The organism is Pseudomonas sp. fls2-241-R2A-110, assembly GCF_030209165.1.
GTDB lineage: Bacteria > Pseudomonadota > Gammaproteobacteria > Pseudomonadales > Pseudomonadaceae > Aquipseudomonas.
This window is the reverse complement of the sequence record NZ_JARVSN010000037.1, coordinates 1-105,764: the sequence shown is the minus strand read 5'-3', so window position 1 is coordinate 105,764 and position 105,764 is coordinate 1. Positions and strand designations below refer to the sequence as shown.

At 59.3% G+C, this 105,764-nt stretch carries 97 protein-coding genes and 2 pseudogenes; 48 read left to right on the top strand and 51 right to left on the bottom strand.

The genetic code is table 11. From position 1 onward, the window contains the following. Positions 1-147 precede the first annotated feature (147 nt). Genes QRN31_RS28020 through QRN31_RS28010 form a run of 3 tightly spaced genes read right to left on the bottom strand, consistent with a single transcriptional unit; the run spans position 148 to position 1,373 of the window. Positions 148-303 carry a hypothetical protein gene (locus QRN31_RS28020; RefSeq protein ID WP_285435921.1) on the bottom strand — a complete coding sequence of 52 codons (156 nt, stop codon included), beginning with the start codon at positions 301-303 and terminating at the stop codon, positions 148-150. Between the two features lie 60 nt (positions 304-363). Further along, on the bottom strand, positions 364-675 hold the full coding sequence (locus tag QRN31_RS28015; RefSeq protein ID WP_162830874.1) for an AzlD domain-containing protein: 312 nt from the start codon (positions 673-675) through the stop codon (positions 364-366). Then, positions 675-1,373 (bottom strand): AzlC family ABC transporter permease, encoded by a 699-nt coding sequence (locus QRN31_RS28010; protein ID WP_285435920.1) that lies wholly within the window; start codon positions 1,371-1,373, stop codon positions 675-677. Before QRN31_RS28010 ends, QRN31_RS28015 begins: the two co-directional genes overlap by 1 nt. Before the next feature lie 147 nt (positions 1,374-1,520). Between QRN31_RS28010 and QRN31_RS28005 the strand changes: the two genes are divergently transcribed. Both QRN31_RS28005 and QRN31_RS28000 read left to right on the top strand, forming a co-directional pair. Continuing rightward, on the top strand, positions 1,521-1,895 hold the full coding sequence (locus QRN31_RS28005; protein WP_285435919.1) for a DUF2784 domain-containing protein: 375 nt from the start codon (positions 1,521-1,523) through the stop codon (positions 1,893-1,895). A 22-nt stretch (positions 1,896-1,917) separates the two neighbouring features. Further along, the gene (locus QRN31_RS28000; RefSeq protein WP_285435918.1) at positions 1,918-2,835 is read left to right on the top strand and encodes a LysR family transcriptional regulator; all 918 of its coding nucleotides are present in this window, start codon (positions 1,918-1,920) and stop codon (positions 2,833-2,835) included. Positions 2,836-2,837: 2 nt separating this feature from the next. Here the strand turns inward: QRN31_RS28000 and QRN31_RS27995 are convergent, their stop codons facing one another. Then, on the bottom strand, positions 2,838-4,415 hold the full coding sequence (locus QRN31_RS27995) for a sensor domain-containing diguanylate cyclase (RefSeq protein WP_285435917.1): 1,578 nt from the start codon (positions 4,413-4,415) through the stop codon (positions 2,838-2,840). A gap of 151 nt (positions 4,416-4,566) precedes the next feature. After that, on the bottom strand, positions 4,567-5,094 hold the full coding sequence (locus QRN31_RS27990; RefSeq protein WP_285435916.1) for a DUF3087 domain-containing protein: 528 nt from the start codon (positions 5,092-5,094) through the stop codon (positions 4,567-4,569). Positions 5,095-5,305: 211 nt separating this feature from the next. On the opposite strand from QRN31_RS27990, the gene ppnN reads away from it, so the two are divergent. Beyond that, positions 5,306-6,679 (top strand): nucleotide 5'-monophosphate nucleosidase PpnN, encoded by a 1,374-nt coding sequence (ppnN, locus tag QRN31_RS27985; protein WP_285435915.1) that lies wholly within the window; start codon positions 5,306-5,308, stop codon positions 6,677-6,679. Between the two features lie 621 nt (positions 6,680-7,300). On the opposite strand, the gene QRN31_RS27980 is transcribed toward ppnN, so the two are convergent. Continuing rightward, positions 7,301-7,597: a DUF1330 domain-containing protein gene (locus tag QRN31_RS27980; protein WP_222586130.1), complete on the bottom strand. Its 297-nt coding sequence runs from the start codon at positions 7,595-7,597 to the stop codon at positions 7,301-7,303. A gap of 70 nt (positions 7,598-7,667) precedes the next feature. On the opposite strand from QRN31_RS27980, the gene ribBA reads away from it, so the two are divergent. From ribBA to QRN31_RS27955, 5 genes are all read left to right on the top strand, one after another. Then, positions 7,668-8,777: a bifunctional 3,4-dihydroxy-2-butanone-4-phosphate synthase/GTP cyclohydrolase II gene (gene ribBA / locus QRN31_RS27975; protein WP_285435914.1), complete on the top strand. Its 1,110-nt coding sequence runs from the start codon at positions 7,668-7,670 to the stop codon at positions 8,775-8,777. A 273-nt stretch (positions 8,778-9,050) separates the two neighbouring features. Then, a complete protein-coding gene (locus QRN31_RS27970; RefSeq protein WP_285435913.1) occupies positions 9,051-10,076 on the top strand; it encodes an ABC transporter substrate-binding protein in 1,026 nt (341 codons plus the stop codon). Beyond that, the gene (locus tag QRN31_RS27965; protein ID WP_285435926.1) at positions 10,073-11,017 is read left to right on the top strand and encodes an ABC transporter permease; all 945 of its coding nucleotides are present in this window, start codon (positions 10,073-10,075) and stop codon (positions 11,015-11,017) included. The genes QRN31_RS27970 and QRN31_RS27965 overlap by 4 nt, the downstream gene beginning before the upstream one ends. Before the next feature lie 6 nt (positions 11,018-11,023). Continuing rightward, the gene (locus tag QRN31_RS27960; RefSeq protein ID WP_090183084.1) at positions 11,024-11,833 is read left to right on the top strand and encodes an ABC transporter permease; all 810 of its coding nucleotides are present in this window, start codon (positions 11,024-11,026) and stop codon (positions 11,831-11,833) included. Positions 11,834-11,850: 17 nt separating this feature from the next. Beyond that, the gene (locus QRN31_RS27955; RefSeq protein ID WP_090183083.1) at positions 11,851-13,005 is read left to right on the top strand and encodes an ABC transporter ATP-binding protein; all 1,155 of its coding nucleotides are present in this window, start codon (positions 11,851-11,853) and stop codon (positions 13,003-13,005) included. A gap of 475 nt (positions 13,006-13,480) precedes the next feature. Here QRN31_RS27955 and QRN31_RS27950 read toward each other — a convergent pair whose 3' ends face one another. Next, positions 13,481-14,884 carry an MFS transporter gene (locus QRN31_RS27950; RefSeq protein ID WP_285435912.1) on the bottom strand — a complete coding sequence of 468 codons (1,404 nt, stop codon included), beginning with the start codon at positions 14,882-14,884 and terminating at the stop codon, positions 13,481-13,483. A 129-nt stretch (positions 14,885-15,013) separates the two neighbouring features. Between QRN31_RS27950 and QRN31_RS27945 the strand changes: the two genes are divergently transcribed. Next, on the top strand, positions 15,014-15,916 hold the full coding sequence (locus QRN31_RS27945; RefSeq protein WP_285435911.1) for a LysR family transcriptional regulator: 903 nt from the start codon (positions 15,014-15,016) through the stop codon (positions 15,914-15,916). An 88-nt stretch (positions 15,917-16,004) separates the two neighbouring features. Then, entirely contained in the window at positions 16,005-17,687 is a 1,683-nt protein-coding gene (gene ilvD / locus QRN31_RS27940; RefSeq protein ID WP_285435910.1) for a dihydroxy-acid dehydratase, read from the top strand. A 164-nt stretch (positions 17,688-17,851) separates the two neighbouring features. Here ilvD and QRN31_RS31720 read toward each other — a convergent pair whose 3' ends face one another. Together QRN31_RS31720 and QRN31_RS31715 are read right to left on the bottom strand one after the other, a co-directional pair. Next, positions 17,852-18,577 (bottom strand): methyl-accepting chemotaxis protein, encoded by a 726-nt coding sequence (locus QRN31_RS31720; protein WP_502942528.1) that lies wholly within the window; start codon positions 18,575-18,577, stop codon positions 17,852-17,854. Between the two features lie 132 nt (positions 18,578-18,709). Next, positions 18,710-19,486: pseudogene (locus QRN31_RS31715) on the bottom strand (HAMP domain-containing protein); the annotation flags it as partial. Positions 19,487-19,692: 206 nt separating this feature from the next. Between QRN31_RS31715 and QRN31_RS27930 the strand changes: the two are divergent. Continuing rightward, positions 19,693-20,553 (top strand): CAP domain-containing protein, encoded by an 861-nt coding sequence (locus QRN31_RS27930; RefSeq protein WP_285435908.1) that lies wholly within the window; start codon positions 19,693-19,695, stop codon positions 20,551-20,553. A 67-nt stretch (positions 20,554-20,620) separates the two neighbouring features. Here the strand turns inward: QRN31_RS27930 and QRN31_RS27925 are convergent, their stop codons facing one another. Next, a complete protein-coding gene (locus QRN31_RS27925) occupies positions 20,621-20,980 on the bottom strand; it encodes a hypothetical protein (protein WP_285435907.1) in 360 nt (119 codons plus the stop codon). Positions 20,981-21,475: 495 nt separating this feature from the next. Here QRN31_RS27925 and katG point away from each other — a divergent pair, with 495 nt between their 5' ends. Then, on the top strand, positions 21,476-23,731 hold the full coding sequence (katG, locus tag QRN31_RS27920; protein ID WP_285435906.1) for a catalase/peroxidase HPI: 2,256 nt from the start codon (positions 21,476-21,478) through the stop codon (positions 23,729-23,731). A gap of 124 nt (positions 23,732-23,855) precedes the next feature. Here katG and QRN31_RS27915 read toward each other — a convergent pair whose 3' ends face one another. Then, the gene (locus QRN31_RS27915) at positions 23,856-24,053 is read right to left on the bottom strand and encodes a hypothetical protein (RefSeq protein WP_285435905.1); all 198 of its coding nucleotides are present in this window, start codon (positions 24,051-24,053) and stop codon (positions 23,856-23,858) included. A gap of 329 nt (positions 24,054-24,382) precedes the next feature. Here QRN31_RS27915 and QRN31_RS27910 point away from each other — a divergent pair, with 329 nt between their 5' ends. The 8 genes from QRN31_RS27910 to QRN31_RS27875 all read left to right on the top strand — a co-directional run bounded on the left by QRN31_RS27910 (position 24,383) and on the right by QRN31_RS27875 (position 31,519). Further along, on the top strand, positions 24,383-24,973 hold the full coding sequence (locus QRN31_RS27910) for an amino acid synthesis family protein (RefSeq protein WP_285435904.1): 591 nt from the start codon (positions 24,383-24,385) through the stop codon (positions 24,971-24,973). A gap of 43 nt (positions 24,974-25,016) precedes the next feature. Next, a complete protein-coding gene (locus QRN31_RS27905) occupies positions 25,017-25,850 on the top strand; it encodes an alpha/beta fold hydrolase (protein WP_090185179.1) in 834 nt (277 codons plus the stop codon). Next, on the top strand, positions 25,847-27,328 hold the full coding sequence (locus tag QRN31_RS27900) for an aldehyde dehydrogenase (RefSeq protein WP_285435902.1): 1,482 nt from the start codon (positions 25,847-25,849) through the stop codon (positions 27,326-27,328). Before QRN31_RS27905 ends, QRN31_RS27900 begins: the two co-directional genes overlap by 4 nt. A 12-nt stretch (positions 27,329-27,340) precedes the next feature. Beyond that, positions 27,341-27,826 carry a flavin reductase family protein gene (locus QRN31_RS27895; RefSeq protein ID WP_090185184.1) on the top strand — a complete coding sequence of 162 codons (486 nt, stop codon included), beginning with the start codon at positions 27,341-27,343 and terminating at the stop codon, positions 27,824-27,826. Between the two features lie 136 nt (positions 27,827-27,962). Next, the gene (locus QRN31_RS27890) at positions 27,963-28,352 is read left to right on the top strand and encodes a carboxymuconolactone decarboxylase family protein (protein ID WP_008059553.1); all 390 of its coding nucleotides are present in this window, start codon (positions 27,963-27,965) and stop codon (positions 28,350-28,352) included. Between the two features lie 86 nt (positions 28,353-28,438). Next, positions 28,439-29,191, top strand: coding sequence for a GntR family transcriptional regulator (locus tag QRN31_RS27885; RefSeq protein WP_090185187.1), 753 nt, complete (start codon positions 28,439-28,441; stop codon positions 29,189-29,191). 2 nt (positions 29,192-29,193) lie between these two features. Continuing rightward, positions 29,194-29,757, top strand: a complete 564-nt coding sequence (locus QRN31_RS27880) for an NUDIX hydrolase (RefSeq protein ID WP_285435896.1) — start codon at positions 29,194-29,196, stop codon at positions 29,755-29,757. Positions 29,758-30,784: 1,027 nt separating this feature from the next. Beyond that, entirely contained in the window at positions 30,785-31,519 is a 735-nt protein-coding gene (locus tag QRN31_RS27875; RefSeq protein WP_285435894.1) for a substrate-binding periplasmic protein, read from the top strand. A 61-nt stretch (positions 31,520-31,580) separates the two neighbouring features. On the opposite strand, the gene QRN31_RS27870 is transcribed toward QRN31_RS27875, so the two are convergent. The 11 genes from QRN31_RS27870 to QRN31_RS27820 all read right to left on the bottom strand — a co-directional run bounded on the left by QRN31_RS27870 (position 31,581) and on the right by QRN31_RS27820 (position 42,919). Further along, complete coding sequence (locus tag QRN31_RS27870) at positions 31,581-33,068, bottom strand: FAD/NAD(P)-binding protein (RefSeq protein ID WP_285435892.1); 1,488 nt, start codon at positions 33,066-33,068, stop codon at positions 31,581-31,583. A 14-nt stretch (positions 33,069-33,082) separates the two neighbouring features. Continuing rightward, positions 33,083-33,850: an ABC transporter ATP-binding protein gene (locus tag QRN31_RS27865; RefSeq protein WP_285435891.1), complete on the bottom strand. Its 768-nt coding sequence runs from the start codon at positions 33,848-33,850 to the stop codon at positions 33,083-33,085. A 3-nt stretch (positions 33,851-33,853) separates the two neighbouring features. Further along, positions 33,854-35,194, bottom strand: coding sequence for an ABC transporter substrate-binding protein (locus QRN31_RS27860; RefSeq protein ID WP_285435889.1), 1,341 nt, complete (start codon positions 35,192-35,194; stop codon positions 33,854-33,856). 25 nt (positions 35,195-35,219) lie between these two features. Next, positions 35,220-36,269, bottom strand: a complete 1,050-nt coding sequence (locus QRN31_RS27855) for a branched-chain amino acid ABC transporter permease (protein WP_285435888.1) — start codon at positions 36,267-36,269, stop codon at positions 35,220-35,222. Between the two features lie 4 nt (positions 36,270-36,273). Then, entirely contained in the window at positions 36,274-37,155 is an 882-nt protein-coding gene (locus QRN31_RS27850; RefSeq protein ID WP_285435886.1) for a branched-chain amino acid ABC transporter permease, read from the bottom strand. Further along, positions 37,155-37,931 (bottom strand): ABC transporter ATP-binding protein, encoded by a 777-nt coding sequence (locus QRN31_RS27845; protein WP_285435883.1) that lies wholly within the window; start codon positions 37,929-37,931, stop codon positions 37,155-37,157. Before QRN31_RS27845 ends, QRN31_RS27850 begins: the two co-directional genes overlap by 1 nt. Beyond that, positions 37,928-38,833: an AMP-binding protein gene (locus QRN31_RS27840; protein ID WP_285435881.1), complete on the bottom strand. Its 906-nt coding sequence runs from the start codon at positions 38,831-38,833 to the stop codon at positions 37,928-37,930. The genes QRN31_RS27845 and QRN31_RS27840 overlap by 4 nt, the downstream gene beginning before the upstream one ends. Before the next feature lie 306 nt (positions 38,834-39,139). After that, positions 39,140-40,543, bottom strand: coding sequence for an LLM class flavin-dependent oxidoreductase (locus tag QRN31_RS27835; RefSeq protein ID WP_285435880.1), 1,404 nt, complete (start codon positions 40,541-40,543; stop codon positions 39,140-39,142). After that, positions 40,543-40,989 (bottom strand): acyl-CoA dehydrogenase, encoded by a 447-nt coding sequence (locus QRN31_RS27830; RefSeq protein WP_285435879.1) that lies wholly within the window; start codon positions 40,987-40,989, stop codon positions 40,543-40,545. The genes QRN31_RS27835 and QRN31_RS27830 overlap by 1 nt, the downstream gene beginning before the upstream one ends. Positions 40,990-40,999: 10 nt before the next feature. Next, positions 41,000-42,199 (bottom strand): SfnB family sulfur acquisition oxidoreductase, encoded by a 1,200-nt coding sequence (locus QRN31_RS27825; protein ID WP_285435877.1) that lies wholly within the window; start codon positions 42,197-42,199, stop codon positions 41,000-41,002. A 156-nt stretch (positions 42,200-42,355) separates the two neighbouring features. Further along, positions 42,356-42,919, bottom strand: a complete 564-nt coding sequence (locus QRN31_RS27820; RefSeq protein ID WP_285435876.1) for a helix-turn-helix domain-containing protein — start codon at positions 42,917-42,919, stop codon at positions 42,356-42,358. On the opposite strand from QRN31_RS27820, the gene QRN31_RS27815 reads away from it, so the two are divergent. The 7 genes from QRN31_RS27815 to QRN31_RS27785 all read left to right on the top strand — a co-directional run bounded on the left by QRN31_RS27815 (position 42,914) and on the right by QRN31_RS27785 (position 50,353). Then, a complete protein-coding gene (locus tag QRN31_RS27815) occupies positions 42,914-43,942 on the top strand; it encodes a DMT family transporter (RefSeq protein ID WP_285435874.1) in 1,029 nt (342 codons plus the stop codon). The two genes, QRN31_RS27820 and QRN31_RS27815, sit on opposite strands and share 6 nt — an antisense overlap. Positions 43,943-44,289: 347 nt before the next feature. Continuing rightward, positions 44,290-47,208, top strand: a complete 2,919-nt coding sequence (locus tag QRN31_RS27810) for a monovalent cation/H+ antiporter subunit A (RefSeq protein WP_285435872.1) — start codon at positions 44,290-44,292, stop codon at positions 47,206-47,208. Beyond that, entirely contained in the window at positions 47,208-47,552 is a 345-nt protein-coding gene (locus QRN31_RS27805) for a Na+/H+ antiporter subunit C (protein WP_007986256.1), read from the top strand. The genes QRN31_RS27810 and QRN31_RS27805 overlap by 1 nt, the downstream gene beginning before the upstream one ends. Beyond that, entirely contained in the window at positions 47,549-49,234 is a 1,686-nt protein-coding gene (locus QRN31_RS27800; RefSeq protein ID WP_285435866.1) for a monovalent cation/H+ antiporter subunit D, read from the top strand. Before QRN31_RS27805 ends, QRN31_RS27800 begins: the two co-directional genes overlap by 4 nt. After that, entirely contained in the window at positions 49,231-49,719 is a 489-nt protein-coding gene (locus QRN31_RS27795; RefSeq protein ID WP_285435864.1) for a Na+/H+ antiporter subunit E, read from the top strand. Before QRN31_RS27800 ends, QRN31_RS27795 begins: the two co-directional genes overlap by 4 nt. Next, entirely contained in the window at positions 49,716-49,994 is a 279-nt protein-coding gene (locus tag QRN31_RS27790; RefSeq protein ID WP_222587271.1) for a K+/H+ antiporter subunit F, read from the top strand. The genes QRN31_RS27795 and QRN31_RS27790 overlap by 4 nt, the downstream gene beginning before the upstream one ends. Further along, positions 49,991-50,353 (top strand): Na+/H+ antiporter subunit G, encoded by a 363-nt coding sequence (locus QRN31_RS27785; protein WP_285435862.1) that lies wholly within the window; start codon positions 49,991-49,993, stop codon positions 50,351-50,353. Before QRN31_RS27790 ends, QRN31_RS27785 begins: the two co-directional genes overlap by 4 nt. Positions 50,354-50,380: 27 nt before the next feature. On the opposite strand, the gene QRN31_RS27780 is transcribed toward QRN31_RS27785, so the two are convergent. The 4 genes from QRN31_RS27780 to QRN31_RS27765 form a co-directional block, all read right to left on the bottom strand. Next, positions 50,381-50,818 carry a DUF3995 domain-containing protein gene (locus QRN31_RS27780; protein ID WP_285435860.1) on the bottom strand — a complete coding sequence of 146 codons (438 nt, stop codon included), beginning with the start codon at positions 50,816-50,818 and terminating at the stop codon, positions 50,381-50,383. A 120-nt stretch (positions 50,819-50,938) separates the two neighbouring features. Beyond that, positions 50,939-51,958, bottom strand: coding sequence for an ABC transporter substrate-binding protein (locus QRN31_RS27775; protein ID WP_285435858.1), 1,020 nt, complete (start codon positions 51,956-51,958; stop codon positions 50,939-50,941). A 116-nt stretch (positions 51,959-52,074) separates the two neighbouring features. Next, a complete protein-coding gene (locus tag QRN31_RS27770) occupies positions 52,075-52,278 on the bottom strand; it encodes a hypothetical protein (protein ID WP_285435857.1) in 204 nt (67 codons plus the stop codon). After that, on the bottom strand, positions 52,278-52,748 hold the full coding sequence (locus QRN31_RS27765) for a hypothetical protein (protein ID WP_090185257.1): 471 nt from the start codon (positions 52,746-52,748) through the stop codon (positions 52,278-52,280). Before QRN31_RS27765 ends, QRN31_RS27770 begins: the two co-directional genes overlap by 1 nt. Positions 52,749-53,219: 471 nt before the next feature. On the opposite strand from QRN31_RS27765, the gene QRN31_RS27760 reads away from it, so the two are divergent. From QRN31_RS27760 to QRN31_RS27750, 3 genes are all read left to right on the top strand, one after another. Further along, positions 53,220-53,408, top strand: a complete 189-nt coding sequence (locus QRN31_RS27760; protein ID WP_414921527.1) for a hypothetical protein — start codon at positions 53,220-53,222, stop codon at positions 53,406-53,408. Between the two features lie 158 nt (positions 53,409-53,566). Further along, positions 53,567-53,797, top strand: coding sequence for a hypothetical protein (locus QRN31_RS27755; protein ID WP_285435924.1), 231 nt, complete (start codon positions 53,567-53,569; stop codon positions 53,795-53,797). A 131-nt stretch (positions 53,798-53,928) separates the two neighbouring features. After that, positions 53,929-54,168 carry a DUF2789 domain-containing protein gene (locus QRN31_RS27750; RefSeq protein WP_084323168.1) on the top strand — a complete coding sequence of 80 codons (240 nt, stop codon included), beginning with the start codon at positions 53,929-53,931 and terminating at the stop codon, positions 54,166-54,168. Between the two features lie 9 nt (positions 54,169-54,177). Here QRN31_RS27750 and QRN31_RS27745 read toward each other — a convergent pair whose 3' ends face one another. From QRN31_RS27745 to QRN31_RS27680, 14 genes are all read right to left on the bottom strand, one after another. Next, a complete protein-coding gene (locus tag QRN31_RS27745) occupies positions 54,178-54,381 on the bottom strand; it encodes a hypothetical protein (RefSeq protein ID WP_285435854.1) in 204 nt (67 codons plus the stop codon). Positions 54,382-54,502: 121 nt separating this feature from the next. Beyond that, positions 54,503-55,726 (bottom strand): methyl-accepting chemotaxis protein, encoded by a 1,224-nt coding sequence (locus QRN31_RS27740; protein WP_502942527.1) that lies wholly within the window; start codon positions 55,724-55,726, stop codon positions 54,503-54,505. Between the two features lie 580 nt (positions 55,727-56,306). Next, on the bottom strand, positions 56,307-56,711 hold the full coding sequence (locus QRN31_RS27735) for a TraR/DksA family transcriptional regulator (RefSeq protein WP_007907888.1): 405 nt from the start codon (positions 56,709-56,711) through the stop codon (positions 56,307-56,309). A 327-nt stretch (positions 56,712-57,038) separates the two neighbouring features. Further along, on the bottom strand, positions 57,039-58,061 hold the full coding sequence (locus QRN31_RS27730; RefSeq protein WP_285435849.1) for an ABC transporter permease: 1,023 nt from the start codon (positions 58,059-58,061) through the stop codon (positions 57,039-57,041). Between the two features lie 57 nt (positions 58,062-58,118). Next, positions 58,119-59,684 carry a sugar ABC transporter ATP-binding protein gene (locus QRN31_RS27725; RefSeq protein ID WP_285435847.1) on the bottom strand — a complete coding sequence of 522 codons (1,566 nt, stop codon included), beginning with the start codon at positions 59,682-59,684 and terminating at the stop codon, positions 58,119-58,121. 70 nt (positions 59,685-59,754) lie between these two features. Next, positions 59,755-60,681, bottom strand: coding sequence for a sugar ABC transporter substrate-binding protein (locus tag QRN31_RS27720; RefSeq protein ID WP_285435846.1), 927 nt, complete (start codon positions 60,679-60,681; stop codon positions 59,755-59,757). A gap of 149 nt (positions 60,682-60,830) precedes the next feature. Then, positions 60,831-61,883, bottom strand: a complete 1,053-nt coding sequence (locus tag QRN31_RS27715; protein WP_285435845.1) for a Gfo/Idh/MocA family protein — start codon at positions 61,881-61,883, stop codon at positions 60,831-60,833. Positions 61,884-62,036: 153 nt separating this feature from the next. Then, on the bottom strand, positions 62,037-63,047 hold the full coding sequence (gene iolG / locus QRN31_RS27710) for a bifunctional inositol 2-dehydrogenase/D-chiro-inositol 1-dehydrogenase (protein ID WP_285435843.1): 1,011 nt from the start codon (positions 63,045-63,047) through the stop codon (positions 62,037-62,039). 33 nt (positions 63,048-63,080) lie between these two features. Further along, complete coding sequence (iolD, locus tag QRN31_RS27705) at positions 63,081-65,012, bottom strand: 3D-(3,5/4)-trihydroxycyclohexane-1,2-dione acylhydrolase (decyclizing) (RefSeq protein ID WP_285435842.1); 1,932 nt, start codon at positions 65,010-65,012, stop codon at positions 63,081-63,083. Between the two features lie 129 nt (positions 65,013-65,141). After that, positions 65,142-65,963: a TIM barrel protein gene (locus QRN31_RS27700; RefSeq protein WP_285435840.1), complete on the bottom strand. Its 822-nt coding sequence runs from the start codon at positions 65,961-65,963 to the stop codon at positions 65,142-65,144. A gap of 25 nt (positions 65,964-65,988) precedes the next feature. After that, on the bottom strand, positions 65,989-67,491 hold the full coding sequence (locus QRN31_RS27695; protein WP_285435839.1) for a CoA-acylating methylmalonate-semialdehyde dehydrogenase: 1,503 nt from the start codon (positions 67,489-67,491) through the stop codon (positions 65,989-65,991). A 44-nt stretch (positions 67,492-67,535) separates the two neighbouring features. Further along, positions 67,536-68,345, bottom strand: a complete 810-nt coding sequence (gene iolB, locus QRN31_RS27690; protein WP_285435838.1) for a 5-deoxy-glucuronate isomerase — start codon at positions 68,343-68,345, stop codon at positions 67,536-67,538. Next, positions 68,342-69,235 carry a myo-inosose-2 dehydratase gene (iolE, locus tag QRN31_RS27685; protein ID WP_285435837.1) on the bottom strand — a complete coding sequence of 298 codons (894 nt, stop codon included), beginning with the start codon at positions 69,233-69,235 and terminating at the stop codon, positions 68,342-68,344. The genes iolB and iolE overlap by 4 nt, the downstream gene beginning before the upstream one ends. A gap of 160 nt (positions 69,236-69,395) precedes the next feature. Next, positions 69,396-71,333, bottom strand: coding sequence for a bifunctional 5-dehydro-2-deoxygluconokinase/5-dehydro-2-deoxyphosphogluconate aldolase (locus QRN31_RS27680; RefSeq protein WP_285435835.1), 1,938 nt, complete (start codon positions 71,331-71,333; stop codon positions 69,396-69,398). A 309-nt stretch (positions 71,334-71,642) separates the two neighbouring features. Here QRN31_RS27680 and QRN31_RS27675 point away from each other — a divergent pair, with 309 nt between their 5' ends. From QRN31_RS27675 to QRN31_RS27665, 3 genes are all read left to right on the top strand, one after another. After that, positions 71,643-72,563: a MurR/RpiR family transcriptional regulator gene (locus QRN31_RS27675; protein WP_222587289.1), complete on the top strand. Its 921-nt coding sequence runs from the start codon at positions 71,643-71,645 to the stop codon at positions 72,561-72,563. Positions 72,564-72,639: 76 nt separating this feature from the next. Then, complete coding sequence (locus QRN31_RS27670) at positions 72,640-73,251, top strand: glutathione S-transferase (protein WP_285435834.1); 612 nt, start codon at positions 72,640-72,642, stop codon at positions 73,249-73,251. Positions 73,252-73,276: 25 nt separating this feature from the next. Beyond that, positions 73,277-74,380, top strand: a complete 1,104-nt coding sequence (locus QRN31_RS27665) for a DNA alkylation repair protein (RefSeq protein WP_285435833.1) — start codon at positions 73,277-73,279, stop codon at positions 74,378-74,380. Between the two features lie 153 nt (positions 74,381-74,533). Here the strand turns inward: QRN31_RS27665 and QRN31_RS27660 are convergent, their stop codons facing one another. After that, the gene (locus QRN31_RS27660) at positions 74,534-75,445 is read right to left on the bottom strand and encodes a YeeE/YedE thiosulfate transporter family protein (protein WP_350310399.1); all 912 of its coding nucleotides are present in this window, start codon (positions 75,443-75,445) and stop codon (positions 74,534-74,536) included. Positions 75,446-75,865: 420 nt separating this feature from the next. On the opposite strand from QRN31_RS27660, the gene QRN31_RS27655 reads away from it, so the two are divergent. The 5 genes from QRN31_RS27655 (at position 75,866) to QRN31_RS27635 (ending at position 82,630) form a co-directional block, all read left to right on the top strand. Further along, positions 75,866-77,257 carry an MFS transporter gene (locus tag QRN31_RS27655; protein WP_285435832.1) on the top strand — a complete coding sequence of 464 codons (1,392 nt, stop codon included), beginning with the start codon at positions 75,866-75,868 and terminating at the stop codon, positions 77,255-77,257. 322 nt (positions 77,258-77,579) lie between these two features. Further along, positions 77,580-78,515: a LysR family transcriptional regulator gene (locus tag QRN31_RS27650; RefSeq protein WP_285435831.1), complete on the top strand. Its 936-nt coding sequence runs from the start codon at positions 77,580-77,582 to the stop codon at positions 78,513-78,515. A gap of 167 nt (positions 78,516-78,682) precedes the next feature. Beyond that, positions 78,683-80,137: an FAD-dependent tricarballylate dehydrogenase TcuA gene (gene tcuA / locus QRN31_RS27645; protein WP_285435830.1), complete on the top strand. Its 1,455-nt coding sequence runs from the start codon at positions 78,683-78,685 to the stop codon at positions 80,135-80,137. After that, positions 80,124-81,281 carry a tricarballylate utilization 4Fe-4S protein TcuB gene (tcuB, locus tag QRN31_RS27640; RefSeq protein WP_285435829.1) on the top strand — a complete coding sequence of 386 codons (1,158 nt, stop codon included), beginning with the start codon at positions 80,124-80,126 and terminating at the stop codon, positions 81,279-81,281. Before tcuA ends, tcuB begins: the two co-directional genes overlap by 14 nt. A gap of 47 nt (positions 81,282-81,328) precedes the next feature. Further along, the gene (locus QRN31_RS27635) at positions 81,329-82,630 is read left to right on the top strand and encodes an MFS transporter (RefSeq protein ID WP_285435828.1); all 1,302 of its coding nucleotides are present in this window, start codon (positions 81,329-81,331) and stop codon (positions 82,628-82,630) included. Between the two features lie 394 nt (positions 82,631-83,024). On the opposite strand, the gene eruA is transcribed toward QRN31_RS27635, so the two are convergent. The 3 genes from eruA to QRN31_RS27620 all read right to left on the bottom strand — a co-directional run bounded on the left by eruA (position 83,025) and on the right by QRN31_RS27620 (position 89,311). Next, the gene (eruA, locus tag QRN31_RS27630; RefSeq protein WP_285435827.1) at positions 83,025-87,038 is read right to left on the bottom strand and encodes an NACHT domain-containing antiphage protein EruA; all 4,014 of its coding nucleotides are present in this window, start codon (positions 87,036-87,038) and stop codon (positions 83,025-83,027) included. 419 nt (positions 87,039-87,457) lie between these two features. After that, entirely contained in the window at positions 87,458-87,820 is a 363-nt protein-coding gene (locus tag QRN31_RS27625; RefSeq protein ID WP_259154654.1) for a DUF6124 family protein, read from the bottom strand. A 528-nt stretch (positions 87,821-88,348) separates the two neighbouring features. Further along, positions 88,349-89,311 carry an isopenicillin N synthase family dioxygenase gene (locus tag QRN31_RS27620; protein ID WP_285435826.1) on the bottom strand — a complete coding sequence of 321 codons (963 nt, stop codon included), beginning with the start codon at positions 89,309-89,311 and terminating at the stop codon, positions 88,349-88,351. Positions 89,312-89,728: 417 nt separating this feature from the next. Here QRN31_RS27620 and hutH point away from each other — a divergent pair, with 417 nt between their 5' ends. The 9 genes from hutH (at position 89,729) to hutC (ending at position 99,055) form a co-directional block, all read left to right on the top strand. Then, entirely contained in the window at positions 89,729-91,258 is a 1,530-nt protein-coding gene (gene hutH / locus QRN31_RS27615) for a histidine ammonia-lyase (RefSeq protein ID WP_285435825.1), read from the top strand. A 77-nt stretch (positions 91,259-91,335) separates the two neighbouring features. After that, on the top strand, positions 91,336-92,532 hold the full coding sequence (locus QRN31_RS27610; RefSeq protein ID WP_285435824.1) for an alpha-hydroxy acid oxidase: 1,197 nt from the start codon (positions 91,336-91,338) through the stop codon (positions 92,530-92,532). A 4-nt stretch (positions 92,533-92,536) separates the two neighbouring features. Then, a complete protein-coding gene (locus tag QRN31_RS27605; protein ID WP_285435823.1) occupies positions 92,537-93,913 on the top strand; it encodes an FAD-binding oxidoreductase in 1,377 nt (458 codons plus the stop codon). A 128-nt stretch (positions 93,914-94,041) separates the two neighbouring features. Then, positions 94,042-94,878: a transporter substrate-binding domain-containing protein gene (locus QRN31_RS27600; RefSeq protein WP_285435822.1), complete on the top strand. Its 837-nt coding sequence runs from the start codon at positions 94,042-94,044 to the stop codon at positions 94,876-94,878. 74 nt (positions 94,879-94,952) lie between these two features. Continuing rightward, on the top strand, positions 94,953-95,612 hold the full coding sequence (locus tag QRN31_RS27595) for an amino acid ABC transporter permease (protein WP_285435821.1): 660 nt from the start codon (positions 94,953-94,955) through the stop codon (positions 95,610-95,612). Then, the gene (locus QRN31_RS27590) at positions 95,609-96,280 is read left to right on the top strand and encodes an amino acid ABC transporter permease (RefSeq protein ID WP_285435820.1); all 672 of its coding nucleotides are present in this window, start codon (positions 95,609-95,611) and stop codon (positions 96,278-96,280) included. The genes QRN31_RS27595 and QRN31_RS27590 overlap by 4 nt, the downstream gene beginning before the upstream one ends. A 104-nt stretch (positions 96,281-96,384) precedes the next feature. After that, entirely contained in the window at positions 96,385-97,185 is an 801-nt protein-coding gene (locus tag QRN31_RS27585) for an amino acid ABC transporter ATP-binding protein (protein WP_285435922.1), read from the top strand. Next, the gene (gene hisC, locus QRN31_RS27580; RefSeq protein WP_285435819.1) at positions 97,182-98,318 is read left to right on the top strand and encodes a histidinol-phosphate transaminase; all 1,137 of its coding nucleotides are present in this window, start codon (positions 97,182-97,184) and stop codon (positions 98,316-98,318) included. Before QRN31_RS27585 ends, hisC begins: the two co-directional genes overlap by 4 nt. Beyond that, positions 98,318-99,055 carry a histidine utilization transcriptional repressor HutC gene (gene hutC / locus QRN31_RS27575; RefSeq protein WP_285435818.1) on the top strand — a complete coding sequence of 246 codons (738 nt, stop codon included), beginning with the start codon at positions 98,318-98,320 and terminating at the stop codon, positions 99,053-99,055. The genes hisC and hutC overlap by 1 nt, the downstream gene beginning before the upstream one ends. A 134-nt stretch (positions 99,056-99,189) precedes the next feature. Here the strand turns inward: hutC and QRN31_RS27570 are convergent, their stop codons facing one another. From QRN31_RS27570 to QRN31_RS27560, 3 genes are all read right to left on the bottom strand, one after another. Next, positions 99,190-100,605, bottom strand: a complete 1,416-nt coding sequence (locus QRN31_RS27570) for an amino acid permease (protein ID WP_285435817.1) — start codon at positions 100,603-100,605, stop codon at positions 99,190-99,192. 176 nt (positions 100,606-100,781) lie between these two features. Beyond that, the gene (gene ocd / locus QRN31_RS27565) at positions 100,782-101,837 is read right to left on the bottom strand and encodes an ornithine cyclodeaminase (RefSeq protein WP_285435815.1); all 1,056 of its coding nucleotides are present in this window, start codon (positions 101,835-101,837) and stop codon (positions 100,782-100,784) included. A gap of 50 nt (positions 101,838-101,887) precedes the next feature. Continuing rightward, positions 101,888-102,922 carry a histone deacetylase family protein gene (locus QRN31_RS27560; RefSeq protein ID WP_285435814.1) on the bottom strand — a complete coding sequence of 345 codons (1,035 nt, stop codon included), beginning with the start codon at positions 102,920-102,922 and terminating at the stop codon, positions 101,888-101,890. 119 nt (positions 102,923-103,041) lie between these two features. Here QRN31_RS27560 and QRN31_RS27555 point away from each other — a divergent pair, with 119 nt between their 5' ends. Continuing rightward, positions 103,042-103,542, top strand: coding sequence for an Lrp/AsnC family transcriptional regulator (locus QRN31_RS27555; protein ID WP_259154671.1), 501 nt, complete (start codon positions 103,042-103,044; stop codon positions 103,540-103,542). A gap of 84 nt (positions 103,543-103,626) precedes the next feature. On the opposite strand, the gene QRN31_RS27550 is transcribed toward QRN31_RS27555, so the two are convergent. The 4 genes and pseudogenes from QRN31_RS27550 to QRN31_RS27535 form a co-directional block, all read right to left on the bottom strand. Further along, a complete protein-coding gene (locus QRN31_RS27550) occupies positions 103,627-103,989 on the bottom strand; it encodes a DUF6124 family protein (RefSeq protein WP_285435812.1) in 363 nt (120 codons plus the stop codon). A 733-nt stretch (positions 103,990-104,722) separates the two neighbouring features. Continuing rightward, positions 104,723-105,184, bottom strand: a complete 462-nt coding sequence (locus tag QRN31_RS27545) for a DUF2059 domain-containing protein (RefSeq protein WP_285435810.1) — start codon at positions 105,182-105,184, stop codon at positions 104,723-104,725. Between the two features lie 38 nt (positions 105,185-105,222). Then, positions 105,223-105,441 (bottom strand): hypothetical protein, encoded by a 219-nt coding sequence (locus QRN31_RS27540; protein WP_285435809.1) that lies wholly within the window; start codon positions 105,439-105,441, stop codon positions 105,223-105,225. A gap of 145 nt (positions 105,442-105,586) precedes the next feature. Then, positions 105,587-105,764: pseudogene (locus QRN31_RS27535) on the bottom strand (DUF6124 family protein); the annotation flags it as partial.

Sequence of the window (105,764 nt, the reverse complement as noted above, 5' to 3'; positions counted from 1 at the left end):
AAGAGCCCTTGGTTACTTGGGGCTTTTCCAAGTGACCCGCCGTCAGGGCGGAACCAACAGCCGCCGTTACCGCAGAAACGGATATGCCCCCAATCTCAATCCCATCCCCAAAACATTACGCTCTTACGCAGAGATTTTGCTGTGGAGTCAGGGCTTCAGCGGACGCTCTTCGTCGCGGTCTGACAGTTCTCGGCTTTCATCATGCTTCCAATCCTGTCTCGTACGCTCCTGACGTTTGATCTCTTCTTCCGTGGGTTCATCTTCCTCTTCATCCAAGTCTGCACGCTTAGGGTCATTGGCCATACTCACCTCACTGCCTGAAGGGATCCACCTTTAAGCGTAGAACAATTTCCAGCCCCCGACTCAGAGCCACCAGCGCAGCAAAAAGAAGAAGCCCATGCTCAACAGCATGCTGAGCAAGGTATTACGGGTGTACAGCACCAGCCCCACCGCCACCAGCGAACTGATCAGGTAGGGATTGTCCCACTGCAGATTCAGTTGTTTGTCCGGCATGAACACAATAGGCCCGCAAATCGCGGTCAACATCCCCGGCACGGCAAAACCGAGGAACTGCCGAGCATTGCTGCTCAGCCGGACCGGCAGTCGCGGTTCGAGGAACACGTAACGGTTGAGAAAGACGAGCACGCCCATCCCGATAATCACCGCCCAGACCATCATGTACGCCCCCCGTAAAGTTTGTTGCAGACAAAGCCTGCCGTCATGCCCGCCAACCCCGCCAGCACCAGCGCCGAGCCCCACTGCCAATAGCTGAACAACACCGAACAAAACAACGAAACCGCCACGCAAATCACCGTCGGAACATTGCGCACCACGGGGGTGATCAAGGCAATGAAGGTCGCTGCGATCGAGAAGTCCAGCCCCAGGTGCTCAAGCCCCGGAATGCTGCTGCCCAGCACGATGCCAGCCAAGGTGAACAGGTTCCAGGCGACATAAAACGTCAGGCCCACGCCCAGGGCATACCAGCGATTGAACTGTTGTCGGTCATGTTGACTGGTCAGGGCGAACAATTCATCGGTGAGCAAAAAGCCCAGTCCCACACGCCAGCGACCCGGCAGCGGGGAAATCACCGAACGCATGCTCATGCCGTACAGCAAATGCTGCGAGGTGAGTAACAGCGTGGTCAGCAGAATCGAGAAAATCCCGGCACCGCCCTTGAGCATGCCGATGGCCACCAGCTGCGCGGCACCGGCGAACACGATGCTCGACAATCCCTGGCCTTGCAGGGGCGTGAGATTGGCCTCGATGGCCATGGAGCCGGCCAACAGTCCCCAGGGCGCGGTCGCCAGGGACAACGGCATGATCGCTACGGCGCCGCGAAGAAAGGCACTGCGTGGCATGAGTGAGTTCGACATAACGCTCTACAGCCAGGGAAAGACTTGCAACTGTGCCAGCCGCTACGACCGAAGGCTTGAACAATCTTGCGCACTTGCGGACAAGCCGCTGTCAGCTATGCAACCGAGTAGCATGGAGCCATTGGCAAAACGCGTGAGGGAGTCGACATGCTTTACCGGATAGCCGCCGATGGACTGGTGCTGTTTCACCTGTTGTTCATACTCTTCGTGCTGTTCGGCGGGCTGCTGGTGCTCAAGTGGCGCCCGCTGATCTGGGGGCATCTGCCCGCTGTGGCGTGGGGGGTGAGCGTGGAAGTCTTGCACCTGACGTGTCCGCTGACCGAGTGGGAAAACCGCATGCGCCTTGCCGCCGGACAAACCGGTTACGGCGGTGGATTCATCGAGCACTACGTGTGGCCCGTGATCTATCCCGCCGGGCTCACGCCGGCGATTCAATTGGCACTGGGCAGCGTGGTGTTGGCGGTCAACGTATTGGTCTATCTTCGGCTGTTCAAGTTGTGGAAGTTACGCCGGACCGCCTGAAACACCGCCGAGGATGTGAAACATGCTGTCGATCGAAGACCTGACGTTGCTCCAAGCCATCCGCGAAACCGGCAGCCTGTCGCGGGCGGCGGCTCACTTGGGCAAGGCACCGTCGACCGTGTCCTACGCCGCGCGGCAACTGGAGGAGCGCTTCGATGCCTTGCTCTTTGACCGGCGTCGCTACCGGTTACAACTCACCCCGGCCGGGGAGTTGCTGGTCAATGAAGCGGCGCGGCTGATGCAGGATGTCGCTCGGCTGACCCAACGGGTGCAACAAGTGGCCAATGGCTGGGAGAGTCGATTGTGGATCGTCACCGACGAATTGCTTGAGTTCGACACCCTGATTCCAGTGATTCACGAGTTCGACGCGCTGAAGTCCGGCGTGCCGCTGCGCATTACCCAGGAAGTGCTCAAAGGCGTGTGGGAAGCCCTGCGCGAGGGGCGCGCGGACCTGATCATCGGCGCCACCAACGAACCGCCGGCCATCCCCAGCCTGCGCTGGATGCAATTGGGTGAAATGGAATGGGTGTTCGCCGTTTCGCCGAAGCACCCGCTGGCCAAGGCCAAGGAGCCGATTTCACGGGCGATGGTGGCGCAGCACCAGGCGATTGTCGTCGCCGACTCGTCTCGGGCCACGGAAGGCAGCACGTACGGCGTCTCCGGTGGGCAACCCGTGCTCGCCGTGCCGACCATGCGCGCAAAAATCCTCGCTCAACGCGATGGCCTTGGCGTGGGGTGGCTGCCAAAGCACCGGGTCGGCTCGCTCCTGAAAAACGGCGCGCTGATCGAGAAGCAGATGGCCGATCCACGGGAACCGAACATTCTCTATGCTGGCTGGCGCGGCGATCATGACGGCCGTGCCTTGGGCTGGTGGCTGGAAAAACTCAAGCAATCGTACTTGTCCACACAACTGGTCCAGGGCATCGACCGGTTCGTTTGAAATCAGTTGGCAATCACACTCATGTTGCGCCCGCTGGTCTTGGCCACATACAAGGCCTTGTCCGCCGCGCCGATCAGGTCGTCGGGCGACTCTTGCAAGGCCATGTCATAGGCACAAACCCCCACACTGACCGTCACCATCCCCTCCGGGCTTTCGTTGTGTTCGATGTTGGCTTGCTGAACCGCGCGGCGGATTTTTTCGGCCACCAGAAACGCACCGACATAGTCGGTGCCGGGCAGCACAACGGTAAATTCCTCGCCGCCATAACGGGCGGGAAGATCCCCAGGACGCTTGATGTTGTCCTGGATGATCGCGCTGATATTACGCAGACACTCATCACCGGCCACATGACCGTAACGGTCATTGAAATTCTTGAAGTGATCGACATCGATCATCAGCAGGGCAAGGTGGGTCTGGGTGCGTCGGGCACGGCCCATTTCCGCCAGGATAAACAGGTCGAACTGTCGTCGATTGGAAAGACCGGTCAAGGCGTCTTCGAGCGCCAGCAGTTCCAGGCTGCGATTGACCTCGATCAGCTTTTCCCGCGCATCGAGCAAGACGCCCTGAATATGATTCTGCTGTTTCATGAAACGAATGAGGCGATAACCCAACCCTCCCAGAAACATCAGCAGCAAGAGCACGATGCCCGCGCTCAACGCGGTCTCTTGACGCCAGCCCGCCAGGACCTCTTCCTTGTCGAGCGCTACGAAAATGATCAGCGGATAACCATCGACCCGTCGAAACCCGACCACCCGTTCAACACCGTCCAGATAGGACTTGACCGTTGCCGTGCCATAACTGGCGCCGGGCAACAGTTGGGTAAACAGCGGGCCATTGGCGAGGCTGGCACCGACCTCCGACTCTTTGAACGGCCGTCGAACAATGATACTGGCATCGTCGGCAATGAGGTTGATCACGCCATTGCTGCCCATGTCGATACTGTCGTAAAGCTCAAGGAAATGGCTGAGATAGATCGTCGCCAGCGCCACCCCGGCGAAGCGGCCATCCGGGTGGTTGATCCGGCGCGACACAGTCATGATCCATTCGCCGCTCGACCGGCTTTTGATCGCCGGCCCGATATGCGGCCCACGGTCAGGATGATCACGATGGAAGATGAAATACTCGCGGTCGGAATTGTTTGCGCCCGGCACCTGCGCGCCATTGGAATTGGCCACCCAGCGCCCTTCTTCGTCAAATACGAACAGGCCATGGAGCTGGGGCAACTCGCTGCGCTGAGCGCTGAGCAAACGTTGCAACCTGGGGAGCCGAGCCGGGTCCATGCCGTCGTTTTCGAGACGATCAACCAAGGTGAACAGCAGCGTATCAGCCTGCTTGATCGACGCTCGCGCTTGCGACGCCAAGGTCTGCGCAAGGTTGGACATCGCCACTTCTTTGTCATGCAAATGGTACTGGCGCGAGTTCCAGGCTTCCCAAGTCGCAATTGCGGTCATGGACAGACACACCGCCACGAGCAGCAGCACCGCGTGTCGGACCCTGAATCGAGAGTCAACCAGATCGGGCAGCCAAGGCGCAGCGGTGACGGTATTTTCAATTCGGTCTTTAATGGACGGATGCCCCATGACGTTCCCTGGCTCCTGATGACAGGGCGAATGTTCCTGTTCGCCCGTGCAATGGCATCTCAACAAGATAGGTGATTTGCCGGATTCAGCCTAACCTTCACTTCCCCGATACCCCAGAGCCAATGGTGCGGTTTGTGCCTACGCCACCGATTTATCGCGACAGCGGTTTCATTGCCTCAAGCCAGGCCGGATCCAACTGCGTTTGTTGAGTGTCGATACCCAGCGCTTCCATCCGCGCCTTGTGTTGATCCATTTCACGGGTCAACTGGCTGTGGTCGCTGGAGTTGCCGTCCAGCTCATGCATCTGGTTCAGGCCCAGATGGTAGAAGCGCAACAGCTTCATGGCCGTCGGATCACCCTGCTCCACCGCCGCCGTGACCTGGTGCATGATGTTGGTGATACTCATCAGGCTGCGCTTGAGCCGCCAGCCGTAGACCGCCGGCGCCATCCAGTCCTGGCTCCAGAATTTGCCGCGCATCAGCGCCGCCATCAGCAGCACCGAGACAAACACCCCGCCGACGTTAAACCGCAGATTGTCGCCGCCGGGCTCACCGAACAGCGCCACCGCCGCCGTGGACAGCACCATTGCCAGCGCCAGGAAAATCAGGGCAATAATCACCGTGCTGCGCCGTGTCTGTTGTCGAAAGCGTTCGGCGTTCATCGGCTGGATTTCGAACATTGCGTCGGGTTTCCTTGGGTCGGAGGGCAAAAAGACTGCGGGGCATTATCGCCCCTGCGCAGGATTTAGCTATGCTGAGGCTCCTTTTCATCTTTTCATCGTCAAACGGGGAAATGGCGATACAGCGCAGTTCGTGCCATCTTCTTTCATGGATACATACTATTCGGATGCCATTTGCCTGTATGAGTGGCATCGTTTTAAGGATCATTGAATGACCCAACGCCATGTAATCAACGCCTCCGTCAGCCCTAAAGGCAGCCTGGAAACCCTCTCTCAACGTGAAGTCCAACAACTGAGTGAAGCCGGAACCGGCAGCATCTACACCCTCTTCCGCCAGTGCGCCCTGGCCATCCTCAATACCGGCGCCCATGTTGATAACGCCAAGACCATCCTAGAAGCCTATAAAGACTTCGAAATCCGCATCCACCAGCAAGACCGCGGCGTGCGTCTGGAACTGCTGAACGCACCGGCCGACGCCTTCGTCGATGGCGAAATGATCGCCAGCACCCGGGAAATGCTGTTCAGCGCCCTGCGCGATATCGTCTACACCGAAAACGAACTCGACAGCCAGCGCATCGACCTGAGCAACTCCCAGGGCATCAGCGATTACGTATTCCACCTGCTGCGCAATGCCCGCACCCTGCGTCCCGGCGTCGAGCCCAAGATCGTGGTGTGCTGGGGCGGCCACTCGATCAACACTGAAGAATACAAATACACCAAGAAAGTCGGCCATGAACTGGGCCTGCGCAGCCTGGATATCTGCACCGGTTGCGGTCCCGGCGTGATGAAAGGCCCGATGAAAGGCGCAACCATCGCCCACGCCAAGCAGCGCATCCACGGCGGCCGCTACCTGGGCCTGACCGAGCCGGGCATCATCGCCGCCGAAGCGCCAAACCCGATCGTCAACGAACTGGTGATTCTGCCGGACATCGAAAAACGCCTGGAAGCGTTTGTCCGTGTCGGCCACGGCATCATCATTTTCCCGGGCGGCGCCGGCACGGCCGAAGAGTTCCTGTACCTGCTCGGCATCCTGATGCACCCGGACAATGCAGGCCTGCCCTTCCCCGTGGTCCTCACAGGGCCCAAACATGCGGCGCCGTATCTGGAGCAACTGGACGCGTTCGTCGGCGCAACGTTGGGTGAAGCGGCCAAGCAGCATTACCAAATCATCATCGACGACCCGGCTGAAGTCGCACGGCACATGACTCAAGGCCTCAAAGCGGTCAAACAATTCCGTCGCGAGCGCAATGACGCCTTCCATTTCAACTGGCTGCTGAAAATCGACGAAGGCTTCCAGCGCCCGTTCGACCCGACCCACGAAAACATGGCCAACCTCAAACTCAGCCGCGACCTGCCCGCCCACGAACTGGCGGCCAACCTGCGCCGCGCCTTCTCCGGCATCGTCGCCGGCAACGTCAAGGACAAAGGCATCCGCTTGATCGAGAAACACGGTCCTTACCAGATCCGTGGCGATGTCGGCGTGATGAAACCGCTGGATCAACTGCTCAAGGCTTTTGTGGCCCAACACCGGATGAAACTCCCGGGTGGCGCGGCCTATGTGCCGTGCTATCAAGTCGTCTCATAAAAAACTGTTCCCGCACTCGCGCGGGAACGACAACCAACGAACTGACAAACTGCCGCAATTGCCTCTGCAAGAGGCTGCGGCGGTTTGACTTGCCGATGGCGCCCCTCCGAGCTCTCTGTCGCCGGTGAGTACGCCATCGCGAGCAGGCTCACTCCCACAAAACAGCGGATCGGCACAAGGCTTTTGCCCTTCACCACTCAACAAGCCGAGCGGTAGCTCGCTTGCAGCTCTTGATCTCGATGCACCGCCGCCTCGAGAGGCCGAGTGGAGGTTCTGCGCAGTGGGCAACCCGGCATGGATGCCGGGTTAGCCGCCCCCGGCCATGGATGGCCGATGGCGGCGGGCCCACGGAGCAGGACCGGAGCAAGGGCATGCCGAGCCTAGGCGAGGCACCGAACGTCAGGGGCAAAAGCGCTTGGTTACTTGGCGCTCTTCCAAGTGACCCGCCGTCAGGGCGGAACCAATAGCCGCCGTTACCGCAGCAATGGATATGTGCACCCAAAAAAAAAATGGTCGGCTACCAGGCCGCCATCGCGAGCAGGCTCACTCCCACAATGGTCCTGAGTACATCCACATAACTCAGCCGGCAACCAAGCCAAACTCCGTGGACACCGCCACAAATCAAACCGGCGCCACACCCTCGACAATAATCACCTCAGCCCGCGCCACGCCCTCACGGTGCCGTTTCGCCTCCTGATACTGCTCGCTGTGATAGCAAGCCAGCGCCTGCTCATACGAATCAAATTCAATCACCACGCTGCGTTGCGGCGTCGGCCGGCCTTCCATCGCTTCGCTACGCCCGCCCCTCGCCAACATCCGCCCGCCGTACAGCGCAAAAGCCGCCGGCGCCCGCTGGGTGTATTGGCTGTATTGATCGGGATCAGTGACATCAACATGAGCAATCCAGTACGCCTTCATAGTGACCTCTCGGTTTATTTTGTATTATGGTATACCACATTACATTCCCACCAAACACTGAGAACCCAACATGGCCTTCAACAGCATCGAAGAAATTATCGAAGACTATCGACTCGGCAAGATGGTGCTGCTGGTTGACGATGAGGACCGGGAAAACGAAGGCGACCTGCTGCTCGCCGCCGACTGCTGCACACCGCAAGCCATCAGCTTCATGGCGCGAGAGGCCCGCGGCCTGATCTGCCTGACCTTGACCGACGACCACTGCCAGCGGCTCGGACTGGAACAGATGGTGCCAAGCAACGGCAGCGTGTTCAGCACCGCGTTTACCGTCTCCATCGAAGCTGCCGTCGGAGTGACCACCGGCATTTCCGCCGCCGACCGCGCACGGACAGTGGCCGCAGCCGTTGCCGTCGACGCCGTTCCGGCTGATCTGGTGCAGCCAGGCCACATCTTTCCATTGCGCGCCAAGGAAGGTGGTGTGCTGACCCGCGCCGGGCACACCGAGGCCGGCTGCGACCTCGCCCGCCTGGCCGGTTTCACGCCCGCCTCGGTGATCGTCGAAGTCATGAACGACGACGGCACCATGGCGCGACGCCCCGACCTGGAAGTCTTCGCGCGCAAGCATGGAATCAAGATCGGCACCATCGCCGACCTGATCCACTACCGCCTCAGCACTGAACACACCGTGGTGCGAATCGGTGAGCGTGAACTGCCCACGGTGCACGGTACTTTCCGCCTGATTACGTTTGAAGACCGCATTGAAGGCGGCGTTCACATGGCGATGGTCATGGGCAACCCGCAACGCAACGAACCGACGCTGGTGCGCGTGCATGTAATCGACCCGTTGCGGGACCTGGTGGGCGCCGAATACAGCGGTCCTTCCAACTGGACGTTATGGGCAGCCTTGCAACGGGTGGCGGCCGAAGGCTGCGGCGTGGTGGTGGTGCTGGCCAATCATGAATCGTCCCAGGCCTTGCTCGAACGGGTGCCGCAATTGACCCAGGCGCCCCGTCAGTTCAGCCGTTCGCAATCGCGCATCTATTCTGAAGTAGGGACCGGGGCACAAATTCTGCAAGACCTCGGCGTGGGCAAGTTGCGTCACCTTGGCCCGCCGCTCAAATACGCAGGCTTGACCGGTTACGACCTGGAAGTCGTCGAGAGCATTCCGTTCACTGGATAACCGTAGACCCGCCGCAGGTCGCCACCACAGGGCGGCCTGACGGAAAAAACCCGCTTTTGGCTGATGGCCGGTAAGGCAAAGTGCTTGCACAAAGTTTGGAATACCATAATATGATATTCCATAGACCGGACGCTTCAGCCAAGTGCCCCCGACAGGGAAAGCACCCATAACAGCCCTTGGCACGGTCGCCGTTAGAGACCAGATGGACCTACTGCTCCCGATAGGCGGGCATTACCAAGCCCGCTCAAAAACACAACAAATGAGGGCGTGAAAATGGTGTTGAACAAACGTGCAACCGCAGTACTGTTCGCGGGTTTACTGGCCACGGTCAGTCACGCGGCCATTGCGGCTGAAAGCGTCAACTTCGTCAGTTGGGGCGGTAGCACCCAGGACGCACAGAAGCAGGCCTGGGCCGATCCGTTCAGCAAAGCCAGCGGCGTCACGGTGGTCCAGGACGGCCCAACCGACTACGGCAAACTCAAAGCCATGGTCGAAAGCGGCAACGTGCAATGGGACGTGGTTGACGTCGAAGCCGACTTCGCCCTGCGCGCCGCTTCCGAAGGCTTGCTCGAACCCCTCGATTTTTCGGTGATCCAGCGCGACAAAATCGACCCGCGGTTTGTTTCCGATTACGGCGTCGGTTCGTTCTTCTTCTCCTTTGTCCTGGGTTACAACGAAAGCAAGCTCGGCGCCAGCAAACCTCAAGACTGGTCCGCACTGTTCGACACCAAGACTTACCCCGGCAAACGTGCCCTCTACAAATGGCCAAGCCCTGGCGTGCTCGAACTCGCGCTGCTGGCCGACGGCGTGCCTGCCGACAAGCTCTATCCGCTTGACCTGGACCGGGCCTTCAAGAAACTCGACACCATCAAGAAAGACATCGTCTGGTGGGGCGGTGGTGCACAGTCGCAACAGTTGCTGGCCTCGGGTGAAGCGAGCATGGGCCAGTTCTGGAACGGCCGAATTCACGCCCTGCAAGAAGATGGCGCGCCGGTGGGTGTGAGCTGGAAACAGAACCTGGTCATGGCCGACATCCTGGTCGTGCCTAAAGGCACGAAAAACAAGGCAGCGGCCATGAAGTTCCTGGCCAACGCGAGCAGCGCCAAAGGACAGGCCGACTTCTCCAACCTGACCGCCTATGCGCCAGTCAACGTCGACAGCGTGGCACGCCTGGATTCGGTGCTGGCGCCTAACCTGCCGACTGCCTACGTCAAGGATCAAATCACTCTTGATTTCGCGTACTGGGCCAAGAACGGTCCGGCCATCGCGACACGGTGGAACGAATGGCTGGTCAAATGAAAATGGCGGCAACAGCTTCCTCTCCAGCAACCAAACCCGGGAGCGCCGCTGGCGCTGCCGGGGCAGTTCCCGGCAAGGCCGCTGTGCGCAAGCAATCTGCGTCCTTGGCGCAGCGCTGGCGCGGTGCGAGCAACCTGATTCCGGCCCTGCTGTTTCTGGGCCTGTTCTTCCTGGCGCCGCTGATCGGCCTGTTGCTGCGTGGTGTGCTGGAGCCCGTTCCGGGCCTTGGCAATTACGAGCAGTTGTTCGCCAACTCGGCGTATGCCCGGGTCTTGCTCAACACCTTCTCCGTGGCCGGCCTGGTGACGCTGTTCAGCCTGCTGCTGGGTTTCCCACTGGCGTGGGCCATCACCCTGGTGCCACGTGGCTGGGGGCGCTGGATTCTTAACATCGTGCTGCTGTCGATGTGGACCAGCCTCCTCGCCCGCACTTATTCCTGGCTGGTGCTGCTGCAAGCCTCAGGGGTGATCAACAAGGCACTGATGGCGATGGGCATCATCGATCAACCGCTGGAAATGGTGCATAACCTCACCGGCGTAGTGATCGGCATGAGCTACATCATGATTCCGTTCATCGTCCTGCCGCTGCAGGCGACCATGCAGGCCATCGATCCGATGATCCTGCAAGCCGGTTCGATCTGCGGTGCCAGTCCCTGGACCAACTTCTTCCGGGTGTTCCTGCCGCTGTGCCGGCCGGGGCTGTTTTCCGGTGGACTGATGGTGTTTGTGATGTCGCTCGGGTACTACGTCACCCCGGCTTTGCTCGGCGGTGCGCAGAACATGATGCTGCCCGAATTCATCATTCAACAGGTGCAATCCTTCCTCAACTGGGGCCTGGCGAGCGCCGGTGCCGCGTTGCTGATCGTGATCACGCTGGTGTTGTTCTACTTCTACCTGAAGCTTCAGCCGGAATCCCCGGTTGGCGCCAGCAACGCGAGGTAAGCCATCATGCTACTGACTCCCAATGCCATGAGCCGGCGCATGCGCTTCGGCCTGTACTTCACGACCGGGCTGATCGCGCTGTTCCTGCTGCTGCCGATCGTGTTCATCGTGTTGCTGTCCTTCGGCTCCTCCCAGTGGCTGGTATTCCCGCCACCGGGCTGGACGCTGAAGTGGTACGGCCAGTTCTTCTCCAATGCCGACTGGATGAACGCTGCCGTGGCCAGTCTCAAGGTCGCGGTGCTGACCACCTTCTTCGCCGTGGCGCTGGGCTTGCCCACCGCGTTTGCACTGGTGCGCGGACGCTTCCCCGGTCGGGAAATGCTTTACGGCTTGTTCACCCTGCCGATGATCGTGCCGCTGGTGATCATTGCCGTGGCGGTGTACGCGCTGTTTCTCAAGCTCGGCTATACCGGGACGATGTTTGCCTTCGTCGTCAGCCACGTGATTGTCGCGTTGCCGTTCACCATCATCTCGATCATCAATTCGCTGAAGCTGTTCGATCAGTCGATTGAAGATGCCGCCGTGATTTGCGGGGCCTCACGCCTGCAAGCGGTGTTCAAGGTGACCTTCCCGGCGATCCGCCCAGGCATGGTGGCCGGCGCCCTCTTCGCCTTTCTTGTCTCGTGGGATGAAGTGGTGCTGAGCGTGATGATGGCCAGCCCGACCCTGCAAACCCTTCCCGTGAAAATGTGGACCACCCTGCGCCAGGACCTGACGCCTGTGATCGCCGTCGCTTCGACGTTGCTGATCGGCCTCTCGGTATTGGTCATGGTGATCGCCGCCGCCGTTCGCCGGCGCAATGAAATCAGCGCCTGAGCGCCCAGGAGTACGACATGAGTGCAGTGATCAAAGATTCCGCCCAACACAGTGACCAACCCCTGGTAAGCCTGCGCAACTTGAACAAGTACTACGGCGAATTTGCCGCCGTGGACGACATCTCGCTGGACATCAAGGACGGTGAATTCCTCACCTTCCTCGGCTCCAGCGGCTCGGGTAAAAGTACAACGCTGTCGATGCTCGCCGGCTTCGAAACCCCGAGCAGCGGCGAGATCCTGGTCAATGGCCAATCGCTGGTCAACGTGCCGCCGCACAAGCGCGACATTGGAATGGTGTTCCAGCGTTACTCGCTGTTCCCACATTTGTCGGTACGCGACAACATCGCGTTCCCGCTGGCCATCCGCAAGCTGCCCGCCGCCGAGCGCGAACGTCGGGTCGATGCCATGCTCAAGCTGGTGCAACTGGAACAGTTCGCCCATCGCCGCCCTTCGCAACTCTCCGGTGGCCAGCAGCAACGGGTCGCCATTGCGCGAGCGCTGGTGTATGAGCCACGTATTTTGCTGATGGACGAACCGCTCGGCGCGCTCGACAAGAAACTGCGTGAAGATTTGCAGGACGAGCTGCGCCAGCTGCACCGGCGCCTGGGCATCACCATCGTCTACGTGACCCACGATCAGGAAGAAGCCATGCGTTTGTCTCAGCGCATTGCGATTTTCAGCCATGGGAAGATCGTCGGGCTGGGCAGTGGTTTTGATTTGTATCAGAACCCGCCGAATGCGTTTGTCGCGTCGTTCCTCGGCAACTCGAACTTCCTCAAGCTGAAGGCTCAGGGCAATGCAGTGGCTTCGTTTGAAGGGCAGTCGCTGTCGATTCGCCTGACTGCCGGGTTGCAGATCGATCAGGATGTGCTGCTGATGGTGCGTCCGGAGAAGGCGTTGGCGTTGAGTGTTGAGCAAGCGGCTCGTGAGCCTCTGGCGGCGGGCTGGAATGAGGTGTCGGCGATTGTCGGTGAGGTGTTGTTTCTGGGTGAAAGCCAGACGTGCACCGTCAAGACGCTGGGTGGGACTTCGATGACTGTGAAAGCGCTGTCTGCTGCGGGTATGCCGCTCAAGACGGGGGATCCGGTTCGTGTGCGTTGGGCTACTGCGGATGCTTGTGTGTATACCGAGTGGGCTGAGAGTGATTTGAACAAGGCGGCCGGGGCTCACTGATTTTCGGCTGGGCCGTATTACATAGCGTCACCCTCGGGTCGCTGCAACGTAGGGTTGTGGTGGCCCTTTTTTTTGGTTTTGTTTGGGGGCATATCCGTTTTTTTTGTGATGGCGGATATTGGTTCCGCCCTTACGGCGGGTCACTTGGAAGAGCGCCAAGTAACCAAGCGCTTTTGCCCCTGACGTTCGGTGCCTCGCTAAGGCTCGGCATGCCCTCGCTCCGGTCCTGCTCCGTGGGCCCGCCGCCATCGGCCATCCATGGCCGGGGGCGGCTAACCCGGCATCCATGCCGGGTTGCCCACTGCGCAGAACCTGCGCTCGGCCTTTCGAGGGGGCGTGTGCATCAAGATCAAAAGCTGAAGGCGAGCTAACGCTCGACCTGATGAGTGGTGAGGAGCAACAGCGTTGCGCCGATCTGCTTTGTGTAGGAGTGAGCCTGCTCGCGATGCTGTTGCTGTTGCTGTTGCATTCGCATTTAGGCGGGTATGGGTTCACTTTTCAGGGCTGGTAATGCGATGGCGAGTGCCAGGATTAAAAGCCCTGCCGCTACCGCGAAGGTGATTGTCATGCCGTTGGCAACAGCCTCTGGCGCTGCTCGCGTGATGTCACTGGCGGATGTGGCGAGCGCAAAGATTGCGCCCATGACGGAGGCTCCGGTGATGAGCCCCAAGTTGCGCGACAGGCTGAGCAGGCCGGCAATGACGCCTCGCTGGTCGGGGCTGATGCCGGTCATGATCCGTGTGTTGTTGGCCGCCTGGAACAGTGCGTAGCTGGCGGTGATGACTGCGATGGGCGTGAGGTAGCCGAGGACGCCGAAACCTGTCGGCATCGTCGCTAATACGCAGGCACCAAGCACCATGCAGGTCAGTCCGGAGACGGTCATGCGTTGCGCGCCAAATCGGTCGACCAGGCGCCCGGCGGGGACGCCTGCCAGCGCGGCGACCAACGGGCCGACTGACAAGGCGAGTCCGACCAGCGCAGCCCTTAACCCTAGCGTTGCGCAGAGGTAGAACGGCCCGACCACCAGTGTCGCCATCATCACGGTCGAGACCAGCAGGCTCATGGCCAGGCTCGCGCACAAGCCTCGGTCCCGGAACAGCGCCAGTTTGATCAGTGGCGATGCCACCTTTGCCTCGACGAACAGGAAAATCGCGCTGCCGGCCATTGCCATCAGCAGCAACACAAGGTTGAGCGAACCCCATTCGCCGCCGCCCCAGGTCATCGCCAACGCGTAGGCGCCGAGTGTCAGCGCCAGGACCAGCGTGCCGGCAACGTCGAACCCGGCTCGTTGTGCCTTTGGCATGGGGCGATCGGTGGGCAGGTAGCGAAACGCGAGGACCCCGTTCAAGACGCCCAATGGCAGGTTGACCAGAAAAATCGCCTGCCAGCCAAAGCCCGAGATCAGCAGGCCGCCGAGCGAGGGGCCCAGCGTGGTGCCGATTGCCGACATCGTGCCGAGCAAGCCCATGGCGCTGCCGGTCTGTGCTTTGGGCACGGTCTCGCCGACGAATGCCACGGTGAGCGCCAACATGATCGCCGCCCCGAGGCCCTGCACCGCCCGGGCCGCGACCAGCCACCATAGCGTCGGCGCCAGACCACACGCCAGCGACGCCACTGTGAAAATGACAATGCCCGACAGCATCAAACGTCGCCGACCGATGAGGTCACCGAGCCGGCCGACGCTGACGATCAACGTGGTGATCGCGAGCAGGTAAGCCAGGACAATCCACTGCACTTGCTGAAAAGAAGCCTCGAGTGCCTGGGCCAACGTCGGCAAGCCGGCATTGGCGATGCTGGTGTCGAGCGACGGCATCAACATCGACAGGCAAAGGCTGGCGAGCGCCCAGCGCACCGAACCTGATTGCGTCATGAGTTTCATGGGTTTTGGCCACTGATGAAAAGTTGACCTTCAGCGTATGCCTGCGGATGACAGGGCGGAAGACGCACGCCTTGCACTGAATACCTGCACGCGACGCCATGTCAGCGACAACCGTGCTAACGTTGATGCATGACGACTCCCGACCTGAACCTGCTGATTACCCTCGATGCGCTGCTCACCGAAGGCAGTGTGGCGCGCGCCGCCCAGCGCTTGCGCCTGAGCCCTTCGGCGATGAGCCGGGCGTTGGCGCGGTTGCGTGAAACCACCGGCGACCCGTTGCTGGTCCGGGCCGGGCGCGGCCTGGTGCCGACACCCCGCGCGCTGCAATTGCGTGAACAAGTCAGCCAATTGGTGCAGGACGCCGAAGCGGTCTTGCGCCCTGCCGAGCAGCTCGACCTCAAACAACTGGTGCGCACGTTCACGCTGCGCACCAGTGACGGTTTCGTCGAGAACTTCGGCCCGGCATTGATTGCCCGCCTCGGCGATGAAGCCCCCGGCGTGCGCCTGCACTTCTTGCAGAAGCTCAACCAGGACAGCACGCTGCTGCGTGAGGGAACGGTCGATCTGGAAACGGGCGTGGTCGGCGACACCACCAGCCCGGAGGTGCGCACCCGCGCCTTGTACCAGGACCGGTTCATCGGCGTCGTCCGCATGGGGCATGCACTGAGCAAGGGCAAGATCACGCCCGCCCGTTATGCGTCCGGCAAGCACGTTCTGGTGTCGCGACGCGGACGGGACCAAGGGCCGATGGATGATGCCTTGAAACCCCTAGGCCTGGTGCGGGAGATCGTCACGATTGTCGGCGGCTTTTCTGCGGCGCTGGCGCTGGCCCGGGCCTCGGACCTGATCGCGACGGTGCCGGAACGTCACACGCACAATCTACGCGCCGGCCTGCACTGTTTCCCTCTGCCGGTGGCCACGCCGACGATTACGATTTCCATGCTCTGGCACCCGCGAATGGACGCCGATGCCGCGCATCAATGGTTGCGCGGCTGCATTCGTGAGGTGTGCGCAGGATTCCAGGAACCTTGAACTGATTTTTGTGGCCTGCAGGACTAGACTCAATCGGTTGCTTCAGACCACACCGGTCAGGCTAGCGATCTGGATATGAGGGAACGTCATGAGCGACAAAGACACGCTGCGTAAATACTCCTCTCAAGTGGTCGACGGCGTGGAACGCGCCCCCGGCCGCTCCATGCTGCGCGCGGTGGGTTTCACCGACGAAGATTTCAAGAAGCCGCAGATCGGCATCGCCTCCACGTGGGCGATGGTCACCCCGTGCAACATGCACATCGACAAACTGGCCATCGAAGCCGAAAAAGGCGCGAATGCCGCCGGTGCCAAAGGGGTGATTTTCAACACCATCACCATTTCCGACGGCATCGCCAATGGCACCGAAGGCATGAAGTATTCCCTGGTGTCGCGCGAGGTCATCGCCGACTCCATCGAGGTGGTGGCCGGTTGCGAAGGCTTTGACGGCCTGGTGACCGTGGGCGGATGTGACAAGAACATGCCGGGCTGCCTGATCGGGATGGCGCGCCTGAATCGCCCATCGATCTTTGTCTACGGCGGCACCATCCGCCCGGGCGCCGGGCACACCGACATCATTTCCGTGTTCGAAGCCGTGGGCCAGAATGCGCGCGGCGATATCAACGAGATTCAGGTCAAGCAGATCGAGGAAGTGGCGATTCCCGGCCCCGGCTCCTGCGGCGGCATGTACACGGCCAACACCATGGCCTCGGCTATAGAAGCATTGGGCATGAGCCTGCCGGGGTCCAGCTCTCAGGACGCGGTCGGCAGCGACAAAGCCTCAGACAGTTTCCGCGCCGGCCAGCAGGTCATGGAGCTGCTCAAACTGGACCTCAAACCGCGCGACATCATGACCCGCAAAGCCTTCGAGAACGCCATTCGCGTGGTCATCGCCCTCGCCGGCTCGACCAATGCCGTGCTGCACTTGCTGGCAATGGCCCATGCGGTGGATGTCGAGCTGACGCTGGACGATTTCGTAGAACTGGGCAAGATTTCCCCGGTGGTCGCCGATCTGCGCCCCAGCGGCAAATACATGATGAGCGAGCTGGTCGCCATCGGCGGTATCCAGCCGCTGATGAAACGCATGCTCGCCGCCGGCATGCTGCATGGAGATGTGCTGACGGTGACCGGCAAGACCCTGGCGGAAAACCTGGCGAACGTGCCCGATTATCCCGCCGGTCAGGACGTGATCCTGCCGTTCGATCAGCCGGTCAAAAAGGACTCGCACCTGGTGGTGCTGCGCGGCAACCTCTCGCCCACCGGCGCCGTGGCGAAGATCACCGGCAAGGAAGGTCTGCGTTTTCAGGGCTCGGCGCGCGTGTATCACGGCGAGGAAGGCGCGCTGGCCGGGATTCTCAATGGCGAGGTCAAGGCAGGCGATGTGATCGTGATTCGCTACGAAGGCCCCAAGGGCGGGCCGGGCATGCGCGAAATGCTTTCGCCGACCTCGGCGGTCATGGGCAAAGGCTTGGGCAAGGACGTTGCGCTGATCACCGACGGACGCTTTTCCGGTGGTTCCCACGGTTTCGTGGTGGGGCACATCACCCCGGAAGCCTTCGATGGCGGGCCGATCGCGTTGATTGAAGACGGCGACACAATCACCATCGACGCCGAAACCCGGCAGATCACGGTGGATGTCACCGATGCCGTGCTGGCCGAGCGCAAGACCCGCTGGGTGCGCCCGGAATCCAAATACAAGCGCGGGGTGTTGGCCAAATACGCGAAAACCGTGTCCAGCGCCTCGGAAGGCGCGGTGACGGACAAATACCTTTAGGGAATTGGCGCAGGGCCTTTAGTTCTGCACCGTCAGATCTGGCGCATTCGCGGGCAAGCCCGCTCCCACACTGGATTTGTGAACGGCGCAAGCCCCCTGTGGGAGCGGGCTTGCCCGCGAAGAGGCCCTCACAATCACCGAAAATCAACTGATCGGCACACACCTCAAAGCCGGAACCGGTCCACCGATTGCGACAGCTTGCCCGCCAGCGTCGACAGTTCATCAGTCGTCGAGGCGGTCTTGCCGATGACCTTGCTGTTGCCTTCGGACATGCCGGCAATCATGTCCACCTGATGGGCGATTTCGTTGCTGGCCAGGCTCTGCTCGCCAATCGTGCGGGTGATGTCGTTGACCAGCTGAGTGGTATTGAGCGTGGCTTCGAGGATTTCGCGGATGGCGCGTTCGACGTCGGCGGTCACGGCCATGCCTTTATCGACCTGTGCCACGCCGGCCTCCATGCTGGTCACCGCCTCGCGGGTGCTCTGCTGGATGCGCGAGACCATGCTGGCAATTTCCTGGGTGGAGGCGCTGGTGCGCCCTGCCAGACTGCGTACTTCGTCAGCCACCACGGCAAAACCACGGCCCTGCTCACCGGCACGGGCGGCCTCGATGGCGGCGTTCAGCGCCAGCAGGTTGGTTTGATCGGCGATGCCCTTGATCACCTGAATGATGCTGAAAATACCCTCCGACTCCTTGTCCAGCGTGCGAATCACCTGGGCTGACTGCTGCGCCGAACGCGCAATGCCGTCCATGTCGTTGACCACCTGATGAATCACCCGGCCGCCATCCTTGGCCAGTGCCTCGGCCTGGTTGGCCATGTTCAGCGCCCGCTCGGCATGCCGGGTGATTTCCTCGATGCTCGCGGTCATTTCACTGGCGGCTGCGGCCATGGTGCTGGCTGCGACGCTTTGCTGCTGGCTGCTGTCGGCCACCTGGTGGCAACCGCTGCTCAGTTGCACGCTCATGCCGCTCACGCCGTGTGCGTTGCTGCGAACCACCTCGATCATGCCGCGCAGGTCGCGCTGCATGGTCGCTAGGCTGCGAATCAGCGCGCTGGCTTCGTCCTTATGGGTGGGCTCGACAATCGGCTCGCTCAAGTTGCCATGGGCGATGCTTTCGGCGATCCGGCTGGCGGTCTGCAACGGCGCCATGATGCTCGAAATCACCCAGCGTCCCTGGATCAGCAGCAACAACAGACTCGCAACCAGCACGATGCCCAAAGTGAAATTGGCACTGTTGATCGCGTGTTGGGTGCCTTGGCTGGTCTGTTGGGTGTTGGTTTCGATCAGCTCGCTAAGGGCAGCCATCTGCTCTTCAAGCTGACTGAACGCGGTATTGAAGCTGCCGAGTTCCTTTTGCGCCGAATCCGGATTGTCCAGCGCCTGCGCGACGATACGCTCGGCGGCACTGATGTAGGTGTCGAGGCTCGGTTTGACCTTGTTCAGGCCCGCCATGATGGTGTCGTTGACCGGCAGCTTGAGGTTTTCACCCAGCACCTCCCGGAAATGCGCCGCATGTTCCTCGATGGAAGTGTGCACCTCAGCCTTGGTGCTGGTGCTTTTTCCCAGCCCGACCAGCATCGCCGACAACACATCGGCGCGCAGCGCGTCGTGCATCATGTCGGCTTCAAGGTGATTGCGCAGCGCGGTCATGCTGACCTCGTTGTCCTTCACTGCTTCAGCCATCCGGGTGTTTCCCACATAACTGACCAGGCTCACGATCAACGCGGTGAGCAAGCTCGTACCAATCAGCAACAACAAGCGTAATTTTATCGACACGGTGTAGTCCTCTGGGCACATCGCTTTTATGAACACGTTATCGGCGCCGCCAACCGCTTATTGAAGCCTTGAGCCGGACTTTCAGTGTTTTGCGACATGCGGTAGGTACAGGCCCGTTTGCGACGAAAATTTGCCGCTGTACCTCGTGAACCTAGTGCTTAAACGCCAGTCTTAGGCGAGCCGTGAATTCCCATTACCCTTGTCTTCTGACCTGAGCTGTCCGCCTCATGCGCCCAACTGCCCTCGCCTTGCGCTTCATTTCGCTCTGCTTCATGCCTTTGATCCCCCTGTTTGCCAGTCCCGCCCATGCCAGCGGGGAACGACAACTGGTGGAAGCCATCAACGATTACCGCGCCCACCCGCAACACTGCAACAGACGCCCGGCACAGCGCTTGTCGCCGCTGTCACTGAAACAGAACCTGGCGCTGCCGATTGGTTATCGCGGCGGTTTGCGGGATGGGTTGAAGGCTTCCGGCTACGCGGCAGTGACGGTGCGCACCCTGCGGGTGGTCGGCGCACAGGATGCCGATGAGGCTTTCGATCTGTTTGAGGACGAATACTGCGGGGCCTTGCTCGATAACCAGTACGCCGACATTGGCGTCAGCCGCGCCCGAAACGAATGGCAGATCGTGCTGGCGCAACCCGTTCTCGATAGCCGCGTGGGTGATACGCGCTCGGCGAGCAAGGCCCTGTTGGCCGAGGTCAATGCCGCGCGAGCCAAGCCACGGATGTGCGGTGGCCAGCGCTTTGCCGCCGCCCGACCACTAAGCTGGAACGCCGCCCTCGGTGCCGCAGCGCAGGGGCACAGCAAGGCGATGGCTTATGGTAATTATTTTGCGCACCGCGACCCCGACGGTGATATGCCGGCTGATCGAGCAAGAGCGGCCGGCTACCGTGGCCGGCAGATAGGCGAAAACATCGCCGCCGGGCAGAGCTCACCGGGCAAGGCCATGGCAGGCTGGCTGGCCAGCCCCGGGCATTGCGCCAACCTGATGAATCCGATGTTTACTCAAGTGGGCGCCGCGTATGCAGCGGATGCGCGCAGCGATGAAGGGGTTTATTGGACGATGCTGTTTGGGGCGCCGTAAGACCGCAGTCATGGACGGCGCCGATAAGCGGAACAACGAGAAACAGCCGCCTGCGTGCCTGCCAGAACTAGCGCCGGCGCGCCAGGCGCTGCTGCCAGTTGCCGCCATTGGCGCGCTGGCATTGTTCTTCCGAATCAAAATGCACGTGGGCAGAGACCGGGCTGACAAGCACATCGGCATTCTGTAACGCCATCGCCGTCAGCTCAACCATGCGTTCGCCCTGCCCGCTGGCCAATGCCTGTTCTTTGCTGACTTGCGTGTCGAAGACCCAAATCACTCTCAGGCTTGAGGGGAAATCGCTGTAATCGACTTCGTGGGTCAACCAGTCGAACCCGACGATTTCAGCCTTGGCTGTTTCACAAGCCTCGGTCAGGGTGGCTACCAGAAGTCGTTCGATGTGTGCCTGTTCGCGTTTGCTTGAACCCATGGGGAATCCTTGTGACCTTCGACAATGTGGACCGGACGCAATCATGTACCTGTTCTGAGCATTGCATGGCAACGCCCCGCAAGTTCTTTCAAAGTGGATCAATCCTTCTCACCCCCCGTGAACCGGCACCTATAATCCAGAAAGACACAGGTTCCTGCCACATCGCCGCTAAAAGACCCTGCCTATCGTCCCCCAATACTCCACCTATTAGCTGACTTCCCGAGTGGGGTCTAACCTGTATCCAGCGCTGGCAGAACACGCTGGCCGGTTTAGTGCTGATATGGAGACAGGAATGAGCCCGAAGCTTGACTAGGCCATCCGTGGGCCACCGCACAGGCAACTCGATTGCCGCTGTTCAGCATCCTCGTGTGGTCAAGACAACCAGTTGATCCAACTGCTGGCCCGGCAGCCTATGTCATGAATTTCGCTCGTTGCTATCTGACGCCCAATCCCGGGCCGGATAGCCGGATGAACACGACCAAAGGTAGCTCGCACATGGCAAATGAATCGAAATGCCCGTTCAATCACGCCGCTGGCGGTGGCACGACGAACCGCGATTGGTGGCCGAACCAACTGAACCTGAAGATCCTGCACCAGCACTCGTCCCTGTCCGACCCCATGGACGAAGGCTTCAACTATGCACAAGAATTCAAAACCCTGGACTTTGCGGCGGTCAAAAGAGACCTGACTGCGCTGATGACCGATTCCCAGGATTGGTGGCCTGCCGACTTCGGCCACTATGGGCCGCTGTTCATCCGCATGGCCTGGCACGCCGCAGGCACCTACCGCACCGGTGACGGTCGTGGCGGCGCCGGCTCTGGCCAGCAGCGCTTTGCACCGCTCAACAGCTGGCCGGATAACGTCAGCCTCGACAAGGCCCGCCGCCTGCTCTGGCCGATCAAGCAAAAGTACGGCCGGAAAATATCCTGGGCTGACCTGATTGTCCTCACCGGTAACGTCGCGCTGGAGTCCATGGGCTTCAAGACCTTCGGTTTTTCCGGTGGCCGTCCTGACGTCTGGGAACCGGATGAAGACGTTTATTGGGGCTCGGAAAACAAATGGCTGGGCGGCGACGTGCGCTACGGCAAACACAAGGAACCGATGCAAGAGCCCGGTGAAGGCCCGCTGGTGGCTGAGCCGGGGGAAAATGAGGAGAGCCGTACCGACCAGGGACGCAACCTGGAAACCCCGCTCGCGGCCGTGCAAATGGGCCTGATCTACGTCAACCCGGAAGGCCCGGAAGGCAACCCCGACCCGGTCGCTGCCGGTAAAGACATCCGCGAAACCTTTGCGCGCATGGCGATGAACGACGAAGAAACCGTCGCGCTGATCGCTGGCGGCCACGCCTTCGGCAAAACCCACGGCGCAGGACCTGCCGACAACGTCGGCGCCGAGCCCGAAGCCGCCGGTCTTGAACAACAAGGCTTTGGCTGGAAAAACAGCTTCGGCACCGGCAAAGGCCCAGACACCATCACCAGCGGCCTGGAAGTGACCTGGACCACCACGCCCACGAAATGGAGCAACAACTACCTGGAAAACCTGTTCGGCTTCGAGTGGGAGCTGAGCAAAAGTCCGGCGGGAGCGAACCAGTGGGTGGCAAAAAACGGCGCCGGTGCCGGCATCATTCCAGATGCTCACGACCCGTCCAAACGCCGTAATCCGACCATGCTGACCACCGACCTGTCGCTGCGATTCGACCCGATCTATGAGCCGATTTCACGGCGATTCCTGGCCAATCCGGATCAACTGGCCGATGCCTTCGCACGCGCCTGGTTCAAACTGATCCACCGTGACATGGGGCCCCTCTCACGCTATCTCGGCCCGGAAATGCCGAACGAAGAGCTGCTCTGGCAAGACCCGATTCCAGCGGTCGATCACCCGTTGATCAACGACAGTGACGCCGCCGCACTCAAGAGCAAAATCCTGGCTTCGGGCTTGAGCGTTGCGCAGCTTGTGTCAACGGCCTGGGCCGCGGCTTCCACCTTCCGTGGTTCCGACAAACGCGGCGGCGCCAACGGTGGTCGGCTGCGTCTGGCGCCACAGAAATTCTGGCAAGCCAACCAGCCCGAGCAATTGGCCAATGTGCTGGCCAAACTCGAGGGCATTCAGAGCGAGTTCAACAACAGCGGCAAGAAAGTCTCGCTGGCGGATCTGATCGTTCTGGCCGGTAATGCCGGCATCGAACAAGCAGCGAAAAATGCCGGCCTCAGCGTGACGGTGCCGTTTACGCCAGGAAGGATGGACGCATCGCAAGAGCAGACAGATGTCGAGTCGTTCGGCTTCCTGGAGCCGGTCGCCGATGGCTTTCGCAACTTCCTCAAAACCCGCTACCGCGTACCGACCGAGCAGCTGTTGATCGACAAGGCGCAACAGTTGACCCTGACCGCACCGGAAATGACCGCGCTGATCGGCGGCCTGCGCGTGCTGAACACCAACGTCGGACAAACCCGCCACGGTGTGTTCACACAGCGGCCGGAGGCACTGACCAACGATTTCTTCAAAAACCTGTTGGACATGAGCGTGGAATGGAAACCCGTGTCCCAAGACAACGAAGAGTTCGAAGGACGTGACCGCAAAACCGGGGACGTGAAATGGACCGGGACACGCGTTGACCTGGTCTTCGGCTCGAACTCGCAGTTGCGCGCGTTGGCCGAGGTCTATGCGACGAGTGACGCGCAGGAGAAATTCGTCAAAGACTTCGTGGCGGCGTGGACCAAGGTGATGAACCTGGATCGCTTCGACGTGAAGTGATGCAATCGTGAACCTGTGAGGCCTTGAACGGGCCGCCGCGACCCGGTGATACGGATCGCGGCGGCCTCATTCTTTTACACGGCAAGGCCGAAATCGGCGAAACCTTCCTGCCATGTGCGCAAGCTTAATGCCCCGTGCCGCCCATGCACTCCGCCGTCGTGGCAAGCGCCATGCCGGCCTGCTGGACGAGTTTGCGCCACTCGTCGGCAGTGATGAGATCAGCGCGTTCCATCTCATCCGCCGTCCTCAGTAACCTGAAGTACCTTTCCTCTGCACTGATGAGGTTTGCAGGCAGCGCAAACAACTTGCTCCACGCGGTCATGGCCAATCTTCTCTGTGCTTCTCTCATGGTGCCCCCCCTGTATTCGTCTCAGGCAAATGGATACCTGCCAATCGAGACCGTTCACACGGATGACGTTTAAGCCGACCAGTGGTGGCATTAAGCCACAAATGTCCAGGCAGCGCTTGTCCGATGGCGCTTACGAGATGAACGGTCGGGGCGTGACTTTCCTGCCCAGCCATCCGGCCAGCTATCCCCTCGCCTGCTTTTTGTCGCCTTCCTGACGCAAATTGAATCTGGCGCTTGCACAACCTATATTATGGTATACCATCATACGCACAGACACCCCAAAACCTCATACGGAGCAGCTCATGAGTTTCGAAATCCGCAAGATCGTCAGCTATGTCGAAGAGACCTTCATCGAAGGCGGCAAGGCCACCGATAAGCCCGTCACCATGGTCGGCCTGGCCGTCGTCATGAAAAACCCATGGCTGGGTCGCGGCTTCGTCGAAGACCTGAAACCGGAAATCCGCGCCAACTGCTCTGACCTCGGTGCACTGATGGTTGAGCGTCTGGTCGGCATCATCGGTGGTGCCGAAAAAATCGAGGCCTACGGCAAGGCGGCCGTGGTCGGTGCCGATGGCGAGATCGAGCACGCCTCGGCGGTCATCCATACCCTGCGCTTCGGCAACCATTACCGTGAAGCGGTCAAGGCCAAAAGCTACCTCAGCTTCACCAACAAGCGCGGCGGCCCGGGCACCTCGATCCAGATCCCGATGATGCATAAGGACGACGAAGGCCTGCGTTCGCACTACATCACTCTGGAAATGAAGATCGAAGATGCGCCGCGTGCCGACGAAATCGTGGTGGTCCTGGGTTGCGCCGATGGCGGCCGCCTGCACCCGCGTATCGGCAACCGTTACATCGATCTGGAAGAACTGGCTGCCGAGAAAGCTCAGTAATCACGGTCGGTCACAACAACAAAAAGGCATGCAGGAGCGCTCCATGATTCGGCTCACCGCTGAACGCACCCCGGCTGGCACCAGTTACCTGGCGACCGGCCAAGGCCAGCCCGTGGTATTGATCCACGGCGTGGGCCTGAACAAAGAAATGTGGGGCGGCCAGGTCGTTGGCCTGGCCACGAAATACCGCGTGATTGCCTACGACATGCTCGGCCACGGCGCCAGCCCGCGCCCGGAAAGCGGCACGCCGCTGCTTGGCTATGCCGATCAGTTGCTGGAGTTGCTCGACCACCTGCAACTGCCCAAGGTGACGGTGATCGGCTTTTCCATGGGCGGATTGGTCGCGCGGGCGTTTGCCTTGCATTACCCGCAACGCCTGCAAGGCCTGGTCGTGCTCAACAGCGTGTTCAATCGCAGTGCCGAGCAACGTGCCGGCGTCATTGCCCGCACCGCACAGGCGGCCGAACACGGGCCGGATGCCAACGCCGAGGCCGCGCTGTCGCGCTGGTTCAGCCGTGAATACCAGGCTGCCAATCCGGCACAGATCGCTGCCCTGCGTCAGACCCTGGCCGGTAATGACCCCCAGGGTTACCTGACGACTTACGAACTGTTCGCCACCCAGGACATGTACCGCGCGGAGGATCTGGGCAGCATCCAGGTGCCGACGCTGGTCGCCACCGGCGAACTGGATCCGGGTTCGACACCGCAAATGGCTGAGCAATTGGCCGCACATATTCCGGGTGCAACCGTTGCCGTGCTCGCCGAGCAGCGGCATATGATGCCCGTAGAATCGCCGCGCCTGGTCAACCAGCTGTTGCTGGAATTTCTCGACAACGCGCACTCCCGACAAAACCAGATCAAGGGGATCGTTGCATGACACTCGCACGCTTCCAGATGTGCATCGGCGGTGAATGGGTCGATGCCCTCTCCGGCAAGACCTTCGAAAGCCTGAACCCGGCGCTGGCCGAGCCTTGGGCCGAACTGCCCGACGCCGACGAAGCCGACGTCGAGCGCGCCGTACAGGCCGCACAGACGGCTTTCGACAGCCCTGCCTGGCGCGGCCTGACCGCCACGGCGCGGGGCAAATTGCTGCGCCGCCTGGGCGATCTGATTGCCGAAAACAAGGAACACCTGGCGCAGCTGGAAAGCCGCGACAACGGCAAGCTGATTCGTGAAACCCGTGGTCAAGTCAGTTACCTACCGGAATTTTTCCACTACACCGCAGGCCTGGCGGACAAGCTTGAAGGCGGCACCCTGCCGCTGGACAAGCCGGACCTGTTTGCCTACACCGTGCACGAAGCCATGGGCGTGGTCGCCGCGATCATTCCCTGGAACAGCCCGCTGTACCTGACCGCAATCAAACTGGCGCCAGCCCTGGCGGCTGGTAATACCATCGTGATCAAGCCGTCCGAGCACGCCTCGGCAACCATTCTGGAACTGGCCCGCCTGGCGCTGGAAGCCGGCATTCCACCGGGCGTGGTCAACGTCGTCACCGGTTACGGCCCAAGCACTGGCGCCGCCCTCACCCGCCATCCGCTGGTGCGCAAGATTGCCTTCACCGGCGGCGCGGCCACGGCCCGGCATGTGGTGCGCAGCAGCGCCGAGAACTTCGCCAAGCTGTCGCTGGAACTGGGCGGCAAGTCGCCGAACATCATCTTTGCCGACGCCGACCTCGACAGCGCAATCAATGGCGCCATTGCCGGGATCTACGCTGCGTCCGGTCAAAGCTGCGTCTCGGGCTCGCGCCTGTTGGTTCAGGATGAAATCTACGACGAGTTCGTTGAGCGCCTGGTGGAGCGTGCCAAACGCATCCGTATTGGCAACCCGCAGGAAGACAGCAGCGAAATGGGCCCGATGGCCACCGCACAGCAACTGGCCGTGGTCGAAGGACTAGTCGCCGACGCCATCGCCGAAGGTGCCCGCCTGCGCCTGGGTGGCAAGCGTCCAGAGAACCTGGGAGAAGGCTGGTTCTATGAGCCGACCTTGTTCGAATGCGACCACAACTCGATGAAGATCATGCAGGAAGAAGTCTTCGGCCCCGTGGCGTCGGTGATTCGCTTCAAAGATGAAGCCGAAGCGCTGGCGATTGCCAACGACTCCCAGTTTGGTCTGGCTGCCGGCATCTGGACACGCGATCTGGGCCGTGCCCATCGCCTGGCCCGAGACGTGCGTTCCGGGATCATCTGGGTCAACACCTACCGTGCCGTATCAGCCATGGCGCCGATCGGTGGCTTCAAGAACAGCGGTTATGGACGCGAAAGCGGCATCGATTCGGTGCTGGCCTACACCGAGCTCAAAACGGTGTGGATCAACCTGTCCCAGGCGCCAATGCCTGATCCATTTGTGATGCGCTAGGAGATTTGCGAAATGATCGAACCCGGCATCTACAAAGACGTCATGAGCTCGTTCCCTTCCGGGGTCACGGTGGTCACCACCCTGGACCCGGACGGCGGCATCGTCGGCATCACCGCCAGCGCCTTCAGTGCGCTGTCGATTGACCCGGCACTGGTGCTGTTCTGCCCCAACTACGCCTCGGACACGTACCCGATCCTGCGCGACAGCAAGCAGTTCGCGATTCACTTGCTGTCCGCCGACCAGACCGCCGAAGCCTATGCGTTCGCCAGCAAAGGCAAGGACAAGGCCAAACACATCGAATGGCACCTGAGCGAGCTGGGTAATCCGCTGCTGGGCAAAGCCACGGCGATCATCGAGTGCGAACTGTGGCGTGAATACGATGGCGGTGATCACGCGATCATCGTCGGCGCGGTGAAGAATCTGATTCTGCCCGAGCAACCCGTCACGCCGATGATTTACCACAAAGGCAAACTGGGCCCCCTGCCCGCGCTGGCCTGAAAGGTCTACACAAACCCTTGTAGGAGTGAGCCTGCTCGCGATAGCGGTGGTTCAGCTTGCATAGATGTTGAATGAGCTGACGCCATCGCGAGCAAGCTCGCTCCCACAGGGGATCTGCGGTGAAAGGATGATGAAGATGAGCAACGAGAAGTATGAAAAAGGCCTGAAAATCCGCACTCAGGTGCTGGGCGAGGCTTATGTGAACCGTTCCATCGAGAACGCCGACGACTTCACCCGGCCACTGCAGGAGATGGTCACCGAGTACTGCTGGGGCCACGTCTGGGGCCGTGAGGGTTTGTCGCTTAAAGAACGCAGCATGATAAACTTGGCCATGATTTCGGCCCTCAATCGGCCTCACGAACTCAAGCTGCATGTACGCGGCGCCTTGCGTAACGGGCTGAGTCGTGAACAAATACGCGAAATTCTGCTTCAGGTCGGTATTTATTGCGGTGTCCCCGCTGCCGTAGACAGTTTCCGGCTTGCCCGTGAAGCGTTCGCCGAAGCCGATGCCGAGGCCTCCAGTTAACCCTTGGCTGTTGTGATGACCTGAGCACGATGATCCTGGATCGTAGTGCTCTTTTTGCATGGACAGCCACATTCAGAGCGGACCCCATGAAACGCCTGCCACTCGACGACAGCTTCAAGGTCAATCGCAACCCCGTTACCCTGCGCGAAATCGTGCTGGATAAACTGCGAAGCGCCATCATGAACTTCCAGCTACTGCCGGGAGACCGTCTGGTCGAGCGCGACCTGTGCGATCGCCTCGGGGTCAGCCGCACGTCGGTGCGTGAAGCCTTGCGTCACCTGGAATCCGAAGGTCTGGTGGAGTTCGCCGATGCCAAAGGGCCACGGGTCGCCATTATTACCCTCGCCGATGCCGTTGATATCTATGAGCTGCGTTGCGTGCTTGAAGGGCTGATCGTGCAGTTGTTCACCCTTCGCGCCAAGGCCAAGAACATCAAGGCCCTGGAGAAAGCCCTCGAGGAAAACCGCAAGGCCCTCAAGGATGGCGAACTGCAACAGGTCATCGATTCGGTTCAGGGTTTCTACGACGTGCTGCTCGAAGGCTCCGGCAACCATGTCGCGGCCACTCAACTGCGCCAGTTGCAGGCGCGCATCAGCTACTTGCGTGCGACCTCGGTGTCCCAGGAAAACCGTCGCGGCTCGAGCAATCAGGAGATGGAGCGCATGGTTGAAGCGATCAAGAGCGGCGATCCGCTGGCCGCTCACCAGGCGTGCGTCGACCACGTTCGCGCCGCTGCCGCCGTGGCGCTGGATTACCTGAAGCGCAAACAGGAAGAAACCGGGGCAATCCCCGAGATCACCCTGCCGATCGCGCTCAAAGAACCGCGCATAGGCCGCTGAACATGTTCAGCCCGAGCTTTTGTCCAAAGTGCGGCGGCAATGACTTGAAGTCGCAGCTGCCGCCGGGCGATACGCACGAGCGCCTGATGTGCAACGGCTGCGGCTACATCCATTACGTCAATCCAAAAATCATCGCCGGCTGCATCATCGAGCAGGACGGCAAGTACCTGCTGTGCCAGCGCGCGATTCCACCGCGCCCTGGCACATGGACGCTGCCGGCGGGCTTCATGGAAGGTGGCGAAACCACCGAACAAGCCGCGTTGCGCGAAGTCTGGGAAGAAAGCGGCGTACGCGCAGAAATTCTCTCGCCTTACTCGATCTTCAGCGTGCCGAAGATCAGCGAGGTGTACATCATCTTCCGCGCCATCGCGCTGGAGATAACCGGCCAATACGGCCCGGAAACCCTCGACTACAAATTCTTCGCACCCGAGGACATTCCCTGGGACAGCATCTATTACCCGGCGATCCGGCAAATACTCGAACGCTATATCGAAGAACGCCAGGCCGGGGTCTACGGCATCTACATCGGCAACGATGACACCGGCAAGATTCACTTCATTCGGTAGTGGGCATGCGGCTAGTGGTCTTGAGGGCGCGTCATGACGCCTGAACGCTTTTATGGATTTGGGGCTCGGCGCTTGCTGTTAGAGCAGGCGTAGTTGCTCATCTATTGTCTTTATCTGCTTTAGATTTTGATTTATCCGCCCCTTCGGATGCATCTGAGAGAGATTGGTCGGCTGGCGGGGCGTCTTCGCTGGCAAGCCAGCTCCCACAGGGTTCGGTGCACACCTGCAGGAGGCTGGTCGGCTGTCAGGCCGCCATCGCTGGCAGGCCAGCTCCCACAGGGTTTGGTGTACATCTGCAGGAGACTGCGCCATCGCTGGCAGGCCGGCTCCCGCAGGGTTTGGTGTACATCTGCAGGAGATTGGTCGGCTGTCAGGGCGCCATCGCTGGCAGGCCGGCTCCCACAATTGAATTTTGTACAGCTGCGAGAGATTGGTCGGCTGGTAGGTCGTCATCGCTGGCAGGCCAGCTCCCACAGGGTTTGGTGCACACCTGCAGGAGGCTGGTCGGCTGTCAGGCCGCCATCGCTGGCAGGCCAGCTCCCACAGTAAATCGAGGTGTACCCCCGCTTTTCACCACTCAACAGGCCGAGCGGTAGCTCGCCTGCTTTTGATCTTGATCTACCCGCCCCTTCGGCAGGCTGAGTGGAGGCATTCATCTGGGGGGTAGGCGCGTAGCGCCGTGCGGCGAAGCCGCACACATCGAGAGGAGGTCGAAGCGAAGCCGACCGGAGGCGATGCCCCCAGATGAATGTCGGAGCGAAGGAACACCGAGCCTAAGCGAGGGGCCGGACGCCGGGGCGAGCCTTTTTTTTGCTTACTTTTTTTGAGGCGTTTGTCAAAAAAAGTGAGTCGCCGTAAGGGCGAAACCCTAAGCCGCCGTTACCGCAACAACGGATATGTACACCTACAAACAAAATGCCCCCCAGCCTATAAATCCTCAAATCAGACGCAATAGTCCGACAATTCGTCAGGACAGTCGCATCAAGCGCGTACTAATATTTGCACCTCATTCAATCAAGGACGATTCATGAAGCGCATTACCGGCTGTCTATTGTTTTTCCTGACCTTTACCACCCTCGCAGCCGACCTCAACCTGCTCACCGACAACCACCCACCCCTGCATTTCCAACAAGATGGCAAACTGGTGGGGTTCGGTGTGGATGTGGTGCAGGCACTGGCCGAACGCACCGGCGATCAAGTGCATCTGCAACAAATGCCCTTGCTGCGCGCCTTACGCGTTGCCGCCACCGAGCCAGCCACCGGCGTGTTTACCGTGCTGCGTAGCGCCGAACGCGAAGGACAGTACCAATGGGTCGGTCCACTGATGGACGTCGAAATCGCCCTCTATGCCGCACGCGACATCCAACAACCGGTGCGCAGTTTGCAGGACGTCAAGAACCTGGGCCGTATCGCCGTCCCGCGTAAATGGCTGGCTTACAGCTACTTGCAAAAACAAGGTCTGACCAACCTGTATGGCGTGGAAACGCCCGAGCAAATGATGCGTCTGGCGCGCCTTGGTCGCACCGATTTTGTAGTGGCCGATACCCTTTCCGTGGCGACGATAGCCCGTGAAGAAGGGTTGCCACCCACCCAATTGCATTACCAGATGCCGCTGATGAAGCAAGGCACCTACATCGCTTTTTCCCCGCAGACCGATACGCGTCAGGTCATCCGCTGGCAACAGGCGCTTGATGAAATGAGCCGCGATGGCCGCCTCGAACACCTCAAACAGCGTTGGCTAAGCGAGCATACGCCCCGCTGATGATGGAATGAAAAACACCTTCGGTCCTGGTTCACCCTTTCGGCCTATCAGCGCTATTGATTCACCGCCTAGTGCCATCTGGAGTTCCGTCAACACCGCTCGACAACTCCTGCAAGGGGCGTGTTTTGGCCAAGCGGGCGGCGAGATTTTTTGCCTGGCTCGCGACATCAGTCACGGCCGTGCTTTCCCACCACATGCCGCGCAGCGGTGGCCCCATGGCGAACAACCGGCTGGCAACGTGCCCTTCAGCGTCCAACACCGCACCATCGGCTGCGGCCGCAATGCCCAACGCCAACGGCCCAGGTCGAATCAAACCGCGCGCCAACAGTTGCTGTGGCAGCGGCCGAGCGACACGACGCCAGTCGTATTCGATGCCGCTGGAATTGATCAACGCCGCGCCGCTGACAACCGTGGTTTCAACTTCGCCACGGCGGCGGATGCGAATGCTCACCTGCCCCGCGACTGTCGGCTCCAGCCCCTTGAACGACGCGGCGTGAATCCGCAATCGCCCTTGCTCGTGCAACCGCGCCACCAACTCGGCACTCAACGGTGGCGAGCGGTGGTGATGACTTTCCCACCACGGCCGCACATGACGCACAAACTGCCGGCGTTGCACATCCGTCGCCTGATTCCACAACCGGCCGATATGCGCCCGAACCGTATCGAGCGGCGCTTGCCAGTCGATGCCTTGGGCGATGGCGTCCCGGCAATGCCGACGCAGTTCGCGCACCAGTTGGCGTGGGGTGCGAATGCTTGGATCTTCGGCAAGGAAATCCGCCCAGGCCGGCGGTTGCCGGCGCACGTGCGGGAGCAAGCCATGCCGGGAAAACACTTCGATCGGCCCGCGATGCCCGGCCTGTTCCAGCGACACCACGGCATCGACCATGGTCAGGCCCGAGCCGATGATCAGCACCGTCGATTGCGGGTTGAGCCGGCGCATGGCGGCCACATCCCACGGGTCGAGCGCCGCCGCGTTCAAACCGCTGGACTCGGTCTGCGGCGTGCGAGCAGCGGGAAACATTCCCGTGGCCAACACCGCGTAAGCCCCTTGCAGACGCTGCCCGTCACTCAAGCTCAGCAGCACCGAATCGTCCCCGGTTTGCAAGTCGACCACTTCGGCCCGCACATGCTCGACCGTTGAACCGTTCAACGCCCCCACCGCTTGCGCCTCGGCCAGACGCTGCTGCACGTACACACCGAACAGCCCGCGGGGCGGGAACAACTCACTGACCGGCACATGCTGTTCATCCGACTCCGGCCAGCCACCGGCGGCAATGTAATCGGTCAGCCATTGGGTCAAGTCATCGGCGTTGTCCGGGTCGACGCTCATGCGCGCTGCGTTGCCGTTGAGCGTATGGCCCAGTTCGACCGCGCTGTACGCCTCGCCCCGGCCAAGTTCGGCGCGGGGCTCGATCACCAGCACCGAGCGGTGGCCAGGCAAGCGCAACAACTGCGCCGCAAGCATCGCGCCGCTGAGGCCGCCGCCGACGATCAGGATGTCCGCGTGGCGGATGGCGTCGGTCGCCTGTCCGCTTGGGGTTTGAGTCATGGCGTTCTCACTGGTCAATGTTTTCCTAGATAGAAATCGTGCAGATCGCCCCGCGCCAGCAACGACTCGCTGCTGCCGGACAGCACCACGCGGCCGGTATCGAGGACGTAAGCCGTCGATGCGTACTTGAGTGCCACGTTAATATTTTGCTCGGCAATCAGGAAGCTCACCTGCTCGTCACGATTGAGTTGGGCGACGATCTCGAAAATCTCCTGGACGATAATAGGCGCCAAACCCATGGAAGGTTCGTCAAGCAGTACCAAAGTAGGACGCGTCATCAACGCCCGGCCGATGGCGACCATTTGCTGTTCGCCGCCAGAGGTCAATCCGGCCTGGGTCTTGCGCTTGGTTTTCAGGCGCGGAAACCAGGTGTAGATCCGTTCCAGATCATGGGCCATGTCCTGACGACTTAGACGCCGGACAAACCCGCCACTGCGCAGGTTGTCCTCGACCGTCAGCTGCGGGAACACGTGGCGGCCTTCGAGCACATGGACCATGCCTTGGCGCACCCGCAGGCTGGGATCGACGCCTGCGGTATCGCGCCCGAGAAACTCGATGCCCCCGCGACTGACCTCTGCGCGTTCAGCCCGCACCAACCCGGATATCGCCTTGAGCGTGGTGCTTTTGCCCGCGCCGTTGGCACCGAGCAGCGCGACGATGCCCCCCTTGGGCACGGTCAGCGACACCCCGGCCACGGCCAGGATCGCGCCGTCGTAAATGACTTCGATGTCTTTGACCCGCAACAGGTCAGGGACGGCAATGTCGCTGGCGGCTTGGTTCATGACTTATTCATCTCCGGTGCAGGTGCGCGGCGTCAGGCCTTTTTCCTTGGCGAACGCCGCCGATTTTTCGTCGATCAACGGCCGCAACAGGGCACGGTCGGCGGCGATCCAGTCGCTGATCAGCGTCCAGTTCGCGCCGTCCCACTGCTGCACCCGCGCCGAACCGCCGCCCTCGTGATCCTTGCAGGACAGCTTGAGGTTCTGCATCAGGCCCAGATAGCCCATGTCCTTGAGTCGCGCGTCGTCGATGTTCAAGTGCTCCAGGCCCCAGCGTCCTTCCTCGCCGTTGAGCGGCCGCTTGCCGAATTTGCCTTGGGCGGTGCGGATCGCTTCCACCATCACGGCGGCGTTCACCAGCCCTGAGTTGTAGTAGACGCTGCCGAAATTCTTCAGGTCCTTGAGGTCGCTCTTGCCCTTGTCGAGGATGTATTGCTTGAGGCGTTTGTGGATCTCGAAATCGGTGCCGGCCGGGTATGGCGTCAGCGCCAGATAGCCTTTGGCGGCAGCGCCTGCGGGCAGTACATCTTCGCTGGAGCTGGCCCAGATATCACCGACGATGTGGTCCACCGGAAAGCCGAAGCGTGCCGCCGTCTTGACCGCCACCGGCGTCGACACACCCCAGGTGCGCAGGAAAACCCAGTCCGGATTCTGCTGACGAATCTGCCGCCACTGTGACGATTGCTCGTTACCCGGATCGGCCACCGGAATCTGGATGTTTTCGAAGCCGTACTTCTCGGCCAGCAACTTCAGCGGCCCAAGGGTTTCCCGGCCGTACGCCGAGTCGTGGTACACCGTGGCGATCTTCTTGCCCTTGAGTTTGTCGAAACCGCCCTCGCGCTGGGCGATGTAATTGATGAGGCTCGACGCCTCGCTGTAGAACGTCAGCATCACCGGGAAGTTGTAGGGAAACACCGTGCCGTCGGTGGCCTCGGTGCGGCCATAGCCGAGGGTGATCAACGGAATCTTGTCGACCTCTGCCCGCTCGCTCAGCGCATAGGCAGCCGGGGCGCCATTGGGCGAATAGATCGCCACTGGCGCGCCATCCAGGCCTTTCTTGAAGCGCTCGTAGCATTCGATGCCCTTCTCCGCCGTCCACTCGGTTTCGCATTCCTGCCAGACCAGTTTGACGCCGTTGATCCCGCCTTCCACCTCGTTGATGTAGTTAAGGTAATCGAGCATGCCGGCCCAGACCTGCACGCCGCTGGAGGCATACGCGCCAACGCGGTACGTGGCCAACGGGAAGAATTGCTGGTCCGGCGATGCCTGGACCATCGGCACCGTAGCGCCATAAACCGCCAGCGCCAGAGCGGCGCCCACCAACGAACGTTTCAAGGATGTACGCATGTTGTCTCTCTAATCGTTGAGGAATTCAGAAGCGCAGCGGCCAGTGGCTAAGCCGGTCACGAAGGTTGCTCAGCAGGCGGATCAGACCTTCCGGTTCCTTGATCAGGAACACGATGATCAGCACGCCGAAGATGATTTTTTGCAGGTTCTGCAACTGGCCGGCGTCCACGGAACCGCCGAACAGCGCCTGCCCGGCGTGGCTGAGCAGGATCGGCAGCAGGCTGATGAACGCCGCGCCGACAAAGTTGCCGGAGATGCTGCCCATGCCGCCGATAATGATGATGAACAGGATCTGGAATGAGCGATTGATATCGAAGCTGCTGGCGCTGGCGGTGCCCAGATAAGCGAAGGCCCACAGCGCCCCGGCGATGCCCAGGTAGAAGGAGCTGACGGCGAACGCCAGGTGTTTGTAGCGCACCACGGGAATGCCGATTACCGCGGCGGCGGTGTCCATGTCGCGAATCGCCATCCAGTTGCGGCCGATCTGGCTTTTCACCAGATTCACCGCGACCCAGGTCAGCACCAGCACCGTGGTCAAGGTCAGCAGGTAACGACCCAGCGGTGTGTTCAGGTCATGGCCGAACAACGCCAGTTTTGGCGCAGAAATGGTCCCGGAGGATCCGTAGTTGTAGAACCAGGGAAATTTGACGAACAACCACTCCAGAAAGAACTGCGCGGCCAGGGTCGTGACCATCAGGTAAAAACCCTTGATCCGTGAGCTTGGCAAGCCGAAAACGAAACCGACCACGGCGCTGATCAGCCCGCCGCCGAGCAGCGCCACCGGCAGGCCAAGTTCGGGCAAGCGCAGCAGGAAGCCATAAGTGGCAAACGCCCCGACCGCCATGAACCCGGCCGCACCGACCGACGTCTGGCCGGTGTAGCCGGTAAGCAGGTTCAAGCCGAGCCCGGCCAGGGACAACACCAGGAACGGGATCAGAATGGCGTTCAGCCAATAGTCATTGCCAGTCAGCGGCACGACGACGAAGGCGATCAACAGCAAAGCGCCCAGGCCAATCGGCATACGACGCTCGATCAACACCGACGGCGCGGTTTCGCGGGTAAGGGAAATCGTCATGGGTTCAGACTCGCTCGATGGCGCGCTCGCCGAACAGGCCGGCGGGACGGATGTACAGGAAGGCCAGGGCCAGGACGTAAGCGAACCACGGCGTGATGCCGCCACCGATCAGCGGGCCGACGTACACTTCGGCGAGGTTTTCCGCGGCGCCGACAATCAGCCCGCCGACAATCGCCCCACCAATCGAAGTGAATCCGCCGATGATCAGCACCGGCAAGGCTTTGAGCACCACCAGCGACAGGGAAAACTGCACCCCCTGGCGTGCGCCCCAGAGCAATCCGGCGACCAGGCCGACAATGCCCGCCACCGCCCAGACGATCTGCCAGATGCGGTTCAGGTTGATGCCAATCGATAACGCGGCGGTGGTGTCATCGGCCACCGCGCGCAACGACACGCCCATGCGGGTCTTGTTGAACAGCAACGCCAGCACCGTCACCAACACGATGGCGGCCGCCGCCGCGATCAGGTCGAACTGGCTGACCATCAGGCCGCCGATAAACAGCGGCACGTCATCGATGCCCAGGTCCAGCGCCCGCACCTGCGAGCCCATCAAGCCCTGCGCCAGGCCTTCGATGATGAACGACAGTCCGAGCGTGGCCATGAACAAGGTGATCTGCGAGCGATTGACCAGGGGCCGCAACACCAGCCGTTCGATCAGCAGCGCACCGATGATCATCACCGCCACGGTCAGCAACAACGCCAGGGCAAACGGCACACCTTGATCGTGCAGACTGACAAAGGTCAGCGCGGCAAACAGCAGCATCGCGCCCTGGGCGAAATTGAACACGCCGCTGGCCTTGTAGATCAGCACGAAGCCGATGGCGACCAGCGAGTACATGGTCCCGGCGAGCAGGCCACCGAGCAGGGTTTCAAAGAAAAACGTCATCAGTGCACCACTCCCAGATAAGCCGCAATCACTTCGGGGTCGGCCTGCACTTCGGCGGGCGTGCCGTCGCCGACCTTGCGTCCGTAATCGAGCACCACGACGTGGTCGGACAAGCCCATGACCACGCTCATGTCGTGCTCGATCAACACCACCGTGATGCCGAGGTCGCGATTGATGTCGGCGATGAAACGGGCCATCTCTTGTTTTTCTTCGGCGTTCATCCCGGCCATCGGCTCGTCGAGCAGCAACAGGCGCGGCCCGGCGATCAAGGCGCGGCCCAGCTCCACGCGTTTTTGCAGGCCATAGGAAAGGTTGCCGACCGGCACATCGCGGTGCGCTTGCAGTTCGAGGAATTCGAGAATGGCTTGGGCTTGCTGGCGGAAGTTTTCGGCTTCGCGCCGGGCTCGCGGCAGGTTCAACGCCTGCTCGATGAAGCGGCTGCGCATGTGCCGCGAGAGCCCGGTCAGGATGTTGTCGATCACGCTCATCTTCTTGAACAGCGCGTTGTTCTGGAATGTGCGGCCGATGCCCCGCCGCGCAGCGGTCAAGGGATCGATGTGGGTGAACGGCTGCTGTTCAAAGACAATCGAACCGGCGTCAAACCGGTACACGCCGTTCAGTACGTTCAGCAGCGAACTCTTGCCCGCACCGTTAGGGCCGATCAGCGCGCAGATCTCGCCTCGGCGCACTTCGAACGACAATTCATTGATCGCCTTCACGCCTTTGAACGACAGGGAAATACCGCTGACTTGCAGGATGGAATCTGTCGAGCTCATGCGATGTCCCGTTTGAATTCGGTGAGCCAGGTTGGCGTCGGTTGAGTGTGTGGGGTGCGGGTGGCTTGCCAGATGAAATGCAGGTTGTGAAAACCGAGCAGTCGGCGAACGCGATTTTTGATCAGGCGTTGCAGACCTTTTTCCGGGTGGGCGATGGCCCACTCGCACAGGCGGCGGTGCCAGGTGCCGTGCGGGGCGAGACGACTGTCGATTTCATCGGCCAATCGTTGCAAGCGTTCGGCGGACAGCAACAGTCCCGAGGGCGCGACTTCGCGACGATCCCGGCTGGCGCTGCCCGGGCTTTCCGGGAAGGCCAGGGAGTGGCCGCTGCTCAGCCATTGCTCAAGCAACACCGTCAGGCCGATTTGCCATTGCGTGCCCTCTTCGCTCCACAGTTGCATGCTCTGGCTCCAACGCTTGAGGCGTTGCGGGGTGTCCACCGGACCGAGTAACCGGTTGAAATCCAGTAGCGTCTGGCCCTGCTCGAGCCACCGCTGTTGCGTCTGCCGATCCTGAACGAAGGCGTGAGTGGGACGACTGCGCCCCAGAATCTTGCGCAGGGTTGGGGGATCGAGGTTGTCCGGCAACGTCAGCGATTGCCCGCCCAGGTGCTGCGCGGCGAGGGCCAGCAGTATCAGATTCGGTTCGAAAGCACCGCTCAGGGCCAGGCGCGAATCTTCGGTAAAACCTTGCTGGCGCAAGCCGTCGGCCAGGCGCTCGACATCACGCAAGGCATCGATCCAGCGCCAGACAAACCACTGACCGTGGCGCTTGTGGCGCAACGCCGGTTGCAACGGACTGACCTGCGCCCAATGGCGCAGTTGCTCCAGCGCCTGGGGCAGCTCGACCCGCCATTGGGCGGTGTCCGCGACGGGCAGACGTTTGAGTTCGTGCACGCTCATGGGTGACCTCCTGTTCATGGGCAAAAGCGTGCGGTGGTCCGCTGGGCTGAAATCTATTTAACGGCGCTGATGATCGTTCCCACGCTCCGCGTGGGAGTGCCGCCATGGACGCTCTGCGTCTGCTTTTGGAGCAGGGAACGCGGAGTGTCCCGAGATGCATTCCCACGCGGAGCGTGGGAACGATCATTTGTGTACGACCCGGTCAACTGTGGGAGCGAGCCTGCTCGCGATGGCGGTCGGTCAGGCGACATGGATGTTGAATGTGCCGGCCTCTTCGTGAGCAGGCTCGCTCCCACAGGGGATTGTTCAGGCAGACACCACTTTCTTCTCCTGCTGGCGCAACACTCCCAGGTCCCGATACCCCGCCCCCGGATGAATCTCCGGCAATCGCGGCCCTTCCCCGAACAACTTCTCGCGCAAGGTCCCCGGCGCGTAGTCGGTCTTGTACACGCCGCGCTTCTGCAACTCCGGCACCAACAATTCCACGGCGTCGACAAAGGTCTCGTGAGTCAGCGCATAGGCTAGGTTGAAACCGTTGACATCAGTTTCTTCAACCCACTCCTGCAGCAGATCGGCAACCGTCTCGGGGCTGCCCACAAACAACGGACCAAACCCGCCGATGCCCACCCAATCGGCCAACTCGTTAGGCGTCCAGACCTTGTTCGGGTCTGCCGTGGAGAACGCCTCCACCGCCGATTGAATCGCGTTGGTGTGCACGTGCTTGAGCGCTTCATCCGGTTTGAACTGGCTGAAATCGATCCCGGTCCAGCCCGAAATCAACGCCATCGCGCCCTCGTAGCTGACCCAGGTTTTGTATTCCTCGAACTTGGCTTTGGCCTTGGCATCGGTCTCGCCGAGGATCACCGTTTGCAGGTTGAAGATCAGAATCTTCGACGGATCGCGACCGGCCTCGGCGGCGCGACGACGAATGTCGGCCACGGTTTTCTTCAGCAGCACTTTCGAGGGTGCGGCGACGAATACGCACTCGGCATGTTCGGCGGCAAACTGTTTGCCGCGACTCGATGCACCGGCCTGATAGAGCACCGGCGTGCGTTGCGGCGAGGGTTCGCAAAGGTGAATGCCCGGCACCTGGAAGTGTTTGCCGACATGGCGGATCTCATGGATTTTGCTCGGGTCGCTGAAGATCCGCCGTTCGCGATCACGCACAATGGCGCCCTCTTCCCAACTGCCTTCCCAGAGTTTGTAGCAAACCTCCAGGTATTCCTCGGCGTAGTCGTAACGCGCGTCGTGTTCAGTCTGGGCTTTCTGGCCGAGGTTCTTCGCACCGCTTTCCAGATACGAGGTGACGATGTTCCAGCCGGCGCGGCCCTTGGTCAGATGGTCGAGGGTCGACAGGCGCCGGGCGAACGGATACGGATGCTCGAACGACAGCGAAGCGGTCAGGCCAAAGCCCAGGTGCTCGGTGACCAGCGCCATCGGCGGGATCAGTTGCAGCGGATCGTTGACCGGCACCTGTGCCGCCTGGCGGATCGCCGCATCACCGTTGCCGTTGTAGACGTCGTAAATACCCAGCACGTCAGCGATGAACAAGCCGTCGAATTTGCCACGCTCGAGAATTTTCGCCAGATCGGTCCAGTACTCCAGATCCTTGTATTGCCATGAGCGATCGCGCGGATGCGCCCACAACCCCGGCGACTGGTGGCCGACGCAGTTCATGTCAAAAGCGTTGAGGCGGATTTCACGGGCCATCAAACAGCACTCCGAACGCTTGGGGGATGGATACCGTTGAGGCGAAAGTTGCCGATGAGGTGCAGTTTCCAGCGCAGCGGATCGTGTAGCGGATCGTGTAGCGCCCCCGGCAACACCGTGCGTTGCCCGGTGAGTTCGAATTCAGCATTGCTGACGGCGTTGAGCCCGTCGGCGCTGGCCAGGTGCGATTCGGCAACGGCGACACTGATTTCCGTGTCGTCCTGGTGACTGTCCAAGAAATCTTCAGCGCGTTCGAGCAGCGCGGCGGCGACTTCAATGCGGATGTGCAAATCGCCGAAACGGCTGATGACGTAAGGATCATTCGTGATTTTTTGCTGACGGACAAACCGCAACGTTGCATCCAGCAAGCTGCGAGCGTTGTGCAGGTCATGCTGACTTTTGGCCAGGGGTTGCCCGGCAACTATCGGTTGGGTCAAGGCGTTCATGGTGGGCTCCTCAGTTCCAGGCGTGGCGCGCAGGCTTCACGCCGTTGAGCAGGTAGTTGCCGATCAGGTGGTATTTCCAGCGTGCCGGGTCGTGCAGGGTGTGGGTGCGAGCGTTGCGCCAATGCCGGTCGAGGTTGTATTTGCCGAGTACCGAGCGGGTGCCGGCCAGTTCGAAGAGCTTGCTGCTGGCAAGCAAGGCGATTTCGGCGGACAGCACTTTGGCTTGGGCGACCACCACTGAAGCGTGCGCCACTGTGTCTTCGTTGGGATTGAGCAATGCCGCGTCGACGGCGTGGCCAGCTTTTTTCAGGATCGCTTCGGTGCCGTGGACGCGCCATTCGAGGTCGCCAATCGCGGCAATGCTGAACGGGTCCTGCCAGCCGTGATCCTGCCCGCTGTCGATCCATGGCCGGGCTTCACGGGCGTAGCGTTTGGTTTCTTCCAGGGCGCCCACCGCGATGCCGGTATCCACGGCGGCTTGAATAATCTGCGAGATCGGGCCGTCGGCGGTGGGTTCGTCGAACGCCTTGTGCGCCGGGATCACGGCACTGAGCGGGACCTTGACCGCGTTCAAGGTGACGCCACCGCTGGCCGTGGTGCGCTGGCCGAAACCGTCCCAGCTGTCGATCACCGTCAGGCCGGGCGTGTCGCGCTCGATAAACGCGATGAACGCCTTGTTCTCTTCATCGACCGCCACCGCCGGCACGATGTGCGCAAACAAGGCGCCGGTGCAGTAGAACTTCTCACCATCGATTTGCGCGGTGTCTTGATCAAACCGGATACGGGTTTCGAACGCGCCGGCATGTTTGCTCTTGGATTCGGAAAAGGCGTTGCCGAAGCGATAACCCTGCAGGACTTTGCCAAAGTAGTAGCGCTTCTGCTCTTCAGTGGCGGTTTGCAACAGAATGTCGAGCACACCGAGGTGATTTTGCGGGATCTGGCCGAGGGACGAGTCGGCGGCGGAAATGATCTTGATCACTTCTGCGACGGTCACATAGGAAACGCCTGCGCCGCCGTAGGCCTTGGGAACGGTGATGCCCCAGAGGCCACTGGCGGAGAACTCGTCGAGCTCGGCGACCGGCAAACGTCGCTCGCGGTCGCGGACGCTGGCCTCGATGGCGAAGCGCGCGGCGAGCTTGTGAGCGACGGCGATGGCTTCGGCGTCCGAACGGATCACGTGGGCGGTGCGGGGTTGGGCAGAGGCTGTCATGGGCGACTCCGGGATTCTGATGAATGCACCAGGGCTTTTGCAGGAGTCGTGCCTGAAATTAATACCGTTTAATTTCAACAGCTTAATGAATAATTTAGAGAAACCTCATCAGCTTTAAATCAACAAAGTGTCTATCAAGTGTTGATCGGCAAACAGTTAGATCACCACATTTCGCACAAACCGCGCAGCCACCAACCCATCATTGCGATAGGCATGGGGCTGGTCGCTGGCGAACATGTAGAACTCGCCGGCGGCGATCTCATGCGGCGTTTCGCCCAGCATCAACGTCAGGCAGCCTTCGAAGACAAAAATCTGCTCGCTCCAGCCTTCGGCATCCGGTTGCGAGGGGTAGATTTCTCCCGGTTGCAGGCACCACTCCCATTGTTCAACTTCTCGGGTGGCGGTGGCTTTGGACAGTAGAACGGCTTTGCTGCCGGGAATCTTTCCGGCCCAGGCCACCTCGTTGATGCGGCTGGGGTCGCGGGCATCCGGGGCCTGGATCAGGTCGCTGAACGCCACGTCCAGCGCTTCGGCCACGCGGTCGAGAGTGGTCAGGCTGACGTTCTTCTCGCCGGCCTCGATGGCCACCAGCATGCGCCGGCTGACTCCGGACTTTTCAGCCAACGCGGTCTGGCTCATGTCGGCGGCATGGCGCAAGCGTCGAACGTTCTGGCTGACGTGCTGGAGGACCGAAGCCCGCGGGGGAGAATCTTTGTGCACTATATTGCTCACTTGGTGGGGTTGGGCAGTATACTGCGCAACATTCGGCGCATTGTGCGTCCCCCTCAGGTAGCGCGCAAGGTCATGACGTCGGTGAACTCCTCTCACACTTCTCCCCGTTTCTCGCGGTTCAGCAAGGCCGAGTGCGTGCTGGTGCTGATCACGATGGTCTGGGGCGGGACATTCCTTCTGGTGCAGCACGCCATGACCGTCAGCGGGCCGATGTTTTTTGTCGGCCTGCGCTTTGCCGCGGCGGCGATCATTGTTTCGCTGTTTTCCTGGCGACACCTGCGGCAACTGACCCTGTTCGAACTCAAGGCCGGCGCCTTTATCGGTGTGGCAATCATGCTCGGCTATGGCCTGCAGACCGTGGGGTTGCAGAGCATTCCCAGCAGTCAATCGGCGTTTATCACCGCGTTGTACGTGCCCTTCGTGCCGTTGCTGCAATGGCTGGTGCTGGGGCGGCGTCCGGGGTTGATGCCGAGCATCGGCATCATGCTGGCGTTTACCGGGTTGATGTTGCTGTCGGGGCCTGCCGGTGCTTCTTTCAATTTCAGCCCAGGTGAAATCGCTACGTTGATCAGCGCCGTGGCGATTGCCGCAGAGATCATCTTGATCAGCACCTATGCCGGGCAGGTCGATGTGCGCCGAGTGACGGTGGTGCAATTGGCGACCACCTCGGTGCTGTCGTTCCTGATGGTGGTGCCGACTCGGGAAGTGATTCCGGACTTTTCATGGTTGCTGTTGTGCAGCGCACTGGGCCTGGGCGCGGCGAGCGCAGCGATTCAGGTGGCGATGAACTGGGCGCAGAAAAGCGTCTCGCCGACCCGGGCGACACTGATTTATGCGGGAGAGCCGGTGTGGGCCGGGATTGTCGGAAGGATCGCCGGGGAGCGGTTGCCGGCGATTGCGCTGGTGGGCGCGGGGTTGATCGTGGCGGCGGTGATTGTCAGTGAGTTGAAGACCAAGGCTAAGGCCGTGTCCCAGGCTGAAGCTGATCTGGAGAGTGAAATAGAGCACTGATCGTTCCCACGCTCCCGCGTGGGAATGCAGCCCGGGACGCTCCGCGTCCCACGAGCGGACGCAGAGCGTCCATTGAGGCATTCCCACGCAGAGCGTGGGAACGATCTAATCTGCGGTGGTGTTTGAAAGATCGCTTTCGCGGGCAAGCCCGCTCCCACAGGGATTGCGCTAACCCTGTGGGAGCGGGCTTGCCCGCGATGGTGCCGGACCTGCTGAAATCACGCCTCCGAAACAATGTGAATCAGGAAAATTCCGTCTACCTTGTAGGATTCTGCGACAGCTTGGCGTTTGGTGATCGGGGAGCTGGCACGTATGATGCTTCACAAACTTCCGCAGATTAGAAGCCTATGTCCCTGATAGTTCTACTGCTTCTGCCTTTTATCGGCAGCTGTCTGGCGGCTTTGCTGCCACACAACGCGCGTAACACCGAATCCTTGCTGGCGGGTCTGGTTGCTTTGATTGGCACCCTCCAGGTGGCCCTCTTGTACCCGCAGATCGCCGATGGCGGCGTGATACGTGAAGAATTTTTCTGGTTACCCAGCCTCGGCCTGAACTTCGTCCTGCGCATGGACGGTTTCGCCTGGCTGTTCTCATTGCTGGTGCTGGGCATCGGCACGCTGGTTTCTTTATACGCCCGCTATTACATGTCGCCCGACGATCCGGTGCCACGGTTCTTCGCGTTTTTCCTGGCGTTCATGGGCGCGATGCTCGGGCTGGTGATCTCCGGCAACCTGATCCAGATCGTATTTTTCTGGGAGCTGACCAGTCTCTTTTCGTTCCTGCTGATCGGCTATTGGCATCACCGCGCCGATGCGCGACGCGGCGCCTACATGGCGTTGATGGTCACGGGCGCAGGCGGTTTGTGCCTGCTGGCGGGGGTCATGCTGCTCGGCCATGTGGTCGGCAGCTATGACCTGGACAAGGTCCTGGCCGCTGGCGATCTGATTCGCGCGCACCCTCTCTACCCCATCCTGCTGCCCCTGATTTTGATCGGCGCCCTGAGCAAAAGCGCGCAATTCCCCTTCCACTTCTGGCTGCCCCACGCGATGGCGGCGCCGACACCGGTCTCGGCCTATCTGCATTCGGCAACCATGGTCAAGGCCGGGGTGTTCCTGCTCGCACGACTATGGCCGTCGCTGTCCGGCAGTGAAGAATGGTTCTACATCGTCAGCGGCGCCGGCGCGTGTACGTTGTTGCTCGGCGCGTATTGCGCGATGTTCCAGAACGACCTCAAGGGTCTGCTGGCTTACTCGACCATCAGCCACCTCGGCCTGATCACGCTGCTGCTGGGCCTGAACAGTCCGCTGGCCGCCGTCGCCGCCGTGTTCCACATCCTCAACCACGCCACCTTCAAGGCGTCGCTGTTCATGGCCGCCGGGATCATCGACCACGAAAGCGGCACCCGCGACATTCGCAAGCTCAGCGGCCTGATCAAGCTGATTCCATTTACCGCGACCCTGGCCATGGTCGCCAGCGCCTCGATGGCCGGCGTGCCGTTGCTCAACGGCTTCCTCTCCAAAGAGATGTTCTTCGCCGAAACCGTGTTCATCAACGCCACCGCCTGGGTCGAGATGACCTTGCCGATTGTCGCGACCATCGCCGGCACGTTCAGCGTCGCCTACTCCCTGCGCTTCACGGTCGACGTGTTCTTCGGCCCGACCGCCACCAACCTGCCACACACCCCGCACGAGCCGCCGCGCTGGATGCGCGCGCCCGTGGAGTTGCTGGTGTTCACCTGCCTGATCGTCGGGATTTTCCCCGCGCAAGTGGTCGGCTCATTGCTGGCCGCCGCCGCCCTGCCCGTGGTGGGTGGCACCCTGCCGGAATACAGCCTGGCGATCTGGCACGGCTGGAACGCGCCGATGATCATGAGCCTGATCGCCATGTCCGGCGGCATCGTGCTGTACCTGCTGTTGCGCAATCAGCTCAAGCGCGGACGGTTCAAATACCCGCCGTTCATTGGCGGTTTCAACGGCAAGCGCCTGTTCGAGCGCGGTCTGGTGATCATGATGCGCCTGGCCCGTCGCCTGGAGCGGCGGATCAGCACGCGCCGCCTGCAAGCGCAGCTGTTCCTGATGGTGCTCGTCGCCGTATTGGCCGGGTTGATCCCAATGCTCCACAGCAGTCTGAGCTGGGGCGAGCGGCCGAAGATTCCGGGCTCGATCGTGTTTGTGATTCTCTGGCTGCTGGCGATTGCCTGTGCCCTCGGCGCGGCGTGGCAGGCCAAGTATCACCGGCTCGCGGCCCTGACCATGGTCAGCGTCTGCGGCCTGATGACCTGTATCACGTTCGTCTGGTTCTCGGCGCCGGACCTGGCCTTGACGCAACTGGTGGTCGAGGTGGTGACCACCGTGCTGATCCTGCTGGGCCTGCGCTGGCTACCGCGACGGATTGAAGAGGTTTCGCCGCTGCCGGGCAGCCTGCGCAGGGCGCGCATCCGGCGGATCCGCGACTTGCTGCTGTCGACCGTGGTCGGCGGCGGCATGGCGTTGCTGGCCTACGCGATGTTGACGCGCCAGACCCCCAACGACATTTCCTCGTTCTACCTCAGCCGCGCCTTGCCCGAAGGCGGTGGCAGCAACGTGGTCAATGTGATGCTGGTGGACTTCCGCGGCTTCGACACCCTCGGTGAAATCACCGTGCTGGTGGCCGTGGCCCTGACGGTGTTCGCCCTGCTACGACGTTTCCGCCCACCCAAGGAAAGCCTGCAACTGCCGGCCCAACAGCGCTTGCTGGCACCCGATGTCGTCACCGACCTGGTCAACCCGCGTCACGCCAGCGACACCGCGCTCGGCTTCATGATGGTGCCGGCGGTGCTGGTGCGCTTGCTGTTGCCGATTGCGCTGGTGGTGTCGGTCTACCTGTTCATGCGCGGGCACAATCAACCGGGCGGCGGTTTTGTCGCCGGGCTGGTGATGTCAGTGGCGTTCATCCTGCAATACATGGTCGCCGGCACCCAGTGGGTCGAGGCGCAAATGAGCCTGCGGCCGCTGCGCTGGATGGGCACCGGCCTGCTGTTCGCCACGGCCACCGGGCTTGGGGCGATGGTGGCCGGGTATCCGTTCCTGACCACCCATACCTGGCATATCGACCTGCCGGTGCTGGGCGACATACATATCGCCAGTGCGTTGTTCTTCGACATCGGCGTGTACGCCGTGGTGGTCGGTTCGACACTGTTGATCCTCACCGCCATCGCTCACCAATCGGTACGGGGCCACAAAACCGCCGCCCTGCCCAAGTCCGTCGCCAGCAAAGGAGCCGTCTGATGGAAGAAGTCATCGCAATCGCCATCGGCGTTCTGGCCGCGTCCGGCGTCTGGCTGATCCTGCGGCCACGGACATTCCAGGTGGTGATGGGCCTGTGTCTGCTGTCCTACGGCGTCAACCTGTTCATTTTCAGCATGGGCAGCCTGTTCATCGGCAAGGAGCCGATCATCAAGGACGGCGTGCCGCAGGACTTGCTGCATTACACCGACCCTCTGCCGCAAGCGCTGGTGCTGACCGCCATCGTGATCAGCTTCGCCATGACCGCGCTGTTTCTGGTGGTGCTGCTGGCCTCTCGCGGTTTGACCGGGACCGACCATGTCGATGGCCGGGAGCCTAAAGAATGAATGCGATGACGCACCTGATCGCCGCACCGATTCTGCTGCCGCTGCTGACCGCCGCCATCATGCTGATGCTGGGCGAAAAACACCGCCCGCTGAAGGCCAAGATCAATCTGTTCTCCAGCCTGCTGGGCCTGGGCATTTCCGTGGCGCTGCTGCAATGGACACAGTCCACCGGTGTGCCCGGCTCCATCGGTGTTTACCTGCCGGGTAACTGGCAGGTGCCGTTCGGCCTGGTGCTGGTAGTTGATCGCCTGTCGGCATTGATGCTGGTGCTGACCGGGATCATCGGCGTCAGCGCCCTGCTGTTCGCCATGGCCCGCTGGGACGGCGCCGGTTCGAGTTTCCATGCGCTGTTCCAGATTCAGATGATGGGCCTTTATGGCGCGTTCCTGACGGCGGACCTGTTCAACCTGTTCGTGTTTTTCGAAGTGCTGCTGGCGGCGTCCTACGGCCTGATGCTCCATGGTTCGGGTCGGGCGCGGGTGTCGTCGGGCCTGCATTATATCTCGATCAATCTGCTGGCTTCGTCGCTGTTCCTGATCGGCGCGGCGTTGATCTATGGCGTCACCGGCACCTTGAACATGGCCGACCTGGCGCTGAAAATCCCGCTGGTCCCGCAAGCCGATCGCGGACTGTTGCATGCCGGCGCGGGGATTCTCGCGGTAGCGTTCCTGGCCAAGGCCGGGATGTGGCCGCTGAACTTCTGGCTGGTGCCGGCCTATTCCGCAGCCAGCGCGCCAGTGGCGGCGATGTTCGCGATCATGACCAAGGTCGGCGTCTACACCTTGCTGCGCCTGTGGACGCTGCTGTTCTCGGGGCAGGCCGGCGCCTCGGCGTATTTCGGCGGCGACTGGCTGATCTACGGCGGCATGGCAACCATCGTCTGCGCGGGCATCGCGATCCTCTCGGCACAGCGGCTGGAACGCATGGCCAGCCTGAGCATTCTGGTGTCGGCGGGGATTCTGCTGTCAGCCATCGGTTTCGCCCAGCCGAACCTGATCGGCGCGGCGCTGTTCTATCTGGTCAGCTCGACCTTGGCATTGAGTGCGCTGTTCCTGTTGTCGGAGTTGATCGAGCGTTCACGTTCCGCCAATGAAATGCCGCTGTTCGACGACGGCGACCTGCTGCCCCGCCCCATGGAATCCCTGCAACCGCCCAAGGGCATCAACCTGGACGACGAACAGAAAGCCGTGGTGGGCCAGGTGATTCCCTGGACGATGGCGTTCCTCGGCTTGAGCTTTATTGCCTGTGCGTTGCTGATCATCGGCATGCCGCCGCTCTCGGGCTTTATCGGCAAGCTTGGCCTGCTCAGCGCCCTGCTCAATCCGTCGGGCCTGGGCAATGGCGTTGACGAACCGGTGTCGAACGCGGCGTGGGGGTTGCTGGCGTTGTTGATCCTGTCCGGACTGGCGTCGCTGATTGCCTTCGCGCGCGTGGGCATCCAGCGCTTCTGGACGCCTCAGGAACGGCCATCGCCCTTGCTGCGCCGCTTCGAATGCGTGCCGATCATCGTGCTGCTGGGGCTCAGCGTTGCCCTGACCTTCAAGGCCGAACCGCTGTTGCGCTACACCCAGGCCGCTGCCGATGCCTTGAACAACCCGCAGCAATACGTCATGGCGGTGTTGGGCACGCGCGCGGTGCCGAGCCCCGAATCCCGGGCGGCGATGCTGGAGGTGCAGCCATGAAGCGTCTGTTGCCTGCTCCATGGCTGTCGCTGGCGCTGTGGCTGTTGTGGCTGCTGCTGAACCTGTCGCTGAGCCCCGGCAATCTGTTGTTGGGCGCGATGCTCGGGTTCTGTGCGCCGCTGATGATGCGCAAACTGCGGCCGCTACCGATCCGCATTCGTCGGCCCGGTGTGATTGTGCGTTTGTTCCTGCTGGTGGGCCGTGATGTGGTGGTGTCCAACCTCGCCGTGGCCTGGGGCGTGCTCAACGCCGGGCGTCGTGCGCCCCGCTCGCAGTTCGTCAAGGTGCCGCTTTCGTTGCGCGACGCCAATGGCCTGGCCGCATTGTCGATGATCTGCACGGTGGTTCCCGGCACGGTCTGGTCGGAACTGGCGCTGGACCGCAGCATCCTGTTGCTGCACGTATTTGATCTGGAGGATGAAGCGCTGTTTATCGAGCATTTCAAGGCGACCTATGAGCGCCCCTTGATGGAGATCTTCGAATGAGCGAATTACTGTCGAACGCGGTCCTGCTGAGCCTGTTCATCTTTTCCCTGGCGATGATCCTGACCTTGATCCGGCTGTTCAAAGGGCCTTCGGCCCAGGACCGGGTTCTGGCACTGGATTACCTGTACATCATCGCCATGCTGATGATGCTGACACTGGGCATTCGTTATGCCAGTGACACGTATTTCGAGGCGGCGCTGCTGATCGCCCTGTTCGGCTTCGTCGGCTCGTTTGCCCTGGCCAAATTCCTGCTGCGTGGCGAGGTGATCGAATGACTGCTCAACTGTCCCTGTGGGTGGAAATTCCAGTGGCGATCCTGTTGGTGCTCAGCAGCCTGTTCGCGCTGATCGGGGCGATTGGCCTGGTGCGGATGAAGGACTACTTTCAGCGCATGCACCCGCCAGCACTGGCCTCGACGCTGGGCGCATGGTGCGTGGCCCTGGCCTCGATCGTCTACTTTTCGGCGCTCAAATCCGCGCCCGTGCTGCACGCCTGGCTGATTCCGATTCTGTTGTCGATCACGGTTCCGGTCACCACATTGCTGCTGGCGCGGGCGGCGCTGTTTCGCAAGCGTATGGCAGGGGACGATGTGCCGGCTGAAGTGAGTAGCCGGCGCACCGAAAGCGGGAGCTAGACGCTTTTACTGTTGCATTACCTCAGCTCACATCCAGGCAACAGCCAACAACCCGGCTCCCAGCACCACACACAATGGCGAGTAAGCCCAGGTGTCGAGTCGGGCAAACTTCGAGCCCTTGACCTGCTTGAAGAACCCCATCAGATTCGAATCGCCGATTGCCCGGGCGAACATCAGCATCGCAATCGCGCTGATCACCCATTGCAGCGACCAGTGCTGCACCGTGGGCAAATACAAGCCGACCCTCAGGCACACCAGCATCGCGATCAGCAGCAACCCGACCGCCACCAGTAGCGTGGCAAATCCAGAAGGCTTGAAGGCAGGCTTTGATTCCCCCCCGCCCTCCCCGGGCACGCGTGGCACCGCCGCCTCGCTCCCCAATGTGCCACCCGCCGCCCAATACAGGTGGATCAAGCTGATCAACAGGAAGATGGCAGCGATCCATTGCGCAATCATCAAGCTCATATTCAGACATCCAACGTAAAATGTCGCAGGAGGATGGACCTCCTTGAACGTTTTTGTAAGGATATTCGTCATTGGCCGGGTACATGACCTGGCCAATGACGAATTTGCCAAACATCAGTATCACTTCAACCCCGTAGCGACTTTATCCGCGACATCCTTGGGCACCCAGGCTTGCCACACGTCGGGGTGTGCCTTCATGAACGCCTCGGCCGCTTGACGTGGCGGGGTGTGTTTTTCGCTCATCTGCGCCAGGGCCTTGTTCAACGGATCAATCGGCAAATCGACTTTGCTGAAGAATTCAGCGATCTGCGGATACTGTTTCTGAAATGGCGTGGACACACCAATCGACAGCTTCGAGGGCAGCGAGCGCGTCGGTTTTGGATTGGGGTTGTCAGCGTCGGTCAGGGTTTTCCACGCTTCGGCATCAAAGGGCGGTTCCTCCAGCTGAATCAGCTTGTAGCGGCCGAGCAAAGGCGTCGGTGACCAATAGTAAAACAGCACCGGCTTGCCACGACGGATCGATGAACTGATCTCGGCATCCAGCGCCGCCCCCGAACCGCTGCGGAAATTCACATAGCTGTCGTTCAGGCCATACGCCGTGAGTTTCTGCTTGTTGACCACCTCCGATGTCCAGCCAATCGGGCTGTTGAGGAAGCGCCCCTTGCCCGGACTTTCCGGATCACTGAACACATCCTTGTACTTGGGCAGGTCACTGACGCTGCGCAAGCCTGGCGCCAGCGGCTTGATGCCCTTGGCCGGGTCGCCCTTGATCACATACTCGGGCACCCACCAGCCCTCGGTGGCACCTTTGACCGTATCACCCAGGCTCGCGACCTTGCCTTCAGCCTCGGCTTTGACCCAGACCGGGCTGCGTCCGGCCCATTCTTCGCCAATGACCTGAATGTCATTGTTGGCCAGTGCGGTTTCCAGGGTGATGGTGGTCCCGGGCAACGTGTCGGTCGACAAGCCGTAGCCCTTCTCGACGATGATCCGCAGGATATCGGTGATCAGACTGCCGCTTTCCCAGTTCAGATCGGCGAAATGAATCGGCGCCTGCGCCGCGGCGGAAACCGGAGCAGGTGAACTCAATACTACAAACGTGGCCAGGGTAGCGACCCACAACCGTCGAAATCCTTTCATGCCTTTGCACCTCGTGCTTTCACAGCATTAGCAGGATGGCCTGACAGAAGACCGCAAGCCTCTGAATACTCAGTCATCTGACTGTAGTAGAGGTTCCTGCTTTCGAGGGGCACGAATTAATTTTCGGAAGTTTCCTGCAACCGCGCCAGCTCTCTTCTTACCATGCTGGCGTAGGCCGCCGGACGCAGCGCGTATATCTGTGACGCCACCCAACTCAGCCAGGCTCCCTGCAGAATCGCCTTGTGCTCGAACAATCGCCGGGCTTCGACGCTTGCACTGGCCTGGTTCTGCTGGTGGAAATCGGCGCGGGTCAGGGTCATTACTCGCTGGCCTTGAACGTCACCAGTTCGCCCTTGCGCCACTTGGCGGCTTTGGCGGTCACAGCCTTCAGGGTCTTGGTCAGGCCTTCCTGCAGCTGTTGGTGGGCGGCGAAGACCATGACGACGCTATGACCTTCCTTGAACACGATCCCATGACCATCTGCTGTGGTGACAAAGGCGTAATCACCCAGGCCATACACCGTCAGTTTGATTTCGCGGAACTTGATGTCGAGCTTGCCGCCTTCACGACTGGGCAGCACAGAGGCGCTGAAGTGATCGCCAACCTTGAGCTTGAGCCCTGGTTTGTCATCGACCACCAGCGCTTCTTCAGTGTCGAGTTCGGCGATGTAAATGCCTTCAGCGTTTTGTTCGGTGATGTAAACGAAACGTGACTGGAACTGTTTAACCAGCTTTGCGCGCAAATCACCCAGCACGAACAAAGCATGCATATCGAGATTACTTACTGCCAAGGAAACATCCCCACATTTGAAAATGATGCCGCACGCAGAAAAAGCGCACAGCAGAAAAAAGCGGCCATGCCGAAGGTGTTGCCATGAGGCCCGGGTTGAAATCCTGAGCTGAGCGTAGCGCTCAGGCGTCGCGAGGTCAGTGAGACTACTGGAATATCACTCGCGCCGTCCTCTGTGAAAGTCGTCAGAAGTTGAAGGAAAAAGCCCTTCTTGCCGCCAGAGGAAACCGGATTACCAACTTTAAGGAAAAAACTCTTTAAAAAAAGCACTTTTCCGACATATCGCCAGCAAAAAATTGCTTTAGATGAACGCCATCCGCCGGACAGTGATGGCGATTCTAGAGCAGCCATGCTCATTGAGACTACCCATAACGACGTACGCACGTCGGCAAAACAAGGAAAAGGACTTCTTATGTGCACCATGACTCACTTCGCCATCCCCATGGCACGACACAACGATAGCGCTCGCTCGATGCTTGCGGTGGACTTTCAGCCCCATGCGTATGCGTCTGAAAGCCTCCGAATTCCGCAATTTCAGGTCGTATTGGCAGGGAGCGCGTTCTTTCATATCAAGGAAACGGCCACCGGCCGCGTCAGAGGTTTCCGCGCCAGCCATAACGCAGCCTGTGCCCTTGCCCGCGTGCTCGAGTCACGCGGTTGACGAATTCCAGGGTTTGATTGCCATAGACGTTTCGTCACACCGATGACTTAACTCAGCCGTCGACAGGCAACAACTGCCATACTGCCCGACCAATGAAATCCGTCCCCAGGGCGGACGGCGTTCAACACAACAGAAAATTTCCAAGGGAAGGCAGCTACGTGACGGAATTTGATATCGGTGAATTTTTTATCCGGGGCGAAGCCAGAGAGGTCGAAGGCGAATTCCAGGCTGTCATTGTCATGCGCGCCAAACCACCGTTGACCGCTGTGACGTATCACCAGGTCGAGAAAGATCGCTGGTTCAAAACCTCGGATGTCGCCGCCGTTGCCGCAAAGGAAGCTGCACAGGCCCTGAAAACTGCTGTCGACAACGGTGCATTGAACGCCTGATCCTCAGATTTGCAGTCTATGCTCTCTCCTGCTTTCCACCATCGCTTTCGAACTCCTGACGCGCGGCCCCCTCAGATGCAATGAAGCCGCACTCAGATATCGCATTCGACGCGACACGCAAGGAGATGACAATGGATTCACCTACACACGACTTGAAGGGCTTGTTCGACCAGCTCGGCCTTGATTCCAGCGAGAAAGCCATCGATGACTTCATCGCCAGCCATTCCCCTTTGGCTGATGACAAGAAACTCATCGACGCCGAGTTCTGGACCCCACAACAAGCTGGCTTCCTCAAAGAGCAATTGCGAGAAGACGCCGATTGGGCGCGGGTGGTCGACGACCTGAACCTGCGCATGCACCAGGTTCACTGACCCGCACGGTCAATGCAGGCTGCCAGGTGCTACGGCGTTCAATTGCGCCAGCCAGGCAGCCTTGCACTCCTCGGCTTCATCGCGGCTGCAATACACCGTCCCACGGCGCTCGCCATTGAGCAACACGACCCAACAAACGCTCTGCCCCATCGCACGCAAATAGGCGGGTACACCGCTGCCAATCATGACGGCGACATCGACTTTACTGTGCATGCTGACCTCTCGAATTTCATTAGCAACCTAACTATGCAGGCATGTTAATGAGTTCATTCGCGCGGAAACAGCAACGAGCCTGCACAGCTTCGTTGCCAATCCCGTAACAATGGTCAGCGGCTCAGCGTGCACTCTGCGGCTTGTAGCCCAATCGCAGTCCACCCCAGTGTCGGCCCTTGAGCATGATCGGCACCGAGAGGTCGTGCATCAGTTCACCCGTGTCTCGGGTATAGGTTTGCAGCAACACAGGCTGTTGATGGCTGCCACAGCGAATGCCGGTGCGGTCGGCGAACTTGCGCTTGGTGCGGTTCTGCAAGGTATCGACCTGTGCATCACCGGTCAGCGGCAGGCTGAAAGCCTTGTTATGGGTCGGCACATAACCCTGCTGAGTGCAGGCGATGGCAAACACCAACCCGTCATGGCGCGGCAACAACGGTTCCTGAATGGCCGGCAAAACCTGATCGGTGTAGCGGTCGAAGCGCGTCTGAAACTTGGCCGGGTTGGTGTTGGGGATCGCTTGATAGTTGCGATCAAACAAGTCGTCGAGACTGATCCGGCCCTCGTCGATATCCGCCTCAAAGCGTGCAGTGATCTGACTTGCGCCTTCGCGAGCCAGGTCATAAATCCTTTGGTGATAGTCATCCAGCCCGACTTCGGCGAGGCGCTCGCTGATGGTTTCGGCTTGCCCCTCCATTTGCACCGCCGCCTGAGCCAGACGCTGGGTCTGTTGGTCGCTGACCGCCAGGTCGCTGCGCATCTGTTCGATGGCGTGAAACAGGCTGTCGAGTTGTTCACGGTTGGTGTCGGTCCCCCGAGCGATTTCTGCGACCTGGTGTTCGACGCCTGCGGCCAGGCGCGCAATGTTCTCCAGATGCTGACCGGTGTGCTCGACCTGCTGGACGCCAGTGTCGAGATCGCTGGACAGTTGCCGGATCTGCTCCACCACTTGCGCTGTGCGTTGCTGGATATCGGCGACCATCTCCCCGACTTCGCCGGTCGCGGTCGCCGTGCGCGCCGCCAGGCCACGCACCTCATCGGCCACCACCGCAAACCCGCGTCCGTGTTCCCCGGCCCGGGCCGCTTCAATGGCGGCGTTCAAGGCCAGCAGGTTGGTCTGGCTGGCGATGGATTGAATCACCAGCGTGACCCGTTGAATGTCGTCGCTGCGCACACTCAAGGCTTCGATCAGCTCACGGCTGTTGCTGGCGCGCTGGCTGAGCTGATGCATGCGGGAGATCGATTCGATCAATTCCGTACGCCCGGCCGCACTGCTCTGGTGGGCCTCGCTGGCAGCGTTCAAGGCTTCTCGACTGAGTGTCGAGGTGGCTTGTTCGGTGGAAATCATCACTTCGGCGTTGCTCACAATCCGCTTGGCCGCATCGAGCTGCGACTGGACCCTCTCGGCCAGTTGCTTGACCGAATACGCCACGCCAGCGGCGGACAACGCGTTGTGACTGGTGGTGTAGGAAAGGTCGCGAGTCAGCTCGGCAATGGCGCTTGAGCTGTCGGCAGGGGTTGAATCGACGACGGCGCGCGTACGCAAGCGTGGCAGCCAGACGATCAGCACGGCCACCGGCAGACCGATGTAAAGCGAAGCGCCGCCCAAGGTCATGCCACAGAGCAACAGCACCAGGGCGATGCTTTGCAAAGTCGGCGTCAGCCAAAGGTTTTTTGGCGCAAGTACTGGTGCAGGCACATGCCCAACCAGAGATCCGTCTCTCGTCATCTTCGTCACCCCGTGGAGCTTCTAATTGTTGTGACTGCATTAAACGCCACTAGTGGGCCATTATCTATGGTCCATTAGTAGTGGGCCTTGCAGCAGATCAATAGAAGGGCACGAGTTTTTCGCAGACGAAAAAAAGCATCGCGGGCAAGCGTCGTTCCTTCAGGAACAAGGCTTGCCCGCGATGCGGGGCGTTACGAAATCAGGCCTGACGCTGGTGCTTGTCGATCTGTTCGTGACGCTCTTGAGCTTCGATGCAGTACTTGGTGGTCGGGCTGATCAGCAAGCGCTTGAGGCCAATGGCCTCGCCGCTGTCATCGCACCAGCCGAAGCTGTCTTCTTTGATGCGTTCCAGAGCCTGTTCCAACTGAGGCAGCATGCGCTGGTCGCGATCGATCGCGTTCACCAGCCAGGTGCGCTCTTCTTCGACAGAAGCAGCGTCGGCCGGATCGGCTGGAGTGTCCAGGCTCTCGATGGCGATGCGATTCTGTTCGATGCGCTCATGGGTTTCGACTTTCATGTTCTGCAACAGCTCGGAGAAAAAAGCATGTTGCTCGGCATTCATGTAGTCATCCGCCGGCATGGCCAGCAACTTGTCCTTTGTCATTGATATCTCTATAAAAAAACGTGCATTAAGGCGAATTAGGGAGCGTTCCGGCTGACCAGGTCTGGCCATCGGAAAGGCGCCATTTATTCCAAGCGCCACCCGGCACTCAATTTACGAGGGGCGGCAGTCTAAGGCCGACTTGAGGCCTCAGCAACTGAAAAGACAGCGAATTCGTCCGACAAAGCCACGAAAGTGCTTTATGGCAGCCTTTGCGGTGGTTATCGGAGTGCGTTTATAGCAAGAAATTCAATCAAGCGGCTGTATATAGAAGACAAACGGCTGCGCCACGCGGGTCAGGCGTGGCGCATGTTGCTGTTTCGTCCGGCTTCAGCGCTTGAGTTTACGCTTGTTGCGGTACTGGTCGATGACGACCGCCACCACAATAATCAGTCCCTTGATAATGTCCTGAATATACGCATCGACCCCGACAAAGGTAAACCCGCTGGCCATCACCCCGAGAATCAGCGCACCGATCACCGTGCCGGTGATGCGCCCTACGCCACCGGCCAGGCTCGTGCCGCCGATGACCGCAGCGGCAATCGCATCCAGTTCATAGGACATGCCCATTCCGGCCTGCCCCGTCGCGGCGCGCGCTGAAGCCACCACACCTGCCAGACCGGCCAGCAAGCCGGCGATGCTGTAGACGATGACCAGATGCCGCTTGACGTTGATCCCCGAGGTACGCGCCGCCTGCATGTTGCCGCCGATGGCGTAGGTGTACTTGCCGTACTTGGTGTAACGCAGGGCGATGTGAAAGATCACCGCCACGACCAGGAAGATGATCACCGGCATCGCACCGTGCCCGATGGCCGTGTAGGAATCCGACAGCATGCTCACCGGCTGGCCCTCGGTGTAGAACCGTGCCAGGCCCCGCGCCGACACCATCATGCCGAGGGTGGCAATGAACGGTGGAATGCCGGTGATGGCAATGATGCTGCCGTTGATTGCCCCCGCCAACAGCCCAACCCCAAGCCCGGTGATGACCGGAATCCACACCGGCAAGTCCGTCAACGACGGAAACACCGCCCGGGCAAAGTCCGAGGTCTGTGCCAGGCTGGCCGCGATCATCGCCGACAACGCCAGCACCGAGCCGGAAGAAAGGTCGATCCCGGTGGTGATGATCACCTGCGTCACGCCGATGGCCAGCAGACCGATGATCGACACTTGCAGGATCATCAGCACCAGGCGCTGGGAGTTCATCAGGAAGCTTTGGTCGCGCACGATCCAGCCGAACACCTCAAAGACCAGGCCGATGCCGATCAGCACCAGGAAAATGCTCAGCTCGGTCGGGAAGCGCCGGCGACTTTTGATCGGTGCCGTTGCTGGCTTGTTTTCCAGTATCGCGTTCATAAACACTCACCCTTCTCTTGCGTAGCCAGCCGTGACCATCGTCACCACCGGCATCAATTAGTGAACCAAGGACAGGCCCGAGGCCAATTGCATGACCCGCTCCTGGGTCGCTTCGCTGCGGTCGAGGGTGCCCATCAGGTCGCCCTCGTGCATGACCATCACCCGGTCGCTCATGCCCAGCACTTCCGGCAGCTCCGAGGAAATCATGATCACCGCCATGCCTTCGCTGGCGAGGCAGGAAATCAGCCGGTAGATCTCGGCCTTGGCCCCGACATCGATGCCGCGAGTCGGCTCGTCGAGAATCAGGATTCGCGGGTTGGTCATCAGCCAGCGCGCCAGCAAGGCTTTCTGCTGATTGCCGCCGGACAAGGTGTCGATGCACTGTTCCAGCGAAGGGGTTTTGACCCGCAGCTTCTTGCACATGTCTTCGCACAGCGCACGCAGGGCTTTCTGTTGGATAAAGCCATGTCCGGCGTAATGCGGCAGCACGGCCATCTCCATGTTTTCCAGGACCGACAGGCACGGGAACAGACCGCTGAGCTTGCGATCCTCGGTGAGCAAGGCGAAGCCCTTCTCGATGGCCAGGTGCGGATCGCTGATGCGCACCACTTCGCCATCGAGGCGAATCTCGCCGCCATCGCTTGGGGTAATGCCGAAAATCGCTTCGGCGACATTGGTGCGGCCCGAGCCCATCAACCCGGCGATCCCGAGAATCTCGCCCGCATGCAGGTCGAAAGAGACGCCTTTGAAAATGCCGTCCAGCTTGAGGTCGCGCACCGACAGCAGCAGATCACCGATCGGCTTCTCGCGCACCGGGAACAACTGGCTCAGTTCGCGACCGACCATCATCGATATCAGGCTGTCGCCGTCCATGCTGTCAGCCCGTTGCAAGCCGATGTAGGCGCCGTCACGAAACACCGCCACTTCATCGGCGATGCTGAACACTTCATTCATTTTGTGGGTGATGTAGATGATGCCTTTGCCCTGACTCTTGAGGTCGGCAATGATCGAGAACAGGTGGGCGACTTCCTTGTCGGTGATCGCCGAGGTCGGTTCGTCCATGATCAGGATGTCGGAGTCGTAGGACACCGCCTTCGCAATCTCGACCATCTGCCGCTCGGCAATGCTCAGGTTGCCAACCTGCTCTTCGGGATCAAGGTTGATCCGCAGACGCTCCAGCAACTGGGCGGTGCAGCGGTGCATTTTGCGGTGGTCGATCATGTGCAGGCCGTTGAGCTGCTCGCGGCCGATCCAGATGTTTTCGGCGATGCTCATGTGCGGCATCAGGTTGAGTTCCTGGTGGATCATCGCGATCCCGGCTTGCAGCGCCGCCAGTGGCGTTTCGAAGACCACCGGTTTGCCCCGCAGGCGAATTTCACCGGCGTCCGGCTGGTAGATGCCGGCGATGATTTTCATCAGCGTCGATTTGCCCGCACCGTTCTCACCCATCAGGGCCAGCACGGAACCGGGGCGCACCCGAAGCTGTACATCGGACAAGGCCACCACACCGGGAAAACCCTTGCTGACGTTGATGATCTCCAGCAGGTACGGCTCATCGACAGGTGTTGCGGTTGGCTGGATACCCACCAACGGGGTGCTCGAAGCAGTCGCTGAAGCGAACATGATCAGGTACTCCATCAGCAAGGTCGCCGTGGCAACCTTGCGTACTTATTGTTGTTATTGAACGGACGGGCTATTTGAACGTGTCGACGTTTTGCGGGGTGATCAAGCGATACGGGACCCAGACGGCCTGCTCAACCGGCTCGTTCCTGGCCATTTTCACGGCGGTATCGATTGAACCGTCCGCCTGACCTTTGGCGTCCTGGAACACCGACACCGCCATGCTGCCCTTCTTGATGGCGTTCAAGCCATCCGGCGTGCCGTCGACACCGGCGATCAGCACACTGCCCTTGTCGACGCCGGCCTGTTGCAGGGCCATTGCGGCACCGATGGCCATTTCATCGTTGTTGGCCACGACCGCATCGAACTTGCGGCCCTGGGTCAGCCAGTCGTTGACCAGGGTCATGCCTTTGTCGCGCAGCCAGATCCCTGTCTGCTCTTGCTCGATCTTGATGTTCGGGTACTTGGCCAGCACCTCTTTAACGCCTTTGGTGCGGTTGGTGGTGGAGTTGTTCGCGAGGTCGCCGAGCAGAATCACGATGTCACCCTTGCCGCCCATTTTGTCGGCCAGGTACTGCATCTGCATTTCACCGGCCTCCAGGTCGTTGGAGGCTACCGTGACCACGCCTTTGGGCAGCTTCAGGTCATCCGGGCGGCGGTTGACATAGACCAGCGGGATGCCGGCCTTGACCGCCGCTTCAGTGATTTTTTTGGTGGCGGCGGTATCCACCGGATTGACCACAATGGCATCAACCTTCTGGCTGATGAAGCTTTCGACCTGGCTCAGTTGCTTGACCACGTCACTGCGAGCGTCTTCGAATTGCAGCTTTACGCCCTCGGGATATGCCTTGGCTTTCTTGTCCATGGACTCGCGCAGGTAGGTCAACCAGGTGTCATCGAACTGGGACATGCTGACACCGATCTTCATGTCGGCGAGTGCCGCGCCGCTGGCGAACATCAGGGACAAGGCAAGCGAGGCGAAACGGATCTGGGTCTTCATGAAAAGTCTTTCTCCACATTCTTGTTGGTTTTATGGATAAGGCGGGACGATTTTTCAGTAAGCGGGCAAGCGATGAAAACGAGCGAGAGGCAGGTCGCTGGAAACGACTTTATTGGAATATTATTTCTATATCAACTCATTTTAGAATTTTATTCTGATTTTATTCCACGGTGATCAAACTGCCCCAAAACCACCACTTGCTGGCGCTCTGCACTCAATCGCGCCGCGTCCAGAACGCGGGTGGTCGCCAGTGCATCACGGGCCTCGACCGGCAGTGGGCCACCGCTCTGTAACGCGGTTTGTAGCTGTAAATAGAACTGCTGCCAGCAGCCGCGTTCGGAGGGTACCCGCTCGCGCACTTCGCCCTGTTCGAACCAGCCCCAGCGCCGATGCTCCTCGACGCCCCAGCGTTCGCCTTCGGATTTTGGCGAGAGCCCGGCCAGCGCCGAGGCCTCCTGCCCGTCCAGCCCGTCGACGCTGTAGCAACCCTGGCTGCCGGTAACGCGGAAACGCGGCCCGGGGGTGTTTTGCAGGCAACTGCCGCCCAGGTGCGAGGTGACGCCGCTGGCATGGGTCAGGGACATAAAGAAGCCGTTATCGAACACCTGGCCTTTTTCCAGGTAGTCCAGTTCGGCGTACACCCGCGTGACCGGGCCAAACAGTTGCAGCGCCTGGTCCACCAGATGGCTGCCCAAATCACGAAGAAAGCCACCGCCACTGCCGTTGTTCACGGCTTGCGGGGCGTAACGTTCGATTCGCGATTCGAAACGGGTGACCTGGCCCAACGCGCCGGACTCAATGAGTTTGCGCACGGTGAGGAAGTCCGAATCCCAACGCCGGTTCTGGTAGACGCTGAGCCGCACGCCCTGGCGCTCGGCCATCGTGATCAGGGTCTGTGCCTGTTGCGCATCGGCGGAGAAGGGTTTGTCACTGACCACCGCCACGCCATGTTCGATGCCGTCGAGCACCAGCGCCGGGCGACCCTTGAGTGGAGTGGAAATCACCAGCACATCGACGCCGGCCTCGACCAGTTGGCCAATGCTGTCGAAGGCCGGCACGCCAGGGTGCTCGGTCGCCAGCAGCTGTCGGCGCTCCGGTGAACGGGTGACCACGCCGACGAATTTGGCTGTCGGCAGGCTGCTGATCAGCGGAGCATGGAAAAACCGGCCGCCATGGCCGTAACCGACAAGTCCGATACGCATGTGTGTATTCCTTCTTATTGTTCTATGAACCGCTCACCGGGTGTACATGGCCCCTGTGGGAGCGAGCTTGCTCGCGATAGCGGTCTGACAGTCACTTTGAGGTTGAATGTGCTGCCGCCATCGCGAGCAAGCTCGCTCCCACAGGGATGGTGGTTAGCCGTAGAAATGTGGCCGGTCAGGCAGAGCAACTTTGACGATGGCCCCGCTGCCTTGTGCTTCGATGCACGCATCTGCTGCAACGGCAGCGGCGAAGCCATCCCACGCCGAAGGGCCGCCCACCTGCCCGGCCCGTACGCCATCGATAAACGCCTGCAACTCCACGTCATAGGCCGCGATGAAACGGTCCTTCCAGTCCATCAGAATTGCGTTGGACAGCTTCGCGCCGCTGCGTAACTGAACCTGGGACGGCTCCGGCAGTTTGGCGATGCCGGTCTCCCCCACCACTTCGCACTGGATGTCGTAGCCGTACTGGCAGTTGACGAAGACTTCCACGTCGATGCGCGTGCCCTTGGCGGTTTCCAGCAGGACGATCTGCGGGTCTTTCAAGTGCGCGAGGGCTTTGCTGCTCTTGCGCGGGAATACGACCTGCACCGACACATAATCGTCGTCGAGCAACCAGCGCAGCACGTCCAGCTCATGGATCAGCGTGTCGGTGATCGCCATATCAGTCTTGTAGTTCTCACCCACGGTCGGGTTGCGGTGCGCGCAGTGCAGCATCAGCGGTTCGCCGATCTGGCCGCTGTCGATGACTGCTTTGAGGGCGCGATAACCTTCATCGTACGGGCGCATGAAACCCACTTGCACCAGGCGTTTGCCGTGGGTCACTTCGGCTTCGACGATCTTGCGGCAGCCTTCAGCGGTGACGGCCAGGGGCTTCTCGCAGAACACCGGTTTGCCGGCTGCGATTGCTGCCAACACGAACTCCTCGTGGCTCGGCCCCCAGGAAGTGACGAGGATCGCCTCGACTTCCGGCGCCTTGATCAGCGCGTGACCGTCGGGGTAGACCTCGGCGGTGAGCTTGAGGTCGGACACCACTTTCGCCGCTTGCTGCAAATTAATGTCGGTCACCGCAACCACCTTGCTATTGAGCAGGGTCTGGCTGCAACGACGGATGTGGTCCTGGCCGATGGCCCCGGTGCCGATAACGCCTAGCTTCAACGACATGTCTGTTCTCCTGTTGGAATTTTTGTAGAGCAATCAGTACTGACGGGCCTTGGCCAGTCGTTCATTCAGGGTCTTGGCCACCGCGTCGGTGCGGGCGCTGTTGGAGACTTGCGCCACGCCGACCCGCCACCACGACAGGTAGCCGTGAATCATGGTTTTGGGCAGGACCTTGATGTCGATCAGCGTCGACACCGTCTGCAACCGTGCATCCGCCAGTGCAGTCCGCAGCTCGTCCACGGTGTTGACCTTGTAGGTCTTGCAGCCGTAAGCCGCCGCGCTCATGGCGAAATCCACCGGCACGAAGTCGCCATCGAGCTTGCCGGTTTCAGGATTACGGAACCGGAACTCGGTGCCGAAGCTGTCCATGCCATTGCCCATCTGCAGGTTGTTGATGCAGCCGAAGGTCATGTTGTCGAGCAGCACCACGTTGATCTTGCGTCGCTCCTGGATCGAGGTCGCCAGCTCCGAGTGCAGCATCATGTAAGAGCCATCGCCGACCAAGGCGTAGACCTCGCGCTGCGGCTCAGCGAGTTTCACACCCAACGCGGCGTTGACCTCGTAGCCCATGCACGAATAACCGTACTCGACGTGATAGGTGTTCACACCCTTGCTGCGCCAGCTGCGCTGCAAGTCGCCGGGCAAGCTACCGGCGGCGGCGACGATAATGGCGTCATCGGCGAGGGTTTCATTGAGCACGCCGAGCACGCGGCTCTGGGCCAGGCAGGAACCGGTCAGCTCGATGAATTCGCGCAGCACCGCCGGGTCCATGTGGTCATTGATTTCCGGGGTGAAATCCTTGGCCTGGTATTCGACCTGATTGAGGCGGTCGATTTCTTCGTCCAGCTGCACCTTGGCTTCACGAGGTTGATCGCCCCAGCTGGAACGGTAGTCACCCAAAGCTTCAGCCAGCGCTTGCAAACCGGTTCTGGCGTCCGCCAGCAATTGCACGCCATCGAGTTTCAGCGCATCGCACGGGCTGATATTGAGGTTGAGAAATTGCACCTCGGGATGCTGGAACAAGGACTTCGACGCGGTGGTGAAATCACTGTAGCGGGTGCCAATTCCGATGATCAGGTCGGCGTCCCGGGCCAACAGATTCGCCGCCAGGCACCCGGTTTCGCCGATGCCGCCGACGTTCAGCGGATGGCTGGACAGCACCGCGCTCTTGCCGGCCTGGGTTTCTGCGAAGGGAATGTCGAAGCGCTCGGCGAACGCCTGCAACTCAGCATTGGCCCCGGAGTAACGCACTCCGCCGCCACAAATGATCAGCGGCTTGCGCTTGCCCTTGAACAGCGCCAACGCATCACCGAGCATCGCTTCAGTGGCCGGACGCCGCTCGATGCGGTGCACGCGTTTTTGCAGGAAATAATCGGGATAGTCGTAGGCCTCGGCTTGCACGTCTTGCGGCAAAGCCAGGGTCACGGCGCCGGTTTCGGCGGGATCGGTGAGCACGCGCATGGCGTGGATCGCCGCCGTCATCAGTTGCTCGGGACGGTTGATGCGGTCCCAGTATTTGCTCACGGCTTTGAAGGCATCGTTGGTGCTGATGCTCAGGTCGTGAAACTGCTCGATCTGTTGCAGCACCGGGTCCGGCTGGCGACAGGCGTAGACATCGCCGGGCAACAGCAGCAAGGGGATGCGGTTGGCGGTGGCCGTCGCGGCGGCGGTCAACATGTTCGCCGCGCCGGGGCCGACCGATGAGGAGCAGGCGTAGATCTTGCGTCGCAAGTGCTGCTTGGCAAAACCGATGGCGGCGTGGGCCATGCCTTGTTCGTTGCGGCCCTGATGGACGACGAGGTCGCCGCTGTCCTGCTCCAGGGCCTGGCCCAGGCCCAGCACGTTGCCGTGGCCGAAAATGGTAAAGACCCCGGCGACGAATTTGCTCTGGACGCCATCGACCTCGATGTATTGGTTATCGAGGAATTTCACCAGGGCCTGGGCCATGGTCAGTCGTGTTGTGGTCATGTCCAATCCTTCAATACACCAAAAAAACCTGTGGGAGCGGGCTTGCCCGCGATGGCGGCGGTACATTCAACATTGCTGTGTCAGGTAGATCGCTATCGCGGGCAAGCCCGCGCCCACACGGGACTTTCATTAGCCTTGGGATTTTTGCAGGTGATCCATGCTCGCGCCGATGGCTTGCTCAATATCGGCCAGGCCATGCACGCTCTCGGCAAACGGTTCAAACGACAGGTAGCCGTTGTAGCCGTTACTCAACAACGTCTCGATTTGCACCGCGTTCCCGAGAATGTCGCCCTCGCCCACCAGCACCCGATGGCCGTCGCGAATGGTCGCCAGCGGTGCCTCGGCATCTTCGACGCCGGAGATGTGCACCAGTCCGGTCAGCTCGGGGAAAAACTCGGACTCGCCCGCCAGGTGATGGTGAAAGGTGTCGTGGACCAGGCGGAACACATCCAGACCGCCGATGGCCTTGATCGCGTCCACCGCCGTGCGTTTGCGCCGCAGCGAGCACTCTTCAAAACCCAAGGGCTCGATGAAACCGAGAATGCCGTGATCGCGCAGGATCGGTGCCAGTTCGGTCAACGCGGCGCGCAACCACGTCGCGCGTTCGGCTTCGTTGCGCGGATCGGCGCGATCATTCAACGGGCACATGACCACGCCCTGTGCGCCGCACTTTTGGGCATACGCGGCCAGCTTCAACGCTTGCTCGCGACGCTCCGCGTTCCACACATCGAACGGGTATAACGCGTTGATCGACAGCACGGTGATGCCATTGGCGGCGCACAGTTCGCGCACCCGTTCCGGGGGAGTGCCGTCTTTGATCTCGACGCCTTCGAGGTCGTTGCGAATCTCGATGGCGTCAGCCTTGAGGGCCACCGCCAACTCGATGAATGCCGGCAGGGACAAACGGGGGGCGACCATACGGTTCAGGGCGAAACGCAGGGGCTTGCTCATTATTGTTGTTCTCCGCAAGGGCGTGTTATTTGGCAGTCGGCATGCTGAATTCAGGGCCTTTGGCAATGCTGTCGGGCCAGCGCTGCATCACGCTTTTGTAGCGACTGTAGAAGCGGATGCCTTCTTCGCCGTAGGCGTGGTGATCGCCGAACAGCGAGCGCTTCCAGCCACCGAACGAGTGCCAGGCCATCGGCACCGGAATCGGCACGTTGATACCGACCATGCCGACCTTGATGGTGCGGGCAAAGGCGCGGGCAATGCCGCCGTCGCTGGTGAAACACGACACGCCGTTGCCGAATTCGTGGGCGTTGATCAACGCCACGGCACTGGCGAAATCCGGCACCCGAACGATGCCCAGCACCGGACCGAAGATTTCCTGCTGATAGATGCTCATCTCGGTCGTGACGTTATCGAACAGCGTGGCGCCAACGAAGAACCCGTTCTCGGCGCCCGGCACCTTGAATCCACGACCATCGACAATCAGCTGCGCGCCTTGGGCCACGCCTTGATCGATAAAACCTTCGACCTTGGCCTTGTGCTCAGCCGTCACCAACGGCCCCATGTCACTGTCACCCTGCATGCCGTTGCCAACCTTGAGCTGATCGATGCGCGGCAGCAGTTTGGCAATCAACGCGTCACCGACATCGCCCACAGCGACCGCTATCGAGATCGCCATGCAGCGCTCGCCGGCCGAGCCAAAAGCGGCGCCGATCAAGGCGTCTGCGGCTTGGTCTAGATCCGCGTCGGGCATGACGATCATGTGGTTCTTCGCCCCGCCCAGCGCCTGAACGCGCTTGCCGCGTGAGGTGGCTTGCTGGTGGATGTATTCGGCAATCGGCGTCGAGCCGACAAAGGAAATCGCCTCGATGTCCGGGTGTTCCAGCAATGCGTCGACCGCCGTCTTGTCGCCCTGGACGACGTTGAACACGCCATCCGGCAAACCGGCTTCGGTCAGCAGGCGGGCCATCAGCACACTGGCCGACGGATCACGCTCGGACGGTTTGAGGATGAAACAGTTACCGGTGACCAACGCCAGCGGGATCATCCACAGCGGCACCATCACCGGGAAATTGAACGGTGTGACGCCGGCGCACACGCCCAGTGGCTGACGCAGGTTCCAGTTGTCGATGCCGCCGCCTATGTTGTCGCTGAATTCAGTCTTCAGCAGGTTCGGCGCGCCGCAGGCGTATTCGACGATCTCGATGCCACGGGTGACTTCGCCCTTGGCGTCGGAGAACACCTTGCCGTGTTCACGGCTGATGATTTCGGCCAGCTCATCGTGATGACGGTCGAGCAATTCCTTGAACTTGAACATCACCCGCGAACGGCGCAGGGACGATTGTTCGGACCACGCGGGGAAGGCTTTCAGGGCCGAGGCGACGGCCTCGTCCACGGTCTTCTGGCTGGCCAGCCCGACGCGCGCTTGCACCGCGCCGGTGGCCGGGTTGAAGACGTTGCTGAACCGCTCGCTGGTGCTGTCTTGCACTTGACCGTCGATGTAATGGCCGATGACCGGGACGTCACTCATTGTTCTTGTTCTCCGTGCAGAAGGTGGAATTCAGGTTATTCAGTTCACAGATCCAGCAGCCAGCTGTGCTGCGGATCGTTATGGAACTGCCAGACGCGTTTTGGGCCGGCCATCACGTTCAGGTAATACGACTCGTAGCCGTACGGCACGCTGACCGGGTGATAGCCCTTGGGCACGACCACCAGATCGCTGTTTTCCACCGCCATGGCTTGATCGATGCTGCGGTCGTCGGTGTAGACGCGCTGGAACACAAAGCCTTGAGGCGGATTGATCTGGTGGTAATAGGTTTCTTCGAGAAAGCTCTGGTGCGGCAAATCGTCGGTGTCGTGCTTGTGCGGCGGATAACTCGAGGAGTGCCCCGACGGCGTGCGCACTTCCACCACCAGCAACGAATGCGCAGGCTCGGTGTCCGGCAGGATGTCGCAGACGTAACGGGTGTTGGCGCCCTTGCCGCGCACGCTGCGCTTCATGGTCTCGGGTTTGATCAGCCGTGGACCAAGACCATTGCTGGACAGCCCCGGCGCGGCGCAGACGGCGATTTGCACATCGCTGAGTGCGACCACTTGCGCCTGGCTGCCCGGTGGCAAATACGCGGCGAACGGGGATTTGTCTTCGAACACCGACTGTCGATCACCGAGGTTTTCCCAGTCGAACGCGCCCTGCCCCGGCGCTTCGCCCTTGATGCTGACGCGACCGCTGAGCAGCACCAGACACAGTTCTTTATCGCCTGCCGCCACCGGCAAGGTTTCGCCCAGGCTTAAACGGTAAGCGGCAAAACCGACGTATTCCAATTCACCCTGGCCCAACTCGACCATGGTCCGGCCACGGGCGTTGCTTTTGACCAGCAGGCTCATCGCGCAATCCTCTCGTCGAGCAACGCACGCAAGGTGTCGAAGCCTTTTTTCGCATAGACGTAGCTCGGTGCCACCGCCGGGTCCTGTTCGGCCTCGACCACCAGCCAACCGTGGTAATCGTTGGCCAGCAACACATCGAGCAGCGCGGCGAAATCGATGTCGCCATCTCCGGGCACGGTGAAGGTGCCGTTGATGATGCAGTCCGGAAAACTCCACAGGTTGTTGCGCGCCAGTTGCACCACCGGTTTGCGCACGTCCTTGAAGTGCACGTGGCAAATGCGCTCGATGTGCTTGCGCAGCACTTGCAAGGGTTCGCCACCGCCCATGTAGCAATGACCCGAATCGAACAGCAAACCGACTTCGCTGCCGGTCAGTGCCATCAACTTATCGATGTCCGCGGGGGATTCGACGTAGGCGCCCATGTGGTGGTGATACGCCAGGCGCACGCCTTGGGACAGGGTGAAACGCGCCAGTTCGGTGAGCTTGTCGGCGTATGCCTGCCACGCCTGTTCGGTGTGGAAACGCGGGCGTTCGACCAATGGAATGCGCTGGCCCTGGATGGAATCAGCGACTTCGCCGTAGACCAGCACGTTGGCGCCGTTCTTCGCCAGCAGCTCGACATGGCTGCCGATGGCGTCGATTTCTTCTGCCACCGAACGCTGCGCCAGGCGACTGGAATACCAGCCGGAGACCAGCGCCAGGTCATAAGGCCGCAGCACGTCGCCGACGCCTTTGGCATCCTTGGGGAATTTGCCGTTGAGTTCAAAACCTTCGTAGCCGATTTCCTTGCCTTCGCTCAACGCGGTGCTCAGCGGCGTCTCGCCGCCGAGGGACGGCAGGTCGTCGTTGCTCCAGGAAATCGGGTTGATGCCAATTCGGATAGCGGGCATGGCTGCACCTATTGTTGTTGTACCTAACCATTGAATACGGCGCGAATCCCTTGTGGGAGCGAGCTTGCTCGCGATGGCGGTGTATCAGGCGACATTAATGTTGAATGTGCCGCCGTCATCGCGAGCAAGCTCGCTCCCACAAGGAGGTCGCGGTGTTGCATCAGGCGCGGGCTGTGCGCCAGGCATCGATCAATTCGACAAACGTGCCCTGCACCTGGCGAATCAGTCCTTCATCATCGATTTCACCGGCCATCCACGCGCGGCTCGGCTCCTGGAAAATCGTGCGGCCGACGGCAAATCCGCGACAGGTCTGGCTCTGGCTCGCTTGCACAAAGCCTTCGGCCAACGCCGCCGCCGGCGCATTCAGGCCCAGGAGCACCACACCCCGGCAGTACGGATCACGCTCCTGAATCAACTCATCGAGCTGTTTCCATTCCTCGGCGCTTTGCGCTTCGATCTTCCACCACGCTGGGTAGATGCCGAGGTTGTAGAGGCGTTTCAGTGCGCGATACAGCACGTCCGGGTGGATTGACGGGTGGTCTTTAGGCGGGATGATTTCCAGCAGCAGTTCATGACCGCTGACTTGTGAGGCCTGATACAAGCCCTTGATCTGCGCTTCCTGTTCCAGGCGCAGCAATGGCTCGTCGTCCGGGTGGAATTGCACCAGGCACTTGATGATCTGTTCTTGCGGCCAGGCGATCAGGTTGCTGCCAATCGAGCGCCCGTGTTCGAACGCCAACGGCCGCGAGCCCTGCACTTCCACTGGCCGCGCCACCCACCAGCCACGGCCGGTGGCGGCGTTCAGCGAGTCCTGGCCGAAGCGTTGATCGGCCAACAGCCCGACATCGGCCTCGATGCCCTGCTCGCGCAAATCGGCTTCGACCCGTTCCACAGCCTTGATAAAGAGTTGCTTGAGTTCGCAGATAGCATTGAGGTCGCGACCGCCCTTGTGCGCCAGTTCCACCAGTTGCCCACGATGATCGAACGCAAAGATGAACAGCTGTTTCCACTGCTTGCGCGGCACGCTGACCTGATGCAAACGCTGCAACACCGCGTCCTGATCCGGCCGGGTGATCGGCACCGGGCTGTTGAACAGGTAATCGAGTTCGGCGCGGGTCGGCATTGCCGGGGCGCACGCATGGCGCGACACCACCAGACCGCCGCAGGCATTGGCCAACTGGCAGCAGCGCTCGTCGCTGGCGTCCTCCAGCCAACCGCTGAGGAAGCCCGACATGAAGGCATCGCCAGCGCCCAACACATTGAGCACTTCCACCCGAACGCCGGGGTAAATGGCGCCGTCTTCCAGCTGCGCCGGAATGGCACCGTGAATCACTGTGCAACCTTGCGGGCCAAGCTTGACCACCAGGGTTGCGTCGCTCAAGCGCCGGACGTTGCGCAGCGCGCTGAGCAAATCCTCGGCGCCACCGGCAATCAAAAACTCTTCTTCAGTGCCGACGATCAGGTCGAAACGCGGGAGGATCTTCTGCACATGCAGGCTGACGTTCTGATCGGCGACGAAACGGGTCTCGCCGTCGGCCTTGCCGGCCAGGCCCCAGAGCACCGGGCGATAGTCGATGTCCAGCACGCGTTTGACGTTGTGTTTTTCGGCGTAGTCCAGCGCCTGGATGCTCGCCTTGTACACGCCGTCGGTGGAGAAATGGGTGCCGGTGATCAGCAAGGCTTTGCTGGAGGCTATAAAGGCTTCGCTGATGTCTTCGGCCCGCAGCGCCATGTCGGCGCAGTTTTCGCGGTAGAAGACCAGGGGAAAGGTTTCGCGGTCCTTGAGGCCCAGCAGCACCATCGCGGTGAGGCGTTCCGGGTCGACCTTGATGCCGCTGACGTCACAGCCTTCACGCGCCAGGGATTCCAGGAGGAAGCGGCCCATGTGGTCGTCCCCTACCCGGCTCAACATCGCCGACTTGAGACCCAGCCGGGCGGTGCCGAAGGCGATGTTGGCGGACGATCCGCCGAGGTATTTGGCGAAGCTGCTCACATCCTCAAGCCGCGCTCCGACTTGCTGCGCATAGAGGTCGACGCCAAGGCGCCCCAGGCAAATCAAATCCAATTGACGCCCACTGGCAAAACGAGTCTGGCCCATGCTGGCTCCTGTTATTTTTATCAGCCTGCGTTCGGGCACTGGAGGCGCCGAACACTCTTGGTGGATGCAGACTAAAACGAGGGCGACCGAACAATCAATAAATATTCCAATTATTTTTTACGTGGAATATTTTTTCCAATAAACTCGTGTGCAGGCGCTCCAGGCGCAGTGCATCGTTTCAGCAACCCCATACACGCCGCAAGCTCAAGATTTTATTCAGGCCTACCCTGTAGACTGCGCACAGCCAACCTATTGTCAGGGGATGACGCGATCTGTCGTCCCTATAAGAACAAGCCAGAAGGATTCCTTATGTCCCGCACCGATCAGCCGGCTACGTCCGAGAGCACGCCCGACAGCGATCTCGTCAGCCCCCCGATCAATGCCGAGCGTTTGCTGCAGTTGATCACCAACGAATACGAAAGCCTGCCGCGCCAGCTCAAACGCATCGCCAGCTACATGAGCCAGCAAAGCGACCGGATCATGGTCGACCGCATCAGCGATATCGCCCGCGAGTGCGAAGTGCACCCCTCGGCCATCGTGCGGTTTTCCCAGCGCTTCGGTTTCAGTGGTTTCAGCGAGATGCAGGCCTTGTTCCGCGAGGCGTACACGCACAAGACCACGCCGGTGCAGAACTACCAGCAGCGCATTCGCAGCATGATCGCCAACAAATCGCAAAAGGCCAGCGGTGGCGACCTCGCCCGCGAGTGCATCGACGCGACCCTGTCGGGCATCGAGCGACTGGGACAGGAACTCGATGACGAAGCCTTCGACAAGGCCGTGGACCTGGTGGTCAACGCCGACAACATCTACGTGGTCGGCGTGCGCCGCTCGTTCGCGGTCGCCGATTACCTGGTCTACAACCTGCAACACACCAACAAGCGCATCCATCTGGTGTCGGGCCTGGGCGGCAGTTATCGCGAGCAGATGCGCAGCGTGCGCGCCAATGACCTGGTGATCGCCATCAGCTTCACGCCCTACGGCAAGGAAACCCAGCACTGCCTGCGCATCGCCCAGCACAATCAGGCTAAAACCCTGATCATCACCGACAGCAACCTGTCGCCGCTGGCCAAGCGCGCCAACACCGTGCTGCTGGTCAACGAAGGCAGTTCGTTTGCGTTTCGCTCACTGAGTGCGACGTTGTGCCTGTGCCAGGCGCTGTTTATCGCCGTGGCCTATCGACTGGAATTGAAGGTCGACGAGATCCACGAGCAGGTCGGCTTCGAGGATTAACCACGCGCCACTTGCAGGTCATGGAAGCTCAGCTAAGGTAGTCCATCCCGACATGGATACCTGAAGGAACGGCGCTATGAAACTGATCGGCATGCTGGATTCGCCCTACGTGCGGCGCGTGGCCATTTCCGCCCGATACCTGGGCATCGACCTGGAACACGAATCGGTGTCGGTGTTCCGCCACTTCGAGCACTTCCAGCAGATCAACCCGGTGGTCAAGGCGCCCACCCTGGTGCTGGACGACGGCGAGGTGTTGATCGACTCGACCCTGATCATCGACTACCTGGAAGCCCTGGCCGGTCCCGGCAAAAGCCTGATGCCCGGCGACCTCAAACAGCGGCTGCGCTCCTTGCGCCTGATCGGCCTCGGGCTGGCGGCGTGCGAAAAGTCGGTGCAGCTTTACTACGAACGCAACCTGCGTCCAGCCGACATCCAATACCAGCCATGGGTCGAACGGGTTGAAGGTCAACTGGCGGCGGCGTACTCGTCACTTGAGCGCGAACTGGAAAAGCAGCCCCTGGGCAACGGCGCCTTGATCGGGCAAGACGGCATCACCCTCGCGGTCGCCTGGAGCTTTACCAACCTCGTGGTGCCGGATCAAGTCGATGCCGAGCAGTTTCCGCGGATCGCTGAATTCACCGCGCAGGCAGAAAAGCTTGAGGCCTTCATCAGTACCCCGATAACCTGAACGGCCTCCTCCATCGGACCCGACCATGACCGCCGCTGAACAACCTGCCCCGGCGTTGAAGGAAATCTTCAACGCCGCGCGCCTCCAGCACATCGCGACCGAAATGACCGCGGTCTACCCGGCGTTCAACGCCAAAGCCTTCCTGAAAATGGCCAACGACGGCCTCGCCGACCTGTCGATCATGCAACGCATGGCCCGGGTCAGCGAATGCCTGCACGCCGCACTGCCGCTGGGTTATGACGAGTCGCTGGACATCCTGCGCGCCCTCGCCCCCCGCCTCAACAGCGGCTTCGTCAGCATCTCGCTGCCGCATTACGTGGCGATGTACGGCGCGCATGATTTCGAACAGTCGATGGACGCACTCAAGTACTTCACCGCGTTTGGCTCTGCGGAATTCGCGATCCGCTATTTTCTGCGCAGCGATCTGCAGCGGTCGTTGGCGCTGATGCAGCAATGGTCCCTGGATGACAACGAACACGTGCGACGCCTGGCCAGCGAAGGCAGTCGACCGCGTTTGCCGTGGTCCTTTCGACTGGAGCAGATTCAGCGCGACCCGACATTGGCGGCGGGAATTCTCGACAACCTCAAGGCCGATGCAAGCCTCTACGTGCGCAAGTCCGTGGCGAACCACCTCAATGACATCACCAAGGACCATCCGGAGTGGGTGCTGGATTTGATCGAGGGTTGGTCGCTGGAAAACAAACACACGGCCTGGATTGCCAAGCATGCGCTGCGCAGTTTGATCAAACAGGGCAATCAGCGGGCGTTGGCGATTATCGGGGCGAGTGGCAAGGCTGAGGTTGAGATTATTGGGGTGACAGTCGAGCCGGCGGTGATTCGGCTGGGGGAGAAAATTACGTTGTCGTTTGATGTGAAATCCACGGTGGCGGAGAGTCAGCGGCTGGTGATTGATTATGCGATTGATTATGTGAAGGCCAATGGCGGGACGTCGGCGAAGGTGTTCAAGCTGAAGGCGTTGACGCTGGCTGGTGGGGGGAGTGAGTTTGTGAGTCGAGGGCAGCATATTAAGGAACTGACTACTCGCAAACACTATGTGGGCAAACACGCGGTGCACATCATGGTGAATGGCGAACGCCTTGCCAGCACCTCATTTGAGATCCTCGCGTAACGTGTAGCAACGCGAGGCTGCGTCCGACCGCCTCCAATGCTATTAGAAGTGACGGAGTCTACCCGTGAGGGCCGCTTAACTCGGCAGTGGATGGCTCGGATCGATAGAAAAAAGGGGACGGACATATTGTCCCTGGAGCCCTCTCTAAAGCGTTCAACGAGTAGCGCGTTTTTTGCACCACAACGACACCAGCATGCCTGTGGCAATCGACACGAGCGGAATGCTCGAAGCAACGCCCAGTGTTGGAAACACCAACAGTATTTGCGAGTCGTTACCGCCAAGCATCATCGAAGCCCCAATTCCCATCAAAATACCCGCCAACAGATGAACGCCAGCTTTTGAGGGGGTAAAGGCCTCGAAACAGAACTTCTTCCTGTACAGGTTAAAACTCAACATACCTGCCAGCAACATGACAAACACCGCAATACGCCGGGCGCTGATTGCCATATCGGCTTGCCAGAACATCTGCGAAACATTGTAAAAGAACACACTGGGTGTCCATGACGGCTCGAATGCATAGAGTGCACTCGTCAACGCACCCAGCAGCATACTGGAGAAAACCAGGTGTTTATTACCGTGAATGGCGACCAAAAAGATCAGCACCAGCGCCACTACGCCGATCAACAGCCAGTAATGACGGCTGGAAATTTCCGGCATCAGAATACTCTTTTGTTCGGGCATCATGCGCATGTAATACCAGAGCACCATCCCCAGGATCCAGCCGATCATCGTGAACAGTTTATTGAAATTGCCACAGGCAAACCTGGTTAGCGTGCCTACGCTGCAACCGTTGTTCAGCACCGATGCCACCCCGAACAACAAGCCTCCCGAAACCAGTAAGGGATAGGAAATACCAGGCGAGTACAGCGGCAGGCTGACCCCGGAGAAACGATAGATCGGGGCCAGCATCAGCCCGAACAATCCACACGATATCAGTGCCACAAACAACGTCGGGCGCCCCGCCAGCAATTGTTCGCTCGCTCTGACCAGGCACATGCCCATGCGCTGCGAAACCCAGCCAATCAGGAACGCTAATACCAACGCCATCAGTAAAAAGAACACCATGTTCGTGCGCCACTGCTGATTTGGATGGGCCGGGTTTCACCAGGTATTAGCGTAGCTCTCGATCAGGTTAACTGTGTATCTGACGCGGCTGTAATCTGACGGTCGCTTTGTGTCGCTCACTGGTTTCGTAGAAGTTGAATGACTGTTCTTGGCAGACTGTTGCCGGTCACGACCGGCAAAAACCTCCACAAAGCTGACTTTCGCGTAAGGCGGCGATTGGTCAATGGATGTGTCGCTGCGAACTAGAACAGTCGACATTTTTAACTATAGGCTGAGCCTATATGAAAGATTGTATATCGGTCTTGGACGCTATCAAGCAAGCGACAGAAGATTGCTTCTCACCTAAGCACCACCCAATGAGCAATACCAACGAAGCAAACTTGATAGAAGAAACCACCTCCTCTACATCTTGGAGCCAGCATGTCCAGACAAACAACAATGGATGCAGAGACCGTCACTTCTCAGCCAGATGGGTTGCCTGAAAACGCCCGCCGCCTCGCGATATTTTCGTTGGCGATTGGTGTCGCCATGGCATCACTCGACACCGCAATAGCCAATGTCGCTTTACCTGCAATAGCTGCTCAATTGCAGACAACACCTGCATCATCGGTCTGGATCATCAACGTCTATCAGTTAGCGATGGTCGCAACGCTCCTCCCGTTCGCTGCATTGGGTGAAATCATCTCCTACCGGCGGGTACTACTTTTCGGACTGTTTTTATTCACATTGGCATCGCTTGCCTGTGCTCTGGCCTGGTCGTTGCCTTCACTGGTCATAGCTCGGCTGTTACAGGGAATTGGGGCTAGCGCCGTTATGGGTGTGAATACAGCCATGCTTAAAGCCATCTACCCGACGCGCATGCTGGGACGTGGTTATGGGACCAACGCCTTGGTCGTTGCGGTGGCTTTTGCAATCGGGCCGACCTTGTCATCCCTTATTTTGTCAGTCGCCAGTTGGTCGTGGTTATTCGCAATCAACGTTCCGCTTGGCTTGGTCGCACTTTTCCTGGGGCGAAAAGTATTGCCTGATACCCGCCGGGCGACCCACAAGTTTGATGGTCTGACTGCCCTCTACAACATAGTCGCGTTCAGCTTTTTGATTTTGTTATTCGGGGATGCTGCCCACCAAGAGAAATTCACTACACTGGCATTGGAATTGGCCGCAACTGCTTTGTTCTTCGCACTGCTCATGCATCGGCAGGCAGGTCATAAGGCGCCAATGCTGCCGATTGATCTGCTGCGTCGGCCCATGTTTGCGCTTTCTGTCGTGACGTCCATTTGCACCTTCGCAGCACAAGGACTGGCGTTCGTAGCCCTGCCGTTTTATTTCTATACGACGCTTGGGAAATCCCCAGTAGAGGCTGGTTTTCTAATGACGCCATGGGCTGTCATGGTAGCGATAATGGCCCCAATTGCCGGCCGCTTGAGTGATCATTATTCTCCCGGCGCATTAGGAGGAATCGGTCTTTCGATACTGGCGGTTGGGTTGATAGCTCTAGTACTTATGCCTGATAACCCCTCGACTTTGAATATTAGCTGGCGCATGGCTATGTCAGGCATTGGGTTTGGTTTTTTCCAAGCACCTAACCTCAAAGGTTTTATGGGCAGCGCGCCACCGACACGTGCCGGCAGTGCAAGCGGTATGGTTGCTACGTCAAGGTTGGTTGGACAGGCAATTGGTGCAGCGCTGGTTGCTTATTGCTTCATGTTATCGAGCGAGCATGGAGCAACGTTTGCGTTATGGGGGGCAGTTGCATTCGCAGCCATTGCAAGCATTGCAAGCTTTGCCCGAGTCGTTGCTGTCCGAACTTGAGCTGGCAAACGCCATGAACTGAATCGCACCACGTTTTGTAAATACTCTTAATGACCGATCAGCCGATTGCCGACCTCGACCATAGGCAATAATCGCAATAGAAAGGGGACACCCATTAGCCTGTCGCGACCGGCTGAAAACGGCCAGGAGCAGTCATTCGACACTCCCCGTGCCAACCGTTAAATTGACCCATTTAGTTACGACAAAGCGCACGCGCTCAACGGTCAACCCAAACCTGCGAGAATGCTGCCTCTTCGGGCTTCGCAGCTTATGTGGCGAACGTTCAGGCAGTTAAATAACAAATTCGCGGGGAGCCGCCACATTGGAATTGAGACAACTGCGCTATTTCGTAAAAATCATCGAGCTTGGCAGCCTGGGGCGTGCGGCACTTGAGCTGGACGTTGGCGTGTCAGCCCTCAGTCAGCAAATCTCCAAGCTGGAAAGCGAACTGTGCACCCGTCTCCTGAATCGAACCTCTACCGGCGTGACGGCCACTAGCGCCGGATTTGCGTTTTTACACCACGCCCAATTGACGCTACGCCAGGCGGACAACGCAATCATGGCCGCCCATCGCGGGCGAATGAGCGGTTATGTCAGCGTCGGCTTACCGCCGACTACCGCAACGGTGCTCGCGTTGCCGTTGATCAATGCAATGCGTGCGCGTTATCCGGACATACAATTGCATCTGGTGGAAATGCTTTCCGGCCACTTGGCGGCGCAGCTCAACGCACGGCAAATTGATCTGGCCATCCTGTTCCAGCTCGAAGGGGGTAAACGCTGGAGCGTGACTCCGCTGCTGGATGAAAAGCTGTTTGTCATTGCCTCGCCCAGCCTGCCTCAAGCGCCTTCTGGTAAAAGCGTGCAGTTAGCAGACCTCGGCGGCCTGCCGCTGGTGATGCCTAGCGCGCAACATGGATTGCGCTCGGCATTGATGAGCGCGTTCGAGCGGGTCGGGCTAACACCCAATGTCATTATGGAAGTCGACGGTCTCGCTGTTTTGATGAACGCCGTTCGGGCAGGTCATGCGGCAACGATACAACCGGGGGCGGCCGCTGCATTGAAAGACAGGTCCGGACTTTCAATGATCAGGATTGCCGATCCCCATGTGGGCCGGCGTAATCTTCTGGCGACGCTGGCTGACGACGAACTCTCTCCGGCGGCGCTGGCAACGCGGTTGGTCATCGTCGATGTGGCGCGACAGCTGGTCATCGACAAACAGTGGCCTGGCGCTACATGGATAGAAGGTGTAGATGCGTAATCCTCCTTCAGCCCGGACTCATTAGACTTTCCTGACGACAAAGCCTTTAGAAAAACTAAACACCCCGCGTCAAACGCAGCCTTTCGGCCACTCCTTCCTCACCCTATCGTTCTCCCCACTCGCAAGGAGCACTTCGTTCCCGCTTCCTTGCAAATCGAGGAGCGATAATGATCGATGTCTTAATCATAGGGGGTGGCAACGCTGCCTTGTGCGCCGCCCTGATGGCGCGAGAAGCGGGCGCCAGCGTGATGCTGCTGGAAGCCTCTCCGAAAATCTGGCGCGGTGGCAACTCCCAACACACCCGTAACCTGCGGTGCATGCACGACGAACCGCAGGACGTGCTGATCGATGCCTATCCGGAAGAAGAATACTGGCAAGACCTGCTGAAGGTCACCGGCGGCCTTACGAATGAAAAGCTTGCACGCATTGCAATTCGGGCATCGTCCTCTTGCCGCGATTGGATGCGTTCACACGGCGTGCATTTTCAGCCACCGCTGTCCGGCGCGCTGCACGTGGCGCGGACCAATGCATTTTTTATGGGCGGCGGCAAAGCGCTGGTCAATGCCTATTTCCGCAGCGCCGAGCGCCTGGGTGTAAAAGTTCGCTATAACACGCAAGTGACCGACATCGAGTTGGACGAGGGCAAATTCGTCGCCGCCCATGTGGGCGAACATGAGGTCGATGGTCAGCGTTTCGCCGCAGAACGCATTGAAGCCCGGGCCTGCGTGTTGGCGGCCGGCGGCTTCGAATCCAACCGTGAATGGCTGCGCGAAGCCTGGGGTCAGAACGAGCGCGGTGAATGGCCATCGGACAATTTCCTGATCCGGGGCACCCGATTCAATACCGGAATTTTGCTACGGCGCATGCTCGACCTTGGCGCCGATGTGATCGGCGATCCGACGCAAGCACACATGGTCGCGATTGATGCCCGCGCGCCACTCTACGACGGAGGAATCTGCACCCGAATCGACTGCGTATCTCTCGGTGTGGTGGTCAATCGTGATGGCGAACGCTTCTACGACGAAGGTGAGGATTTCTGGCCAAAACGTTATGCAATCTGGGGGCGTCTGGTGGCCGGACAGCCCGGTCAGCAGGCGTATTCGATCATCGATCAACAAGCCATCGGCCGCTTCATGCCGCCGGTGTTTCCCGGAACTACCGCCAATACTCTGCAAGACCTTGCCCGCCAGTTGAAGCTGCCTGAAGAAAAATTCGTCAAGACTGTCGAGGACTACAACAGCGCCTGCCGCGTTGGCACGTTCGATCACACGGCATTGGACGACTGCCACACCCAAGGACTGACGCCCGCCAAAACCCATTGGGCGCGGCCATTGGTGAAACCACCTTTCTACGCCTACCCGCTTAAACCGGGTGTCACGTTCACCTACCTCGGACTCGCCACCGACGAAACCGCTGCCGTGCATTTCAACGGCAAAGCGAGCCCCAACCTGTTCGTCGCGGGAGAAATGATGGCCGGCAATGTCCTGGGCAAGGGTTACACCGCCGGCATCGGTATGGCCATCGGTACCGCGTTTGGCCGCATCGCCGGTGTGCAGGCGGCCGCTTCGGTTGGCTTTGGCATTCCATCTGCAAACACGGAGTCTCGACATGCAACTGTTTGATCCCCAAGCATCGGGCGGGTTGATCCCGGTGTTGAATCTTGACGAAAGTGAAGTCCAGCGGCAGATGACCATCTGCAATGCCTGCCGTTATTGCGAAGGCTTTTGCGCGGTATTTCCGGCAATGACCCGGCGCTTGGAATTCGCTCAGGCAGACATCCATTACCTGGCGAACTTGTGCCATAACTGCGGCGCGTGCCTGCACGCCTGTCAGTACGCCGCCCCCCACGAATTCGAAATCAATATACCGAAAGCCATGGCCAAAGTGCGCCTGGATACTTACGCCGAATACGCGTGGCCGCAAGTAATGGGCAAGTTGTATCAGAGCAACGGACTGACCCTGGCGCTGGCTTCCGGTGGGGGACTGGCGTTGTTTTTATGCCTGACCTTGATGCTCATGGGCAACCTGTTCACGGCCATTCCCGGGGGCAACTTCTACAAGATTTTCCCGCATAACACCCTGGCGCTGATGTTTGGCTCAGTGTTTGGCTTTGCGGTACTTGCCCTGACCCTGGGTGTACGGCGCTTCTGGCGCAACGTTTCACCGGTCGCAGCGCCACTGCAGCTGAAGACGTCCGCTGCTTTGGAGGCTACGGCCAACGTCGCGAAGCTCAAATACCTGGACGGTGGCCACGGCGAAGGCTGCAACAACGCCGACGATCAATTCACCTTGTGGCGACGCCGATTCCACCACCTCACCTTCTACGGCTTCATGCTGTGTTTCGCCGCCACCGGCGTCGCCACGCTCTTTCACTATCTGCTGAAGTGGTCGGCGCCTTATCCGGTCTTCAGCTTGCCGGTGATGTTGGGTATTGCCGGTGGCATCGGCCTGCTGATCGGTCCGGCGGGTCTTCTTTGGCTGAACCTGCGTCGCAACCCTGCGCACGGCGATGAGAAGCAAAAACCCATGGATCGCGGCTTCATCGCACTGCTGTTTCTAGTCAGCGCAAGCGGCATGGCGCTGCTGGCTTTGCGTGAAACCAGCGCCTTGGGCTTGATGTTGGCCATCCATCTCGGCCTGGTCATGGCGTTTTTCTTGACCATGCCCTACAGCAAATTCGCCCATGGAATATTCCGTAGCGCTGCGCTGCTCAAACACGCCATCGAGAAGCGTCAACCCAACCCGATCAACGCCGGCAGCGACTGACGGTTAAAGCACTCATTCCAAAAACAATAGTGAGCATAACGGTAGCCATGATGAAAACGACAACGGCAACAACCCGAGCCAAGGGGTCCAAATTGGGCGCCATTTTTCGGGTCACCAGCGGTAATTTTCTCGAGCAGTTCGACTTCTTTCTGTTCGGGTTCTACGCGACCTACATCTCCCAGACCTTCTTTCCAGCCACCAGCGAGTTTGCCTCGCTGATGATGACCTTCGCGGTATTCGGCTCCGGATTCCTGATGCGTCCGTTAGGCGCCATTGTGCTGGGGGCGTACATCGACAAGGTGGGCCGTCGCAAGGGGCTGATCGTGACGCTTTCGATCATGGCCGCCGGTACCGTATTGATCGCGTTGGTGCCGGGCTATGCCGCCATCGGCGTGGCAGCACCGATTCTGGTGTTGTTGGGCAGGCTGCTCCAGGGCTTCTCCGCCGGCGCGGAAATGGGCGGTGTTTCCGTGTATCTGGCGGAAATTTCCACCCCCGGTCACACCGGTTTCTACACCAGTTGGCAATCGGCCAGCCAACAGGTGGCAATCGTCGTCGCGGCCGCGTTGGGCTACACGATCAATGCCACGATGCAAGCCGCAGAAATCGCCGATTGGGGATGGCGTATTCCGTTCTTCATTGGCTGCGTGATCATCCCGTTCATTTTCATTATTCGCCGCTCACTGGAAGAAACCGCTGCCTTCACTGCTCGCAGTCATCGTCCAACAACGCGCGAAGTTTTTCGCTCGATGCGTGACAACTGGCGCACCGTACTGGCGGGCGGCTTGCTGGCGTCCATGACCACCACCACGTTCTACCTGATTACGGTCTACACACCGACGTTTGGCAGGACAGTACTGAACTTGAGCACCACCGACAGCCTGGTGGTCACATTGCTGGTCGGCATCAGCAACTTTATCTGGCTGCCTATCGGCGGCGCCCTCTCCGACCGCATTGGCCGTCGGCCACTGTTGCTGGCGATATCGTTGCTGTGCATCTTTACTGCTTATCCCGCCATGCACTGGCTAGCAGAGGCGGCGAGTTTCGAACGACTACTCGCTGTTCTGCTGTACTTCTCATTCTTCTTTGGTATTTACAACGGCGCCATGGTCGCGGCACTGACCGAAGTCATGCCGCAGAACGTGCGGGTAGTCGGGTTTTCACTGGCCTTCAGTTTGGCCACCGCGGTGTTCGGCGGTTTTACCCCGGCAATCTCGACGCTGCTTGTACAGGCCACGGGCGACAAGGCATCACCTGCCTACTGGCTGATGTTCGCGGCGGTGTGCGGGTTCACGGCGACGACGATTCTGTATCGTCGGCAAAAAGCTCTGGCAGTCAGAGCCGTTTAGTTCCTCGATCGCCGACGTTTACCACGCGTCGATCAACCGCGGGAACCGAAATAGAGTCGCATGAGGTCGATTACAGCCTTTCGTCAGGGCAGTAATCGGCCTAAAGACCCCATTCACTGGGCAGAGAAAGATATTTCGAATGATTTATCAATATGTGGCCCTTGATCCCACTCGATTAGGGGCTCCGAAGCAGGGGTGCGGCTTTTCCAAAAGCGCCCGAGACGGTCGTTTTATCATCATCGCAGTACGAGATCTGCCCGTCGCGACAGGCAGAAATCGGCCAGAAGCGGTCATTCCGCCTGCCTACAAAACTAGGGGTGATTCGGAGTGCGATATTTGGCCTCTTCTAGGCCTGCTGCGTCCAACCTTCGGTTCGATCCTTCATTGCTGCATTTTAGGGTTTAGAAACGTCCAGAACAAACACATCAATTAGTCCAGCTAGCTCTGGCGGCATCGTTTTCTCGATGCTGCTTTTCAGCTCCTGAGCGGTGTTGATATTTCGGTTTTTAATTCCTGCGACGTTCACATCTCGGCCAAACCAGATCACAAGATAAATGCCTTGGTGTTCAGCGTCGGGGTGGATGGAGTAGCGCGCATATAGTTGCGCCGCCGCGGCAGTGTATAACTCTCTATGCCACTGACCTTTTACCTCAGTCACAAGCAGCCGTCTTATACCGCCAATCAATTTTGTCGCCGTGAAATCGCTGCGGTTAGCACTTTTTAGCTGGTGCTCCGGCGTAATCGCGATGCCCTGAGGCTTGAGTATTAGGCTGAGACGTTCAGCAATGATCTCGGTAGCTCGTACTTCGTTCAAGTGCTTACCATTGTCGTAAAAGCGATCCGCGGAGTTAAATTCACCACCATTTATTGCTTTCTGAAAATCTTGAAGTTCTTGGAGGACGAGTTGACGCAAACCCTCAACATTCACCACCATGTCGCGATCCAGTCGATCGCCGATTTCCTGTGGCGTCGGCGGTTCGAAATACCTCCGAGCAATCTGACTGATTTTACGAGCACGTATGCTCCTAAGATCGTTGTACATGTCTGTGAACTTCGGATCGGCAAGGAGACGATCAATGACACGGACGGCGTCATCGGAGACGTCTAAATCGATTAACCAAACGATTTCTGTCAAAAAGCGGTACGCATTTTCTTCGTTGGGGCTTCCCGTACCCCAATGGCTCGGGAGGTCTACCTTTGGCCACTTGTCAATAAAGGCCTCTAGAACAGCCACCACTTTTCTTAATGTGAGCTTGGGCCAATGGGAGTGTTCGCCATAGTTAAATCGCCCAGAGCGCTCATTAAGCGAAAATATGGTGTCCTTGTCGGTTTTGAGCCAGTTCCAATATGTTTCAGGCGCGTCCTCTAAAAAATAAAAAGCGCGCACGAACCAAAAAACGCGCCTTTTTTCGAGGTCTTCATCGCCAGTCGGGCTGGGCCACGCGGACATGAAAGTTGAGCAACGCTCTGCGATGATTTTTTGAAGGACATCGCGATCACCGAATTCGGCCGCAATTTCAAAGAGCGTATCAAGCGATCCGAGCGCCAGATCAGAAAATCGGTCAAGCCATTCTATTGAGATTGCCGCCCGTAGGTGGCTGAAGACCTCATCACCGCGTAACAACCAAATATCGGGATGTTGACAGCCCTTTTGTGCGAGTTGGGGCTCGACGTACTGCCGGAGAAAGGTTTCGGCACTTCCCGCACCTGCGAAAATCAATCGGTTGACTTCATCTTTCAGCGCATCACGTTCTTCGTCCGACACGGCACCGTAGCCCATGTCGAGATTAGTTCGCAGTGCATTCAGTAACGGCAGATCGACATTTTCCAGGTTTCCGTCGCTGCGCATGATTTCCAAGCACGCTGCAAAAAGAACAGGTTCAGTGTACGCGCCCTGCGATGCACACTGTAATTCCGCAAGCCTGAGCAGATTAGGTACATCGGGAGCAATGAAATCTAGGCAGTTTCTGAGAGCTTTACGAACGAGCACTTCATCACCGAATTCATGCTCAATTTGATCGGGCGCGGTAAGTACCAAATCAGCAAAGCGCGCAAGACAATTCCAATGCCGACCACTTTCAACAAGCTCTCGGTTGTCCCGCAAATACTGGATGTTTAACTTCTTTATGTCATTTTGTTCTCGGTGGCGGCGTTTCATCCTCCGCCTGTGTGCAGACATGCTTTTTTGTTGGGATTGTGCAGATTGCGCGACTGCTCTGTTGAACTTTACCCACTCGCGCATTAAAGAAGGCTTCTCCAATGCCTGTTCACGCATGTGCCGTCGCAATTTTTTTGGGCCTCGCAGTGCTTGACTTTGATTAAAGCTATGCATTGCGATGTAACTCGCCCACAGGACTGGGTTATCCATTTCAAATGCCAGATCGACTATAAAGTTGTAATCATCGGATTGAAAACGAAGGCCGGAGTGAGCGTGAAAATCAAATTTCTGTATTTTAGTCTCAAAAATATCGTCGCTGTTGGTAAGGTTTCCAAGTGCTTGTGCCATGATCCCTTGGCGCAATCCATCGTCATTTTGAAGCACTTGAACTGCCTTGCTCTGATCTGTTGATTTCTGCTCATGAAAAATCAGATTTTCGATCCAATGCCAAACCCTTTTCGGGGCAAAAGGAGGCATTGCCAGGTCAAAGTATCGATCCAGCATTAGGCCTACAATCTTGCTGATTCCAATTCGACAATCACATTCATAATGTTTTTTTTTGCATGTGCAAACAAGGTCTTTGGTTAACTCATCAAGTAGCCACTCGATTGATATCAAATCAAGTCCGCCAACAAAGCGCCTTATGAAATAGCGCGTACCGATTGTCGATTTGTAAGGTTCTTGATGACTAGGGTAAAGGTTTGAGCAGACTCGAAAGAAGCTGGCGAGGTAAGCTAAACCTAATGCTTCTGCGCCGATAGCCGTAAGGATGGTTACCGCAATTTTCAGAGAGGTATGACTGGCTTCAGAGACTAGGACTGCTAAATCGGCGCGATGGTCATGGCCGGACAGGTCGAGCAGACATCTGCTAGCCAACAAGCGAGTGTGTTCGCTTTCGCGTGAGTTCAACACGAGTTGACGCAGTTCTTGTGTCAGATGCGCAATCGCTGGTGACCCCGTCAACAGCTCAAGAATTAGATCACGCAAATGCCCATCACTGCCGCTCGCTAGCAGGGGTTTAATCTCTGTCATAACCTCTTGGGTGAAGAAACCTGAAGCACTGAACCGGCGCCAAGCATCTCCTCGGCGGAAATAGGGATCCTTCGTTTCGACGTCTTTCAGGCCCTGTATAAGTAGACGTTTTGAGGAGTGTTCAAGTTGAGAGGGATCACCGTTCGCAAGCACCGCGTAGGGATCAAGCTCAATAGCAGTCTCTTGAATGGATCTGTTGCCTAGCGCCGCGAGCCAACCCAGTAATCCCCGGAGTTCATCTCGAACTACGTTGTTCGGAGCGATGATAGGTAGGCATTTATGTAATGTCAGAGGATCAACCGGATCAGCGATCCGCTTTGCAAGGTAGTCTGCCGCACAGTATTCAGCAACGATCTTGTGAACAGGCCGATGCTGATCCGCACTGTCTCCAGGTTTGAAAAGCCGAGTTGCCAAGATGCCTTCAGCTGCTGTGTGTTTGTCAAAAAGTGATGCCAGCAGTGGATAGATCCGATCTGCGGTTAACTCGCTCGTCCCTATGCCTTCTGCTCCGGACAGCAAAAGCTTGGCGAACACTTCGGACGACAGAGCAACCCTTTGTTTGCTGGATAGCGTCTGCGCTACATTGACGTTAGCTTCCTTCGCCAGCCGCTCGACCGCTTGTGAAAATATATTTCGTTTATCTGTAAAGTGTCTGCCGCTTTCCATATAGGCATCTGCAAACATCTTGAGAAATTGGGGGTTAGGGAGTAACGCTCCTAAGTCGAATCGAGCCACTTCCGCTTGGAACTTTGAAAATTCCTCACCCCGAACATGATGATGAAAAATTTCCCGCTGTTCTCCCTCTTCAAACTCGCAAAGCCTAACCACCAGCGGTGAGCATCCTAGATAGTCTTCGAATGCGTTTGTGGCAGCTGTACCCCACTCGCTGGATCGGCTCGAAATGATGACGCGTGTTGGCTTTGCTTTTCTGGCGTTAGCAAGAAGGCTGTGAATACCCGTTTGATCGAGTTTGGCCAACTCATCAAACGCATCGATCACGAGTGGGGAATTCTCGGCATCGGCCCCCAAGTGTTTGAACTTGTTTGCGGTAACAGTTGAAGTTCCCAGCTGTCGGGCTAGGCTTCCCATAAGTTCAGTTTTTCCGCCTCCGGGTTCTGCTAAAACAACAACGTAATTTGAAGCCGCCAGCAACGCTTCTTCAGTGTAAATTCTGTCTTTATTGGAGAGGCTGCGCGGAAGGTAGAAAGTTGAATTCATAGGATAAATTCTGCGTTTTGAATTGCACCTTATTTTCGGTGCTATGTCATTTCAGCCAGGTCAGTTTCACTGACTGTTCCTGCTGATGATAGTACGCCATTTCAATCTAAAATTGGGCTTGCAAAAGTTCTGGCGCTCAGGTTTTTCGGTACGGTGCCAATCTCAGCAAGAGCTATCTGCCTGACCATAGGTTCGTGGTGCTGATTTGCGTTTACACTCTAAATCGCCCCCAATTTAGTAGACACGTCTGAATGACCGCTTTTGGCCGTTAACTACCTTTCGCAAAAAGCAGCCATGGGTCGAACGAAACCCGGTACCGATCCGACTCTTCACCTGAAAGCTGAGACTTCATGGATACGGTGCCGACTGCCCCTCCCCTCTGTGACGACGGACTAACCATCGCCACACAGGGCTTGCTCTTACTCCTTCACCTCAACCTGATCCAACGCCTGATTCACCGCCAATTCCCCCAGCATCACGACCTGCGTAATTCCCAGCAGGGTCTTGCGGTGTGAGTGGTCCAGCAACGCCGCGAAATTGCTGAGCATGGTGGTGGCCGAACCCAGTGATTCACTGGCATTGGCCAGCAGGGATTCGGTGTCGTATTTGGGGTTGACGAGGAACATGCGCTCGGGCTCGTTGGCCGCGGCCATGATGAGGGCGCCTGGGTTGAGGTAATGGTCGAGGGCACGCTCGGCGGCGTCGTGGAATTTTTTGGAATCGACGGATTCGTAGGGGGATGCTGGGTCGGTATCGGGTGGGTTGGGTGTTGGTTTAGGCATAGATGGATCTCCTGGACGAGCTCATTAGGAGCCATCACCCTTCGCTACCAAACGATGGGTGGCGGCCATACGCGGGTTGGTAGACCGGTCCAGGAACCCGGCGCCCCCGAAGGAGCCCTGCGCATGGCCACCATAAAAATCAGAGGTTAAAAACAACCTCTGCAAAAGGTGGCGCTATGCGCCTGGAATACCGGGCTACCAAACCCGATCACTGTTTTTCAGTGACCCAGCCACGATAGAACCCGTGCCCCAGACGCACAAGCCGGCGGATTCTGGCGTACGCGTAGGTAACGACGCAAGGCGTTGTAGCCGTTGGGACGTAACGCCGAGTGTCTTTAAACACGCGCCTTGAAACCTGTTTAAGGCATCAAACGTTGGGCGAATATTTCTTGGCTGAAATCGATGGCGTCGGGTCTGACGCCATCGCGAGCAGGCTCACTCCCACAGGGAAATGTGGCGAATTCTCGGTCTCGGGATGGCATGGGCTTCGCGGTGCCGGCCATGACAACGTCGATCTTGTCCGCGTCGTCAGCCCTTTTTGCGATACGCCATTGAGTCATCGATTCGTTTGAGGATGTAGTCGCCGGCCGCTACCGGTGGATACAGACTCTGCGCCGGATCGATTCCCAGATCGCAGGGATCGACAACAGCGCTATAAGTCGGGTCGTAGAACGTGGCAATGGAGTAGCGCTCGTGACCCGAAGAGTTAATCACCCGGTGCAGGGTCGAACGAAAGCGATCATTGGACCAATGAGCCAACAGGTCTCCAACGTTAACAACCAGACTGCCAGGAATAGGAGTCGCCTCGATCCAACGGTTGGAGCCGAGCTCGCGGACCTGCAGACCGCCGCTGTTATCTTGGTAGAGCAAGGTAATGCAACCGTAGTCCGTGTGCGGTGCCACGCCGAATTGGTCAGCCTCAGCCTGTGCAGGCTGTGGTGGGTAATAGACCATCTGCGTACGCTGCAGGGGCTTGGTATATTTATCTATAAAAAAATCTTCTTCGATACCCAATCCTACGGCTACAGCCCTCAGTAAATCCGCCCCGGCCTTACCGATTTCTGAATAGTATTCAGACAGTGCGTCTTGCAACTCCGGCATGAATTCCGGCCACTGATTCGGCCCGCGCAAAGCCTCACCGGCAACAACGCACGGATCATCCTCCGCCAGCTCCAGACCGATACTGAAGAACTCCTTGTGATCAGGCTTGGTGGCTTCATACATGGTCGCCCCACCCAGCGCATGCCAGCCTCGATGCCGCTTGTTCACCGCCACCTGGCGCTTGGTCTCAGTCGGATAGGCAAAGAACTGTGCCGCTGCCGCCATCGCTCTGTCGATCACCGGCTGCGGCACGCCGTGATTGATAATGTAGAAAAAACCGATTTCGCTGCAGGCTTTTCGAATGGCATCACCGGCCCGGTGAATGCTTGCCTGATTACCGTCGCGAACTCCGGTCATATCGATCAGAGGCAGATTGGTGCTAGAGGTCATGTCTACTCCTGCAAAAGTAAATACAGCGGTGGCGAGATTACGGCTTAGTCAACAATTGACGAGGCGGTATATACAGGACATAGCATTTAATGTGCCGCCTCACCAGTCAGCTACCTGCAAGCCTCGGGCTAATGCGAATACCCCCTCTCGTTGCGACGCAAGAGCCCGATCAAACCTGTTACGAGCCCGTTTCCCTTCGCCCCAGCAGTGGGCAGAGCGCCCACAACTGGTGCAACCTTCGGTTACACACCTTAGAAAAACCGTCCTGATAAATTTCTCTTTTCGTCTGAACGAGCGGGTCTGGAATGCTCGTCGGCGAGCGGAAACGGAAAGCTGGCCTGCATTTTGCCTTACCTGTATATACAGGAACATGTAGCTGGTCCTATTCCCCATCACCCTGACATCAGGACACTCTCAATGCACACACCGTTGCAGCTCAAACCCGGTCACCTCACCCTCGATCAATTGCGCGCCATCTACCAGCTGCAAAGTCCTTTCGAACTGGACCCGGCTGCGCGCGATGTCGTCGATGCAAGTACTCGTACAGTAGACGAAATCATCGCCAACGAGCGGACGGTGTACGGCATAAACACCGGGTTCGGCCTGCTGGCGCGGACCTCTATCCCTACCGAGTCGCTGGCCAAACTGCAACGCAACCTATTGCTTTCACATTGCACCGGCACCGGGCCACTGCTGGATGACGCCAGTGTCGCTCTCATCATGGCGCTCAAGGTGGGTTCCCTTGCCCGTGGTTTTTCCGGGATTCGCTGGGAGGTGATTCAGGCCCTGAGCAAGCTCTATGCAGCCAGGGTTTACCCGTGCATACCGTCACAAGGATCCGTTGGCGCTTCGGGCGACCTGGCACCGTTGGCGCATATGTCCGCCGTGTTGATCGGCGTCGGCCGGGTGCGTCATGAGGGCCGTGAAATGGAGGCTGTCGAAGGTCTGGCGATTGCTGGCCTCGAACCGATGGTGTTGGGCCCGAAGGAAGGCCTGGCGCTGATCAATGGCACTCAGGTCTCGACGGCGCTGGCCCTGCGTGGCCTGTTCGCCTGCGAAAAGCTGTTCAGCGCTGCGGTAGTCGCTGGCAGCCTGAGCGTTGAAGCGTTGAAAGGCTCGGACGTGCCGTTTGACCCACGCATCCAGGCCGTTCGTGGACAACCGGGGCAGATCGACGTGGCGCAGCTTTACCGCGAATTGCTGGCCACCAGTGAAATTCGCGAATCCCATCGCCACTGCGACCGGGTGCAGGACCCTTACTCGCTGCGTTGCCAGCCTCAGGTCATGGGCGCGTGCCTGGACCACATGCGCTTCGCCGCCGGAGTCTTTCTGCGTGAAGCCAATGCCGTCTCGGATAACCCGCTGGTGTTCTGCGCCGACGGCGACGTGCTTTCCGGAGGAAACTTCCACGCCGAACCGGTCGCCATGGCCGCCGATGTGCTGGCCTTGGCCATCTCCGAGATTGGCGCCCTGTCCGAGCGACGAATCGCCCAATTGGTTGATCCGGCACTGTCGGGCTTGCCGGCCTTTCTGGTGCGCGAAGGCGGCCTGAACTCCGGCTTCATGATCGCTCAGGTCACCGCTGCCGCCCTCGCTTCGGAGAACAAGACCCTGGCGCATCCTGCATCAGTCGATAGCCTGCCAACCTCAGCCAACCAGGAAGACCATGTCTCGATGGCGACCTTTGCGGCACGTCGTTTGCTGGACATGGCCGGCAACAGTAGTGCGGTGGTCGCCATCGAACTGCTGGGCGCCGCTCAAGGCGTGGACTTGCATGCCCCACTGCAGACTTCGGAAAAGCTCAGCGAAGTGCTGGCGATGATTCGCCGTGAAGTGGCTCACTACGATGAAGATCGCTATTTCGCTCCGGATATCGCCGCTGCGCGCGCCTGGGTCGAGAACGCGGCGTTCACGCGCTGGTTGCCGGCAGAACGCCTGTACGCCTGATTCGTACCTCTGAGCTGAACCCGTTCGCCGCCTGACTGCGGCGAACACCTACTGTTACGTAGCCGATGGGATATGCCATGCGCCGCTATTATTCAGGCCCGGACTATCGTCGAGCACACAGCATTGCCGAGTTGGCAGTGATGGCCCGCCGACGCTTGCCGCATTTCGCTTGGGAATACCTGGAAGGTGGTGCAGAAGAAGAATTGACCTTGCGCCGCAACCGTCAAGGCTTCGCGGATATTGCCCTGCTGCCGCAGACCCTGGTGCCCTGCTCCGAAACGCACCCCCGGCGCTCGCTGTTCGGTCGAGAGCTGCCGCTACCCATCGCAATCGGTCCCACCGGCTATAACGCCATGCTTTATCGCGATGCCGATATTCATTTGGCCCGCGCTGCAACGGAGCGCGGCCTGCCCTTTACGCTGAGCACCGTTTCCACCAGCTCTCTGGAGCAAGTGGTCGCGGCGGTGCCAGAGGTGAATCTCTGGTTCCAGCTCTATTGCCTGCGTGACCCGAAGGTTCAGGAAGACCTGCTCCTGCGTGCAGCCTCCGTGGGCTGCAAGACCTTGTTGCTGACCAGCGACGCGGTACTGCTGGGCAACCGGGAGTGGGACAAACGCAACTTCGTCCGGCCCCGGCAACTGAGCCTGCGCAACAAGTTCGACGTGCTCAATCATCCACGGTGGATGGCCCAGACGCTGTGGCCTCATGGCCTGCCAAACCTGGGCAACATCGAACGCTATCTGCCATCCGCGCAACGCACTATCGAAGGCGCCGCCCATTTCATAGGTTCGCAAATGGACACCGGCCTCGATTGGGATGCCCTCGCCCGCTTGCGCGACCGCTGGCCACAACGGTTGTTGCTCAAAGGAGTGTTGCACCCGGCTGATGCCGAGAAAGCCATCGCGCTGGGCCTTGATGGCGTGGTGGTCAGCAACCACGGCGGCCGGCAACTGGACGGCGTCCCGGCGAGCATCGATTGCCTGCCGGCGATTGCCGCCGTCGCCAAAGGCAAGCTCACGCTGCTGCTCGACAGTGGCATCCGCCGTGGCACCGACATTCTCAAAGCCTGCGCCCTCGGTGCCGATGCGGTTTTGCTCGGGCGCGCTACCTTGTATGGAGTGGCGGTCGGCGGGCAGGCAGGTGCCGGGCATGCGCTCGACCTGCTCGCACAAGAATTGCGTCTGGCCCTGTCGCTGCTCGGAACACCAGACCTGAACCAGCTCCACCGTCGCCAGCTGTGCGCGACGCCCTCCACATCCTTCACCGTGAGTTGAACCGATGAACGATTTGCAACAGACCCTCGAACAATTGCGCCTGGCGCTGGGCGATGCCGCGGTAGTGACGGGTGCCGATATCAGTCGGCGGCACTACAGCGACTGGACGGGCCATGCGCCGGCCTGCCCTGCTGCACTGTTGCTGCCACGCACCACCGAGCAGGTCGCGAGCGCTTTGCGCATCTGCAGTAACGCGCAACAGCCGGTGGTTCCCCAAGGCGGAATGACCGGGCTGGCCGGAGGCGCAGTGCCTCGTGAAACGGACATTGCCCTATCCCTGGAACGCCTGCGCGGCATTGAAGAAATCGATCCTGCGGCGGCGACCATCAGCGTCTGGGCCGGCACTACGCTGCAAGAGATTCAGCAAGCAGCGCTTGATGCCGGGTTCGTCTTCCCGCTGGATCTCGGCGCCCGCGGTTCGTGCCAGATCGGTGGCAACATCGCCACCAATGCCGGCGGCAATGCGGTGATTCGCTACGGCATGACCCGGGACCTGGTACTCGGTCTGGAGGTGGTCCTGGCTGATGGCCGGGTGCTGAATCTGCTCAACAAGATGATCAAGAATAACTGCGGTTATGACCTGAAACAGTGCTTCATCGGCAGCGAAGGCACTCTTGGGGTGATTACCCGTGCGGTATTGAAGCTGGCGCCTCAACCTGGCGAAACCACCACCCTGCTCTGCGCCCTGCCCGATTACGCCAGTGCGGTGAGCCTGCTGCGCCGGGTGCAACGCAGCGTCGGTACGCCGCAAGCGTATGAGCTGATGTGGCAGGACTTTTTCCGCCTGGGGGTTTCCTGGCTGGAAAACCCAAGCGCGCCAATGTCGCTCGACCATCCGCTGTATGTGCTGCTCGAATGCGCCAGCCCTCGGGAATTGCTTGAGCAAACACTGGAAGAAGCCTTTGCCGCCGGTGAAGTGGTCGATGCGGTATTGGCCAGCTCCCAGACCCAGGCCCGGGCACTCTGGAAGATCCGTGAAGCGACGGGCGAATTCCCCCTGCGCATGAAGCCTTTGAACTTCGACATCAGCCTGCCCATTGGCCTGATCGGCGACTTTGCCGAGCGCTGTCGCCAGCGTCTGGAACAGCGCTGGCCGGGCAACCACAGTGTGTATTTCGGCCATATCGGTGACAGCAATCTGCACCTGACGGTGGACTGCGCTTCCTTGCCCGAGCCTGCCCCCATCCTGGAGGTCGAGGAGCTGGTCTATAGCGCTGTCGGCGAATTGCGCGGTTCGGTCTCGGCCGAACATGGCATCGGCTTGCTCAAGCGCGACTTTCTCCATCACTCGGTCAGCCTCGAGGCTCGCCAGGCGATGCAGCAGCTCAAGGATTGCTTCGATCCCAAGGGCATTCTCAACCCGGGGAAAATCCTCGGTTGAATGCCGACTCAAGCTGTATATACCGCAATGGCACGTTAACTGCTGTAGCCGTAATGATTTACCCGCAACGCATAACCAGAACCAACACACACCATAAGCCTCGCTGCACCTGATGAAGGAGTTACACCATGCAACTCGATTCTCTGTTCAGTAAAAAATTCAACGGTCTGTGCATCGCCTTGACCCTGGCTGGCGCCTGTATGGCGGCCCAGGCCGATCAGCTTGCCGATGTGAAAAAGTCCGGTGAACTGGTGGTGGGCACTGAACTGCAATTTGCGCCTTTCGACTTCACCGAGAACGGCAAACAGAAGGGCATGAACGCCGAACTGTTCGAGCAGCTGGGCAAAGAGTTGGGCGTCAAGGTCAGATTCATGGACCTGCCATGGCCAAGTGTGTTGCCAGGGCTTGAAGCCAAGAAATTCGACGTCGTCGCGGGGCCTATCATCGTTACCAAGGCACGCAAGGAGCGTTACCACTTCGTCTTGCCGATAGCCGAGGCCACCGTAGCGTTGCTGGTCAGCGCCAAGGACAGCCCCATCAGTAAACCTGAAGACATTGCCGGCAAAGTCGTGGGCGCAGGCAAAGGCTCGGCGCAACTCGAAGAGCTGAAAACCTTCGCCGCCACCCTGCCGAAAAAAGTTGATGTCCGTGAATACATCGACAACAACCAGGCCTACGCAGAGCTGGGAACCAAGCGCATCGTTGCCGTCGCCAACTCGCTGCCGAACATCTCCTATGTCGCGGCCCAACACCCGGACAAGTACAAAGTGGTGATGCCTCCATTCGGCAAGAAATCCTACTTCGCCTACCTGGGACGCAAGGATGACGACGCCAACAGCCTGATCGCCGCCCTCGATAGCGCCATGCTGAAAATGCACGAAGACGGTCGCCTCGCCGCCTTGCAAAAGAAATGGCTGGGGACCGAAATGGACGTGCCGAAAGCCGACTTCGAGCCGACCTGGTAAGAAGGAACGCGGGGTTTATGAACGGATCGCCGGCTCAGCCGAGCCGGTGATTTATCCATGCTGGAGGCACGACGATGTTCGATTGGCCTTTACTGCTGCAAAACCTGCCCCTTCTGCTGGACAGCCTGCTGGTGACCCTCGAAATTTCCGTCGCAGCACTGTCCATCGGCTTTGTCATCGGCGTGATCGTGGGCAGTCTGCGTCTTTCCCCCCTGCCGCTGCTCAGACGCCTGGGTGGCGCCTACATATTTGTGTTCCGTGGCATTCCGCTGCTGGTGCAACTGCTGTTCATTTATTACTTCCTGCCGCGTATCGGCCTGCCCAACGTTTCGCCCATGGTGGCAGCGGTGATCGGGCTGTCTCTGGCGGCGGGTGCGTATATCGCTGAAATCATGCGCGGTGGTTTTCTCGCCATCCCTGGCGGTCAGCTGGAAGCCGCAGGCCTGCTGGGTCTGAGCTCAGGGCAAATGCTGGTGCGCATTCGCGTCCCTCAAGCCGTACGCCTGACCTTGCCGGCACTGGTCAACGAAATGATCCTGCTGATCAAGGCTTCGTCACTGGTGTCGGTGGTGGGTTTGGCCGACCTGACGCGCACCGCCCAGAACATTGCCGCCAGTGACTACATGTTCGTTCAGGACTACCTGATGCTGGCCGGTTTCTATTGCCTGATCAACATTCCGCTGGCGTTCTTCGGCGGCCTGCTGGAGCGTCATCTGAAGGAGCGCTACGCATGATCTTTGACCCCACGATCATCACCGACCATCTCGGCGAAATCGGACAAGGCTTCATGATCACCCTCGGCACCTGGTCTGCCGGTGTCGCGCTGGGCCTGATACTGGGCATGTTGATCGCTGTTGCCCAACTGTTCGGCAACAGCCTGGTGCGCGCACCATTGCGGGCGTTCATCGAGATGATTCGAAGTACACCGTTTCTGGTCCAGCTGTTCCTGGTGTATTACGGCGGCCCGTCTTTTGGCTTGAACCTGGACCCCATTCCGGCCGGCATTCTCGGCCTGGGCATTTATGGCAGCGTCTATTTCGCTGAAATTTTCCGCTCCGGCTTTCAATCCGTTGCCCGCGGGCAACTGGAAGCGGCCGACTGCCTGGGCATCACCCGCCTGCAATGCATCACGCGCATCCAGATTCCACAAATGCTGGTGATCATCCTCCCGGCACTGGTCAATCTGATCACCATCCTGTGCAAGGAAACGGCCGTGTTGTCGATCATCACCATCCCCGAATTGACCATGGTCCTCACCGGCATCGGCTCGGAAACCTTCGCCTTTGTCGAGACCCTGCTGGTGCTGTGCATCGGCTACCTGCTCCTGGTGGAAGCCTGCTCACGGATGGGCATGCTGCTGGAAGTGCGCGTCGGGCGATTCATGCAGAAGCAGCCGCGATGAGCAACTTCCATTCGACGCCGACAGCTGCGCCACACTCATCCGTATTGAACGAATCAGGTGAAGCGATGAAGACTTCCAAGACACTCTCCGACAACAGCGCGCCGATGCTGAAACTGCACAACGTCGGCAAGAGCTTTGGCAATCTGCGTGTACTCAAGGGTATCGATTTGCAGGTCCGGCACTCTGAAGTGGTGTGCCTGATCGGTCCTTCCGGCTCAGGCAAAAGTACCCTGCTGCGCAGCATGGCGTTCCTTGAGGAGTACGACGAGGGCGAGATTTACATCGAAGGTCAGCTGCTTGGCTGGGTGCCGGAGAACGGCAAGGGCCGCAAGCGTGCGCCCCAATCGCAAATCAATCAGGTGCGGCGCAACGTTGGCATGGTCTTCCAGCAATTCAACCTGTGGCCGCACATGACCGCCCTTGGCAATGTCAGTGAAGCCTTGCTGCGTGTGCGCAAATTATCCGCCGATGACGCCCGACAACGCGCCATGGCGATGCTCGATAAAGTCGGTCTGGCCCATAAGGCCGAGGCTTACCCGGCGCAACTGTCCGGTGGTCAGCAACAGCGCGTGGCGATCGCCCGGGCACTGGCCATGGAGCCGCACATCATGCTGTTCGATGAACCCACCTCGGCCCTCGACCCGGAACTGGTCGGCGAAGTACTGCAGGTCATGAAAACCCTCGCCAAGGAAGGCATGACCATGGTGGTGGTCACGCACGAGATGGGGTTCGCCGCTCAGGTCGCCGACTCGGTGGTGTTCCTCGATCAAGGCCAAGTGGTCGCTCAGGGCACCCCTCACGAAATCTTTCACAACGCCGAACAGCCACGTCTGCAGCAATTCCTGCAGAACTACCTGGATCGCAACGCCTTCTGGCAGGACACCAAAGAGGTTAGCCCGGTATGAATTCCAACGACCTGAATCTGCTGGCCCGTGCCGAAGTGCGTGACCTGGCCAGCTACAACGCCGGCCTCGGCTCGGAGGCGGTGCGCAAGCGCTTCGGCCTCACCCGCGTAGCCAAACTGGGCAGCAATGAAAACCCGATGGGGCCGGCACCCGCCGTCACCCCCGCGATGACTCGGGCCTGCAGTGAAATTGCGCTGTATCCAGACGCCGGTTGCCAGGCATTACGCGCCGCACTCTCGGAAAAACTCGACGTGCCGGAAGATCAATTGGTGTTCGGCAATGGCTCGGAAGACTTGCTGAGCGTCATCAGTCGCGTGTTCCTGGACCATGGCGATGAAGTCGTCACCGTGGTGCCGTCCTTTGGGCTGCATTTCATCTACCCAATGGCCGCCGGTGCCCGGGTCGTGGGCGTGCCGATGACCGACGAAGGCACTTTCGACGTGGCGGGCATGGTCTCCGCGCTCACGCCCCGCACGCGATTGCTGATGTTTTCCTGCCCGTCCAATCCGGTGGGCTGCACCCTGAGCGCCGATGAGTTGCAGCAGTTGCTCGACGCATTGCCTCCACAATGTTTGCTGGTGTTCGATGAGGCCTATTACGAATACGCCCGATGGGAGACCGAGTATCCAGATTGCCTGGGCTTGATTCAGGCCAGTGGCAAACCGTTCATACTGCTGCGGACTTTCTCCAAGGCCTATTCCCTGGCGGGCTTGCGAGTCGGTTACGGAATCGTCAGCGATCCGCTACTGGCCGATCTGATCAACCGTCTGCGCACGCCCTTCAACGTTAACCGCGTAGCCCAAGCCGCGGCGGTTGCTGCGCTGGCCGACGATGAATACCTGCACCGCTGTCTTTCCCATGTCGCCAGCGAACGCCGCAGGGTGGCAGCCGCCCTGCAAGAGCAAGGCGTCGCGACCGCACCCTCCATGGCAAACTTTCTGTACTTCCACACGCCCTACCCTGCCGAAGTCATCAACCAGGCACTGCTGCGCGAGGGGGTCATCATCAAGCCTTGGCGCGAAGCCGGTTATTCTCAGCACTTGCGGGTATCCATCGGAAGCTGTGAGGATAACGACCTTTTCCTCCAGGCACTGGCAAAAGTCCTTGCCGCACAAGAAACACGGACCGACTAATGATTAAAAATGCACCGCAAGCGCTCTATCAGCGCGCGAAGGATTTTGTGCAAGGCCAGCTTCGCGCGGGCGTTTGGAAACCGGGCGATCTGATCCCGTCAGAGAACCGTTTGGTGCAAGAACTGGGCATGTCGCGCATGACCGTCAACCGGGCATTGCGCGAGCTGACCGAAGAAGGGCATTTGGTGCGGATTTCAGGTGTAGGCACCTTCGTCGCTGAAAGCAAACCGCAATCGAACCTGCTGAGAATCACCAACATCGCTGACGAAATCCTCGCCCGGGGTCACAGTTACACGTGCCGAGTCCTGCACCTGGGACGCGAGGCGGCCTCTATGCCGGTAGCCGCCGCGCTGGCGCTGACCACCGGCTCTTCGGTTTTTCATCTGGTCTGCGTGCATTGCGAAGAAGGCGTACCGGTGCAGCTCGAGGATCGTTACGTCAATCCCGAGCTGGTACCGGAGTTTTTGCAGCAGGATTTCGGCGAGCACCTGCAACCGGCCAGATACCTTCTGCAGGTCATCAGGCCCGATGAAATGGAACATATCGTCGAAGCCAGCCACCCCAGCAGCGATGAAAGCAAACACATGCAAATCGATGCCAATGAACCTTGCCTGGTCCTCATGCGCCGGACCTGGAGCCAGAGCAAAATTGTCACCTATGTGCGCCTGATTCATCCCTCCTCACGCTATCGCCTGGGCAGTCGCCTACCGGTGAATGGAGCACACAGAGACAGTTAAGGCCGGTGGATTGAGCCCTGTGTGTCACTCCTTCTCTTGAGTCCCTGGTCGGGCCAGATAATTGCAATGCCTGCGCGAACACAGACTGCAGGCGCCCGCCAGAGACTATTAACCAACTCGTGCCATTCCGCGCATCAGCTGTATTGGCTTGCAGAATCAGCAGCGACTTTAGACCTCCTGGAACAGGTCAATTGGTAAGCGATCGCCAGCCATATAAACCACCCCGGCATGACCATCAAGGCAATACGGGTGTCAGGTCTGAGTGCCAGTAAACAGAGAACGAAGCCTAGAAACGCCAAAGAGAACCAGGCCATCGGCACCCCGCCAGGCATCTTGTAGATCGATTGCGCATGCAGATCGGGCCGAGCTCTGCGATAGGCAATGTACGACGCGAGGATGGTCGACCACGTGAAAATCACCAGGATTGCCGACACGGTAGAGACGATGGTAAACGCTGTCATGACCTCTGGAACGATGAACAGCAGCAGTACGCCCACCAGCATCAACAAAGTGGTAAACGCCAGGCTCAGCAGAGGCACGCTATTGCCCGACAAGCGCCGGAAAACCCCGGGAGCATTGTCGTGACTGGCCAGCCCGAACAGCATGCGGCTGGATGAAAATACGCCACTGTTGGCCGATGAGGCGGCAGACGTCAGCACCACGAAATTAACGATACCGGCGGCGGCGGGAAACCCTGCAACCAGAAACAGTTCGACGAAAGGGCTTTTGTTGGGCGACACCTGTTGCCAGGAAGTCACCGCAATAATGCAAGCCAGTGCCAGCACATAAAACAGGATGATTCTCAGCGGAATCGAGTTGATGGCTTTAGGCAGGGTCTTCTCGGGGGCGCGCGTTTCGGCGGCGGCAGTACCGATCAGTTCGGTGCCGGCAAAAGAGAAAATTGCCATCTGGAAACCGGCAAAGAAACCGAACAGACCATTGGGAAAGGCTGCCTGTTTATCCAGCAGGTGGTTCAGGGAAGCAGTCACGCCACTGGGGGATACAAAGGAGCTGGCAATCATCACTATGCTGACGCCAATCAGGGTGACGACAGCAATGATCTTTATGATCGCGAACCAGAACTCCACTTCACCGAAAAGCCTGACGGTCAGCACGTTTAAGGCGAACAGCGTCATCAACATACCGATGGCCGGGATCCACGCAGGCACATCGGGGAACCAGTACTGAAAGAATCCGCCGACCACGACGGCATCGCCCACCACCGCGACACTCCAGCTCAACCAGTATGACCAGCCAAGGAAGAATGCCGCTCGCGGGCCGAGGTAGGCACCGGCAAAATCGGCGAAGGTTTTGAAGTTCAAGTTGGAGAGCAACAGTTCGCCCATGGCGCGCATGACGAAGTAGACGAACATCCCGATGATCATATAAATGAGGATGATCGACGTACCTGAGAGGGCAATGATCTTTCCTGACCCCATGAACAGGCCTGTACCGATGGCGCCTCCCATTGCCATTAATTGAATGTGACGATTGCTGAGCGTGCGCTGCAGCGCGGGCTGTTCAACCCGCTCGGACGGAGTCGATTTCATTACAAAACCTCTTGATTTTATGTTTTTGAGTTTTGGCAGAAAGGTGGGTGTCTAGCGTTCTTGTTAGAGGTACAACGGCGACTGCCGGTGTTGGTTTTGCAGTGGCAGGGTTCCTCGACCACTCACACCATGAACGGCCCCCTGGCGATTTGCTCAGTGGGCGTCATCGATGGCTATCAGCTGGCTGTGCGCAGGCGCGGGGGGGCGATTGCGGGCGGCTGATCAAGCAGTTGGTAGAGATTTTTTATGTTGGCAGGCGTGGGCACCAGATGGATGCGCTCACCGATGGCATGCTCCCGCGCCAGATCGTGCACGTAGCGCAGGGACGAAAAGTCTTCCAGGGCAAAACCCACTGAATCGAACACGGTGACCTGTGCGTCGTTCTCGCGACCCGGGACTTCGCCTTGAACAATCCGGAAAAACTCGATGACGGGAAAGTCAGGCTCCAGTTGTTGAATATCGCCTTCAATACGGGTTTGAGGTTCAAACTCAACGATGACCCGAGCATTGCGCAGAATGTCAGCGTGCAGTTCGGTTTTCCCGGGGCAGTCACCGCCGACCGCGTTGATATGCATGCCGGGTTCGATCATCTCGGGAGTCAGAATCGTCGCATAGGCTTTGTCGGCGGTGACTGTGGTAACGATGTGCGCGCCCTTGACCGCCTCCTGCACCGAGCTGGCCAGAATCACTTCAATGTCCGGGAACGCGCACAGGTTGTGCTTCAACTTGAGTGAAGCGTCGCGGTCGATATCGAAAATGCGCAGTTCCTTGATGGACAGCATTTCGTGAAAGGCAAGGGCCTGAAATTCGCTCTGAGCGCCATTGCCGATGATTGCCATGATGCTTGCATCGGGCCGCGCCAGGGACTGCGCAACCAAGGCAGAGGTCGCGGCAGTTCGCACGGCAGTGGTGAGCGTCAGTTCACTGAGCAGCGTTGGATAGCCACTCTGGACATCGGCCAGGACACCGAAGGCCATGACTGTCAGCAAATTCCTTTGACTGTTATCCGGGTGACCATTCACGTATTTGAACGAGTACTGTTGGCCATCGTCGGTGGGCATCAGCTCGATCACACCGTCGGCCGAATGATTGGCGGTGCGGGGCGACTTATCAAACTGTGCCCAACGCGAATAGTCGGCTTCGATATACGTCGCCATTTCGCGGATGGCGCGGCGGATCCCCACCTTGGCGAACAGGCGTGCGGCATGATCGACGTCTATAAAAAGAGTCATGTTTTTATTCTCCGATTTAATGTTTGAAGCGCTGCCATTCAGGGGGTGGTTCAGGCGCGCTTGCTCTCGTAGCCATGCAGCACGTTGACCGCATTGATCCCGATTTCATCAACCATGTAGCCGCCTTCCATCACGAACAGGGTGGGGCAACCCACGCCCGCTATCAGCTCACCGATGCCGATGAAGTCCTCGCTTTCCAGCAGGAAGTGGCTGATGGGGTCGTCCTTGAAGGTGTCGACGCCCAGTGAAATAACCAGCACTTGCGGGGCGAATTGCTGGAGTTTCTTGCAGGCGTGGTGCAAGGCGTTGCGGTAACTTTCCCAGGTGGTGTTCTTTGGCAGCGGATAGTTCAGGTTGTAACCTTCACCGAGGCCTGCGCCGACTTCGTGGCTATAACCTGAGTAGTACGGATAGGACACCGCGGGCTCGCCGTGCAACGAGACAAACATGACGTCACTGCGCTCGTAGAAAATGTTCTGGGTGCCGTTGCCATGATGAAAGTCGACGTCCAGTACCGCGACACGCTTGGCGCCTTGGGTAATGGCTCTTTGTGCAGCAATGGCGGCGTTGTTGAGATAGCAGTAGCCGCCCATGTATTCACGCGCTGCGTGATGGCCGGGCGGACGGCACAGGGCAAAGGCACTGTCGTGGCCTTCATCGATCAATGCCAGGCCAGTGAGGGCTATGTCGGCACTGGTTTTAACCGCTTGCCATGTCGTGGCGGTAATCGGGGAGCCGGCGTCCATGGCGTAGAAACCCAATTTGCCGTCGATGAAGGCCGGCACTTGTTCGTTGGACAGATCGCGCACTGGCCATACCAGCGGCAGGGCGTCGTGGGTACGTCCGGTCGCGCACCATTCTGTCCAGGCACTTTCCAGAAAGCTGACGTAGCGCTCGCTGTGCGCGTTGACGTAGCACATGCGATCAAAGGCTCGCGGTTCTACGATCTGGCCTAGGCCTACCTGCTTGACGCGGTTATGGACGGTATCGGCCCGACTGGGCTGTTCGAACGACGGCTTGAGCACGCCGTCTTTCAATTCGGTGCCGTGGTGCAAACGGTGGGAATCACTGAAAACTGTAAACATTCTGCGCATCCGTTAATGTGAGCCAGTGCAAATATTCTGTTCCGGCACGGATGCGCTTTCTTTGCTTTGTTTTCGTGGTTTACTAGATTTTTCGGGTTTTTATACTCAGGATTGGCCAAATGCAGAAAAAATCATCCAAACGCATCAGTCTCGACGAGACGGACTTGGCAATACTCACGTTGCTGCAAGAGGATGCGAGCATTTCCAACGCCGAACTCAGCGAGCGCCTGTCGTTAAGCCTGACTCCTTGCTGGCGGCGGCGAAAGAGAATGGAAGAGGCAGGAGTGATAAAGGGCTACCAGGCGAACCTTGATCGACGAATGCTGGGACTGGACATCATGGCCTTCGTGCACATTCGTTTTTCCACCCACGCCGATCACGCTCCCGACGCCTTCGAGGCAGTGATTGCGCAATTGCCCGAAGTGTTGTCCTGTCACAAGATCACCGGGGATGCCGATTACGTGCTGCAAGTGTTGGCAGAGGATCTTGATAGCTATAGCGACTTTATCGAGCAGGTGCTCAGGCGTCAGGTGGGTATCGCATCCATCCAGTCCAGCCTGGCATTGCGCGAGGTCAAGACCAGTAGCCGTATTGCGATACCCAAATCGAGCAAAGACTGAATGGGCCGAAGCGCCATCCAACCCCTGCCGACTTACCCTCCCCTCTGTGACGACGGACGAACCACCGCCACACAGGGTGTGCTCTTACTCCTTCACCTCAACCTGATCCAATGCCTGATTCACTGCCAATCCCCCCAACATCACCACCTGGGTAATTCCCAGCAGGGTCTTGCGGTGCGAGTTGTCCAGCAACGCCGCGAAGTTGCTGAGCATGGTGGTGGCCGAGCCCAGTGATTCACTGGCATTGGCCAGCAGGGATTCGGTGTCGTACTTGGGATTGACGAGGAACATACGCTCGGGTTCGTTGACCGCGGCCATGATGACGGCGCCCGGGTTCAGGTAGTGGTCGAGGGCGCGCTCGGCGGCGTCGTGGAATTTTTTGGAGTCGACGGATTCGTACGGGGATGCTGGATCGGTATCGGGTGGGTTGGGTGTGGGTTTGATCATGAATGAAACTCCGATGCTACTTATTAAAAGGAGCCATCGCCCTCTCGCTACCAAACGGAGGGTGGCGGCCATACGAAGGTTGGTAGACCGGGCATCGGAACCGGCGCCCCCGAAGGAGCCCTGCGCATGGCCACCATAAAATCGCAGCCCTGAAGAAGGACCGCCGAAGGTGACGCTATGCGTCGATGCTGAGGGTCTACCAAACCCATCACTGTTTTTAGTGACGAGCAAACGATAGAACCCCTGCCACAGACGCACAAGCCGGCGGATTCTGGCGTACGCGTAGGTAACGACGCAAGGCGTTGTAGCCGTTAGGACGTAACACTGGGTGTCTTTAAACAGGCGACTTGAAACCTGTTTAAGGCATCAAACACCGATGGACAAATTCTTGTGTGAAATCGGTGGCGTCGGATCTGACGCCATCGCGAGCAGGCTCGTTCTCACAGGGAGGACAGGATTGAATTCAAGGCTTCAAGATGACAATGAATAGGTACGGCTTGGGATTCAGGATGATTGCTGAGGTTGATTGACGGCATTGCCGAATCGGCCAGGCTATCTAGTCCTGAAATAGGTTTCATCTTTTTTACAATAACGCCCGCGGAGGCAGCCTCGCTGGCTCGACAGCTGCATTACGCGGGCGTTAATGGCCGTTACGCTACGCTTCATCTACTGAATCAGCGGCCTGAAAATCCTTGAAGACGTCTGTGTACGACATCAGGCCCGATGATGAGCTTTAGCCCTTCAGCTCATCCAGAGCATCGATGATTGCATCATCACTGTTTACCATCGACTTTTGCATGTCTTGTGAAATGGTTTTTTGGACATCCATTACCTTTTCGGCTAGCGCGCGGCCTTCTTTGGAGCCTAGGATAATCGCCATGGCTTGCTCGGGATGCTTATTGGCACGGATCATCAGTTCGAGTTCTTCGTCGTCGAAATGATCGGCATAGATGTCAACCATCTTGCTTTTCAATTCGTCCTGATCAAGTTTGTCCCGCACGACGTTGCGAATCTGTTCCCGTTCCAGCATCGGGTAACGGGAAGCGTAACTTGCCGATGCGATTTCCACGATGGTGCTGTAATGCTTGGTCAAACCGCTGACCTCAATCAACTCCTCTGCCTTGTCCTTACTACCACCACAGCCTGCCAGTGCCGCCGCGAACAACACAGCCAGCGTTAGCTTTCTCATGCCCATGAGCATTTGTCCTTGATCAGTTTGGAGGTGCGGATCGATTAGCGTCGATTCAAATGAATCGCGCCGATGACCACGAGCAGGACAATGACGCCGATAAACGTACCGAAAGCAGGAGACATTGCAGCCGGCCACATCAGACCTCTGCCGAGGTTATAGGCGAAGCTGGCGTGGGAGTACGAAGTGAACAGCCAGGAGTAAAGCGTGTAGATCAGGCCAATGACGAGATAGCCGGAAATGATCTTCCCTTTGAGCGACATGATGTCTTCCTTGTGAACCATAGATGATTTTTCAGCAACATACTATTTTGGTGATGGCATTTCAACATCGCGATCACACCTCGCTGTGGCGACGAACCCCACTGGCTTAATCCCGGTAGGGTCTTGGGGAGGGTGCTAGCCAGTAGTACTCGGGGTAGACGAGGAACATACGCTCGGGTTCGTTGACCGCGGCCATGATGAGGGCGCCCGGGTTGAGGTAGTGGTGGAGAGCGCGCTCGGCGGCGTCGTGGAATTTTTTGGAATCGACGGATTCGTACGGGGATGCTGGATCGGTATCGGGTGGGGTGGGGTGGGTTGGGTGT

Coding starts and splice junctions, on each gene's coding strand:
- QRN31_RS28020 (WP_285435921.1), bottom strand. CDS start 303: ATGGCCAATGACCCTAAGCGTGCAGACTTGGATGAAGAGGAAGATGAA.
- QRN31_RS28015 (WP_162830874.1), bottom strand. CDS start 675: ATGGTCTGGGCGGTGATTATCGGGATGGGCGTGCTCGTCTTTCTCAAC.
- QRN31_RS28010 (WP_285435920.1), bottom strand. CDS start 1,373: ATGTCGAACTCACTCATGCCACGCAGTGCCTTTCTTCGCGGCGCCGTA.
- QRN31_RS28005 (WP_285435919.1), top strand. CDS start 1,521: ATGCTTTACCGGATAGCCGCCGATGGACTGGTGCTGTTTCACCTGTTG.
- QRN31_RS28000 (WP_285435918.1), top strand. CDS start 1,918: ATGCTGTCGATCGAAGACCTGACGTTGCTCCAAGCCATCCGCGAAACC.
- QRN31_RS27995 (WP_285435917.1), bottom strand. CDS start 4,415: ATGGGGCATCCGTCCATTAAAGACCGAATTGAAAATACCGTCACCGCT.
- QRN31_RS27990 (WP_285435916.1), bottom strand. CDS start 5,094: ATGTTCGAAATCCAGCCGATGAACGCCGAACGCTTTCGACAACAGACA.
- ppnN (WP_285435915.1), top strand. CDS start 5,306: ATGACCCAACGCCATGTAATCAACGCCTCCGTCAGCCCTAAAGGCAGC.
- QRN31_RS27980 (WP_222586130.1), bottom strand. CDS start 7,597: ATGAAGGCGTACTGGATTGCTCATGTTGATGTCACTGATCCCGATCAA.
- ribBA (WP_285435914.1), top strand. CDS start 7,668: ATGGCCTTCAACAGCATCGAAGAAATTATCGAAGACTATCGACTCGGC.
- QRN31_RS27970 (WP_285435913.1), top strand. CDS start 9,051: ATGGTGTTGAACAAACGTGCAACCGCAGTACTGTTCGCGGGTTTACTG.
- QRN31_RS27965 (WP_285435926.1), top strand. CDS start 10,073: ATGAAAATGGCGGCAACAGCTTCCTCTCCAGCAACCAAACCCGGGAGC.
- QRN31_RS27960 (WP_090183084.1), top strand. CDS start 11,024: ATGCTACTGACTCCCAATGCCATGAGCCGGCGCATGCGCTTCGGCCTG.
- QRN31_RS27955 (WP_090183083.1), top strand. CDS start 11,851: ATGAGTGCAGTGATCAAAGATTCCGCCCAACACAGTGACCAACCCCTG.
- QRN31_RS27950 (WP_285435912.1), bottom strand. CDS start 14,884: ATGAAACTCATGACGCAATCAGGTTCGGTGCGCTGGGCGCTCGCCAGC.
- QRN31_RS27945 (WP_285435911.1), top strand. CDS start 15,014: ATGACGACTCCCGACCTGAACCTGCTGATTACCCTCGATGCGCTGCTC.
- ilvD (WP_285435910.1), top strand. CDS start 16,005: ATGAGCGACAAAGACACGCTGCGTAAATACTCCTCTCAAGTGGTCGAC.
- QRN31_RS31720 (WP_502942528.1), bottom strand. CDS start 18,577: ATGGCCGCAGCCGCCAGTGAAATGACCGCGAGCATCGAGGAAATCACC.
- QRN31_RS27930 (WP_285435908.1), top strand. CDS start 19,693: ATGCGCCCAACTGCCCTCGCCTTGCGCTTCATTTCGCTCTGCTTCATG.
- QRN31_RS27925 (WP_285435907.1), bottom strand. CDS start 20,980: ATGGGTTCAAGCAAACGCGAACAGGCACACATCGAACGACTTCTGGTA.
- katG (WP_285435906.1), top strand. CDS start 21,476: ATGGCAAATGAATCGAAATGCCCGTTCAATCACGCCGCTGGCGGTGGC.
- QRN31_RS27915 (WP_285435905.1), bottom strand. CDS start 24,053: ATGACCGCGTGGAGCAAGTTGTTTGCGCTGCCTGCAAACCTCATCAGT.
- QRN31_RS27910 (WP_285435904.1), top strand. CDS start 24,383: ATGAGTTTCGAAATCCGCAAGATCGTCAGCTATGTCGAAGAGACCTTC.
- QRN31_RS27905 (WP_090185179.1), top strand. CDS start 25,017: ATGATTCGGCTCACCGCTGAACGCACCCCGGCTGGCACCAGTTACCTG.
- QRN31_RS27900 (WP_285435902.1), top strand. CDS start 25,847: ATGACACTCGCACGCTTCCAGATGTGCATCGGCGGTGAATGGGTCGAT.
- QRN31_RS27895 (WP_090185184.1), top strand. CDS start 27,341: ATGATCGAACCCGGCATCTACAAAGACGTCATGAGCTCGTTCCCTTCC.
- QRN31_RS27890 (WP_008059553.1), top strand. CDS start 27,963: ATGAGCAACGAGAAGTATGAAAAAGGCCTGAAAATCCGCACTCAGGTG.
- QRN31_RS27885 (WP_090185187.1), top strand. CDS start 28,439: ATGAAACGCCTGCCACTCGACGACAGCTTCAAGGTCAATCGCAACCCC.
- QRN31_RS27880 (WP_285435896.1), top strand. CDS start 29,194: ATGTTCAGCCCGAGCTTTTGTCCAAAGTGCGGCGGCAATGACTTGAAG.
- QRN31_RS27875 (WP_285435894.1), top strand. CDS start 30,785: ATGAAGCGCATTACCGGCTGTCTATTGTTTTTCCTGACCTTTACCACC.
- QRN31_RS27870 (WP_285435892.1), bottom strand. CDS start 33,068: ATGACTCAAACCCCAAGCGGACAGGCGACCGACGCCATCCGCCACGCG.
- QRN31_RS27865 (WP_285435891.1), bottom strand. CDS start 33,850: ATGAACCAAGCCGCCAGCGACATTGCCGTCCCTGACCTGTTGCGGGTC.
- QRN31_RS27860 (WP_285435889.1), bottom strand. CDS start 35,194: ATGCGTACATCCTTGAAACGTTCGTTGGTGGGCGCCGCTCTGGCGCTG.
- QRN31_RS27855 (WP_285435888.1), bottom strand. CDS start 36,269: ATGACGATTTCCCTTACCCGCGAAACCGCGCCGTCGGTGTTGATCGAG.
- QRN31_RS27850 (WP_285435886.1), bottom strand. CDS start 37,155: ATGACGTTTTTCTTTGAAACCCTGCTCGGTGGCCTGCTCGCCGGGACC.
- QRN31_RS27845 (WP_285435883.1), bottom strand. CDS start 37,931: ATGAGCTCGACAGATTCCATCCTGCAAGTCAGCGGTATTTCCCTGTCG.
- QRN31_RS27840 (WP_285435881.1), bottom strand. CDS start 38,833: ATGAGCGTGCACGAACTCAAACGTCTGCCCGTCGCGGACACCGCCCAA.
- QRN31_RS27835 (WP_285435880.1), bottom strand. CDS start 40,543: ATGGCCCGTGAAATCCGCCTCAACGCTTTTGACATGAACTGCGTCGGC.
- QRN31_RS27830 (WP_285435879.1), bottom strand. CDS start 40,989: ATGAACGCCTTGACCCAACCGATAGTTGCCGGGCAACCCCTGGCCAAA.
- QRN31_RS27825 (WP_285435877.1), bottom strand. CDS start 42,199: ATGACAGCCTCTGCCCAACCCCGCACCGCCCACGTGATCCGTTCGGAC.
- QRN31_RS27810 (WP_285435872.1), top strand. CDS start 44,290: ATGTCCCTGATAGTTCTACTGCTTCTGCCTTTTATCGGCAGCTGTCTG.
- QRN31_RS27805 (WP_007986256.1), top strand. CDS start 47,208: ATGGAAGAAGTCATCGCAATCGCCATCGGCGTTCTGGCCGCGTCCGGC.
- QRN31_RS27800 (WP_285435866.1), top strand. CDS start 47,549: ATGAATGCGATGACGCACCTGATCGCCGCACCGATTCTGCTGCCGCTG.
- QRN31_RS27795 (WP_285435864.1), top strand. CDS start 49,231: ATGAAGCGTCTGTTGCCTGCTCCATGGCTGTCGCTGGCGCTGTGGCTG.
- QRN31_RS27790 (WP_222587271.1), top strand. CDS start 49,716: ATGAGCGAATTACTGTCGAACGCGGTCCTGCTGAGCCTGTTCATCTTT.
- QRN31_RS27785 (WP_285435862.1), top strand. CDS start 49,991: ATGACTGCTCAACTGTCCCTGTGGGTGGAAATTCCAGTGGCGATCCTG.
- QRN31_RS27780 (WP_285435860.1), bottom strand. CDS start 50,818: ATGAGCTTGATGATTGCGCAATGGATCGCTGCCATCTTCCTGTTGATC.
- QRN31_RS27775 (WP_285435858.1), bottom strand. CDS start 51,958: ATGAAAGGATTTCGACGGTTGTGGGTCGCTACCCTGGCCACGTTTGTA.
- QRN31_RS27770 (WP_285435857.1), bottom strand. CDS start 52,278: ATGACCCTGACCCGCGCCGATTTCCACCAGCAGAACCAGGCCAGTGCA.
- QRN31_RS27760 (WP_414921527.1), top strand. CDS start 53,220: ATGCTTGCGGTGGACTTTCAGCCCCATGCGTATGCGTCTGAAAGCCTC.
- QRN31_RS27750 (WP_084323168.1), top strand. CDS start 53,929: ATGGATTCACCTACACACGACTTGAAGGGCTTGTTCGACCAGCTCGGC.
- QRN31_RS27745 (WP_285435854.1), bottom strand. CDS start 54,381: ATGCACAGTAAAGTCGATGTCGCCGTCATGATTGGCAGCGGTGTACCC.
- QRN31_RS27740 (WP_502942527.1), bottom strand. CDS start 55,726: ATGATTTCCACCGAACAAGCCACCTCGACACTCAGTCGAGAAGCCTTG.
- QRN31_RS27735 (WP_007907888.1), bottom strand. CDS start 56,711: ATGACAAAGGACAAGTTGCTGGCCATGCCGGCGGATGACTACATGAAT.
- QRN31_RS27730 (WP_285435849.1), bottom strand. CDS start 58,061: ATGAACGCGATACTGGAAAACAAGCCAGCAACGGCACCGATCAAAAGT.
- QRN31_RS27725 (WP_285435847.1), bottom strand. CDS start 59,684: ATGTTCGCTTCAGCGACTGCTTCGAGCACCCCGTTGGTGGGTATCCAG.
- QRN31_RS27720 (WP_285435846.1), bottom strand. CDS start 60,681: ATGAAGACCCAGATCCGTTTCGCCTCGCTTGCCTTGTCCCTGATGTTC.
- QRN31_RS27715 (WP_285435845.1), bottom strand. CDS start 61,883: ATGCGTATCGGACTTGTCGGTTACGGCCATGGCGGCCGGTTTTTCCAT.
- iolG (WP_285435843.1), bottom strand. CDS start 63,047: ATGTCGTTGAAGCTAGGCGTTATCGGCACCGGGGCCATCGGCCAGGAC.
- iolD (WP_285435842.1), bottom strand. CDS start 65,012: ATGACCACAACACGACTGACCATGGCCCAGGCCCTGGTGAAATTCCTC.
- QRN31_RS27700 (WP_285435840.1), bottom strand. CDS start 65,963: ATGAGCAAGCCCCTGCGTTTCGCCCTGAACCGTATGGTCGCCCCCCGT.
- QRN31_RS27695 (WP_285435839.1), bottom strand. CDS start 67,491: ATGAGTGACGTCCCGGTCATCGGCCATTACATCGACGGTCAAGTGCAA.
- iolB (WP_285435838.1), bottom strand. CDS start 68,345: ATGAGCCTGCTGGTCAAAAGCAACGCCCGTGGCCGGACCATGGTCGAG.
- iolE (WP_285435837.1), bottom strand. CDS start 69,235: ATGCCCGCTATCCGAATTGGCATCAACCCGATTTCCTGGAGCAACGAC.
- QRN31_RS27680 (WP_285435835.1), bottom strand. CDS start 71,333: ATGGGCCAGACTCGTTTTGCCAGTGGGCGTCAATTGGATTTGATTTGC.
- QRN31_RS27675 (WP_222587289.1), top strand. CDS start 71,643: ATGTCCCGCACCGATCAGCCGGCTACGTCCGAGAGCACGCCCGACAGC.
- QRN31_RS27670 (WP_285435834.1), top strand. CDS start 72,640: ATGAAACTGATCGGCATGCTGGATTCGCCCTACGTGCGGCGCGTGGCC.
- QRN31_RS27665 (WP_285435833.1), top strand. CDS start 73,277: ATGACCGCCGCTGAACAACCTGCCCCGGCGTTGAAGGAAATCTTCAAC.
- QRN31_RS27660 (WP_350310399.1), bottom strand. CDS start 75,445: ATGGTGTTCTTTTTACTGATGGCGTTGGTATTAGCGTTCCTGATTGGC.
- QRN31_RS27655 (WP_285435832.1), top strand. CDS start 75,866: ATGTCCAGACAAACAACAATGGATGCAGAGACCGTCACTTCTCAGCCA.
- tcuA (WP_285435830.1), top strand. CDS start 78,683: ATGATCGATGTCTTAATCATAGGGGGTGGCAACGCTGCCTTGTGCGCC.
- tcuB (WP_285435829.1), top strand. CDS start 80,124: ATGCAACTGTTTGATCCCCAAGCATCGGGCGGGTTGATCCCGGTGTTG.
- QRN31_RS27635 (WP_285435828.1), top strand. CDS start 81,329: ATGATGAAAACGACAACGGCAACAACCCGAGCCAAGGGGTCCAAATTG.
- eruA (WP_285435827.1), bottom strand. CDS start 87,038: ATGAATTCAACTTTCTACCTTCCGCGCAGCCTCTCCAATAAAGACAGA.
- QRN31_RS27625 (WP_259154654.1), bottom strand. CDS start 87,820: ATGCCTAAACCAACACCCAACCCACCCGATACCGACCCAGCATCCCCC.
- QRN31_RS27620 (WP_285435826.1), bottom strand. CDS start 89,311: ATGACCTCTAGCACCAATCTGCCTCTGATCGATATGACCGGAGTTCGC.
- hutH (WP_285435825.1), top strand. CDS start 89,729: ATGCACACACCGTTGCAGCTCAAACCCGGTCACCTCACCCTCGATCAA.
- QRN31_RS27610 (WP_285435824.1), top strand. CDS start 91,336: ATGCGCCGCTATTATTCAGGCCCGGACTATCGTCGAGCACACAGCATT.
- QRN31_RS27605 (WP_285435823.1), top strand. CDS start 92,537: ATGAACGATTTGCAACAGACCCTCGAACAATTGCGCCTGGCGCTGGGC.
- QRN31_RS27600 (WP_285435822.1), top strand. CDS start 94,042: ATGCAACTCGATTCTCTGTTCAGTAAAAAATTCAACGGTCTGTGCATC.
- QRN31_RS27595 (WP_285435821.1), top strand. CDS start 94,953: ATGTTCGATTGGCCTTTACTGCTGCAAAACCTGCCCCTTCTGCTGGAC.
- QRN31_RS27590 (WP_285435820.1), top strand. CDS start 95,609: ATGATCTTTGACCCCACGATCATCACCGACCATCTCGGCGAAATCGGA.
- QRN31_RS27585 (WP_285435922.1), top strand. CDS start 96,385: ATGCTGAAACTGCACAACGTCGGCAAGAGCTTTGGCAATCTGCGTGTA.
- hisC (WP_285435819.1), top strand. CDS start 97,182: ATGAATTCCAACGACCTGAATCTGCTGGCCCGTGCCGAAGTGCGTGAC.
- hutC (WP_285435818.1), top strand. CDS start 98,318: ATGATTAAAAATGCACCGCAAGCGCTCTATCAGCGCGCGAAGGATTTT.
- QRN31_RS27570 (WP_285435817.1), bottom strand. CDS start 100,605: ATGAAATCGACTCCGTCCGAGCGGGTTGAACAGCCCGCGCTGCAGCGC.
- ocd (WP_285435815.1), bottom strand. CDS start 101,837: ATGACTCTTTTTATAGACGTCGATCATGCCGCACGCCTGTTCGCCAAG.
- QRN31_RS27560 (WP_285435814.1), bottom strand. CDS start 102,922: ATGTTTACAGTTTTCAGTGATTCCCACCGTTTGCACCACGGCACCGAA.
- QRN31_RS27555 (WP_259154671.1), top strand. CDS start 103,042: ATGCAGAAAAAATCATCCAAACGCATCAGTCTCGACGAGACGGACTTG.
- QRN31_RS27550 (WP_285435812.1), bottom strand. CDS start 103,989: ATGATCAAACCCACACCCAACCCACCCGATACCGATCCAGCATCCCCG.
- QRN31_RS27545 (WP_285435810.1), bottom strand. CDS start 105,184: ATGGGCATGAGAAAGCTAACGCTGGCTGTGTTGTTCGCGGCGGCACTG.
- QRN31_RS27540 (WP_285435809.1), bottom strand. CDS start 105,441: ATGTCGCTCAAAGGGAAGATCATTTCCGGCTATCTCGTCATTGGCCTG.